This window comes from Bradyrhizobium sp. WBAH42, from assembly GCF_024585265.1.
GTDB lineage: Bacteria > Pseudomonadota > Alphaproteobacteria > Rhizobiales > Xanthobacteraceae > Bradyrhizobium.
Genome location: NZ_CP036533.1, coordinates 7,698,023 through 7,813,365, shown reverse-complemented (window position 1 = coordinate 7,813,365; position 115,343 = coordinate 7,698,023). Strand labels below are relative to the sequence as shown.

The window sequence follows — 115,343 nt, the reverse complement described above, 5'->3', positions numbered from 1 at the left end:
TGACGGCTCCGGCGGATGAAGCCTTGGAACTGCAACGGCCGCTTCCAGACGGCGCGCTGCAGATCGTCGCGCGCGGCGTGAAGGAAGACGGTGTGCCTACGACGGCAGATGTCCGCGGCTCTGGTCAGTAGCCAGTCGAGGCCCTTGACACTGAGGACAGCGTTAGAACAGAAATAGAACGAACGATTCTGCCCCGCGAAGGTCCGCTTGGCCAAATTGCCTCAACTGCCTGTCTATTATTACCTCGACCACTTCGCCGAAATGCTCGGCTTCGTGCAGTGGACGTACGCTCCCGTGCTTGGTCCGGAGCATCACGCCTTCATAGCGCAGTTCGAGGGCCTATCGAGGGATGCACGATGCCTGCTGGTCCGCATGATCAACAGGCGCGGTGCCATATTCAACAGATCCCTGTTCAACTACCCCGAGATCGATGACGTCGGGCGGGCGGCATCCGATCTGACTGCGGCTGGTCACGCACGCGAGCTCGGCGAGGCCGACTATGCAGCCTTCGTCTCATGTCTGCCAAAGGACATCCTCGTGACTGGCGCGCAGGCGGCCGGACGAGGAGACGTCCGCAAATCATGGTCGAAGCCGAAGTTCATCGATTATTATCTACAGAGCATCCCCTTTTCGGTCGCCGCGCAGCACTGCGGCGCCCGCAACTTCATCGCGCTCGATGGGACGCGGCCGATCGAGTTCTTGCTCTACCTTTATTTCGGCAAGACCGAGGTGGATCTGAAGAATTTCGCGCTGCGCGATTTAGGAATCCTTCGTACCAACCGCGAGACATCGTTCAGCGCACGCTTCACCGATGCAGAGGAGGCGCTGGCCTCGTTTCATTACAGCCAGGTTCTGGACAGTCTGGAGGACGGATCGGAGACTGTCCACAGACGGGCGGCCATCGACGTGCTGGCCGGTCCCCCCTGCCCAACCCAGTTCGCCGCCGATCTCCGCTGCCGAGCCGCGCATCAGACCGGGCTTTTCTTCGAGAAGGCGGGCGAGAACGATCTCGCCCGGCAGCTCTACCGTGCCGGGCCTTCTCCCGACTGCAACGAGCGCTTGGTTCGCCTGCTCTACAACATGGGCGACAAGGCTGAGGCCGAAGCGCTGCTGCAGCGGATGATCGATGATCCTGCCAGCGATGGCGAACATCTCTTCGCCACCGACTTCTACGCCCGTAAGTTCGGCGGCAGGCGTACAGGCCTCTACACCGAACTTTTGCGGTCTGGCCGCACGATCACCGTCGACGATACCCATCGCGGCAATCCCGAAGCGGGCGTCGCGGGCGTGCTGCGGCGCGAGGGCACGAAGGTTTTTTTCACTGAGAACGTATTGTGGCACACGCTGTTCGGGCTGCTCTTCTGGGACGAGCTGTTCGAGAACATGCGGATGCCCAGCGGGTTCGACTGGCTACCTCATTGTCTGAAGGACCGCAGCTTTTGCCGGCTTTTCGCCGCGACAATCGACGAGAAACTAGCAGCCATCGCGTCCGGATCCGCCCTCCCGCTGATTCTCCGCACCGTCGCAGCGAAATGGGGCCGCCCGAACGGGATCTTCAGCTGGGATCACGTGCAACTGGAGGCGCTGCGCGCCCTGCTTGAAGGATCCGATCCAGCCGGCGTCGCCAGCATCGTCCGCAGCATGTGCGACGATTTCCGTGGCATGCGCGACGGCTTTCCCGACCTGATGCTGGTCCAGGACGGCAAGGCCTCCTTTATGGAGGTCAAGGCGGAAGGGGATGTGATCCGCCGCAACCAACTGACCCGCCTTCGTCAACTCGGCGCCGCCGGCATCATGGCTGAGATCGGCCGGGTCGATTATCGTTTTGACCCCGAGCAGGATTACGTGGTGGTCGACATCGAGACCACCGGCTCATGGTCGAACGGCGACCGCATCACCGAGATCGGCGCTGTGAAGGTGCGCAACCACCGTGTCGTGGACGAGTGGCACTCACTCCTAAACCCGCAACGTTCCATCCCGGCAAAGATCGTTCAACTGACCGGCATCACCAACGAAATGGTTCGGGACGCACCTCTGTTCGCCGAAGTGGCGGACTGCCTCATGGAGTTCATGGGTGACGGCATCTTCGTCGCCCACAACGTCAGCTTCGATTACGGTTTCATCGCCCACGAATTCGAGCGTATCGGGCGGCGCTTCAGGTTTCCGAAGCTCTGCACGTGCGCTGGAATGAGGCGCCGCTATCCGGGGCATAAATCCTACGGGCTGGGCAAGCTCTGCGAGGTTTATGGAATCGAGCTTGAGAATCATCATCGGGCCCTTTGCGATGCGCGCGCCTCGGCGCATCTCTTGAACCTCATCAATCTAAAGCGCAGCCAGAAGCTTGAGGCTGAAGCGGCTTAGACGCGAGACGGATGTTCACCGCAATCAAGACGCCGGCCAGATCAGCGAGGCAAAGCTCGCTACCGCCACAATCAAAACGGCGCTGATCAGCATTAGGGCGTAAGTACCGATAAACGGAGAACGATTTTGGCGTCGGGCTGTGCCGGCCAGCCGTTCGAGACGGTTTGCCGACTAACTGAGGCAGAGACTATTCTCGTCCACGCGAGATCGAGAGATCAAGGCGCGAGCGCAGGAGCTCTGGGAGCGCGCCGGCCGCCCTGTGGGCCGTGACCTGGCTTGAGGCGAAGCGGGAAATCAGGGGCCCATCAAACGAGACAACCGCTTAGAGGACCTCGTCCCGGATCTTTCTCATTCTTCCAGCTTAAACTGGTGCAAAAATTTCCGGTCACTTTCCAACACTGAACCGGCATTAGAGATGATCAGATGTCGCAGATGGGCCAATACCGGACTTACGAAAGGACACTACTCCCGATCGTGTCGTCCCCATCTGCATAACCCGGTGCTGTTGGCAAGGGCGATCCCAGCGTCGTGCCGCTCCAACTTTCATCGAAGCCCGGACTCGCAAGTCGAATGGCGAGCCAGACGTGTACTCGGTCTTCAGGAGCACGTAGACCATTGTCGGCTCCTCATGCGCGAATATTCTCGAGCCTTTAGTTATTGCGCAACGGTCTGAAGGCTGCACGTAACTCGTCTGAAAACAGAAGTGGCTCCTCCCAGGCAGCGAAATGTCCGCCACGTTCAACCTCGTTGAAGTAGGCAAGGCCGGGGTACATGATCTCGACCCAACTTCGAGGCGCAGCAAAGATTTCGCCGGGGAACGTCGTAAATCCCACAGGAACCGCGACCGCCGGAGGAGACTTGCCGGCCGCACGGGCCGCGGCCTGTCCGGCCTCCCAGTACCACCGTGCCGCCGAGGCCCCAGTGCCCGTCAGCCAGTACAGCGTGATGTTGTCGAGGATGTTGTCCCGGGTGAGATTGCCCGCGGGCTTCCCCTCCACGAAGGCTTGGGAAATCTTGTAGTAGCTGTCCGTGTCATGGACGAGCATCCAGCTCGCGAGCCCGATGGGTGAATTCAGCAGGGAGTAGCCGATCGTCTGCGGTCGCGTCGACTGCTCCAGGAAGTAGCCAAAGCCGCTCGTCCTGAATGTGGCGGCCGCCTTCTGCGCTGCGCGTTCCTTCTCGGATTCTGCGGGCAGCTTGTCGGACATTGCCGCAACACCCGCGAGCAAGTTGATGTGGATTCCGAACAGTCCCTTCGGTGCCTGGCGCCCCACCGCATCCGTTACTGCCGCTCCAACGTCGCCACCCTGGGCGACGTAGCGGGTGTAGCCGAGGCGATCCATCAACTTCGCCCATGCACGCGCGATGCGGGCGGCGTCCCAGCCGAGTTCGGTCGGCTCACCCGAGAAGCCGTAGCCGGGCAAGGACGGCAGCACCAGGTGGAATGCATCCTCGGGCGTGCCACCATACTTGGTCGGGTCGGTCAGCGGACCGACGGTATCGAGGAGCTCGATGACCGAGCCAGGCCAACCGTGCGTTATGATCAGCGGCAGCGCGTTCTCATGCCGGGACTTGACGTGAATGAAATGGATCTTCACCCCGTCGATTACGGTGGTGAACTGTGGCAGTGCGTTCAGCCGGGCCTCGCACTTGCTCCAGTCGTACTCAGTCGCCCAGTAGCGAGCAAGAGCCCGCAGCGTCGCCAGCTGCACACCCTGCGACCGGTCCTCAACGAGCTCTTTGGTCGGCCAGCGCGTTGCCGCGAGGTGCTGGCGAAGACTATCGAGATCTTCACCCCGGACATTGACGCGGAAGGGAAGAATTGCGTCGGCTTCAGCCGTACCAAGCACGGACCTTCCCTGGTTCGATTGCGCGCCTGCTGAAATCGAATGTATAGGAAGCAAGCTGACAGCACCAATTGCTGCTGAACCTGCGAGGAGGCCGCGCCGGGTGAGTAAAGAGGGCAACGCGGTCATGTTCGGCCTCCTTTGCTTACACAGGGAAGTATTCACTGGAAGCATGAATGGGTTTTGGCTGAGGTCAATTGAATCCAAGGCCTAGTACGGCGGCGGCTTGCGTTGCCGCTGCGCCTTTCCCGCTTCGACCCACCAGCTGAGATCGTCGGCAAAACGCGGGAAAGACAGTTCGAGCGCCTTGCCGCCCTCGCCGATTGTCTCCCCTTCGGCGGACAGCGTCTGGCCGATCGGACCGACCGCGATCGTGCTTGAGGTCACGACCATGCCCATCTCGGAAAGCGTGCCGTGCCAGGCGGTAGCGGCACGTGCACCGGACAAACGCCCGGCCGAATAGCTGACGATCGCGGCAGGTCGCCAGAACCACTCCTCTAGGAAGTGGTCTGTGAGGTTTTTCAGGCCCGGCTGCACACCCCAGTTGTATTCCCCGGTGACGAAGATGAAGCCATCGGAGCTCCTAATCTTCTGAGCCAGCTCTTCGAGCGCGGCTGGGGCCTGTCCCTTCGGATACTCTTTATACATGCGGTCAAGCATCGGTAGGTTGACGGCCTTAGCATCGATCAGCTCCGCGTCGTCGCCGCGGCTTCGCAGCCGCTCGACCACGAATTCGGCGAGCCGAATGCCCATCCGGTCGGAACGATAAGAGCCGTAGAAGACTAGGATGCGATTGCTCATGGCACGCACTCCGCGGTGAACTATCGGAAGGTGTGCGGTTAACCGGTCGTCGGCGAACCGCAGCTGTCAGGGGAAGCGCCGTCGCTTTACTGCGGCAGCGGCTTGCCGGCCTGCTCGTTTACGATGTACTCGGCGTACCAGTTCGGCCAGTTCACGTCGTATGCGCCGCCGGCGCGCTTCTCGTGCTCGCCATGCGCTGCGGCCGCCCGGCGCAGTGTCGCCGCAAGATCGGCGACCGAGGCGAAGGCAGTGTTGCCTTCGACGCGGCCCGGGAAGCGCGTAGTGATCTCCTGCAGCAGCCAGCCGTTACCGTCGGGATCGCTGAACGATGCCAGCGAGAAGTAGCTGCGGCGTTCCGGATCCAGACCGGTGACTCGGACACTACCAAACAGGTGCGGCTCGTCAGTGCCGGCATGCGTCTTGCCGCCATGGAACACCTCGCTCACCTTGACGCCGCGGGTGAGCAGCTCCTGGCGTGCCGCCACGATGTCCGACACAATCAAATAGAGGCCCTTGGCCGAGCCTGGCGCTGCTGCTGTGACATTGGTGCCGAAGATAACTGACGCACCAGAACCAGGCGGCGTGAACTGGATCACGCGAAAACCGTCTTCGAAGGCGAAGTCGGCATCGAGACGCCAGCCGAGGCTGGCGTAAAAGTGCTTTGAGCGTTCAACATCGGAAACTGGAAGAACGACGATCTCGAGCTTCATATCCATGGTTTTTACCTTTGCGGGGTTGACTGTGACTGTCATGACTTCCTCCTGTCGATGTGGTTGAGGTTCTACGCGCCGTTGCCTGGGCCCGCGTGAGTCGAACCGACGGCTTGCGCTCAGAACACGACCGCGGGGCCGAATTGGATGAGCATGAGCACGACGATCGTCGCGAGAGCTGCAAGGGTGAATATCTTGCGAATTGTCGCGTCCTTCCGTTCTGTTAACGCGGCATCGATCAGTCCTGCCTGGCAAGGTCGAGGATTGCCTGGACAAACGCAGTCGAAGCGTCCTGCGGCAGGTTGTGGCCGGTCCCTGCAATGGTCGTAGGGTGTGAATACTTGCCGGTTGATATTTTTGCGTGACCCGCCGGCTCCATCGGTTTGGTAGATTGTGTCTGGCATTTCTGCCTCCGCTGAGTGTCGGGGGATCCGTCCGAACCGGTCGCCTGCCACCCCGGCAAATCTGGACGACGACGGGGCAGAGCGCACGTTAGGTGTTGTTAAAAATGCGGGAGTTCCCGCCTATCGCACCTTAACAACACGCAACGAGCGGTTTGCCTGCGTTTGCGACATCTTCCCGGGCAGAACGCCGGCAGTAGCTGGTGAAACTCGGAGGACTACGTCGTGAGCGCTGTACAAAAAGTTGCCATCGTCACCGGTGCGTCGCAGGGGATCGGTGCCGATCTCGTGAAGGGATTTCGCGACCACGATTTCCTCGTCGTCGCCAATTCGCGTTCAATCAAGCCCTCGTCCGATGCCAACATCCTGAACGTGCCTGGAGACATCGCCGATCCGGTGACCGCAGATCGCATTGTCTCCGAAGCCCTTGGAAAGTTCGGACGCATCGATACGCTGGTCAACAATGCCGGGATTTTCATCGCAAAGCCGTTCATCGATTACAGCGAAGAGGACTATGCCGCGATCGTCGCGGTCAATCTCGGGGGTTTCTTCCGCATCACCAGACGCGTCGCCGACCAGATGCTGAAGCAGGGCTCCGGACACATCGTGCAGATCACGACCAGCCTGGTCGATCATCCCAACAGCAGTGTCCCGGCGGCGCTCGCCTCGCTCACCAAGGGCGGGCTCAACGCCGCCACGAGGTCGCTCGCAATCGAATATGCGCCCCGGGGCGTCAGGGTCAATGCGGTCTCACCGGGGGTCATTAAGACGCCGATGCACACGCCCGATACGCACGAGTTTCTCTCTAAGTTGCACCCGGTGAGCCGGATGGGGGAAACGCGCGACGTTGTCAATGCAGTGATGTTCCTGGACAACTCGCCATTCGTGACCGGTGAGATCCTTCACGTCGATGGCGGCCAGAGCGCTGGTCATTGACGCCACGCGGGCAAGGGAGAAGATCATGCCTATCGTCAACATCCAGGTTACGCGCGAGGGCACCAATCCTGGCGCGGACTCCCTCACCGCAGACGAAAAGTACGCCCTGATCAAGGGCGCAACAGACTTGTTGCGTGATGTACTAAAGAAACCGCCTGAATCGACATTCGTCATAATCGAGGAGGTCGACACGGCAAACTGGGGCTGGGGCGGACTTCCAGCCCTCGAATATCGCAAGCAGCTCGCAATGGCTCGACTGGCATGATCACGCTGTTGGCCGACGCCATCGACGCCCATGGCGGCCTCGCCCGCTGGAAGGCTCATGCGGGCCTCGCGGGAACAATCGTGACCGGCGGCGAGCTATGGGCCCTCAAGGGCATTAACCAGGATCAAAACCCGCGAACCATGCAGGTCGATTTGCACCGGCAATGGGCTTCTGTCGAGCCGTTCGGAGCGACCGGTCAGCGGACCGACTTCATGCCGAATCGTATTGCCATCGTGGCAAACGACGGAAGGATCGTCGCGGAACGAACGAATCCGCGCGCGTCATTTGCCGGTCATGACATGCGGACGACTTGGGATCCGCTCCATCGCGCTTATTTCAACGGGTACGCTCTCTGGACCTATCTGACGACGCCATTCCTGCTCGCTATGGATGGATTCGAGATCCGCGAGATCGAACCGTGGAGCGAAGGAGCGGACAAGTGGCGCGGGTTGCGCGCCACTTTCCCCGCCACGATAGCCAGCCACAGTACCGAGCAGGATTTCTACTTCGGTCCGGACATGCTGATCCGTCGGCACGACTACCGGGTGGACGTCGCCGGAGGTTTCCCGGCCGCTCAGTATGTCTCCAATCCTATGAATGTCGATGGGATTATGATCCCGACGAAGCGGCGCGTGTTCCTGCGCAACGGCGGTTCAAGACCGCATCTCGATACTTCGTTGGTGACGATCGATCTCTCTCACTTCCGCTTTCGCTGAGGCCGGGCGACAGCAGGCGCGCTGTCGAGCAAGCTTCGCGCAGTCTTCAGATCTGCCGTCTCGAATCCTTCGGTGAAGTGTGCATAGGTTTCGGCGAGGGCGGAGAGCGCAGCCGGCTTCCCTTGCGAAAGCCGGATTTTCGCGCGCGACGTCTCCGTGCGCAACTTCCACGACAGCGCGCCCTGCCGTTCGGCGAGCGCGATCGATTTGGCATAGCTTGCTTCTGCGGCCTCGAAATCGTTGCCACGAGCCTCGATGTTGCCGCGCAGGCGCAACAATTCGGGCATCTCGAAGCCATCGCCCTGCGACGTCAGGCGCGCAATCGCCTCATTCAGGACGTTATGTCCTTCCTGAAGCCGGCCGAGCTCCGCAAAACCTTGGGACAGTTCGGCAACGAAGGCGGACGCATAAAGTTCATAGCGGTCCGCCTGCAACCGCACGAGAGCGCCCTGCAGCAATTCCAAACCCGGCGCGAACTGTCCACGAGCGATCAATGCCTGCGCGTGAAAGCCGGCGGCGACCGCCCTATAGGGCAAAAGGCCATGCATGCCGGCGTGCGATTCCAGCCGCACAGCCATCTGCTCGACTTCGGTCCAATCGCCGGTCCATCCGTAAACCGAGGCGGACCAGCAAAGCGCGATGCAATGCATAACTACATCGCGAGGGGCCGCGTCCGCGGTCAGCGGACGCACACACTCGATCGCCTGATCTGGAAACCCGCGCAGCCACAGAACGCGGGCGAGCGGGATCTGCGGCGTCCTGGAGTATGCGAAGTGGCCAGGCTGCGCGCGGCGTAGTGCTGCGGCGCCACTCACTCCCTCACGGAGATGCAGCTGGGCCGATGACTGGTCGCCGATCAGGTGATAGGAAACTCCAACCAACGCCTTCGCGCCGGCAATCCCGGCGGTATCGCCGATCGCCCGCGCAATTCTTTCGGCTTCAAGCGCGACAGGCAGCAAATGACGGAATTCGCCGGTGCGCCGATAGAACATGTTGAGCCTTGCCAGCAGCCTGAACTTGTTCGGTCCGTCGTTCAACGCATCCGCGATCTCAAGACCGCGTCGTAGCGCGTTCTCCGCCTGCTCGCTGTTCCTCTCGGTAAACATGAACGCGTGACCGAGGGCAGCCTGCAATTCGAGCTCCCAGGTACTGCCACGCGTCCTGTCATCAAGCGCTGCAAGAGCGCGGCTCGACCAGATGCGCCCTTCGCTCAACAGGTTGAGTTCAATGAATAGCCGGGCACAAGCGCCCGCCAGGGGAACGCGGATGTCGGCACCATGGTCGTTGAGGTAGGCCCAGTTCAGCGCTGCCCGGGCATCGTTCAAAAGCTCCGCGCGCCGCTGCGCACGCGATAACCGGTCCCCGCTCTGTTCGGCAGCACTGCTCTCGAGTGCACGCTGTACGAAGTTCGCGTGGGCGCGGGCGATGCGCGTGGCCTCACGGCTTTCGGCAAGTTTTTCCAGGGCATAGGCGCGGGTGGTTCCCAGCAAACGGTACTGTGTCGAGCCACGTCCCGGTTGCGCCGCCACCAATGATTTTTCGACCAGTTGCTCCAGTATTTCAACGATGCGATCGACCGGCTGCTCCTGCTCGCCTGCGACGGCCGCTGCGCCATCGAGGGTGAAAGGCCCATTAAATACGGCGAGACGACGCAACACGGCACGCTCGCCCTCGCCGATCAGGCCATAACTCCAGTCGAGCGTGGCGCCGAGCGTCTGCTGGCGCGGCGGTGCCGTGCGGCGGCCGCGCCACTCAAGCTTCAGCCGGCCATCGAGCAGCGCCGCGATCTCCTTAAGGCCATGCGCCCCGACCCGCCCGGCGGCAAGCTCAATCGCAAGTGCAATACCGTCCAGTTTCTGGCAGATCTCAGCCAGCACCTCCGCGTTCTCCTCCGTGACATCCGATCGAAGCCCGGCCGCAGAGGCGCGCTCCATAAAGAGCTGCACGGCCGGATAACGCAGTACCTCGTTGACGCTCAACCCGCTCACTTGCGGCGGTCCGGTTAGCGGCACGAGCTCGAACAGCTGCTCACCTTCGACCAGCAGGGATTCGCGGCTGGTGGCAAGGATGCTGACGCCGGGAGCACGCTGATAGATGTTTTCCGCGAGCTTCGCCACGGGTTCTATGACATGCTCACAATTATCGAGCACGAGCAGCAGGCGGCGGCCCCACAGAAAGCTGATGATGCTGTCGGTCGGATCGGCATGATGAACGACAAGGCCGAGTGCGGAAGCAATTGTACCGGTGACAAGTGCCGCATCCTGCAAGGTGCCGAGGTCGATGAAGTGTACCTGGCCCTCGAACGTCCCCCACATGTCATGTGCAACCGCAATTGCGACCGTCGTCTTGCCGATGCCGCCCGGTCCGCGAAGCGTTATGAACCGCTCCTTCGACAACCGGTTCTCGAGATTCGTCAGCACATCCTCACGCCCAATCATCCGCTCCAGCCGGTTTGGCAGCAAGATTGGCGGTTGAGCTGCAGCCGGCACAGGCACAGGCGCAGGCATCTCACGATGCAAGCTGGCTACGAAGCAATAGCCCCGGCTCGGAACATTCTCGATGTAGCGGGCGCCCTGCTTGCCGTCGCCAAGCGCCTTGCGGATTTCGGCGATGTGAACCCGCAGATTGATCTCCTCGACCACGAGTCCCGGCCATGCGAATGCCAGGAGTTCGTTCTTGGAAACCACTTCACCCGCGCGCTGCACGAGGAGGCGCAAAATGTCCAGCGCCCGGCTTCCTAGTTTGACTGGTGCTCCATTCTTTTCGAGCAGTCGCTTTCTGTCGTGAAAGGAAAACGGCCCGAAGGAAACGGCGCCGCCTGGATCCACGGGCGCAATCGCACGGATCGCTTGATCCTCGCTTGTCTGTAGACCGGTCACAGGAGCCCTTGTCCTATCACGAGGCTTGAGGAAGCAGCGGCGACTTCCGAGCGGGCGTGATTGTAACCGATGAAAGATGCCGCGCGGAACCGAAAATCCCGCTTGATTATACTTACGTGGCCAGACCTCACGGAATCTGATAGCCTTTCCACAGCCATTCCAGCGCCGAAGGCAGCGTCTGCGCCACTGTCGGGCGGTCGACATGCTTGGCGTTGCGCGCAAACAGGTACTGATAGTGGTAGCCTTTCTCCGCCAGCACTTTTGCCATCAGCGCGGCGGATAGCGTCCAGTCGTGCATGCCGTCAGGGATTGTCGGATTGGGATAGAACAGGTCCTGATCGCCCATCTCGAACCAGTAGCGGATCGGTTTTGTCGGGGAACCCGGGATGAGCGGCGCGCCGGTCGGCTGATCCGACGGCGTCAGCTGGCCTGCCTTCACGATCAGGTTGGGACCGGCCGGCCCCGCCCACGCGCTGTGATATTCCCAGGCACCGCCGCGCAATGCCGGATTCCACGGCCATTGCTGGTTCACCATGGTGGGCGAATAGGCCAGCACCCGGCGATACAGCTCGGGATGAAACCACGCCATGGTGAAAGCAGCAGTGCCGCTCGAGCTCAACCCCATTGTGGCGCGCCCATCGGGATTTTTCGTCAGCTTCACGCCGGCCTTCTCTTCGACCAGCGGCAATACCTCACGCTCGATAAATTGCGCGTAGGTGCCCGACACAGTGTCGTATTCGCGCCCACGCTGCGCGCCTTGTGCGTCCTGTCCGCCATTGCCGACCTGGATCGACACCATCGGCGGCACGCGACGCTGCGCGATCAGATTATCCAGCGTCGTGTTCATGTCCTTCCAGGCGGTGGAGCCACCGTCGCCGAGCACGATGAACGGGATTTCTGTGCCCCGGACATAATTCGCCGGCACATAGACCTCGATATTGCGGGTCCATGTGCCGGGATGGCTGGTGGTAACGATCATGTTGGATTTGTCGCCTGACACCGTCGTCGTGCTCATGATCGAAGAATTGCCGCAGCCGGCTACGTCGTCACGGATCAGGCCGGGGTTGTAGATCACGCTGTCCTTGGACGACAGAGTGAAGGTCGTGATGGTGCCTTTCGGCACGCCCTCCTTTGCGATCGTCTCGGGCGCCGGATTGTGTGTCGGGCCGATGATGAAATTTCCCTCCGCGCCGGCCGGAGGCAGCGTGCCGTCCGCAAGCTCGGTCGCGGGCGGATAGTTCGCGCTCTTGGGATCGCGGGTCGGCGGCTTGGTCTGCAAGTCGAGGCCGGTCGTGTCGATGAAGAACGGCGCCCCTTTATCCGACGTGTTGGCGTTGGGCGGCACGCCCATGTTTTGGGTGACACAGTTGGATGGAGGCTGAATTTGGGCCAAGGTGGCGGTCGAGAACGTTGCAGCTGAGATCATCGTCCCCGCAAGGACGGCCCATGTGTTGTTCATGTCTTCCTCCGAAGCCGACGAGTCTCATGGCCCGTCTTGCGGCGAAAAATATGACGAAGGGCGCTTGACCGGTCAAGTGACGGGGACCTCGTGGCAGAGCTTGCTCGCTGAATTATGGCGATGATATCGATGATCGCGATCATGGATTGTTGCGTGCACGACCACATCAAAAAGGATCTACGACACATCTTCATTGACTGGCTGGCCTCGTCAGAGGGCCAGGAGCCATCGCCGACTAAAAGGTGAAACGGCTAGCAACTATTCTTCCCTAACACCGACGATTTCAACGTAGATGTTCGCTCGGCTCGAAACGCGAAGAACTCAGGTGAGCAAATCTGGTCCGCTCTGGCTCAACAAGCGCACTTCCGCCCCCGCGAGGCGCAACTTCGCATCCGGGCCAGAAGCGGTCTTTATACCTGCAGTGAACGCTCGTCATTCGATCACTTCGTCGGCCCGTGCAAGTAGCTGCTCAGAGAACACTACTCCGACTTCCTTTCCAGCGGCGCGATTGATGACGAGCTCGAACTTTGTCGGCTGGTAAAACGGAATGTCAGCCGGCTTTGAACCCCTAAGAACTTGATCAATGGCACCGGCGGCACGGCGAAAAATCTCAACCAGATCTATCCCATAAGCTACCAGCCCGCCGGCTTCGACAAACGAACGAAACGGGTAAATGGTCGGTAATCGGGACTTCCCCGCCAAATCGACGATTAGTTGTCGCTTTGTAATGTGCTCCGGACTACCGTCGACGAAAAGAGCATCGGTACCTATCAGCGACATTGTCGCAAAGAGGCTTCGGTATTCTTCCTCACTCCCAGTATCCACATAAGAGGGGCCCACAACGGTGATTCCGGCCTTATCGGCCGCGTCCCGCATTGCGGCTGCCTCCGGATTTGCTCTTGTAGCCAAAATACCGAGTTTTGATATCTTAGGAGCAATCTCCCTCAGAAGCTCGATGCGTTTTGCCCAAAGCTCTAAGCCGGGATCTACGGTAACGCCAGTGATGTTTCCGCCTGGCCGAGCGATGCTGGCTGCAATACCGTGACCCACGGGGTCGCTGGTCATGGCAACAACGGGGACTATTGACGTTGCGTGCTTCATGGCAAGGACCAGAGAAACACTAATCGCAAAAACAACGTCTGGATTACGAGCTGCGGCATCGCTAGCGAGCTTAGAATAGCCATCAACGCGACCTTCTCCGGAGAAGCGTTCGATGAATAGATTGCTCCCTTCGACATAACCGAGACGGCGAAGTTCCCTGAAGAACTCCCGGTAGTAACGAAAGCGGCTAAGTTCGTTCAGCTCTGTTACGGGGTGCGATGGATGCAATATCGCCATCCGGCGCACTTTACTGGATTGCCCGTGTGCGCCAGCAGGCAGCATGGATGCTGCACCAACAAACGCAATGAAATCGCGTCGTCGCATGTGTCCCTCCCAATGCCAGGGCTGCACTGAGACAATGTAGCAGATCCCAAGCCGGATGTCCGTTGTGGGTCAATCGCGACGGCCGGACGGCAGGCCAACTATGTGCGGTCTACCCCAAAAAGCCGCCCCTTCCGGGAATGTAGTGACCTTCGCAGTTGGACTTAATCCCAGATCATCCACTGCCGCAGCATGGAAGTCCTTGATGTAATATACAGCCTGAACGAGCCGTTTGGGCGACAAACTCTGGCAACACAATTAAACGTTGTTTAGGCTTCACTTCTGATAATTGCCCTTATCGGAAGTGATCACCCTGTCCGCAGGTTTCTCGTAAAACGCGCGCATGAAATCCTTATCAGTCGCCAACTGGTAAGCTTTTGTTAGAAACCTTATCAGTCGAAGAACTGACTCCGTTTGCGACCAAAGCTTATCTGTTGCGGACTGACTCCATCTGTCGGCATGCCTAGTTAGTCAGACTAAACACTCCGCTTGCGACTGATCCTTGGCTCCATCGATGTGATGACCCGCTCAAGTTAAGCCCTCGGCTAGTCGCGCCTGCAAATCCGCTCCCACCCGCTTGAAACCAAGTAGGCGAGCCACTGTTCTGACAAGCTCCTCGTCTTCACCCCCGGCGTTATCTTCACGGGCTATCCTGAACGCGGCTTGTATTTCCAGAATAGAGATGCACGCAGCCTTGAGAGTTGCACCGCTTTCCGCAGAACGATCGCGAACCGGAGGTGCATCCGACTGACCTCGTGTGTACCAGAATATCCCATCGGTAAGCAGATCGGCGCTTCCCGATCGGGCGACCGACAAAGCCGACTCCGTCGCAGTCAATATTCGCGATCCCGCCTTTTCCTTGCCGAAGCAGGAGGCGACGCGTCGAGCGATTTCTTCCACATGGATCGGTCCTTCGGCATCCACGATCCTTCGAGCCAGATTCGCAAGCATGGAAACGGGCGCCTCATGCGGCTCGCTCGAAGTGCTGACGCGAAAGAACGCCCGCTGATATGGAGGCATCTGCCGAACAACGACCTCGGAAACTAAAATCGGCGTAGCTTCCACTTCGGCTGGTTCGGTCGACCGCGCCTGATTTGCTCCCTCGACCCGCGGCCCCTGGTCAGACCTATCCCGCGCTTCCGAAAGCGCCGTGCGGAGTCGCTCTATCTCAAAGTGGCGATTATAGAACCAGTCGGTACTCCAAATGCGATGAAATCGCCAACCCAGGTGTTCGAGCACGTCCTGACGTAGGCGGTCTCGTTCTCTGGCCCAAAGAGCGCTATGATATGTCGCGCCATCACACTCGACGGCGAGGATGTAGCTGCCCGGCCTGTCGGGGTGACGAATACCCAGATCGATTCGGAAACCAACAGATCCGACCTGCGCGTCTGCGAGGAAGCCGTACCCCCGGATCACGTCAGCAACATCTTCCTCGAAAGGCGAATCTGCATCGAGGCCCGTCGGCGAGTCTACTTCCAGACGACCATTCTTTGCAAAATCAAGAAAGCGCTTGAGGATTCGCGGACCTTCTCTCGAGGTGCGGTTCAAATCAATGTCACCGGGATCGAACGACGCAAACACCTCGCAGCGTATCCGAGCTCGGGTGAACAACACATTGAGTCGTCGTTCGCCGCCTTCGCCGTTAACCGGACCGAACGACATGCTGTTCAACCTTCCACCGGCGATAACGGGGCCATAGCCAACACTAACGAGAATAACGTCGCGCTCATCGCCCTGCACGTTCTCGATGTTCTTGACGAACACATCTTCCGATTGTCCTTCACGCAAAAATTGATCCAGCGTGGAGTCTTGGCGACGACGAAGCTCCAAAAGCTCCGTGATGAGATTTCGCTGTGCAAACGAAAACGTGACTACACCGAGAGAGTGTGATGGGTTTGCTCTCGCGTGTTCCGCTATCCGATCAACGATGGACTCACCTTCTTTGCGGTTGTCCCGCTTTCCACCTTTGTCGTAAACGCCATCGACCCGGGTAAAACACAAGCCATAGGCCGGATCCCTCTGTAGAGGGGATGGCGGAAGAACGAGATCACTGTCGTAAAACTCCCTATTCGAAACCTCGATCAGTGATGGATCGCGTGATCGATAATGCCATTTCAACATTCTACCTGCGAGGCCGCGCGCCTCGCAAAGAGTGAGGATACTCTCCATACTCCCGATAGTTGCCGCACCTTCCAGCAAGTCCGGGCCGACATATTCGTCATCGCCTTCCTTGTCATCATCTTCGTCCGCCAACACCCGATCAAAGAAGGAAGACGGTGGAAGCTGCTTCTTGTCGCCCACAACCACAATTTGGGCAGCTCGTGCGATCGCCCCAAGCGCATCCTCTGGGCGGACTTGCGAAGCCTCATCGATAACTAGAAGGTCAAACGAGATCGTGCCCGGTGGCAAGTATTGAGCGACGGATATTGGGCTCATCAACAAGACGGGCTTAATGCGTTGTATCGCTGTGCCGGCCCTTTCGACCAATCGTCGCAGTGCCATATGGCCGCGCTTTTTTCCGATCTCACCACGAAGAACCTTCATCTCGCCCATGGCGCCTTGAGGTACTTGGGCAAGGTGGCCGGCTAGGATGGTGCTTACATTGTCCCTGAGCTGCTGACGCTCTAGCGTCGCGAAGGTGTCAACCAGATCATGGCGCCTTTCCAGGCCAATGCCACGAAGGTCGGGGTTCTGCTCAAGAGCGATCTTCCAAAGGCGTTCGGCACGAGCGTAGCGCAGCTCGATTGCTGCAGCAGCTCCGTCTAGCTCCCCAGATCGCATCCGCTCCTCAAGTTTGGACAATCCCGCTGAGGCGAGCGCGTCGCGACGCCGCGCTAGTTGAGTCCACGACGTATACCGACCAGTCGCGGCGGCCATCGTGCCAAAGCGCGCCGCGACGGTGTCGAGATCGGTATGCTCTAGGCCTTGGTCGCCAAAGCTAGCAAGATTAAGATCAAGTAGTTTCACAATGGCTTGCAACGCCGAGCGTGCAGCTTGCGCGGCCTCTTGCAATGCCCGTCGCATCGCAGCTAGGCTATCAGCTCGAGCAGCCAACGCGACCGACTTGTCTGAACGCACGGAAATTGGCGCTTTAGAAAGTTTCTCGCACCATTCCACGATGGCTACGAGTCTCCTAAAGTCGGATTTCTCTCCACGCCAGGCATCGCCGAGAATACGACCGCAATTTTCGCGATCGCCCTCCCATTCGGATCTCAACGAGACCAAAGTGATCAATTGGTCGATCCGCTCAACCCTCTCAGCCGCTGTTTTGGGTAGGCTTCCCCGCAATAGGCCGGCAAGTTCACGTGAAGCGGCGCGGTAGCGACCACCCCAGCGAGCAAAAAATGAACGAATACCTGCCGCGAGCGGAGCGCGTAGATGGCTCGACGAAATGTTGAACGCGGTTTCGACGAATACTTCTGACGCTTGATCGAGCGCTTGCCGCCACGCCATGCCAGCGCGCAATGCTTGGTGAAGGCGAGGAATGTCCGGTGCGTCGAGTACCTTCTGCGCAATGTCGGCAGCGCCAAGAGGCAGTCCTTCGAGCCGTCCTAGTACATCGGCCAACGGAGCAACGATATCCAGGGCTGCGGTAACATGCAAAGCAAGTGTGTCGACGGGCAGGCGCAATGACGCCGCAAGCGAGGTCACGGCAGCTTGAGCTTCAGTCAGCGTAGCTTTCAGACGAGCTAAGTCCACCGGCTGAAGGTGAAGATTACCTGTGCCTTCGAAAGGATGAATGGTTGCTCGTCCCTCTTCCGCGAGGAGTGCGCCATATTCCTCGATCGTAGCTAGCAAATCGATCTCTTGCTGCCGCGACATCGAACTCAGGCTTTCGACCTCCAGACTCGGAGGCGAGATGCCTTTCCCGATAAACTGGGATTGCCGTCCAAGCACGCTGTAGGCTGTCTCTCCGGTTGCTCCGATCGGTCGGTGTATCGCTTCCGCAAGATTGTTCAGCCGGTCGCGGCTTTCCTTCACAGCAGTTGGCGCCGCCGGCACTTCTGGCACGACGCTAGCCTGCGACAACGTGCGCGCCAGCTCGCTTAAGACAGCCTTCTTATTTGCGCTTCTCGAATGCAATTCGAGGCATACATCGCGTAGCCCGACCTTCACGAGGCGGTCGTGCACCACAGAGAGCGCCGCCATTTTTTCGGCAAGAAAGAGGACTCGCTTACCTTCCTTGGCTGCAGCCGCAATAATGTTAGTGATCGTTTGGGATTTGCCTGTTCCAGGCGGCCCTTGAACGACCAGATTGCGCCCCGATCGCACCTCCTCGATCACTTTCGCTTGCGACGCATCCGCATCGACCACATGGAATAGCTTTTCGGGCGGCAGGACCTCGTCCAGTTTATCATTTGAGGCAAATAGCGGTTCCTCGCGTTCAAACCCCTCGTAGAGTAGACCACGAGTCAGCGCATGGTTTGCCAGCGCGTCCTCGGGCCACGCTTCAATGGCCAGATCACGATACATCAGCAGCTTGCTGAAGCTGAAGAATCCCAACTGCATGGCGTTGGGGTCGAGTTTCCAGCGATCCCGCGAACTGGTCACGAGTTGAACTTCCGAAAAATAGTCGGAAGGTTTCCAGTCCTCCTCGATTTCAAGTTCGGGAAGTTCGATTCCGAAGTCGTCCCTCAACCGCTGCTGGAGCGGCAGATTCGTGAGAGCGTCTTCGTCCCGCACTCGAAGGTCGAAGGTCGAGGTCCTGGCATTGCGCACGAGTTCGACGGGAAGGAGGACGAGCGGTGCTTCACGGGGTAAGCTCGACGCCTTGTCCTCATACCAGGTCAGAAAGCCCATCGCGAGGTACAGGACATTGACGCCGGATTCCTCCTCCGCAGTTTGAGCTTCCCGCGCTATCTTCAGCAGCTTTTTTTGCAGCGCGTCAGGGCCGAGCCGCGTTTCAAGCCATGAATCGGTGTAGCGACCTTCGTCAGACCCTTGCTGCATAACGTCAGCAAGGACGACCTCGCGGCTGTCTTCTACCTTGTCTTTCCCGAGCGCGAAGAAGCGCATGGTCTTTCCACCGGAAAGCAAGACATAGACATCGTCGGAATGCTCGTTCACTATGTTCAATACGTTACCGCGCGTGTTCGCGCGATTTACATGAACAAGGCGATTGCGAGTACCTGTCTCGACTAGCCTGCGCCGCGTATCATCAAACAGCTTTATTACAGCCGATCGGGTTTCCTGATCCTCGCCTTTCGGCCGCGTGCCGATGCTCGCCAAGCTAATTGCTCCTCTGTGAGTCACTCTGAAACTGGTCTGACGCACGAGGGCTGATCTCGGCCGCGTCGCACATCTTGGGCTCGCCGAAATGGCATTCTGCAGATGTTGCGTTCGCCTTACCCGTCTTGATCCAGCTCCTCTTCTGGTTGCGAATGATTATAGGGAGAAATGGGGCGCGTCATCTCCCTTCCGCGGGCATTTAGACCAAAGGCGATTGTGGATAGCCTCCCAAGGCCTCCATATCCGGGATGCTACGGACGTTTATGCTTGAGCGGTCGAAGACGCTTGAAATTATTGATTGCGAGTGGCGAGGAATTGTCCGCCTTGTTTCAGATCCCTTGAGACTGGACCACGGATGTATTGAACGCAGGCTATGGGCTCTCGCAGGGAGACGTTGCCTTGCTGCGGAGTTCTACCGCGCACGCCGTTAACGCCGCATGGTCTGGCTGCTGACGACGCGAATGCTGGTGCCGACGACGACGATGAATAGCGCCGAGGCGCTGGTCCCGAATACCGGCTGCTTGCCGCAGTCACTGCGCCAGATCGTAGGCTTGGCCCCAAGCGGCTTCGCCCGGCTGCGGTCCTAATGCTTCAAAGAATTCTCGCGACCGCCCACAACACATTGTGGATATCGATAGTTCAGTGACTATCTAGTTCACGTTATGTTCGATATTTGATAAGTCTTGCAAATTTTTCTGCCCGGCCTTTCCGGGTGACCCCATCGGGTTTCGATCACCCGGTAGGGACGAGGGTCGGAAGCCGCCACGGCACTGCGATCGCCCGCGTAGTTTGATCGGAAGGAGATTGTCTTGCTGTCATTTCGCTTCATCCATACGGGAGACATCCATCTCGATAGCCCCTTGAAAGGACTGGCCGGACAGCAAGGCGCGGCAGCCGACCGAATTCGCACAGCCACGCGCACCGCCTTCGAGAACCTCATCAGCCGGGCTATCGAGGACGAGGTCGATTTCGTCGTCATTGCCGGCGGCCTCTACGACGGCGACTGGCGCGACTACCAGACCGGACTCTTCTTCGTAAAACAGATGGGTCGCCTGTCACAGGCCAAGATTCCCGTCTTCCTGCTCCACGGCAATCACGACGCCGAAAGCCAGATCACTCGCAAGCTCACGTTGCCGGCCAATGTCAGCGTTTTTTCGGCACGCAAACCCGAGACCTTCCGGCTGCCGCATCTCAACGTCGCCCTGCATGGCCAGAGCTTCCGGCAGCGTGACATCACAGGCAATCTGGTTCCTGCTTATCCGCCACCGGTCGCCAGTTGCTTCAACATAGGCGTTTTGCATACCTCCTTGGGCGGCATGCCGGGACACGCAAACTATGCGCCGTGCTCCATCGAAGACCTGATCAACAAGGGCTACGACTATTGGGCGCTCGCGCATGTGCACCAAGCTGCCGTCCTCCACGAGCAACCGCATGTCATCTTCTGCGGCAATCTGCAAGGCCGCCACATCCGCGAAACTGGCGCGAAAGGCGCTTCGCTGGTTACGGTCGAGGACAGTCAGGTCGTGGAGATTGCGCCACTCCATGTTGATTGCGTGCGCTGGAGCTTTTTGCAGGTTCCGGTTGAACAGTGCGGCGGGATTGCCGACGCTGTCGACCGCATCAGGCAAGCCATCGAAGAGGCCGTCGAGCGCGACGCGCAAGGGCGTCTGCTCGCGTGCAGAATTGAAGTGACGGGAGCGACGGGATTGCATGGCGAACTGCTTGCGTCGGCGGATCACCTTCTTGCGGAGGCAAGGGCAGCAGCTTTGGGTTTGGGCGACGAAGTCGCCTGGATCGAACGTCTCATCGTTGCGACCGTAAGCCCGGAAGCCTCGGCCTCGCGAAAGGACGCGTTGGGCGATCTGCAGCGCATCATCGAGAGCGCTGGCAGCGACACCGAGCTGCAAGCCCGTATCGCAACGGAGTTGGGCGATCTCATCCGCAAACTGCCGCACGACATCCGGGCGAATGCCGACGACGCCGTGCTCAAAGCGGCCATCGACGGCAACATCGCAAACTTGATCGCCCATGGCGGCGCGTATCTCAGCGCACGTCTCGCAACGGAGAAGGTGTAACCATGCGCATCCGGCAGCTCGATCTCCTTCGATACGGTCATTTCACGGACGCCATCATCCCTCTGGCGGCTGGCAAGCCGGACTTTCAGATGCTGCTTGGCGAGAATGAAGCCGGAAAATCCACGGCGATGAACGGGGTTGAAGACCTGCTCTTCGGCATTCCGGCGAACTCGCCCCGCAACTTCCTGCACGAGTACAACGCCATGCGGCTGGGCGCGCTCCTGGAGAAGGGGGCCGACACGCTCAAACTGCGCCGCCGCAAAGGCAACAAGGACACGCTGCTGGCCGGCGACGACACGCCCATCCCTTCGGGCGAGGGGGCGCTCGCCCCGTTTCTGGCCGGGGCCGATCGCCGCTTTTACACGCGCATGTTCAGCCTCGATCACGATCGCCTGCGCCAAGGCGGCAAAGACATCCTGCAGGCGCAGGACGATGTCGGGCAGATGCTGTTTTCGGCGAGCGCCGGAATCACCGGCCTGCGCGAGACGCTCAAGTCCATGGAGGCGGAAGCCGACGCGCTTTGGGCCTCACGCCGCGCGGCGCACCGGAGGTATTTCCAGGCAGAAGAACGCTTCAAGGCCGCCGAGGCCGCGATGCGCGACGATGTGGTGACGACCACCAAGTGGCAAGCGCTCAAGAGCGCGTTCGAGACGGCTATCGACGCTTACGGCGTCATCGAAGGCGAAATCGAGATCAAGTCAGCGGAGTTGGGCAAGCTCGGCCGAATCCGGCGGGTGCACCGCGACGTGCGCAAGCGCGGCGAGACTCAAAGCGCTATCGATGCGCTGCGCGAGGTCATCCCGTTTGATGCCGAGGCCTCCAAAATTTTGGAGAAGGCTGCCGCGGACGAAGCGGCCGCCACGACGCGCATCGCGGCCTTGAGCGAGCAGATCGCGGCGCTTGAGACGGAATGCGCAGCCCTAACCTTCGACGATGTCTTGCTGGCACGCACCGAAGACATCGCGCAGCTCCGTGATCGCCGCATCCAGGTTCGCGCCGGAAAAGCCGATTTGCCCAAGCGGCGGGCGGAACTGGCCGCGGCGGAGGCCACGCTCGTTCGCCTGGCGGGCGAGCTTGAATGGAGCGGAGACATCGATCAATTGATCGCGCGCATCCCTGCCAAGGCTAAGGTTGCGGTCCTGCGCGGCTTGCTCAACCGCCGTGGGGCGCAATCCGGGGCGGTGGAGAATGCCAAGAGCGCTGTGGCCGAAGCCGAGGACAAGCTCGGCGAGATAGCAGCCGACATCGAAGCGCATGGGGCAGTGATGGATATCTCCAAGCTCGCGGCTATCATCAAGGCCACGCGCGAACTTGGCGACATCGCCGGCCAGGTTGCGAATTCGAAGCGCGAGGAGCAGGAGGCGCGGACCTCAATTGCACGCTTGCTGAAAGCCATGCGGCCCGCCGTCGCCGATGCCGTCGTCCTGGAAGCAATGCCCGTTCCCCCGCTGGCTTCGGTTGAAGCCCATCGCGATGCTTGCCGCAGCCTGGAGCACCGGCAGCGGACCTGCCGCGAGCAGATCCGCAATGCCGAACAGGAGCGTATGCGCCGCCGGAAAGCGCTTGAGCGCATTGTTGCCGACGAACAGGTCGTGACCGCTGACGAGCTTGAACGCTTGCGCTGCCGACGTGACACCGGCTGGTCGATCATCCGGCGCCGCCATGTCGAAGGGGTTCCGGTTGCCGAAGACGAGATCGCGGCCTTCGGCCAGCCCGATGCGCTGGCGCAGGACTTCGAGGCCGCCATGCGCGGCGCGGACTCGGCAGCGGATCAGCGCTTCGAGCACGCTGATGCCGCCGCGCAGCTAGCGGTCATTGGCCGCCAGATCAGCGAGCAGGACGACCTGCTGGAATCCTTGGGCCAGGAAGACCGGGCGCTCGCGCAAGAGAGCACAGCCCTGGAGGCCGGCTGGGCCGCGCTGTGGTCCGCCAGCTCCATGGCTCCGCAAGATCCCGATGTGATGATCGAGTGGTTGCGCGCGCGAGCGGAAATCCTGGACGCGAACGCGCGGCTTTCGGTGGCCGAGCGTCATACAGCCGCATGGCAACAGCGTGCGGGCGAGAGCAAGCGTCTCGTCTTGGCCGAACTGGAAGCGCTGGGCGCATCCACGGCCTCGCTAGCTGCCCAGCCGCTCCACCTCGTTATCGAAACGGCGGCGGCGCAGGAGCGCCGGCACGAACATGCCGCCAAGACGTCGCGCGATCTTGACGACGCGCATCGCAAAGCGATGGGCGCGCTCGCACGCAAGCGCAAGGATCTGGAGAAGGCCGAGGCCGAGTGGGCGGAGTGGACGAGCGCTTGGCAGGCCGCCTTGGACGTGTTGCAGCTCTCCACCGCGGCGACGCCGGAGACCGCCGAAGCGCAGATCAACGCCATCGACGACATGCGCGAGGCGGCGGTCCGCATCAACGATCTTCGCCATGAGCGCATCGAAAAAATCGAGCGCGACGTGAAGGCGTTCGAGGCCGACGTGGCTGCTTTGGCGCAAGCCATCGCTCCGCATCTGGGCGGCACGGATCCCGAAGAAGCCGTGTTGCAGCTTGATCGCCTGTGCGCAGAGGCGGCGCGAGCGCGGGACCTCAAGGGCGCGAAGGATTCCGAGATCGCCGGCTTGCAAGAGAAGATCGATACGTGCCGGGAATCGAACCGTGAAGCGCGCGAAACCATCGCGCATCTCCAGCAGAAGGCTGGCGTCGCTTCGACCGACGACTTGCGGATCGCGATTCAGCGCTCCGATGAGAAGCGTAAACTCAGCGCCGAGCTGGATCGGCTCACGGACGCGCTGACCCAGGATGGCGACGGTCTTTCCGTCGCGGAACTGGCCGCCGAGTGCGCGGGCACAGATCCCGATGCCATCGCCGCCAAATACCAGACGCTCACCGACGAGGTGCAGGAATTGCGCAACCGCCTGATGGAAGCGCGCGAAGCCCGCAATACCGCCCGCCAAGCCTTCGACGGGATCGGCGGTGAAGACCGTGCGGCGAGGGACGCCGCCGATCGCCAGGCGGCGCTCGCCGAGATGACCGAGATCGCCGAGCAGTATGTCCGGCTGCGATCAGCCATCGTGTTGCTGCAATGGGCGATCGATCGGTACCGCCGGGAGAAGCAAGCGCCGATGCTCAAGCGCGCAGGCGAGCTGTTCGCCATCCTCACCTGCGGGTCATTCCAAGCGCTGCAGCTCGAATTCGACGAGCACGACAACATGCAGCTCGCCGGCCAGCGACACGACGGCCGGCGGGTTCCGGTCGCGGGCATGAGCACCGGCACCGCGGACCAGCTCTACCTCGCGCTGCGGATCGCCGCGATCGAGGATTATCTCGGCCACGCCGAGCCCATGCCGTTCATCGCGGACGATCTGTTCATCAACTTCGACGACAAGCGCGCGGGCGCAGGCTTCCGCGTCCTGGGCGAACTCGCCAAGAAGACGCAAGTCCTGTTCTTCACGCACCACGAGCACCTGCTGGAGGTCGCGCGAAAGGCCTTGGGCGCGCCGATCAGCGGCGTAACGCTGGCGGTGGCCGCTAGCCCGCCGCAGGCACGTTCGGAGGCCGCCTAACGGCCTCGGATACCCGGTTATTTCCCTTAATTTACGTTATAGCTCCACATAACATATTGATATTGCTTGATAAAGATGGCGTAAAAATTTCGGGTTAAGCTTTCCGGGTACCCCCTGTTTTTTCGATCACCTCTTGAAGGGTGGGCCGAACGAATTGGACGCCCAGTGAAGCCGCTGCTGAGAGGGGGCGAAATGGCACGTCCATTGATGAAGAAGAGCCTGGCCCGCCCGCCGGGCATCGAAAGGAAGATCGACATCGCGCTGACCCAGGATTGGGCCACCCTTTCCCGGCGCGCGCGAGAGACGAATCCGCAGTCCGGCGACTTCCTGCCGTCGGAATGCCTCGTTCATCTTCTCCGGGACGCCATCCGCCGCGGCGAGGACCGCAGCGCGAGGGTGCTGATGCCGCAGCTCCTCAAGCGGGCCGAGGCCAATCTCGAGCGCACGGTTCCGGACAATCGGATGCGCGACGCCGAGTCGGTGCGGCACGATATCTTGAGCGAACTCGCGATGATGTTCACGCAAGACGGCACGGAAGGCCACGAGGATGAACTGGACTTTTATGAATGCCGATTCCTGCGGGCGTTGCGTTTCCTTCGGATCGACCATGTGCGCAAGGCGCTCTCTGAGCGCAAGGAGCTGACCGATCTGCCCGAAAGCGGCGATGGCCAGGATGAGCCGGCCCTCGATGACGAGATGCTGGCGCGGCTGTCCCGGATGGCCAGCATTGGTCCCTCGCAAGAAGATGCCCTCTATCTGCCCGAGGTCATCGCCGCCCTGGACCGCCTGCCTGCCGACCAAAAGGCATCCGTCGTCCTGCGCCGTATCATCGGCCATGAAGAGAAAGAGGCCGCCAGGATTCTAGACGTGGAAGGCCGCACCGTGCGCAACCGGCTGAGCCGCGCCGACAAGCAGCTCAAGACTTTGAAGGAGGACCTATGATCACCGCCGCCACCCAAACGTCCCTGCGAGACGCCATGTACGCCATGTCGCTGGCGAAGGCTGTTCCGGACGCCGACCTGCTCGACGATTTCGCGCGCCGCTATCCGCAGTATGCCGACGCGCTCACCGAATTCGCCATCGAGCTTGCCATTGACTCGCTGATGCACCGGAGCGACGAGGAAGATGTCCCCGCCGATGCCGAGGCGATCAGCGCCGTGGTGTCGCGTGTCATGAGCCAGTTCGAAAACCAGCTCTATGAACGCCGGCAGGCGCGTGCGGCGACCCCGCCCGCGCGCGCCGCGACGGCTTCCGTGGAAAATCCTTTCGCAGCGCTCGACCGGCAGGGATTTCGCGCGCTCGCATCCCAGCTCGACGTGAACAGCGCCTTCCTGTCGAAGCTGCGGGATCGGACGATAGAGCCTATGTCGATTCCAAGAGCCTATTGCCGGCACCTCGCGCAGGAGATGGATGAAGACGCAGACGCCATGGCGGCGCATCTCTATGCGCCACAAGAGTCCGTCTCCGCCGGCCGCCAGCTTTACAAAGCGGAAGGAAAGCCTGCCGCTACGGCCAGGCAAAGTTTCGAGGAAGCGGTGAAGACATCCGGATTAAGCGAAGATCAGCAACGCAAGCTGCTGTCGTTTCGGGACTAGATAATGGATTCGTTCGAACCCATCCGGAAGGCTGCGGAAGACCTCCACCGCGAGGTCGCGGGGGATGGGACGCTCAAGAAGCCCATGGAACTCGTCGACGCCGCCATCAAGCATCTTGAGCTTGGTTTAACGTGGCTTCCGACGGGCGATCCGGCGCTTAAGGGCGCTCGCGCCGTCTTCGACGATCAGAGCGGCACGATATTCGCCGAAGATGTCGGGAACGACTCTCAGCGCGCGCTCGTCATCGCGCACGAGATCGGGCACGAATGCATCCATGCGGGCTCCGCCGCCTGCAGCGCCGAAGACGTGGACCCGTCGCGGTCGATGGAAGCGGCGCCGGTGGGCTTGCAGCGGGTCGAAGACTACGGCGCGCGCGAGCGCCGCGAGCTGCAAGCCAACGTGTTCGCGCGGGCGTTTCTTTTCCCCAAATCGCTCGCGCGGCGGATGTTCGTCGACCAAGCCCTCACGGCATCCGATATCGCAAAGCAGCTTGATTTGCCGGTGCCGCTCGTGCGCCAGCAAATCCTCGACGTGGTACTTCTGCCGCCTCCCCCCGCGGATGAAGACTCGGACAGCCCGCTCGCCCGCCCGTCCCGGCCGGATCCCGCGCAAGACCGCGCGGCGGCGCATCGCGGCACGCCGTTTCAGCTCCAAGCCGGTCCGGGAACGGGCAAGACGAAGACGCTCGTCAAGCGCATTCTTTCCCTGCTTGAGGAGGGCGTCGATCCTGCGTCCATCCTCGTCCTGACCTTCTCGAACCGCGCTGCCGGCGAATTGGCCGAACGGGTCAGTGCGGCTGCGCCGGACAAGGCTTCGAAGATTTGGATCGGGACATTCCACGCGTTCGGGCTCGATCTCGTTCGCCGCTACTATGAGGAGTTCGAGCTTCCGCCGGACCCTGCGCTGTTCGATCGCAGCGACGCGATTGCGGTGCTGGAAGAAATCCTGCCGACCCTGCCGCTGGTTCATTACCGCAATCTTTGGGATCCGGCTTTGATTCTCAAGGAAATATTGAGCGGTATCTCCCGCGCTAAGGATGAACTCTACGACGATAAGGGCTATCTCGCGCTCGCCAAGACGATGGAAGAAGAGGCGGGCGACGACGAGGAAAAGCAAATCGCCGCGCGCAAGTGCCTTGAGATTGCCGCCGTCTATGAGCGGTACGAGCGGGCCAAGGCCGATCACAAGGCCGTGGACTTCGGCGACCTGATCATGTGGCCGACGCGGCTTCTCGAAAGCAACAAGGCGATTCAAGCCGCCATTCAATTGCGCCACCGCCATGTCCTCGTCGATGAATACCAGGACGTGAACCGCGCAAGCGTGCGCCTGGTGAAAGCCATTGCGGGAGACGGGAAGCGCCTGTGGGTCGTCGGCGACGCGCGGCAGTCGATCTACCGCTTCCGTGGTGCATCCTCTGCCAACATGGTGGGGTTCAAGGCCGAGTTTCCAACCGCTGGCATCGATCAGCTCCGGATTAGCTACCGCTCGACCCAGCAGGTCATCGATGCGTTCACGATCTTCGCGCAGGACATGGGCGCGTCCAATGGCATGCTGGCGCTCAAGCTCACCCCTGACCGCGGCACGGGCCCGGAAGGGCTCGACCTGCGCAAGTTCGATCGCGACGAGGATGAAGAGGAAGGTATTGCCGCCGCCATCCAGGAATTGCAGGGCAAGGGTGTGCGGCTGCGCGACCAGGCGGTCCTATGCCGCTCCAACCGGCGCCTCAATGAGATCGCCGCCGCCCTCGAAGCGCGCAACATTCCCGTCCTGCATCTGGGAAGCCTGTTCGAACGCGATGAAATCCGCGACCTCTTGGCGCTCATGAGTCTTGCGGTGGATCCGTTCGGCGATGCGCTCATTCGCGTGGGAGCCCTGTCGCGATACGGCGTTCCGCTTCAGGACATTTATCTTGCCCTTGCGGTTCTGCGCGATGAGCGAAAGCGCTCGGTGGAGCGTCTCGCCGAACTCGGCAATTTGCCGGGCCTCTCCAAGGAGGGCACCGACGGATTCCGGCGGCTCGCGGCCGAGCTACAGGGGCTCGTACCGCAAAGCCAACCGTGGGATTTCCTAACGGCCTATCTGCTCGATCGCACCGACATCGGCCGCATCATGGCTGGCGCCGCAACCGTCCCGGCGCGGATGCGCAATGTTGCCGTCTGGCAATTCCTGAACTTCTTGCGCGACCACAGCCCAGTCGGGTTCGGCCTTCCAATTCAGCGCGCCCTCGATCGGGTCCGCCAGCTTGTGCTACTCGCAGAAGAGCGCGACCTGCGCCAAGTACCGGCCCCTGCCCTGCACATGGATGCGGTCCGGTTGATGACGGTTCACGGCAGCAAGGGCCTTGAGTTCGAGGCAGTGCATGTACCAGGCCTTGCGACGCGCAGCTTTCCGGCCTCTTACACAGGTCAACGCTGCCCGCCTCCGGTAGGACTCATCGCGGGCGCGGAAGGCAGCGTTTCGGACGACGCCAAACGCTCGCACGCGATGGAGGAAGAGTGTCTCTTCTTCGTGGCAATGTCGCGCGCACGCACGCATTTGCGGCTCTACCAGACGCGCTTTTACGACAATGGCGACAAGCGCTCAGCGTCCAAGCTTCTCACCAAGCCACTGTTGCGCCTGGTAAAGGAAACGGCGTCTCCGCCGACCATCCCCTTGCCGCCCGATGCGCCGAGGCCGCAGCCCATCGAAATCACCTTCGGACCGGATTGGATCCTCTCCGATCGGCGCCTTGAACTCTATCAGAAATGCCCGCGCCGGTTCTTTTACACGCATGTGCTCGGACTTGGCGGCGCCCGCAAGGCAACGGCCTTCGCCCGAACGCATGATTGCCTTTACGAACTGATCCGCTGGATGTCGCGGGCACGTCTTGAAGGCGATCCCGCCGAAACCGACGCAGAGGCGGCCTTCGAGTCCATCTGGCAAGACCGGGGTCCGAAAGACCACGCCTTCGCCGCCGACTACCGGCAGCTCGCCTCGCGCCTGGTCGGCGCGTTGGTGCGCTCCGGCGCCGGGCGGCGATTCCAGAAATCGGAGCCGCTTGCGATTGACTTCCCGAATGGCCGCGTCGTTGTCGAACCGAATGAGCGCGCCGAAATGCTCGACGGTAAGGTCGTCTTGCGGCGCGTGCGCACCGGTTACCGGACCAAGGAAGAGTATGACGGGCTTGAGTACACGCTCTACCGGCTGGCCGGTGAGGTGCACTTCAAGGACGGGTTCGTGGTCGAGGCCTTGCACCTGACCGACGGCGTGATGGAGTTCGTGGAGATCAGCGACGAGAAATTCGGCAACCGGCGCGACAAGACGGAAGGAATGCTCTCCGGCATCAACGCAGGGAACTTCCCGACCGAGATCAATCCGGTCATCTGCCCGCGCTGTCCTCACTTCTTCATCTGTCCCGCCGCGCCCAAAGGGCCACTCGACCTATCTTAGAAAAAGTCGCGCTCCGCCTTTCCGGGTATCCCCTGTTTTTTCGATCACCTCTTGAAGGGACGGAGAATGGCAAAGGGGCCGCACTCCTGATCCCAACAAGGAGTGCTGCACATGACTTCAATCGACGTCTTCTACCAGGGCGAAGGAATCCGCGAGATCGCGCATTTCGAAGCCAACCCGGAGCACAGCTTCGCCGCCATCAAGATCGCAATCATCGAGAAGCACGGTCTCGCCAAGGAGACCCTGATCTACCTCGAAGACCGCGACGAGCCGGTCGATGAGAGCTGCCTCGTCGGCGACCATGCCGGCCATTCCGGCATCAAGGCCCACCTGCACCGCTGCCGCCAGGTGGAAGTAGCAGTCACCTTCAACGGCGAGACCGTGCACCACGGCTTCGGACCCGGCACGACCGTGACGCGGGTGAAAACCTGGGCGGCCGAGAAGAAGTTCGGCATGACGCCGCAGGAGGCGGGCGAGCACGTGCTCCAGATCGCCGGCACCAAGGACCGGCCGGATCCGGGCACGCATTTGGGCACGATCGCATCCTGCCCGGCGTGCAAGATCGCTTTCGATCTCGTCCCCAACGAGCGCGTCAACGGCTAGGGAGCGGCGTGATGAGTCTCCCGGATGAGCGGGCGTTCCGCGCCGACGTCGGAAAGGCCACCTTCCGCCTCGCCCAGGCGGAAGGCCGCTGGCGCTTGATCGGCATCGCCTGGCCGCACGTGTTGATCGCCGTCACCGCGGCCGATGGCCGCGCTTATGTTCTCCGCTTCAACTGCGCCGGCTACCCGCAGCAGCCGCCGACCGGCGGGCCGTGGGATCCCGACAAGAACACGGTCCTGCCCGCCGCTCGCTGGCCGCGCAGCAAGGGCGGGCGGCTCGGCACCGTGTTCCGCCTCGACTGGAAAGGCGGCACCGCGCTGTACCTGCCCTGCGACCGCGAGAGTATCGCCGGCCACGACAACTGGCGGAACGAACTGCCCTCGAAAATCTGGCGGCCGGCCGCCGGCATCAACCAATACCTGGAGCTTGTACATGAACTTCTCAATTGCGCAGACTATTGCACGCCTTTGGGCACCGCGGCATGAGATCTCCTGCTCATGGTTCTTGTGGCGTCGCCTGTGCGCGAAGCTGCGTGAGCGCGGCCGGAACTCGACCCGCGAAAGCGGCGCGTTCCTGCTCGGCTACCGGGCGGACGGCCGGGCCCGTATCAACGATTTCATCCTGTACGACGATCTCGACCCGCACGCGCTCGACACCGGCATCGTGCATTTCGACGGCCGGCATTTCGGGACGCTCTGGGACATCTGCAAGCAGCGCGGCATGAGCGTCGTTGCCGACGTGCACGTGCATCCTGGCGGCGCGGGGCAGAGCAGCTCCGATCGCGATCACCCGATGATCTCGCGCGCGGGGCACATCGCATTCATCCTGCCTGACTTCGCCCGGCCGCCCGTACGGACGGAGTCGGTCGGCATCTACAGCTACCTCGGCGGCAAGCGCTGGCAGACCGTGCCGGATGCGGCCCGCCGCATCTTCTTCCACATCGGATTGTGAGGCCGCCATGACTGCATTCACCGCCGCCGATAAGCTGCACCGCCTGGTCAAACACGCGCTCGACAGCGGCACCGCGGCGAGCATCGCCGAGGCCGAAGCGCTCTTCGCCGGATACCGCCTTGCACTGCGCATCGGCGAGAACGCTGCCCGTGACCGTCATCATCAAGTCACGCTCCTGACCGCCGTCGCGCTCGCGCGGCGCGTCTTTCTGGGCGGCGTAAGCGTGTGGCCTCTGCCGGACACTCCGTTGATCGCCCCGCTTCCGTTAGGTGCCACGCTGGCCGAAGCGGTCGCGGCCCTTGGAGGCAGCATCGCCGAACCGGCGGTCGGCACGCCGGTGATCGAAATCGGCGGCACGCCGTCCGCGCGGTGCGCGCCCTTCCATGTCCGTGCCGTATTCGCCGGTTGGCGCGGCGGGATCGTTCCGGCGCCGGCCGAGGCGGCGCCCGCGCCTGCGCCCATCATGGCGCTCGCGCCGATGCTCGCCGCCGCGCTCGCCGTAAACGAAGCCTTTCTTCATGTGTCCGGCCATGTCGGCATCGCCGGGCGACGCATGGTAGGCTTGTCACTATGGGATCCATCGCCCGCGAGTGACTGGCTTGCAGACGCCGGAAACGAGCCGGCCCTGTCACTTCTGCCTGCACGGTTGTGGCTCATCGGCCTTGGGCATTTGGGCCAGGCCTATCTTTGGGCGCTCGGGCTGCTGCCCTTCGCCCGGCCGCAAGACTTGAGCCTGATCCTGCAGGACATCGACATCATCACGCCTTCGACCGAAAGTACGTCGATCTTGAGCGACGCCGCGCTGATCAACGTCAAGAAGACCCGCGCCATGGCCGCCTGGGCCGAGCGACGGGGATTTACGACGGCTATTCATGAACGGCTGTTCGACGCGTCGTTCCGGCGCCAGGATGATGAGCCCGCCGTCGCCTTGTGCGGGCTCGACAACGGCGCCGGCCGCCAGGCGCTCGATCAGGTTGGATTCGATTTCGTTGTGGAAGCTGGACTGGGCCGGGGACATCGCGACTTTCGTGCGATCCGGCTGCACACCTTGCCGGCCTCCCGCCCGGCGTCGCAGATCTGGCGCGGTGCGCAGGCCGACGATCAGGTCGAAGACCGGCCTGCATACAAGGGCATGCTCGCGAGCGGTGCACTCGATCGCTGCGGCGTCACCCTGCTCGCCGGGAAGGCCATCGGCGCGCCGTTCGTCGGCGCCGCCGCGGCGACGCTAGCCTTGAGCGAAGTGCTACGCCTGTTGCATGGCGGCGTCATCCACGAGCTCATCGATGTCGATCTCAAGGTGCCGGAATATCGCGAGGCGGTTCTGACGCGGAAGAATTTCAATACGCTCAATCCGGGCTTTGTGCCAGTTTAGTCATTTCCTAGATGATGGACTATTTCAACAAACGGTTCGAAACACCGAAGTCCTTGGGGGCTTTGGGCATATGGGAGAATATTCCAAGAAACTGGGACAGCCGCCAACGCTCAGCGGGTGCGTACTTACTGGCGAAACCAATGACGCCATGAGAAGCTCATCAGCCAAGAACTAGCAGGCTCTCGATCTTCTCCGGCCAAACACTGGATCTTGCCAAGACGCCCTCAGTGATCTTTCAAGTTGCAAGCAATCGAGCACGAAAATGTTTATTTCCGAGCACCTATCAAAATTTAAATCATGCTTTCCAGCGCCCCCGACCTTAGCTTTGCCAGAAGAAAATGAGGGACGAAGCCCCGAGCGCTGGTTCAAAGACATCGATCCGCGTCAACTGACTATGAGAGTTGGACCACTGCGTCCAACAACAAACCGGCCCGAACTTCTAGCCATGGCAACAGATCGTAGCGTTGGAACGCTTGAACTGTGCATTAGCGTACTTGCCTGGGGAGGTATGCATGGCAAAAATCGCGATCTTCTGTTCGAGCGGCCTTTAGAGCCATGGATCAGCATTGCTAATCGGATTCGTGACGACGAACTTAGTCGGTCTGAGTCATATGACGCGTTCGCCGCACTGAGATCTAGTGGCAACTCTGCAATTGTCGGGATGGGACCTGCGTACTTTACCAAACTAATTTACTTCTTAGCGCCCGCCGCCTCCTCCCGTGTCGCCAAAGGCTACATTATGGACCAGTGGCTTGGCTGCGCAATCAACCTTCTTACTGGCCGCCAGGTCGTCAAGCTCGACCAACATCTCACGTGGAAGCTCAAGAAAAACAAACCGGTGCTGCGCGCCGATTCATTCGTCAGCAACCTGAATACCGGCCAGGATTACGAGGCATTTTGTCAACTCGTTGAAGCACTGAGCGCCGAGCTGGGGACAGCTTGGACACCAGAATTGACTGAGCGCGCTCTAATTGCAGAAGGAGGACGGACACCCCATCCATGGCGGTCGCACGTCGTGGAACAGAGGCTCGCGACGATGTCAATTTGGTAATAGCTAGTGCGCATAAACGTCGCCCACCGGTATAACTGATAAGCAAACTCTCATTTCCTTATCAGCCGCACAGATTATTTGCACGCAAGCGCTGCTGCGTCAGATGAGGCAGACCGTGGGCTGGAGCTTATCTCCAGCACACGGCCCACTTAGCTGCGCTTCTTATAGGCGCCCAAATCTACAAGTCCCGCAACTGCGGCTCGAGATAATCGAATAATTCTTCAGCGACTCGCATCCGGATGAATTTGTGTCTAGCACGGAAAGCTAGCGCCCGCTTTGTCTCCTCGGATTCGCGCTTAATGTGCGCAGCTAATATGTCAGAGTAGTCACACTCGGGATCTCTGCCGATTCCGATTGGATCGTCATAATCAAACCACTTCAACATCTGTTCTGTCGCGCGTCCTTTCGGAAAGGCAACCGGCCTTCCTCGCCGATTAACGTCCTTGATCATTTCCCTGAAGAACAAAGGTGCCGTGTCGTAAAGCCATGGGGATGCAGCTCCTGTTGCCAGATCACTGACCTGATTCAAGAACGTCGTCTTGACGGTTTCGGGATCGTAAGCCATCGCCATCTCGGCCAGCTCGTTCAACAGGCGCTTTGTCAAGCGGTCCACGGTCATGGATAGGTCTACAATAGCACTAACATGGCCTTCGCGATTCCTTTTCCACATGCCATGATCGTAAAGCGAGTGAAGTTTTTTCCGGGGGAGCTTGTTCACCCGTTCTTGATCCACCAAAACGGCTTCCGCGAATCTAGCCAGGAGCTCTTTTATGTCTTTATGGGTGAGCGACTTTGCCGCCTTGGAGGCGTCGGCTTTGCCGCCCTGTACTAGTTTCAGATAAGTCGGCTTCTTAGAGCTTTTCATTTGCGATTTCCTTCGGCCGAGTAAGTCGGCCACCGCTGCAACGACGATCACAGCGGATTATTTTACAAGATTGCTTTCGCATCGCCCGAACAGTGCAAGCTCGGTGCTGTTGCCATGATTTGTCAGGACCCTCGACGCCCATCTACAACGGCATCGTCAAACTCCATCGACTAATAAGGAAATTCTGATTTCCTTATCAGTCGAGCGACGTGCCCCATTTCTCCAAACACAGCTCTCTGAAGAAAACTATAGAGGGGCAGGCTTGACGGCCTGCCCCAGGGAGAAGGCTCTCGACGCTCGGCTGAACTATCCGACCGTTAGCGCGCGGTCGGTCGTTTCAACAATGTAGTCACCTCGGTACTTTCCGATCCATAAGCCGTGTTCTTCTATTTGGTCCGCGAAATTTCGAAGGGTGTGCACAACATCGGAAGCACTCATTTCCGCGCCCGCCAGTATGATCAATTCGTCTCTAAGCGCACCATGCGGGATTGGCGGAACGAACTTTCCTCGACTTCGTCTCATCTCGCGGTACCCACGCGTCTCTTTCTTTTTTTCCTTTTGATCGGGTTCGTAGAGGGTCAGCTTGTAGTCGCAAAGTCGACTTCCGGAGCGCGTGCCCGGATACTCTACGACAAGAGCGGACGTGACGCCGAATATTTCCTTTCGCTCTTGCACGCATTGATCAAGCTCGATTTCTACCTTTTTGTCTTTCATAGTTCTCTCCTCGATTTCTTGCCTGCCCAGATACAGGCAGGTCACAGCTCGGTGCTCTGCCCGTGACAACGGTCACGGTCCCATCCTTTACAAGTTCATTTTCCGTCTTTGGCGCAGACAATCTCGCGGCTATTTCTGAAGTGGTTGAACTGCAATTTGCAGTCGCCATAAGCGACTACGTTGCCGCCAGCAGTCTGTGCACGCCGTGCGGCGCACTTTGCACATAATCTTAGGCAGGCGGAGCGCACTGCAGCTACGGACTGATAAGGAAATCTTGACACTCTATCAGTCACAGACACGCTAGATTTTCTCTTGCACGCAGAGCCTGATTGTCTAGAATCTTGCTGTAACTGGTTTAAGTACGATGGCCGGCAAGCAAGCTAAGACACTTTCGACTGATCATATCGACGATCTCTTGTTTTTCGCCGCGCGCTCTCGCCACCCACTTCGCAACCGCCTCATCGTCTTGCTTTCGGTCAAGGCAGGTCTTCGCGCAGCCGAGATCGCCAAATTGACGTGGGCGATGCTGCTCGATCCAAGCGGCGAAGTCGGCAGCACTCTTGAAGTTCGCGACGAGATCGCCAAGAAGCGCAGCGGCCGCTCGATTCCAATTCATCCTGAGCTTCGGCAAACTCTGATCGAGGCGCGGCAGCTGTCTCGAGGGCAAGGCCCCCTCATTCGATCTGAGCGCGGCGGCGCAATGACACCGATGAGCATCGTTGTCTGGTTTAGCCGCGCTTATGAGGAACTCGGGTTCGAGGGATGTTCGTCGCACTCGGGCCGTCGAACTTTCATTACGCGCGCGGCTCGCTCGGTTCACAAGGCAGGCGGTTCGCTGCGAGATGTTCAACTGCTAGCAGGTCACCGGTCAATCCAGACGACGCAGCGCTATATCGACGGGGATTCGGATGCCCAAAGGAGGCTAGTTTGCCTGATCTAGCTGCCAACGTCTCGAGACGGCGCATAACGAGGGACCCCTCCAGCGCAAGATCAGTCGTTACCAAGCAAAATTCCGATCCGCTGGGCCGAGCTGAAAGCTTGATCCGGACCGTCTGCGCTGTAGCGGGATCCATGTCGTTCCTCGACGAGATCGACGACGAGATTCGTAACGCGGGTCTAAATCGAGCTGTCGCCCTCGCCGACACGCCTCGGATTTTTGATTGGCTCGTTACGACCTTTAGCTTTCAGGGGATCTCGGACCGCGTCGCGCGCGACTACATCAACAAGCATGGCGCAGCATCGTGGTCGGCAATAGAAGCGAGCGAGAGGAATGCGCCTTCTTGTCCAAAACTGCGCAGCTACTGGCATTTCGAGGGCTGCCGATACGACAAGACCAGCTTCACCTGCGCGGAGCCCGATCACATAGATGCTTGCCCCCTGCCCAGTCCGCAGCTCCGCAACGGCCGACTGAACCAAACCGCATACTCGCTCTTCTTGTTCGTCCGCGACCTCGCTGACGGGGACTTGGTGCGCTGGATCGACGGCCAGCTGGACAGCGCGAAAGGTGAGACCACGTCCGAACTGGAAGCCGCACGGCAGGAAGCCTTGGTTGGTCCCCTTCGAAACATCTACGGTGTGTCGGACAAGATTTTGATGATGACGCTATCGACGCTCCTGATCGGTGCGCGCAAGCAACGGCCCATTTGGTTCGAAACCGGCAAAGCCATGATAAGCGTGGATACCTTAGTCCATAATTGGCTCATTAGGACCGGCATCCTGCACGACTGCGGCATCCCTCACGCCTATGGTGCTGCGTGCTATGGCCCGAGCGGCTGCGCTGAAATCATAAGGACCGTCGCTGACCGCATCGATGCACGCGCATGGAATCCTGAATTTCCGAAGCGATTTGCACGTTGGGTGCAGAACGCAATCTGGCGGTTTTGCGCAGGCGACGGCCTGAACCTGTGCAACGGCAACAGAATTGACGACCGGCGAGCCTGCCAGATCGGCTATTGCCACCTGTACCAAAGATGCAGCCGAACACCACTAAAATCACAAAAAAATACCATTTAATCAGTCACTTAGATCGGCATTGCGGCACATATTTTCTTGAGGTCGCAGCACGATTCATCTATACTCGCTTTACAAGGTCTAAAAACGACTTTGCAATTTATAGTGGAGACTAGTTCTGTGATTAAGTTGCCTCGGCGAGCACCTGGCTCGCCACCGTGGCCAAGCCACGACATCGCTAGAACCGCAGACCACGGGGCCCTATTGGGCCCCGTCTGCTTTTGAGGAGGAGAAACATGGGAAAGCAGCCAGAGAAAAAGACCGCCAGCGGACCAGATAAGCTCTTTGTCTTCGGCCTTGACGCGGACGGCAAACCACGGGGCGCCCGGTTTGCGGAGTTCAGCGAGAAAGTCGTTAGCGCCGCGGCACAAATGAAGTTGGCATCCGTGCACCCGGCCTCGCCAGCGGTCACCGAGATCGGAATGAAGCTGCCCGTGGGGAGGCTGTACGCAAGCGGCAAGGCATTCGTGCCGCCTATCCGGCGAGATCTCCTGGGCAAGCTCAAGGCGGCGCTCGAGGCGCCGGGAGACCAAAGCCACATTCACCAACCTGCGCCATCGCAAAGCGCCGAAAAGGCGAAGGCTGCGGGCGAGGCTGTTGCTGCTGGACTGCCGCGAACTTGGGAGAGCATCGAGGCGGGCCACTTGGTGCTCGTTGAAGACGATGATCCTGGCTATGGCTGGTGGCCTTGCTTGGTAACCGAGCGGAACAAAGACGTCTTGACACTTCGACTTCGCGACTATCCGGATAAAGGCACATACGTCCGTCACATTGCCCAAGTCGGCCTCTTGAATCCCGGTCCTACGTAAACGCCGCAGGTCAAAGCTCGGGCTACGGCCCGGGCTTTTGCACCCCGAACATGCCGGGCGCTGATCAACAGCGACCCAGGCAGAACCACCAATACAGAGATGGAGAAACAGCCATGTCCATGCAGACGGACACGGATCGCATTCGCGCGCTCAACGACGAACTTCGGCAGCACCTTCTCGGCGGCGGAGCCGTGATCACCACGGGGATCGCGGAACTAGGTGCTGAGGCGGTCAAACGTTTGGTCAGAACCATTGCGGTGTTCGACGACTTTTGCCACGCCAACGATCCCCACCAAGAGCACGACTATGGGGTCTTTGAATTCGAAGGCACCCGGGTCGCGTTCAAAATCGATTACTACGATAAATCACTTACCTTCCATTCGCCCAACCCGGCAGATCCCTCCGTCACCGAACGGATAATCACGATCATGAGGGCGGACGAATACTAGCGTCCTCGGTGTCGACCCAAATTATCTTCACTGCTCGCTCAAGAGCTTGACGAGCGGCACCGACAAAGCCTCAGCAATTCGAGCCATCGCCGAGAGGCTGGGGTTACGCCGCCCTCGCTCGATCCCGCCGATGTAGGTCAAGTCCAGATCAGCTTCGAACGCCAATTTCTCTTGGGTCATTCGACGCTGCTGGCGAATACGCCGGACATTCTTGCCAACGATGACGCGCCAATCCTGCATTGCCGGATGGAGCACCATCGGGCATATAGTCTCTAGGGACTATATTCCCTATTTGCGAGAATCGGGGTCAAAGCGAGAGCGACTTCCAAAAACCGTCTCTAGAAAAAGGAAAAGCCAAAGTGACTAAAGAACGCTCTGCACCACCGCCCCTGCCGGATCTCGGGGCCGCGACCCCGCCTACACCGAACGAGTGGTACTACGTCGTGAACGGCGGTCGGCGAGGCCCTATGACTGCTGACACCATCAAGGATCTCTTGAATAGAAAGCAGATCGAGAGCGACACCTCGGTCTGGCGAAAGGGAATGCCGGAATGGAAGCCTCTCCGAGAGAGCGACCTTCGTGATCTGGTGGCAGCCGAGCCTCCTCCAATTTCCTCCAAACACATTGGCAATGGCTACGTCTGGACACTCGCCCTCTTGCCTCTCGTTATAGGGGTGATCGAGGCTGTAGTGAGCGCCAGCAATCAGGACGCTGCCGTTCGCTCGTTGGCACTTGGATTTCCGTATCATCCGAGCAGAGGACTGCCGTACCAAGCGCCCCTTGCGGTCAACGCTCTGTTGGGCTGGCTCGATGATCGCAGACTACAGCAAGCGGGCTATGGCTCGCGGATAACCCGAGTAACAGCCGTGCTGCTCGCGCCGGCCTACCTGTTTCTGAGAGCGAAGCGCCTGAAGCAGCGCCCCTACTACGCGGTCCGTGGATCACCAGCATGATTGCGGGATTCCTCATCTACGCGTCCGTTGAAGGGTGACGTGGGCGCTCACCTGGTCCCGCATCTGCCAAATCCGTAACTCACACCAGAGATCACAAATGATGAAATGGATTGTATTGCTCTCAATGTTTGCGTGTTCATCGGCGTTCGCACAGACTCCGGCGCCCGACCCCCTAGCGGTGATCCGTGCGCAAATAATGCAGCACTGGTTTCCCGCCCCGCAGGTCGACCTTAACTATGCTGTCAGTTTCGACTTGGATCGAGACGGTAGGATTGTCGGTCAACCGGTGGTCGCCGCAACAAGCTACGATCAAGGACGCACCGCTGAAAGCCTGAAGTATGCCGTCCTGGGCGCACAGCCGTTCCTTTTGCTTCGGCCGGAGGATTACGAAAGCTGGAAGCACGTTACGACCACCTTCACTCGGGCGGACAAAAACTCGACGGACATTTATGCCTTTACAAAAAGGGAAATTTTGGGAGTTGCGACCGGTATGCCTGAAGCTGTGGCAAAGGCGGCGATGGCTGAAAAAGGATGCAGCGTTTCGTCACCCAAGCCGACGATCCTAGAGTGTACAATCAAGGGCAATCAGCTTGTCGCCCGATTGACAGAGAACATGTCGCCCAACGTGGTGGCGGCCGTATCTTACATCTTTCCATCTGGCGCACCGGCACAAGAACTCGTCGGGATAATCTCTGCCCAATTTCATACCCGGCCATTTAACCGGATTTGGCACCTCAGCAACTCTTCAACGATGGAGCTTAATCAGTATTCTAGCGAACCGCGATCCGCAAACTCCCCTGTTCCGTCATGGGTGCTCACTATCAACGAGCCTCGCTTTTTGGACCAAGATCAAAATGCCCGCCTGGACAAGCAACGGGCTGCAGTACCGCCTCCAAAGTTCTAACTCAAAGTTTTACGCACCGATGAGGGAATGAAAGATACCTCGTCGCTGCAACCACCTCTGCCGGGAGTTATGATGGGCCAAAAAGGAGAACCGCCGGAGGCAGACCAGGTCTACGTCCTCGGTTTGGATGAGAATGGAAATCCTCGTGGTGCTCGGTTCACCGTCCTAAGGGACAGCATCGTCTCCGCGGCCATTGACATGAACTGCCGGGTTCTAATCCGGCAGCCCCCCGAGGTGTGCGCGCTGGCCAGAAAACTGCCGCTGGGGTACGTGCTCGGCACCGGGAAGATAGTGAAGTTGTTGATCCCGAGACTTGGATACGATCTCTACAGACTGATTTTGAAAGCTTCGCGTATTGCTGTCCTCCAGGAAAAAACCAGCATCGTCGCTGCTATTTCGACAACCTCGCACTGAGTCTTTTTTTGACCGGCAATTCGCAAAAAACATGATTTGGGAGCGCACCAACAGCTACGAACGATTGCTAATGTTGAGACGGATATTAGCAATGAGCCAAATGAGCAACGGCGGTGGATCTGATAGCTCGCTGCTCGGCGAGACCAAACGATCACGGCAGAGTAAGCGCGAGTGGAAGACGCTGTGCGCCGAGGGGGCCTTGGCAATCCACGCAGAGTGCCCGTAGCTGCGAGCGCTACGGACGCTCGCCCGCTCCAGGTAGACACCGGAGCGGGCTCATGTTGTAGTCCGTGACCTCAATGCGTATCGCTGATGCGACCGCAGACATAAACATTGGGCACCATTCGCTTTCGAGGCCGCCCGCGAGATCCGCTTAAGGACTTTTATTCCGATCTGGGAATTCACGAACGAGCTTACCATCGACCAGCCCGCCACCCTTCCCCTCTGTATCGATCGCTCGTGCTTCACGAGCTGTCAGGCCTTTCTCCACCACAAGCGGATTGTTGTCGTAAGATCCCCACTGTTTGTGAAATGGCGCAACACCAAGGCGGCGGCAATCGGCGATAACGTCGCGAACCCAGTGCGGCCTCATTGAACGGGCCCCCGGACCGCTTTCTCCCCCAGCTATCAGCCAATCCGGCAAGAGCCCATTGGTCGGCAGCCGCACGGGCCCAAGAGCAGGTTCGTAAGAAATAAAGCGAATAGCCGCGGGTACTTTCTTTAGACGCTTCCACCGAAAATCAAACCGCGCCTGATCTTCGGCCGTTGTTCCGAGCCACACGTTGGGATACCCATCACGCCAATTGGAAGGCAGCATTTTTTCTATGTTTTCCGGCCTCTTCGTAAGCACCAGCCAATCTAATGCGTCGCACTTGCGGATTAAAGCGAACAAGTCTTTGCGCCACGAAGCATCAACCTGATTGTCGAAGACGTCAGCGAGCGAAGCGCAAAATACCCGCGGTCTATGGCCATTTGCCCTTTTAGCGGTGCCGGCTTGCGCGTTCCACTGGATAGGCTTTTTCCAATTTTGTTCTGACGTTCGTTTGCGCTCGCCGTGTGCGCCCCATTGCACCCTCTTGTAGCGGTGATCCATCATGGCTTCGGCATAGCAATTGTCACAGCCCGGCGACACTTTTTGGCACCCGATCCACGGATTGAACGTATGGTCGCACCATTCTATTTTAGAGTTTTCACCCATCACGAATCTCCAAAGGTTCAGAGCATCGCTCTGCCCGAAACAACGGTTTCGGTGGAATCCTTTACAAGTTCGGTCCAGCGGTTTGAGAGTTCCTTGTCAAACTCTGTGATGTGCCGAAGCACCACCCGCAGGTCTTCTCTGAGGTTCGCCAGCTTTCGGGCGAGGCCAGCGCATTCCCATAGCCTTGCCGTCAACTCGGCTAACCCTTCTGCCGAGCTCGTCCGCAAAATGAATGGCAAGTCGTCCTTTATCTTTCGCGCCTCAAACCTCAAACTCTCACCCTCTGCAATTACATCGAACAATTCCTCGATCTCATCGGGCAGCAGCGGACTTCTCTCGCAAGCTGCAATAGCTTGAGTAAGCTCCTGAATCAGGTGCGGAGTGCATTTGTTGGCATTTTCTTATCGCTCGGGCTCGGTATGCCTGTTCAGTCCGGCGAGGATACCGTCTCATGATCATTTCTCCGTTGGTTTGCCGCAGCATCGAGGCTGCATTCACAACGAGCATTTACAAGATCGCGAATGCCGTCCAGCGGTGGCGGGTTTCGAGCCCCGACACCTCACATCTGTGGGTGCGCGACGCCGGTGCGACTAGGTTGGCTGAACGCACGAGCCTGCTGTGGAGGATACCAGGGAAAAGACTTGGGCACCCGCGGCTGCCTAGAGAGCGCTTCTGGACCGTCATCCGCACGCTGGCCACCGAGGACATTGCCGGTGCGGAAGTTCGAACTTCCGCACCGGCAATGACAAACCCTCGGCCGAACTTAGCCAGCCCCTAGGCCAGATACTTGTCGACAAAGTCCATGGTGTTCCCTGCCTCATCAACCACGTCGATGCGCTTCTCTGACCTATCGAACTGACAGAATCCATCATCTTTCCCGCGGTACTGAAGTAATCCTAGCGCATGCAGCCCGAAGAGACGAAGAACGTAATCGGTCACCTGATTGATCGGCTCATGGTTCGTCTGCAGGAGGTCAGAAAACCCATCGACAAGCGTCGACATGGCTACTGGCGCTTCGATACGCTCTACTTCGTCCGGAATTCCGTGATCCTTCACGCCGAAACTGTTTCCCAGCTGACTCGATGGTCGCCACTTTCGAACCTTGCGCCCACCGTACTTTTCGCCTCTGGCGATGCCGCGGGCTGCTAGGCACCTCGTTATGAGGTGCATCCTTTGAGGTCTCGGCAAATTCGCGAACTCGGGATCGTGCATTAGTAGGCTGGCATCAAGAGTTCGGGCGATTTCAGCGATTATAGCGTCAAGCCTAACGTCCATTGAATTTCTCCTTGTTGGCCGCAATGCGCGGCTGGACAAGGTTGCTTTACAAGTTCGCCTGATACTTCTGCCGCTGCTCTCCAATCGCCTCCGCAGAAGAGTCACCGTACCGACACCGGCGCTCAACACCTAAGAAGTTTCACAAAACTCAGATGCCGCAGGAACGATCACGGAGCCTGTGCTGACGGTTGCTATTTGCTCGAATAGATCAATGATCCTCGGTTTGCTGCTCACAAGCACATGACAGTTTACATTATACACTGCAGCTCAACGAAGCCCCGGCCTTCGCTTCTCAGAAAAGTTCAATAGGCGAGACCATCGATTTCAGTGGCGGACAAATCCGTCACTCCCACCTCGTCCGCGACTGGGTATTGCTCGCAACCACGCTCTGGTAGTAGGGCTGGTCGGTGTCCACGACCTGAATTTGCTCAGGTCGTAGACCAGTCCGTCAGACCCTGTATGCCGGCTTAGCAGGGGCGCTCTTTCAGCGCACTTTCAGTGCGGGAAAGGCTGAATCGTTGCCGTGGCGGATCATCCGACCGAGGAAGCCTTGTTTATGCAGAAGGATCGCGAGTTCTGCCTGATGGTGCAATGACAACTCGTCGTTTTCCGTATCAGCGTTACCGCGGTCATCCGTAGATGGCCTTCGATTCTTGAAGCGTGCCTTGATGGTATAGGTAGCGGTTGACACCAAATCTTCGCGAAGTGTCTTCTGAGACTTTACGACCACCGGTCTTTTCACGTCGTCACTCTTTGGGTAGTGACGGCGGAAAGTGCTTTCGATTGGAGCTATCCCTCCTCCGCTGAAAAGAAAGTAGAGATGAGGGCACCATCTGGGAGGCCGGTCATCGTCAAAGTGCTTTAGATCGTAATCGATCCCGCCCAGGACTATAGGCTCGCTTATTGGGCCTCGGGCAATTTGTTTACGTACGCGATCTTTGAGCATGTCATAGTTAAAGCCGCCGAGATGCCCGACGTCGAACAGATCTGGCGGTACAACGCTTACCGTAAACCAGAACTCTGGGTCACGGGCCATGTATTCGGCCAGCGTTGAGCCCCACCAGCGACGAAAGGCGCGAAGGCAAACTGGACAGCCTGCTGAACGGCACTTGGTTAAGCCACATCCGTTGAGACGCTCGGCGAGCGTGCGGCCAGGCTCTCCGAATTCGAGAAGAGCCCTCGCCAATCTACGACGCCGGTCGTGAGTTTCATTCAGCGACTCGAACTTTCTTAGATGTTTTGCGGGATCGTAGTCTTCGTTGATATCAGCGGAATAGAAGTTGAATTTCATGATGATCTCGGAATTGATGGCTGAGAGTGAAGATCGCCGGATTTGATCCGTGCGACCTAGTCAACGCGATGGCGCGCTGCCGAGCTTCGCTTAAAGCGAAGCTCGGCATGACACTTCAGTCCACCCAGTCCTCTTCGTCCTCCTCCTGCACGCTCGAGCCGCTCAAGGCGGTGATGTCTTGAAACTCGATGGTCGGTCGCTCTCCGGCTGGGACACGAACGAAACCAATGATTTTGATCGCGGTGCTGTCGGCGAGATCATCTAATTTCGCTCTGAGTTTTGGCGGCAGGGCAATCTGAACCTGCCTGTCAAACACGCGTTTTCTCTCTTTCCGGTGCCTTACGTCAGAATGATCCGCTTCGCCCTGCTCTGCAGTATTGGATCCGGGGGCGATAGGCGGTGATTTCCTGCGTGGGTCGTTGAGAGCCGCCAGCTGAGCAAGTTTCTGGATGCCGCCATGCTTCTGTAGGGCTTCAGGGATATTGTCGACCGAAACTCCCATTCGCTCGACTAGGTACCGAAGAGCGCGGGCCGCTTTTGAGGCCTTCTTGCGAGCCTCCTCCGACTTTGCGTCCGTGATGAAGATCATTGCGGCATAAACGACGTCCGATTTTTGTCCAACGCTCTTCAGAAACTGATCCTTGCGCTCGCGGTCAGCCTCGATGGCCAGCGCAATCTTCATTGCGTCCGCAAACATCTGGTACAGAGCTAGCCGGTAGCGCTGATCAACCCGCCGGTATTCCTCCTTGATATGGTCAAGGCGGTCTAGCAGTTCATCGTATGAGTGCGGTGTAGCGACCAGTTCTTGGGACATAGGCTCACGTCTCCTTACTTTGTGTAAGCAAAACGCCAGCCGGCACTTCGTCATTCGCGCAGCTTAGATGCTACTCGATTGATTGAATCCCAGATCGGAATCGCTTTTTGACGCGCCTCGCGCATGACTGCGCTGCCACGAATTCAGCAATAGGCGCATCAAAGGTCTAACATGGAGCCCGGTATTGGACCGGCACACCCTGCTTCGTCCGCTTTCCGACCATTGAGCAATTTCGATGCTAGGACGAGCCCGGCATCGGCTTTTTGTTTCTACAGGCCCTTCAATATGCTGTCAATCGCATTTTTATGTGTTATGGTCGGACATGAGAGCCCCCTTAACGCCTCGGCTTCTGACCGCACAGGAGTGTGCAATCCTGCTGCTGCGTCTGATTGAGCTTCGAAATCAGGAAGGTACGCCGACTAGCCGCGTACGTCTCTCTGATCTCACGTTGCGCCGATTATGGGGGCGGCATCGCCTGGATAGAGAATTCCTGGAGGAAGTTCAGGAGTGGTTGTTTCGAGGTGGATGGACAATTTTCTTTGCGGGCTCGACATATGCCGCCATCAAGACCTCAGCAGTGCTCAATTGGTCCCGCCTATCATCGAAGCGATTGTTTGAGGAAGTTGGCACGGACGACTTGAGGTTCATTCAAAATGGCGACTTTGATTTCGCCCAGCATGCGCGCTTGCTTGCAAGCGAAGCTGACATTTACGATAGCGACTGAGCGCGCGCGAGCTTCATAACTGCCGAGCTGATATCTATTGATCCCTGCTCGAACCTACCATATCTTACGAGTACACACGGTTATATCCGGTGTTACGCTAGTTCTCCTCCACTCAGTCTTCGGACGAGTCACGTGAAACAATCGCCGCTGGTACCGGCGACTGGCACGTCAAAATGGAGTCGAAATCTGCTGGTCGCGCACACAACGCGCGTCTTATGGACGAACGTTCGCCCGCCTCTGATGGTCGCGCATCACTTGGAAGTACTAGCGCGACTGTCTGGTTCTCAAACTCAACTACGACCCGGGACGTCAAGCCGGCGCCCGGCCCACAGCTTCCGCCGCGATTGCTGAGCAGGCAACAGGCTGCTGCCTACTGCAACCTATCGCCGAGCGCTTTCTCGGCTTGGGTGCGGTCTGGCAGGCTGCCTTCGCCCCTTGCCGGCACAACGCGCTGGGATCTGAAAGCTATCGACCTCGCATTGGACATCATGAGCGGCCTCCAGCCGCAACAGGAAACGTCTGCCTTGGATGAATGGAGAGCTAAACGTGCGCGTCGTTCTGAAAGGACTTCATAAAGTCAATGCCCGCCTCGCTACGGGTGAAGTCAAGACCTACTACTATGCTTGGCGTGGCGGACCACAAATCAAGGCTAAGCCCGGCACGCCGGAATTTGTTCGCGAATACCACGAGGCGTACGCGAGCGTCCGGCAGCCCCGCGCCGGCACGTTCATGACGATCATTGCGCAGTATAAAGCTGCGCCAGAGTTTACGGCGCTCGCTCAATCGACAAAGCGCGCCTATCTCGCTTACATCAAGCTGGTCGAGGATGAATTCGGTGACTTGCCAATCGCCGCACTCACCGACCGTAGAGTTCGCGGCGAGTTTAAGGGCTGGCGAGACAAGTTCGCCAACACGCCACGAAAGGCCGACTACGCCTGGACGACATTGGCGCGGCTTATGTCGTTCGCAAAGGACCGCGGCATCATTGCTACCAACCCATGCGAGCGAGGCGGCCGCCTCTATGCAGCCGACCGCAAAGATAAGATTTGGTCGGAGCAGGACATCGCTGCGGTCCTGTCGGTCGCCTCGGCGGAGATCCAACTCGCCTTGATACTGGCATTGTGGAGTGGCCAACGGCAGGGCGACCTATTGCGCCTGCCCTGGTCTGCGTACGAGAGCCCGTACATTCGGCTGCGTCAGTCGAAAGGCGGCCGGCGCGTCGCGATGCCGGCCGGCACGCCGTTGAGAGCCCTGCTCGACGCTACCGACCGTCGGGGACCGCTCATCCTGACGAACACACTGGGCCGGCCCTGGACGTCCGACGGCTTTCGCACGTCGTGGTCAAAGGCCTGCGAGCGCGCCGGCATCAGCGGTCTCACGTTTCACGACCTGCGCGGCACGGCCGTAGTGCGGTTGGCAATTGCCGGCGCCAGCGTGCCGCAGATCGCTGCGGTCACCGGCCACTCGTTGAAGGACGTCGAAGCCATTCTCGACGCGCATTACTTGGGTCGCGATATTCAGCTCGCCGAAGCTGCGGTGCTGAAGCTCGAAGCGAGAACAAATCTGTAAAATGACCTGTAAAACGAGGCCACCTTACCGCGTCATGTCTGCTGCTAAGTGCTTGATTTATATGGTGGGCGCACCAGGGCTCGAACCTGGGACCCGCTGATTAAGAGACAGCCCTGGATTGAGAACAATCAATGACTTACTGGTCGCACCGCTGGGTTTATCCGACTGAAAGTGGGCATTCGTCGCACGATCATGTTGATTGCACTGCCTGATATTCGAACACGCGCTACTCGGACTTTACGGGGTCAATTGCGACTACAAGGCCATCGATCGATAGGTTCAAATCGGGGAGGCGCAACCACCGATACCGACATTCGGTCCCAGTTGCGATCTGACTGAGGGATACCCTGCGTCCGGAACGTAAGTAGTAAACGAAAAGATCAATGAAAACAATGAAGTTTGCTCGCGATTGACCACCTTTATCGCCGTCCGTTCAAGAGGTTTCGGTGGTCAATCGGTGGTCAGCTCACCTGACGCGAGCCTTGATCTGGACCCGGCGGCTCTAACGAGGAGCGCTCCCTTCACACGGGAGAGGTCCAAGGTTCGATCCCTTGTGCGTCCACCATTGAAACCCCTTATTCTGTAGGGTTTTCTGCAAAATCCCGCGCGGTTCCAATGTGCATTTCGAGACGCTTTTGAGCGTCAAAACGCGAACGAATACGCCCAAAATCAGCCCAGTGATTGTTGTCGGTGTATGATCTGTTCTCCTTTCTTCGAGCACATCACATTGCCAAGGCGAACCATTTCTACGTGGTCATCGGGTGCTGTTGCGGCAGCATGCGGGCTCATCAGCGCAAGGGGCTGCTTGGCTTAGTCCCTTAGGGCGCATACGCCCGCCCCCGATTTTGGCGGGATGCCTCGAAAGCCATTGAAACTCCTCTCATGACTTCGCCCCGCACCCCGCCGTGGCGGGGTCCCCATCGGCGGTAGCGAAGGATAAGAGCGGTCTAGCCGAAGGAAGTGTCTTGTAACGGCACCTCGCCTCGAGAATGTGCGCAAGGCGCCGCTCGATAGGTTCGACGCGCGCTGCCGAGCGATGATGAAGGGGTTTCGGCGTTGTGTAGGGTACCCTACATCCAATGTAGGGTGTCCGGCCACCCTACACGCAAGAGATAGCACAGACGGATCAATGAGCTAAGCGGAGTCAATGTAGGGCATGTAGCGTTTGGCTGTAAAACGCCCTCTCAAATATATTTAGGGGCGAAGGGATCATCTAACCACCTTCTCATGTGTGCGTACTGCTTTAACCCTACATCCCTACATCACAACCAACTAAGATAATGAATACAAACAACAAACGATCGATGTAGGATCGAAACTGATCCTACATACTTCCTACATCCCTACATTTTGAGAAATCGACGGGGGCAAGCAAAAAAGAAAATCGAGATCGAAAATTGGCCCATTCGGCAATGCGCGACGAGTTTCCAACAGCGCCTCGGCTCATGTCAGCGAAATGCATCGAGCGCCCCGCTCCCAAATAGCAGGCTTCGAGCTAGAGCAAGTTCTCCGCGATATCAATCTCCACACCACAAAATCACAAACCGCATTAAGGGCCACACCAGCGCGATCTGCCACGCATGTTGGTCACGCTGATGCGCTCGCGGCGGTTATGCGTCGCGCGCCGTCGCGCTATTCGCAGGTCTCGCTCAAGAACATGTCTGAGACGCCGCGTCGTCGTGCCATCTCAGCCGATCCGGCGAGTATGATGCTCGACAAGGTGAGCTCGTGTAGGATCATCCTACATCGATGTAGCGTCGATTTGAATGCTACATAGAGCGAATACAGTAAGCGAGAGAATGCCTTAAGCGGGGCTCATGTAGGTCGTGCAGGTTTTTTTGATTTTTGCTCTCCCTGACCTATTTAGGATGCGGGACGGGGCAATAAGCAACCTTCTCATGTGTGCGTATAGCCCTTTCCCTACATCCCTACATGTTGAAGAGTTAAAGGTATGAAAAGCCAAAGCAAAACGTTGATGCAGCATTTCTGCCGATCCTTCACACTCGATACATCCCTACAGCAAGGAAGACCAGAGTGATGTTCCGCACTGGCCATGCCGCCAAGCATCTCCTCGATTCTGACAGACCAAAAAGACGGCTAAGCCTTACGGCGAATTCGTCACATAATGCCGAACCATCGGGTGGTTGAACGATAAAATCACCATCAGCCTTCCAACTATCGGAGGCTGCCAAGTCTGGCTCGCCTAGAATGCGGTATCCCGCCGATGGTTGACCGCATCAGATGGCCGCCATCCGCGACACGCCTACCGTGTATTGCGGGTGCCTGCTTCGTTACGCACTGTGATCGTGGGCCGATGTGCTCGCCGTCTTAGTTATTCCATCGGAACGCCGGTACGAGCAACTTCATCGATGCGTCCGGTCAATGTTTGAGGTCGGTTGGGAACAAATTCTCCCTCGCGGCTCCATCGCAAAGTGCTAGGCTTTAGGTTTCAAGGGGCACATGCGTCGTCGCGAGTTCATCACGCTTTTGGGCGCTGCGGCCCGTTTTCCGCTCGCCGCGCACGCGCAACAGCCGATGCCCGTTCAGACATCCCGCTTCATGGGTGGGAATTATGTTATGTTTCATCCGGCGACATGGGCCCTTACCGGCGTGCTGAAGACCTCTCGCGATTTGAAGAAGGATTGCGGCAAGCCGGGTTGCCCGAATGACCGTCGCAGCCAGTGTTCGCCCGTTTGGGACGAAGTGATCGAATGATTGCGACTTCCGCTTTATCGTTTGCACACTTCAGCAAGAAGGAGACCGCCATGAGCGTCGCTAACCCGAAAATCTCCCTCAGCGTCCGCGATCAAGTCAGCAAGGATGAGTGGGAAGTACGCGTCAACCTCGCTGCAGCCTACCGCCTCGTCGCGCTCTATGGCTGGGATGATCTCGTCTTTACCCACATCTCCGCTCGCGTGCCGGGACCCGAACACCATTTCCTCCTCAATCCATACGGCTGGATGTTCGAGGAAATTACCGCGTCTTCACTGGTGAAAGTTGATCTTGAAGGCGGCAAGGTGATGCCCTCGGAGTATGATATCAATCCCGCCGGCTTTACCATTCATAGCGCGGTGCACGCTGCGCGCCAGGACGCACTATGCGTGATGCACACTCATACGCCCAATGGTGTCGCGGTATCCGCGCAGAAGAACGGCCTGCTCCCAATTTCGCAACAGTCGTTAGCCGTGCTTTCTAGACTCGGCTATCACGACTACGAGGGCCTCGCGCTCAACGAGGATGAAAAACCGCGCCTCGTGCGCGATCTCGGCGACAAGAACTTCCTGATGCTGCGCAATCACGGCCTGCTCACAGCGGCCGCCTCGATCGCCGACGCATTCGCATTCATGTACTTTTTTGAAGCGAGCTGCATGATTCAGGTCCGCGCGCAATCCGGTGGCAGCGAGCTGATCCCTATCCCCCAGCCCGTTCTCGACGGCTTTCTGACGGCTGCGAATAAAGCCAGACGTGGGGCCGCCGGCCCCGGCGCACTGGCCTGGCCAGCACTCCTTCGCAAGCTGGATCGGCTGGACCCGTCATTTAGGGATTAGCTATTGCGTGTCGGTGGCCAGACGAAAGGCCATAGCCTCGGGTCTGGCCAAACCCTCGCCACTGAACCGATAGCCGGATCGGCTGCTGGTCGCACTTTTGCTACGTGGCTAATCGTCTGACGCCTGAGTTGCATCCGAAGCGGAGAGACAGAACAAAGCGTCCTCATGGGAACAACAACAAATCGCCGGACTAATTCGGCTTGCTGCGGTGTGTGAGTCCCAAAGTGGCCCTTAGCTGGCATCGCGAAGCCGGCAGCCGACGTCCGCTTCGCCGCAAACAACGAACCTGATAGGTGATGTCCGTTCGTGCATTGCTCTAAGCGTGATCAAGGTATCGATGGTCGGAGCGGGTCCCTCCTGGCCCCCTCCCCCGTACGGCCCAAGCGCGCCCCAAGAACTCTCCAGCGACAAAGTCCCGAAACTGGGTTGACACGGTTGACAAGTTGACAGGTTGGAGCCGCAATAGCGAAGCCTGATCAGCCTCCCGTGACCTTTAAGTACGCGGCCATTGCCGAACGCATTTCGCCTGAGCTGTGATTACCGCGCGGTCGACTTGGGCACGGGGTGATCGAGGGACGTGACCGAAACGATCGCCTTGAACTCTTCGAGTATCTCTGGGTGATTTTGATCAAGATAGCGCTCGACTTTCCGGTTCGCGATCAATTTCGATATGTAACCCGAGGCAATCACTAGATGCAGCACATCCTCGCCATAGGATGCTTCGACGGCCTTGAAGTCCTGCTGAAGCGCACTCATCTCGCGTTCCATGCGTGCCAATTGCTCAGGCGTCATGCCATCGATCCGTTTTGCCCTCTCGGGCTTCGCCAGATCAGCCTGCTTCGTCGCCGCGAGAAGCGCCCGCGCATAGCCCACGGTGAAGTTCGAGGCCGACAGCATCAGTTCCGCGACTTCGACCTGGCGCGTCGAACCCATTTTGCGCATGACATCGAAGGTCACCGTGCTGACCATCTTGTCTTTCAGCATCTCGATAACTTCGGGGCTTATGCCGTCCAGCATGGCGCGCCGCCGCTTGATGTGACCGATATTGACGTCAAGCGCTTTTGCCAGCTTTTCTTCCGAGACGCCTCGCGCAAGCGCCCGCACGATCATGAAATATTCCTGGATGGTCGCAAGATGATTGATGCGCTTGTTATAAGTGAAGGTCTCATCGTCATGCGCTAGAATGCAGCGCGCGCTCGTTTCGCCGCGATCCATGAGGGCCGCGCGGCGCCAGTGACCGTCGAGGAGGAGGTATTTCCCATTCTCGTCGGGGTGCTTCGACAGGACCAGCGGCTCGATCAATCCGACCTCGGCAATCGACTGGGCCACTCTCTTGTACCGGACAAGCCTTTTCGTCTCGTCGGAGACCTGCCTTAGCGGCAGGATCGCATCAAACGGGAGAACAATGATGTTTTGCTCAAAAGCTATCCGGACATCGGCCATGCTCATGACTGTCCTCCCGCCCCGGGGAGCCGCTCCGCAATGGGCCTCGGGAGCGTATGCAACTCCTCCGCCTGCAACAGTTTGACGAACGGGACCTCTGCCATAAGCATTCGCAGGGCGTTAATGGCGAAGAGCAGGCGGCTTTGGGCCAGGCCAGCCTTCTTGACGAGTAGTTTCTGCCGATCAGCCTCTTTCTTGTAAGCGCGCACAAGCGCGCTCGAGGTCACGCGCTTCGCCTGTTGCCGCGGCCCTGTTGGAGTCTTTGCCTTGCCGAGCAGGTTGCGTTGTTCGATGATCTTGCGGATTGCGAGGACCTGATTGCCGGGAATCGCATTGGCCTCATAGGCTTCGGCAAGCGCCTTTTGGACATCGCCCTCCTTGGCCTTTGCAATCTCCATGGCAATGGTGTGCGGAATAACCCCCCTATCTACAGCGGCCAGTAGTCGTTGCTCACCATTGTCCAACAGGGAGCAGATCGCATGGACATACTCGGTGCTGAAATCGATCTTGGCCGCAATCTGTCCGATCGAATAGCCGCGCTGCTTGAGATTGCCGATCTCGGAAACCAGCTCTAGCGGAGAATGGTGGCGCCGCGCGAGGTTTTCGACGAGGCCCATCACGAAGCAATCCTCTTCGGAGGCTTCGATGACAATCGCGGGTATTTCCGTTTGACCAAGAGCTATAAAGGCTTCCAGCCGCCCCTGACCACACACGAGATCAAATCCGTGACCATTGCGACGGCTAACCGTGATCGGCTTCTTGAGGCCAAGATGGGCAATGCTTGTCACAAGCTCGCCAAATATCCGCTTGTTACGCGATCGAGGGTTGATGACCCTGATGTCCGCTACAGGGACCTTAACAATTTCTGGCGCCGTTTCGTTGATCATGCGGCAACTCCCAGTTCGTTGCGCGCGCTAAGTCCAAAGAACGTGTCGAGATCGTCGAAGCGATAGGCGTCCAGGTAAATGCCATTCTCTTCCGCGAGCCTGAGCCGGTCGGCCGACATGTCGATACTGGGCAAGAGATAGTAGTCGAGTATCTCTTTGTTCTCTCCGTCCATGCGGATAGCGATGGTGATGTCGGGACGCAGACCGGTATCGAGCCTGAGCTTCCAGCGCAGAAAGCCGGCCGGAGTGTGCAGGCAGCGGGCAATTACGATCGAGGCCGTAAACTCGCCGTTGATGGTCAGAATGTCCGTTAGCTCATCGAACTCGACTGTTCCTCCAGCGTCGCGTATTCCCGCCATCGCCTTTTCAAGCACGTCCGGAAACATCGTCCGGAGAGCACGGTTGGTCTCGATATACTGGTAATCGCGTCCGGGATCGTATCCGACGAGTCGGTAGGCACGGATAAGGCTGCCGAACCGCGTTCGATACACGGAGCTTGAGGGCATTTCATCCATCTCGTCGATCACAAGACCGGAAAGGTGCCCTTTCTGCTTTAGAAGCGTTGTTAGCCGTTTCAGCATTTCGGCGTCCGTTAGCCGCTTACTGCGTTCCTCGACGATGCGCCTGGCGGCAAGGAAGAAGTCGCTGTCGATAACCGCATCGAACGCATGATCGGCGCGTATCCACATATCCGGCGGATTGATTACGCGCGCCTGCTTCAGCTTGAAAGAAACGCGATTATAAACGTTATTACCGACATACTTTTCGTTGGTAAGGATCTGGTGGATTGTCCCGCGGGTCCAGGGTCGGCCAAATTCGTTCGGAATACCCTCGAAATTGAGCATGGCGGCAATCTCAGCCTCGGATTTGAGCTGGAGGACGAAGCACCTGTAGATGCGCCGCACCAACTCGACTTCCTGCGGCGGTCCCGGCTTTAAAATGACCCGGTCGGTTTGCAGGCTTTTGTACTCGCCACGGCCAAGATCGGCCTTGGGCGTCCGATGCTCGTCGATCAGTTGCCGCTTGAGACCATATCCGGGGGTACCGCCCTGCCGGAATCCAAGACCGATCAGCCGGCACTGCCCGGCGAAGACTTTTGCCGAGAGTTCCCGACTATACTCGCCGGCCATCGCCCGCTTCATACTCTTTATTATGGTGGAGGACAGGCTTCCATCGTTCTCGAACTGCTCAGCGCAATACTGGACCCGGATGCCTGCTTCCTTGCAGGTGTATTCGTAGTAAGCGCTCTCATCCGCATCGGGAAAGCGACCCCAGCGGCTCACGTCATAGACCAGCACGACGCTGAAATCGGTCCGGCGGCTTCGAACATCGTCGATGAGCTGCTTCAGGGCATCGCGACCCTCGATGCGCAGGCCGCTGCGCCCTTCGTCGGCATAGGTGCGAACGATCGTGAAGCCGTGCCGGGTAGCGTAGGCTGCGATCGCCTCCTTCTGGTTCTCCGTCGAATATTTTTGATGGTCTGTGGACATGCGCACATATTGCGCCGCCCGTGCCGGGCCTTTGGGTGGCTCTTCGGCAATTGCTTGTCTTGCGCGTCTCACGGAAAGCTACTCGGTCATCGATCAACCTGAATTCGGGTCCAGCCTCGCGGATAGCTCAGCGTACCCAAGGGAGAGCTGGAATGTCGCTTCCAAAAAGGGACCGAAAATTTCAGTCCGTTTCACGAAACTCTCATCCTGACGGAGCGACAGATCTCGGAAGCGCCGAGTTTGCACGAGAGATTGCAGAGGCTCTTCACAAGGACTTTGGCGACACCCATGCCGCCATTAAGAGGGTCGTTGCTCTGACAAATGCCAACGAGCGCGCCGTGAAGAACTGGTTTTCGGCCAAGAATGGACCAACGGGACGGCACCTGGTCGATCTCGTACGCACCTCCGATGAGGTTCTCGAAGCCGTATTGCGCATGTCCGGCAGGAGCGACTTGATTCTGTCCAAAAAGCTCGGCGATTCCAAACAGACGCTGATCAAGATGCTCAACCTTATCGGCGAACTCCAAGGCTAGTTTGATCAAGTCGTTCTCTCCCTATAAACCCCAGGAAAGCGATACTGCTGCGGAGGACTACGCGATATTGCAGAACATTCCCAATAGACCGATGTCGACAGCCGACGAAGTCCGCTAGCCTGACTTCGGTTCTTGACGGAACGTCGATGAGCAGCATCAACCGCATCGAAAATCTCGTCCGCCTGACCCGGCAATGCGGGAGATTCGCTCCTCGTCGACGGTCCGATTGAGAGCCCATATCAATTGGCGCTCGCCGCGCCCTCGACCAGGTTCACGAATGACATAGGGTGATCCCCCTCGCCGCTTTTCGCAAACTCGACAACCTGCTCCCATTTGTCGAAGCCGAAGAAGTCGGGGACTGTGCTCTGCTTGCCTTCCTTCAGGTCCTGCACGCCGCGCAGCATGTTCATCAACTCATCCGTACCACCCACAAGATGAGGCTTCTTGCCTTTATCCAGGCACTCGATGATTGCGCCAATGGTGGAGGCGTTGGTTCGCGCCAGGATGGTCCGCGGCTCAACGCTCCCGACCCGGCTCTTAACAGCTGCGTTGCCTTTGAGCGGCCGCTTTTCGCCGAGAAGGAGCAAGAGCTTCGAGGCCCATTCCGCTATGGCAGGGCCGAAGCGGAACGAGGTGGTGAGGTAGGTCTCAGCCTGGGTCGCGATTTTTTCCATCGCGTTCACCGCACCGCGCCATTCGTAGATTTGCTGGTACTTGTCGCCCACATAGATCATCTGAGCCGGCTGCTTCCGCACCACGTCGAGCACAACGGGATTGTTAGGGAATAAGGGCGGCTCGCAGGACACCATACCGTTTGTCAAAGAGAACGTCGGCAAGAAAATCGAAATGTTCGCCGTCAAGGGAGCGAATGGCGCCGAGCTGCCTGGAGCGATTCGTCGTCATTCGTCGGCCCTTGATCTGGAAGCGCAGCCGTCGTCGGCGATGGCATCGACATTGGGATAGGAATTTCCTGCGCGAGTCCACCCAAACGCCGTACAGAACAGGTATTCCGCGAGATCGCCCGTCGGATTATTCGCAGTGCGCGTAATGCCTCGCGCGCGCAATTCATCGGCTATCTTCGCGTGAAGCATTAGCAATTCCTTGCTTGAGAGCTTGGATCATTCCTCCATGAGTGTCCTAGACGCCTCGGCTTAGAAGTATTGCTGCGGTTCCTGGAATGCCATCGACACATCGGGCAGCGCCTGCAGGATCATGTCGAGCACGGCCAGCGCGTCCGTCATCAAATCCTCGTCACGCTCACGGTTGGCCGGAAATAGTTTGTTGCCATGAAAGAGATTGTTGCGGACGCGCCATGTCGCACCGATCAAATCGGATGTTGTCCCTATGGGAGCGGGCTGCTCCCCGAATTCCACGCCACCGTCACCATTGACGATAAAGTGCTTTGGCGGGATCGCGATCAACGTTTCAGCCACGTGCGCAGCTTCAACAGCCTGAAAGAATCCGGCCCCGAGCCGGGCAACAAGGCGCGGGTGGCCGATCTGTGCAACCTCTCCCTCTGCCGTAAAACGAAGCAAGCGAAGCTGCTTCAGCGCAAATTCCATGCGAGCGAATGTCGCGAAGAACCGCAGCGTCAGCTCGGGCGATAGTCCGTTGAGGAGTTCTTCAGTCGTGAGCATCCAAATTCGCTTCCTTTAGCGGTTCAAGGAGTGCGCGGGAAGCGCGTTAGAAGCAGCGTCCGCGCGTTGCGCCGTCCTACCGCGTATCCGCGCCTCCGAGAACATCAGGTGCCTTGTCGGTGATCGTCCCACTTTGACTGAATTGTCATACCCTTGTTGATGGTATGGCCGGGGGCATTCATCACGACTGAGATATATACATCCGCCCCGGAATCTTTCTCCCAGCTCCCGCGCCCCTTGTCGGGGAAGTCCTGGGCATGGACCGACACGCTTACGCCGAACACACTGAGGTTGTTGAGTTCGCTTTCGAGGCGATCTGCGATCTTACTTGTGAACTGATGTTCCTGCGTTGGTGCGAAATAGTGCCGCGCGCAGGCCTGGGCAACGATCCCGTCGATGAGTTGTCCTACATGCCGATACGCTCGCTCGCGCCGTGCCCGGTCTTCGGCCTCCGTTGCCACGCATCCTCTCCTCTACCGTCGACGGTCACTTAAGTATCTCAACTGCGGCGTCGGGGGGCTCTTTGCCAAAATATTCGTAAGCCAGGACCGCTAATAGCCGAACCGCGCGATGTGCGCCCTACAATCCAGCACAACTAGAAGACATTCAGTAGCGCCTCAACAAGCACCGCAACTGGCGCGACCGCGTCACCTTCCATCAGGAACCCGCATTCAAGATTTTTCTCGCGCGAGCGATAAAGGAAGTTTGCCGATCCGACATAGGCCGCGGCACCGTCGGCAAGCACGACCTTGGCGTGAAATGTTTCGACGTAGGATTGGCCGTTTGGAAGCACGCCGGCAAGCGCATAGTCATGAACATTCGTCGCCGAACGTTGGAGCCGCTCTCCCTCCGCCCCGCATACGGTGAGCTGATCGGCTCCGCGGAGCACCAAGACCTTGCTGGGCGCGTCCGTGGCGTCGAACAGGTCGGCAGCCCAAGCTGCGCCCGAAGCGTCAATATAAGGTGTGATAATGACGAGCCGCTCCCGCGCACGGCGCGCGAGATGGAGAAACGCGTCTTTGGTGTCTGTGAGCGTCGTGAACGATGCCCCTGCCCTGCGTTGGAGCTGATCGCCTATGCGGCTCGGCTCTGGCGGCAACGTCACCACAAAGCGCGCACGGGCAGAGGGTGCGATAAGAGAGTCAGTCATGTAAGAGCACCGGATCAAAAAAGCCGACGAGTGGTGGGCTCCCTTGGGGTTCCCAGTTAGGGGCGGGTCCGCCTTTCAAAGCCGACCGCGACAGAAGTTGGTTGCCGCCGAGGCACGTTACCTCGGATACCATGATGCAAGCCGGGCATGCGCCGCCGCGCGTGTCACAGAGCGAGCCCGACCCACATCGCAACAGCCGTTGATCGAGTAAGCGGTAGAGGAAGTCGTGGGCATGGTTGCGCCACATCGCCGAGATATTCCCGAGATCTGGCGTCATGCCCTTGCGATAAACCACAAAGGCGAGATCGGCTGGGAAAAGATGTTCGCCGAGCCCGTCGCGATCCAGGCCGGAAATGTCAGCAAGCGCGTGCATGACCTGGTGCGCCAAGCTGTGAAGGAGAAGATAGACAAAGGCCGTGAGAGAGCGAGGCGCCTGCCCGCGCCCCTCCCGCTCCTTGAATTCGTCGAGGAACGGACCAAAGTCGGAGTAATGTTCGAGATAGATCGCACCAAGTGTCTTGTCCGCCTCGGCATCTGCGTCCTGCATTCCATTGGCAGCAAGCCAGCGCCTTACCCGGCGTTCATCGACCTTGAAGTACAGGGCCTCGTTGCGCTGCTGTGTCACATAGATGGGCCGACGGCCGTTTGGAAGCTCGGGAAAAGCATTTAGCCTGACCGGCATCGGGACGCTTCGCCCGTTAAACTCGCGATAGTAGATCGGGGTCGAGGACACGCGGGTGAAACCAAAGCTGAATTCGCAAATCGGCAAGCCCCGGATCAGCACGATTTGGTCGAGTCCAGTACGCCTCAGGAGGCTCCCTGTCGTGTTTTGATACTGAGCCAGGCGGACCGGGTCGCCGACGGCATCGCAAATCAGGCGATCAGGCTCCATCACATCGATGGATTCATGCTGGGCACGGCGTTCATGGATGTGCTCCGCGACGAACCGGTCGTGCTCGATGGTCAGCCGGATCGGATCAAACCGGCGAGCCCAATCGCCCCGCTGAACCACAGCCGCAGCAAGAGCCGCGCTTTGCACGTGCCCCCGTTCGACAACTTGGGAAGCAAACCATGCCTCCCGGATCATGTTGGCTTCACGCTGTAGGCCATCGGCGCGATCCGTTTGTCCGCGCACTGCCGCCCGCTCGGCCATTTCACAATGATCGTTGTAGTCATCCCACTCGGCAGCACGGCCAGCCGAGGCCAGCGCAGCACGAATTTCATCGTCTGACGGCGAAGCGAAGGGGATACGATGGATTTCCGCCAGGCGCTGCAACAGATCGGGTTGGCGCTGGGGGAGCAAAAGTTCAACGACGCGGCGATCCCGGAACTCGATGAATGTGCCCTTTTGGGGATAGAAAGCTGAGTTTGCACGGTAGGAAACCGGCAGCATATTAACTTCGATGCGCTCGAAATTCCTCCCGGTATTCGCCCGCTCACGTTCCAGGATTTCGAGCGTTAGAGGGTCCGGCTGCTTCAAATCGCGCGGCGATTTGCAGCTGTCACAGATAAAGCGCCAATCCGAAAAGACGGGGGCTTGATTGCTCAGCGTGAATTCTTGCCCGCCGCACGTGCATGTGGTGAGCCGTGTCACGTAGCGGCGATTGGCATCATAATTGTTACGGTACGGGCTTAGTGGTTCAAGGTGCCCTGACCAATGCACATAGACGACGTCAACCTGCGTCCACCGCGCTTCATGGTCGCCGCAACGGGCAGGCAACGGATGGCGCGCTTGGTCGGCAATCGTGTCGTATTGGCGGATGCGCCCGCAGACCCCGCACCGGTATACGAGCGGATATGGGACGTAGCCCATGGTGCCGGGATCACAGAGCTGGAAGATGCGCCCCCAATCCCGGTCTACGATTTGAGAATTACGGTCGTAGAAAACGTCGTCGAGAATGAGCTCAATCGGAACAGTGACTGGCGCCCTCAAGCCGGAACCACGCGCGAACCATGTCGATGCGATCTCCTTCATACCGTCGAAGATCAGGAGGCGCGTGGCGTCGGAAACCTGCGCCTCGCCGCGATCGATGGGCACCGATCGGCAAATTCCCTTCGCTCCTTCCCACGTGAAGAGCACCCCGGGGGCGTAAGTCGTCGCAAGTTGTGTGCGTGAACGGAACATCACCGGCGGGCGCTGCCGGCGTTCGGCCTCGGTGTCGTCCTGATGCGGCCGAGCTCCTGCGCCTTGCCGCCGATTGCGCCAGTTTTCTCGACGATTTCCCTGATTTGTGTCGTCGTTTGTCATCAGGGTGCCCTCGCCTGCGCATCGACGTCCGTCTCGGCAACGCTTCCCCGCTGTTGACGGATGGCACGCATAACCCGGACCAAGTCATCTTGATCGATCGTTCGCCGCCCCTGCGTTACGCGGGCATCGAAGCCCGCAGCGGCAATCATTCCGGCCTCATCGACATCGCGCAAAGAGGTCATCGGCGGCTTGAAGGGAGCGGCAGAGTCTTCCCAATATTCGTACAGACGGAGCGTGGTGTCGAAATTCCGAACGCTGGCAGTGAAGCGGTAGACTTCCTGTTCCACGAGCGAGCGGTACAGCTCAGAGTAGATCGGCCTGCCAAGACCATCCGATCCCCGGCCCTGGAAACCGATGGCGCGCAAGACGAAGTCGCCAAGTTCTGCGGTGAACCCGGCCGGGTCTCGGCGGATGAGGGCCCGGATTGGGCTGATTGTTTCGAAGCAATCGGTACCTGCTTTCGCTGAGTCCGCTGCACGGACAAAGGATTGGTTCTCTCGCATGATTGCCCATGTCTGGACCAGCGACGCCAGCACTCGCCGAATTGCATTCTCGGCCCATCGCTCGACAGCGGGAGGCGCAATCATTCGTTCAAGGAAGCGATGGAAGATGTCGTGGGTTTCGACGACATAGCGGTCGCGCCTGCTTTGCGGGGTGGGGACAAGCATGACGAAACCAACATGCGTTCTGCCAACGCGGCTCGATGCCTGGATGTATTCGGCGATATCGGAAGGAAGGCCCGCAAAGAACATGCTATTGAAGCGATCGACGTCAACACCGTGGCTGATCGCGGACGTCGCAACGATGCTCCGAAGCTGACCGGCAAGGGGCGGATAAGGGGCACCGGGATGGCCAGCTTCAGCCTCCACCATGATTTCTTGAATTTCCTTCATATCGATACCACCCGAGATGAGGCGGCTCACGAACCCATCGAGCGGCTGATGACGCGTGCGATGACGCAGGCGAACGGCAGAGTCGAGGGCGTCCATGACTTGGTCGCCACCCTTCTTGTTGGTGACGTAAGCCAAGGCAATGCGGTGAAGATCGATAAGCGCGAAAATCTCGTTCGAGCGCCCGTCCTGCATCGCGCGTCGGATTGCATCGCGCCGCCAACCGCTTCCTTCGTCGTCCCCTTGCTGGTCAGCCAGCGCGTCCGCCGTGGCGGCCCGGGTTGCAGGCGCGAGCAAACCTTGCCAGACGTCCGTGATGATCGAATGAAACGCGCTCAGGACGGCGACCGCGGTTACAGTGTGCGTGGCGTCGTTCGTCATGAGCGAAACGAACAGTCGCATCCATGGTGAGGTACGTTCCGGGACCTCGTAAAGTGGCAAGCTGCGCTCCAGCTCAACGCGCGCTGGGTTTTCGCGAGGGGCTGGGGCAGGCTCGGCAAAAAACGATCGATAGATATCGGGACCTGGACAGGGAAAGCGCAGCGGAGCCCGTTGATAGAGCACTTCAAGTTGCCGCTCCGGATTAGAGATTGTCGCCGTGGCCGCGATAATTTTGGGAGTGCGCGGACCACCGGCCCTCCCCCCAATCCAGATGCGGGAAACGTGCAACCTGTCGCCAGCTAGTTGCGCGATCTCAGCAAATACCCCGTCGAGAAGGCTGTCAAAAAGCCCGCTAAACGTCCCAAGGCTTTCCTCAAGGAGATGTGCTTCGTCTTGAATAATCAGCGAGGGAAATGGATCGAAAAACACCGTTTGCCCGTGGTCAAATGCGGGAGCGACCGGCTCATATCCATCACCCGAGAGCCATGCAGCAATATCGCCTTCGTTCGGTGGTGACGAGAGATGACCTGTGGGACCAACACCACGCGCCAGGCCGAACATTCCGATGAGCTGGCGGATGGTCGTGGTGCGCTGTCCAAGCATCGCGAGCTTATCGATCGTCCCGAGCACGATCGAAGGAGCCCGTGCATAGATTGTGTCGTCCGTCAGCAGAAAGGGGAGCGGCGTTCGGCTCGGATGGGCACGATTGAAGGAGCACCGATCATTGAAGCAGACAATGCCAAGCCGGCGCGCCGTCGGTCCCTCAGCTTCAAAGCGCCGCAAGCCGGTCGCAGCACCGCAACATGGGCATTGGGGCACCTTGTTGTAGGCGGCGCGGAATTCGCGGTAGCGCTCGGCTGCACGGCGTGCATCGGCGTCGGCCCCGTCAGCGCCTTCCTCAAGGTTTCGGTCATCCGGATGGTCAGCATCGTCTGCCCGAGGCACGATAGCCGGAACATAGGAATAGCGGTTGGGCGTATTGTTGCCACCAACCCAAAAGCCTATCTCAAACGGCCAGCCACCGACGCGCCGATCGATACGAACTAGTTCGGCAGCAGTCACAAGACGCAAGAGCCGCTGCCCCTGCTGGAGCGTCAGCAAACGCAATGGATAGCGGATCATCGCGGTGACGCCGCGCGTTTTCCCGCGCAGGCGATCGAGGAACATTGAGAAAATCAAGGTTCCATAGAATGCCTCTGATTTTCCACCGCCGGTTGGGAAGTAAAGAAGGCTTGCCGCCGCTTCATCCAAGAGAGGATCAAACCAGTCGCGATATTCTTCCATGCGGGACGCAAAGGTCGGTACATGGGCAAGGATGAAGGCGAGTTGGAAAAGCCTCCACCCACGTTGTGGATCTCCGCGATCGCGATTGAGGAAGCTCTGATTGGTTAGAAGCCAGGCGCGATAGGGCGCAGCGCGGAGTTCCAAAGACGCCCGTTGGTGCTCGCTCGCTGACGCCAACGCTCGGTAAGCCTCTTGCGATTGGCTCAGCAATCGAATTCCGCGCTCGATGTAACCTGCTTCCCGTCGTTGGTCGCCCAAATCGCGCTGTAAGCGTTGGCTTTCAATGTCAGCTTCCGCTGGATTCAGGCCCTCTCGCACGGCGCTCCTCAGCCTCGCCTCTTCGCTGCCGATCCAGTCGACGTACGCTTGCGGAATAGAAAGGAGATCAAGGACGGCGCGCGTTTCCGAGGCTAACTCGGCGAAGGCCACGGGAGCGTCTGGCGCTCGCGGCACAATCCGTGGCTGGACAAACCGGGGGGACCATGTCGTCCGCAGGGTAAGAACGTCTCCCGCTTGCCGACTTGTGACGCCGCAATTCAACCCGATTGCGGCATAGTGCATAAAATGCCTGAAGCGATAGGATGGCTCGACGCGATCAAGGCGCAACGGTCGATGCACGCCTGCCGGGAGGGTTACGGCGAGCTCCGTCCTAAAAATGACTTCGCAGTGCGTAAACGCGTCTCGCCGTGAAAGCTCGGGCGACCCATTGTCGAGCATGACCCGCACGGCTACCCGCGTGGCATCAACGAAATCCGGCGTCCGGTCGAGCTGGAGGGCCACGCCGGCAATCGCCGGTAGTAAATCAGGCAGCGAAGGAGGCGTTTGGGCAACGCGCTGCCTGTATCCATTCCAGGCGGCTTCCGAAATCACGTCTTGGGGCTGAACGCGTACGTCCCGCCAAACCTGTTGCAATCCCTCTGCCGAATTCACCCAAGCAGCGACTTGTTGGAGCGCACTGTCGCGCATCGCTCTGGAGTATTCGGAAACGCGAGCGGCAAGCTCCAATCCTTCGGCATCAATCTGCCAGACGAACGGCGCAAATGTGAGGTCAATTCTTCGCCATTTAGCGGGCGCGGGCACCGGTTCTAAAAGGCCAAACGGCACCGAACGCCCGCGCTGCAGCAGCCGCCCGATGCGAAGCTGGGCGGCATGGTCGTCTTGGCCGTCCGCGGCGGCCTGACCGTCAGCCTGAGGCCCGGGGTTCGGTCCCTGGTCTCCGTCCTCTGCATTTGGATTCAGCAGCTGTTCGTCGCCTTGTTGAAACTCGATGCCCTGCTCATGATACGCCTGACGGCGAACCTCTTCGAGGATCGCCTGCCGTTCCTGGCGAATGCGCTGGCGCTGCTCGGGATTGAGGTTAGGCCAGTCAGGCGTCGCCACGCGGGCAGCGGCAAACCGCTCGCCGCGAAGCTGACGGAACCGCGTGTCGACGGCGGCCTGAACAGCGGCGCGGAGCTTAAAATCAACATCGAGGCTCAAGGCTTCGTCGGCGAGTTCGGCCCAGTCGGGAAGGACGCGGACGTAAAGCGAGAAAGAGGGAGTGATCGTCGATTGGCCGGCTGCATTCGCCGCAATATGGAAATCCATGCCAGAAGCGGCGATCCGAATGTCGGAGGTCTCGTCGTCCTGGCCTGTGGGGTCGAAACGCGGCAGCAATTGGCCGGACACAATCGAACGGCGCGGAGTCCTGCCAAAAAGAACACGCCCTTCGGCGTCGCTGCCTGAGACCCGCGCGATTGTCATGTTGACGAGCGCGTTGCAAACGCCTTCCTTGAGCTCTTGCGAAACCGCCGACAGTTGCGCTGCACTAAGCCCGTTCACCTTGACCTCGCTCTTCGGTTTTCTCCTGCACCACGCCCACAAAATCTTCAGCCGCCGCTTTTAGCCTGCGGATATCCCGCGCGCGTTCCGGATTGCTGGATTGGGCCGCATAGTTGTCGATCAAGATCGTTCTGTACGCATCATGGAAACTGATCGCCGCACGCAAGCGGCTTGCGCGCTGGGCGATGACAGCCCACGTCCAAAACCGTGCCGCGATGGACTCGGTGACGCCCAATGCCCGCATGAAAGCCATAAAGGTCGGTCGCTCTCGCGGCGCATGCGGCACCACGTCGTGCAACGGAACGTCAAGTTGGTCGCGCAGATTGATCCAATAGCTCGCGCGCTGCACGGTCACGGCAGGGATATTCATAGCCGCGACGAGCACCGCAAGCTTGGCCGCATCAGACGCTCCGCTCAGCCGCGAAAAGCGCTCCAAAACAAGCTGATGATAGTCCCGTATCTCTTCGGCTGCCCGCACCGTGATGTTGAGCAACGGCCGGGCCATTTCAAGGAACGCGTCACCGATGACGCAGATGCGGTCTCCTGCCTCAACGTCTTTGGCTTCGCTCTCCGTGAAAATGGGTACTGCTCGGGAGCGATCAAGGAGAATCAGTTTTGTACCAGGGCGCGCAATGACGATCTGGTCGCCCGAAAGCCTGAACCGAATGGTCGGCTGATTAGGGCGTACCGTGCCGGCAAGGTTGACGACACTGCTCGCAGGAAATTCGACATCGTCTTCTTCGTGATCGGCATGGGTATCCATAGTGCCGGAGGCACGATGCACAGCAGCACCGGCCTTCTCTGCAAATCCCGAGACCCGTTTATGGATTGCCGACAGTTGCGGGTATGCCAAGAGCCGAGCGGCATCGCGTGCAGCGCTGGCGAGCGTGTCGCTGTCAGCGAGGATAATCAGGCTCTCCGGCAACCAAGGTCGCGCTAGGAGGGATAGTATCTGCCCCCGCGTAGGTGCGACGCAGATGAGCGTCTTGATTTGATTGCGCTCCGGCGACGGCAACTTCGCGAGGTCATTCAAGGTTTCCTTGTCGAGAAGGAGAAGCATGTTCTTCTCGATCCGGGCTTCGATTTGTTCACCGATTTCCGCATCCTTGCGAAGAACGTAGGAAGCAAAATCGCTCAGCATGTCATTGCGGAAGAGAAGCGCCGTTCGTGAACTTGCGCGCACAAACTTCTTGACGACGTCCTGCAGCAGCGGCGCCATCGGTGTTAAGAGCGCAGTATTGCCCCAGACGCGCTCAACACTCCTGCAAAGCTCCGTGCGCGCCGCATTGTTATGCTGCGCCCATGCCCCGACGCTGGCTCTAATTTCTGCAATAGCGCTACCAACCCGGTATGAAGCCAAGAGATCAGCCGCCGCCAAGCTGCCTGCCTCCCGCTCAACATACGCGGAGAAATCACTCCGTGAGCCCGGCAAGGATGCGCAGCGTCGAAGGATACCGCCAAGGCGATACAACAGCTCGCTGGCGAGTCCATCGCCGAGATCCTTGGCTGCGCGCGCCTCGGCGCGGATGCTCTTCAGAAGGCTCTCAACATCGCCAGAAAAGCCAATTGCATCCTGTCTTGAAACTACGGAGTACGTGGCCGGAGGTGGAGACGCGGCGACAATCAGGTCCGAGGCTTGTCCGAAAATAATGTCGGACGACACAGGCTTTGATCTGCCTTTGCCTGCGGCATCGCCGCGCAAGGTTTGAAACCGCAGTCTGTCAAAGGTCCAAAGGTCATCCGTGAGCGCCAGCACGGCAACGCTTCCAACATGGCGTTCAAGTTCGGCAAGGAACACCTGGACCCGGCTCTCCCAGTCGCGCCCTAACCGGTTGCGCCCTGTCTGGGAGAGATCGAGCAATACAATATCGAGCTTTCTTCGTAGCGCCTTTAACGAGGCAGAAACATTGTCGGTGCCTCTCATGCCAAAGAGATAAAATCGTGCGGTTGCAGCATCGTCAGCTTGGCCTGATCGGCTGATATCGCGCAAGTCAGTCTTGGACTTTACCCGCCAGAGAAGAGGCTTCCGGCCGTCGCCCCCCGAACAGGGACCGGAAGGAAGCATTTCGTCCAGGCACGGGTGTTGAAATTCGTCGTAAGTGTTTCCGTCCAGTGCTTTGCCGGTCAGCGTTTTTGCGCGCGCAACCGCCTTGTGGTAGTCGGCCAGCGCTGGGTCTTCCCCTTGGCGCGTTGTCCTGACTTGATGCTGGATGTGCAAGCGGCCTACCGCCTCCTTGTCTACGTATATCCTTCGAAGGGGACGGTGGACGCTGGTGGCGTAGGGGTAAATGAGGGCCCGCATTCCCAAGGGTGGGCCTCGGGCATCGAGCGCATCGTGCTTGATCAATGGCGTCGCAGCGTTGTCCGCAAGCGTCATGAAAGCGGCGATGGCCGCCGGGCTGACCTCGAATTCGGGCCAACACAAGACCGGCTCGCGCGCCTTCTCCTCAATGCAGCGCACTGCGATTTCGACGAGGCGTTGGTATGGCTCGCTGATCGAAAGCCGTACTGTCTCACCGGCGCGGGAGAACGGGATACTTGCAAGAGCCGCGCGATATGCGGCTGATGACCGTACGGGCCGCGCGGCAATAGCTGCGCGCTCAGCTTCGGATTTGGCAGCCTGTTCTGCCAACTGGCGCGAGCGAGCCTCAAGCTGTTGTTTGCGTGCTGAAGCAGCTTGCTCCGCGCGCTCACGATGTGACGGATGCGGCACATGGGGATCGCGTTTCGGATCAAACCGGCCATTCTTCATGCGGTGAGCTTCTTCTTTGCAGGAAGTCCCCTTGCATATGCTCGTTCAACCGCCGCCTCACTCAAGCCAAGCGCATCAACCGCCTCTGCCAGAGCTTCCGGCGTGGGCAAATCCAAGCCGCGAAGCAAATTCGCGGAAATGCTCGCAGTGCCGGAAAGCTGACGGTAACGTGTGTCGACCGCAGCCGAATTCAGGAGGAAGCAGAGCGCGTTGAGCGTCGCAACGTTCGGGCCCGTTATGACAAGCGTATGATTCTCGGTGACGAAGCCACCCCACTTCTTTATGACGCTCGGCGAAACGCGGGCTGCAATGAGGCGACGCGACTGGGCGCTATTGGTTGTTCTTTGAAGGACGATCGCATTTGTCCTCACGATTCCCGAAGACTCTTCATCGAACCGTACGAAGTCGATGCCATTGCCGCGTTTCGCCTTGGGAAAGCAAAATGCGCCCGGCCGGATGTTGCGCGCCCACACCAATGGCATGTCGAGCTTCGCGCTTCGTCGCTTCGACATGCGCTCAAGTTCGCGGTTCCAGACGAAGTAGCCCACGCGCAAAACAGCGCCATAGTCGGCTAGCGTCGCGCCACCAATTGCCAGTCCGGGCTGCTTGCCCGCCGACATCCAGGCATCCTCGGAGTTCGCAGGCAACGTTGTCGCGAAGGTCGATCGAAATGGTCCGAAGCCTGTTACATTGCCAAAGGAAACGGCACGCTCGGCGCGATGTTCGGTACCAACGCGGGCCAAGACGATTGACACGTCCTGCGTAACGTCAACGAACACATCGTTGCGCGTCGTCACGGAGCCCAGGGTCAGTATTTCTCCCTTTTCCCGCATGTAGCTGCGCAATTTTCCATAGAGCGGCCCGGCCATAAAGCTGGATGGAAGAACGAGCGCGACCAAGCCGCCGGGCTTAGCCAGACGAAAGCAGCGCTCCGCGAACAGGGCATACTTATTTATATGCCCGGGATGACACACGTCACGCCACGCGTCGCCGCGCAGCGCGTCCGCCGAGATCCGCCCGTAAGGCGGATTCGCAATGACCAGATTGTACGTTGCAGTGTGCCGAGCTTTTAGCGCGTCGCGGACCTCCACCACCGACCCAGTGGCAATGACGCCGTCGGCGCGGTCGGCGATGAGGGCCTCCGAGAGGCGCGCGAGCCCTCGATCAATCTCGATCCCATGTAACCGACGCAAAATGTCTTTTGGTGACGCTCCAAGCTCGCGCATTTCGCCAGCCAGCGTCGACAGGAAGGCGGCGCCCCCGGCCGCTGGATCAATTGCCGTATGCCGGAGCGGATCGAACCCTTGCTCGCGGACGAGGCGGATGAGCGCTTTCGAAAGATTGGGCGGCGTAAAATATGCTGCCTGCGCACGCCGCACGGCTGGCGAGAGCAGCAACGTATAAAAAGTACCGACCCAATAGTGCTTCTGATCGACGCCGAGCTTGGATAGACGCGAAGCAAACTCGGACAGCCCACCCTCAACCGGCTCACCCGCCAGCAAGCCGAGACAAATTCGAACGCGCCTGATCGGTGTGAGCTCGTTCGTGTGAATAATTTCCAGTGCGCCCTTTCGAGCCAATACGAGCAGCTCTCGGGCGTGAATGATTTTTCTTTCGACCCCCACGCCTCCCCCTGACGTGCCTAGTAGAAATGCTTAAACCAACGGCGCACTTCCCATATTAGAAGTGGTAGGCATGCTACCCTGCAATTTAGATCAACGAAACAAGAGTCAACCGCCGGGGCGAAAAACTTGAGGATTACCGGCCTGTAGGACCAAATCCTTGAATCCGCATGGCCTCACGGGACACCAGCTAGAACGCCGCGCCGAATGGCAACAACGCGAGCGTTGAGCGAGCCTGCGTCGATACCTAACTGAGTAAGCAGCTCCCACTGATGCTAACTCATTTATCGTCACGCTCGGCGGAAAGGCCAAGACAGGTTTGGGCGAAGCGGGATCTCGGCGCATGCTCATGCGCAACAAGCGAGCGCTCGATCTTACGTATAGACACGGAGTCATCACGGCTTATTGTCGCCCAGAGTTTCGCGGCCCGGAGCGCTGGCAATTCCTAGGGTATCGCGAACCTCCGTGAGAGGCCAAACGTGGTACCCCGCTGCAACTAGGGCCATTTTCGAATGCGGAGAGTGACTCCCTCTGGAGACGAATTTGGGGACCGAAGTGGGATTCGAACCGGCGGTACGACATCGGCATCGCCGTGGCGACTCGGTGGCGATTCCGGATATACAAAAAGCCGCCCCGAGGAGCGGCCTTTTGATCTTCTGCTGTTATTACAGCATCTTATTTAGTTGCGGGGATAGGATTTGAACCTATGACCTTCAGGTTATGAGACAAACAGCCTTCGAGCATCTAGTTGATTTACCAATATAATTTTAACAAAATGTGTGTATGTGTAAGAGACTGTGTAAAAATTTACGCTTTTTCAATGGTTTGTCTTACCATCATACCGCTCAATGATGAGGCAGGAGAAAGGACGTCTTTTTCGTTTGCACAGGAGTGGGCAAACGATAATGCATTCGGCTTTTAGAAATGAAGCCCACGGCCACTTTTGGCGCCATGTTTGGCTCCGACCGATCGTTCGGACGCAGTAGTGCGCCGAACGATAATTCCCAGATGGGCTTCAGGGAATCCTCTTTGTCTGACCTTTCACCACCAATTAGAGCTGAATAGCTGAACAGCGAATAATTTTCCGTGATGTCACCAGAGGGACGCTGAGCTACCCTAGGTCTATGTCCTACGAGTTTTTCAATTTATCCCCAGCTGACTTTGAAGAGCTGTCCGCAGACCTAGTTGGTCGGGAAATTGGTATACGATTCGAAGTCTTTGCACCCGGCCCCGACGGCGGAGCCGACGGGCGCCATACTAGCGATGGCAAATCAACCATCCTCCAGGCCAAGCACTACGCACGCTCGCAATTCTCGTCGTTAAAGACACAGGTGGGCAAGGAGCGCGCCTCCATAGATAAATTGAATCCTACAAGATACCTCCTCACCACGTCCTGCCCAATCACTGCCGCAAACAAGGGAGAGCTCAGGGCTATCATCGGTCCATCTCTATTGAATGATGCGGATATTAAAGGTCCTGGCGATCTCAACGCCCTGCTCCGTGATTTCCCAGATATTGCCAAATCACATATCAAGCTGTGGCTCTCCGGCACAGCGATGCTTGAAAAGATCCTTCATTCATCGGCCCATGCCTTCAATGCAATGACCAAGTCCGAGATAGAAGCCAAGATTCGCGTTTTTGCGCCCAATCCAAGCTTCGACGAGGCCTCTCGCGTTTTGGAGGCAAACCATGTGTTGATTGTTTCCGGACCACCGGGTGTTGGAAAGACCACATTAGCCGAAATGCTCGCATATGCTTACATGGCTGATGAGTGGGAACTTATCGCCATTCGCAGTCTGGAAGACGGCTTCAAATTCATCGATGACACCAAGAAACAGGTATTCTTCTTCGACGACTGTCTCGGCAAAGTTGCCCTCGACCGGCAAGCATTAGCCCACAAAGATTCAGACCTTGCTCGCTTTATCAAACGGGTGAGGACATCTCCGAATGCACGATTTATCCTGACGACGCGAGCTTACATTTTTGAAGAAGCGCTGCGCGTATCCGAGAATCTCGCTAACCAAAGACTGGATGTAAGCAAGTACGTCCTCGATGTCGGCATCTATACGCGGCGAATAAGAGCCCGGATCCTCTACAACCACCTGCTTGGCGCTGGGACACCCCAACCGTATATCACCGCCCTGATCGATAGCGGGGACCTGAAGAAAGTCGTCGATCACAAAAACTACAATCCCCGAGTGATCGAATGGATGACCGATACCACCCATCTAGATGATTTGGATCCGGCATCCTATCCAGCCGCATTCCTTGCCGCGCTCGCCAATCCCTCTAAGCTTTGGGACATCGCCTTCCGGACTCATATCTCAAAGGCCTGCCAGCACCTCCTGTACACTCTTTTCTTCTGTGCCGAGTATGGTGCCAAGATTGCCGACCTAAAGAATGCTTATGAGAACCTTCACCCCCTCCTCTGCTCTGCTTTTGGCGATCCGAGGGATGCGAAGGACTTCGAGGAATCGCTCAAGATACTGGAGGGTGGCTTCATCACCATCTCCGATCAGGAGGTGAGTTTCGTGAATCCTTCTCTGCGCGACTATCTTACGACTTACCTTCGAGATGTTTCAATACTTGCGGAATGTGCGAAGCCCGCACAGCAGACGAATTGGGCATTCAAGGTGTGGAATCACATTGAATCTCTCGGCCTCCCGCAGGAGGATCGGAAGCAACTCGCCCTTAACTTTTTGAACGTTGCAGTTGCCTTTAAGACGCTGCCAGTCTGGAGCCGCAATGTCCACAATGGAATGACCTATTTGCAAGCAACAGGCCTTTCAAATACAGACCGCATAACGCTTCTCCTAAAGTGGTGGGGAGAGACAAAGGACCAACGCTTCCTCGATATTGCATTTATCCTAGCGGAAAATCCCATCGACGGCCTGGACTCTTGGCGGGACGGTGATGACGCCCTAGAGCTTATCGGAAAACTCCGAGACGGTTATTATTTTGAAGATCTTCCGGATGCGGAAAAATTGGCCGATCGCATTGAGGTTGCAGCTATCGCGATGATTGAAAGGACGGTACCGCTCGATGAGCTCGAAAAGCTGGCTGATGCCATAGACAACTGGAGCAGCGCTTTCAGTAGCGGCATTACCGAGGCTTTGGATTATGAGATACGGCGTCAGGTCAGAGACATCGAACAGACTGTCTCAGACATCGATTCAGAATCTACTCTTAATGATTACATAGCTTCCATTGAGAAGCTGGGAGGACGAGCGTCCATTAGCAAGGATCAGATAGAGATAGCTGTCTCATCCGTAAACGATCGTATCAATACAATTGCCGAAATATCCTCTGACGTCCCCCGGTCGGCACCTGATCTAAAGGCAACTAGGCGCTCAGATCAGTTCGATGATGTCGCACTAAAAGGGCTGTTTAGCCAGCTACTGACTCAACCAACGGCTTGAACAGCTTTCTTAGGAGGAAGCCACGTCGGATCTGCACGAAGTGCTATTTGATCAAACCAGCCACGAATTTCTGAGTTCGGATCACGGGCAAGCAGCTGTCCTAACGTCATTCTAGCCGCAACCTCTTCATTGAGCTTCTTCTTTTGCCAACTAGCCTTGGACTCTTGCTTTTCTTTTTTCAGCTCAGACCACGCTATTGTGGATTCACTGTAATCGGCATGAGCCCCCCACCTGGGCATCGCGCGAATGAGCTGCGATACAGCCTGGTATGACCTGTTTTTTTGGAGGTGGGCTATGGCAGATGCCATGCATGAAGCCATGCTTGATGCCAGGCAGGAAGGCGGCTCCTATTGATCTCGAATCCGGGCCTCATCAATTTGGATCACCTGACCCATGGCATTCCCATCGTTCATTCAAAGCTCCTTCATTCTAGAAGAAGCCGTCAATCCTGAAAGTGCGAAAGACTCTGTACGTTATCAGATGGGCGGTATATGTTGCGGTGATTGCCGTTGTTTCTCGATGCGCAAGCTGCCCCTTGGCGACCGCAGCATCCACCGCAAATTTGCTCCAGCTCGTGTTGCTAGCAACGAGTGCAATCAGATCGCTGGGCCGACTGTTAAATGCTCCCCTCGCGTAAAGACGAAGCTCACAATACCGGCTGATCCTGTTCAGGTCCGGCGGAGCTTCCATAATGGAGAAGCCGCCATAGATGCCGCGAGATGGGGTCCCATCGGGGTCGTTCTGCCAGAACTGCCTGTCCGCAGCGATGTAGTGAAAGCTATTCCCGCTTTCCCTCCGTCGCTTGGGATCCGTCAAACTCGTGTACCGGCTGGTGTTGAAACCAACGCCCGCCCGCAGCCACGTATCGGGTACGCCGGGAGCTGCCTTGCTCCTGTAGCCGGCTTCATCAATGAGAAGAATGCCTGCGTGGGGCGTGCTCCAGTTCAAGCCCGTGGGATTCTCCGTTATCTGGACATAGGGACCATCTGGACTAATTGAGCGCTGGACGGAGACCTTGTTGTACAAGCCACGGTCAAAATTGTACTTCAGGTTGACCGCAGGCGTCGGTGCGGCATTGGTGCTCATGCCCCCCTGGAACAAGGCAGACATGTTCGATCCTGTAATCCCTCCGAACAATGTGCCGGTGAATTCATTTTGGTTTCTGAGATAGCCGAGTTTAAGCTCTAGTGTCTTGTCGAAGAAAGTCTGGTAGTAGGCGAGCGTATTGAGCCCCACTCGATCTGGTCCCGGGCGATCCCACGTCCAGTGTTGCTGCTCGGCCCCTAGGACAATTTGTCCGTCGGAAATGCCAAGCTGGCTGAGATCGTAGGTGACGATCATGAAGTTTGCCGACGCGAAGGTCGGATTCTGGCCCATATAGAGCTGGTTTGCGATAGTACTTCTGGCGGCATTCGGCAGCAGGTTGTTTGCAAAGCTGTTGTGTGTCCAGCCGATGTAGCCGATGCCGACATCTGCAAGCGCCGATCTAACGCCGCCCTTGTCCTGATCGATCGTGTCCACAGCGCCAGGTATGTTGAACCACACTCCTTTTTCACGCAGATTGTCGTACCGTGCGAAGGGATCGACCGTCTTTTGCGTTCTAGTCTGAGTAGCTCTGTCCGCACGAGCGCGCTTTTCGAAAGGCGCACCGGGAATTGGTGCTGCCGCCGGGGAACGCGGGCTGGTTGCCAGGCCCATCCGGAGCTTTTCGGCCGGATCAGAAGCCTTTCGTCTTTTGCTGGCCTGATCCACAGGGTGGCTACTAGGATCAAGCCCGCTGGCGCTTTGTGCCAGTACGGAATTGTCGACCAGATAAGCTGCTAGCGAAACTGCGATAACAAGCCAAGGTTGCTTTCCCCTCGGCTTTAAATGGAAGGAAAGTGCTTTGTCCGCCGGGTATCCCCACGGAAAACTCGTCTCAAAAAAGCAATCACGCACCGCGCACCTTGCTTCCATCTCTGCCGGCCATGAATAGAATGCGGGGCGGCCTGATTGACCAAGAGTAAGCTCTCAGGGTTTCCGCGTTCGAGGGCGAGGGCGGCGAGCTGGATCTCGATTGTTCCGACAAGAACCACCCACGCCTTGTAAAGCTGTTAGCTCGCGACGCGATGATCCGCTTCGAAACCACGGCTATGAACGAGGGCGGTGCGCCGAGAGCCAGCCCCGAGCGTTGGTTCATCAAGATGCTAATCACGAGCGCGCAGCGCCTCGCTGCAATGGTCACGAAAGCGTTGCGAATGTCCACTTTGCTCACCGTGTGTCAGCCGATTTGGCGGTGAGGCCAGGCTTCATGAAGCGCTTCATTGGCATCGTTGTCACGGAAACACGAGACAATCGCCAAGCTCGCCGAGGTGTCTTTGAATTTGCGCGTCCGGCAATCACAGCACGAGGTCTAACCTGATGGCCCAGGAGGCCGGAGGAAACAGCCATACAGCGGCTTTGGCGCCTATCTGCGAGCAAGTCGCTGGCTGTGTTACCGCGGTTGTCAGTGCAGAGTCTGTGTTGCATCGGAGTCCATGACGTGCGCGGCGTTCGTTGGTCACGCTTGCCATCTATCCGCCATCTCAAGCAACCCGCCGGAATTGGGAGTTGAACAGCTTGCAATGATAACTAGTCCGATCGGCCATCGCGGCAGGGCCTTTCAGCCGTTGTGCCTATGTGGCGTGTCCCGGATGAAGTTTGTGATGTCGTCAAGGCCTGAGGCCAGGCTGCTCTATCCAACACAATGCAGGAAGCCGCGGACGATTTGCATTCGTGCGACGCTCGAGAAAATCTGCAAGAATCTTCTGAATGAGGAAAAAATGCTGCGCCATCGCCACGGCCAAACGACGACAACCATTGCTCGCTGCGGGACTCTACCATGGAGACCGAGCGCAAATCGTCGAGTTGCTGAAGGGAATAGCATCGAAGCAGGAGCAGCCGATCGGGAACGTGGGCGAGATTGCATATTGTGGACGCTGGTAGCCCTTAGAAGCGCGTCAGCATCGTAGGCTCTCGCGTCGACAAAGAAACCTGCTGGAAGGGATGTTGAGGGAGGAGCAATGGAGTCGATTGCTCAACCGGCCGGTTCAGACGTGCGGCCGCTCCTGCACAGGCCGTCAAGACGGATTCTCGCGGTTTTGGTGCTGCCGCTTGTCCTCGTCGGCTCGCTTCTGGCGCGTGGCTTTGGGCCATTTTGAACAATTTGTCGAGTCGCCAGAAGTGCAGGAGGTCGCTTCAAACCGTCACCAGGGGAGACAGGTTCAGTCCGAGATAAGGGAGGCGCAACAGAAAGCTGACGATGAGATCGCGGAACTCAAGCGCCGGGCCGTTGCCCAGCGTGGTGACCTGAAAGGGATCCTGGATCAGATCACGATCCTGACCTCGCGAATCGACTCGCTGCAGAGTTTAACTCCTCTCCCATCTGCTGCTCCCGCGACTGCTTTGTCGGCAGCCCGGGCTGTTCAAGCAGCGCCAGGAAACCCTTCGGCCGGTCCAAACGAGAAGGGCCTGTTTCTCTCGGAGGCACACCAGTGATCGTAGGACCGAAGAAAGCCGAGCCTTGAGGTTGAGACTGTTGCAGGTGTACTCGAGTCTCCAACTCCGCTCGAGGCGTGGCTTAGCTAATGGGGGTGCGGTCGAGATAAGTGTCGAATGCGGCAGCAACCGCACGAACGACGAACCGATGCTCCTGCTTGACCCGAATTAAGCCCTTTTCAATGTCCACTATCCCGTCTTCGGCAAGCATTCCCAGCCGGCCTGCAGACTTGAGAAGTGGAATCGAATCAAATCCGTGAGCAGCGCAGATCGCTGGTATGTCGGCGTGCAAATCGCACATTAGACGCTCGATGATTGCGGCGCGGAGGCGATCTTCGGCCGACAGACAATAGCCTTTTGAGGTTGCCAGGCGGCCGGCTCGAACGTGTTCGTAATAGGAAGTGGTCGCGATCTCGTTCTGCACATATCCCTCACGCAAACGGCCGATGGCGTACGGACCTAAGCCGATTACGGTTTTGGTGGTATCAGCCGAATAACCGAGGGAGTTGCGCCGCAGTCGGCCAGCTTTCTGCGCCAGGGCGAGCTCGTCGTTGGGCGGGGCGAAATGGTCGAGCCCGACCTGGCGGTAGCCGGCCGAGACCAGGGTATTTGCAATGGCCGCGGCTTGCTCAGCGCGGGCAATATTGTCCGGCAGCGCCGTCTCATCGAGCTGGCGTTGACGTTTCATATAGGAGGGGACGTGAGCATAGCCGAAAACTGCAAGCCGGTCTGGCCGCATGGCCAGAGCTGTCCGAGCGGTGTCCACGCAGGACCGCACCGTTTGATGCGGTAGTCCGAAGAGAAGGTCGAAATTGATGCGGTTTATCCCATGCTGGCGTAGAGTTTCGACGACAGAAGCCGTCAGCACCTCGCTCTGCACGCGGTTGACCGACCTTTGAACCACCGGATCGAAGCTTTGCACGCCGATGCTCGCGCGGCTGACCCCGGCCGCTTGTAACGTTTCGACCATCTCGGGCGTGACCCCACGCGGATCGACTTCTATGGCGATGGTAGCTGATTTTATGAACGCAAAGCAGTGGCGCAGGAGTTCCATCAAGGCGAGAAAATCGCGCGGTGCAATGGTCGTCGGCGTCCCGCCGCCGAAATGCACGTCGCTCACCGGCAGAGCGCTCGGCACTTGCTTTGCGACCAAGCCGATCTCCTCTCGCAATGCTGCCAAGTATTTGCGGACCGGTCGCTCGCTGCGAGTGAGGCTTGTAAGGAAGCCGCAATACCAACAGATAGAGCGACAGAACGGAACGTGGATGTAGAGCGATACGGGCTCGTCGGGCGGCAGTCGCCTCAGCCATGTCTCACACGTCTTGGCACCGACCATCGCGGAGAAATCCCGTACGGTTGGATAGATGGTGTACCAAGGCAGGCGAGCATCGCAATACTTGTTCAGAAGGGAGGTCTGCAAGTCCTAACTTTCCAATGCTCAGGCCAGCATAAAGCTGACGGATACCCTCTCTAATGTCTTTGCGATATGTCAAACCCGCGTGGCGGTTTCTGAGATCTGGTCCCGTTTTCGATGTTACTGCGAACGCGACTCAGGGACAGGGCGAGGGAGTGAGAGTCGCTCGTTCGCGGCTATGCTGAACGTTTAGGATATGAATTTCTCATGAGAGCACGGTCGAAGCGACTAGACGTGCCCGACGAGCCCGCGCAACGTTCGATCGCTCATGCGAGCACACGTCGTTTCGGCATTCGCTGAGGGCCAGTGATTTTTGCGACGAAAACAGGGATTGCAGGTCTCACCGGAAGCAGCTGAGCTTGCCGCAGAGTTTCAAACCGTTTTTTCCAAGCAAAAGCCGATTTGGTTGCTCACAGGGTTCAACGGATGCCTCCCGTCAAAGGCCGGCGTGCCACGGATACAAGTTGCTTGCTGGATGAGAGCAAGAGGAGCGCAATAGTACAACGTGACGCGACGTGCGATTCAAGTCCGTCGGCGCAGCCGACGAAAACTCGCTTTGATCTCTAGTATCAAATGCATAAGCCTCAATTCCGCCACGCTGCTTGTCTCATTGCCACAAGCATCATCACGGATGTACTGATGATGTTGGGGCGAACCCGGCGCACTTTCAGCCCCCCGGCCGAGTGCGTCGGGGCGCCTTGGTTCGGCGGCGTCTCGTTCCTGTCTAATGCAGCTCACCAACTCACAACGGTTGTGGACGTTCTGCCGATAGCAAAGCAAATTCTGGCCAGATACATCAGACGTAGCACTATTTGGATGGTCTATTCTGACTGACCAGCTGGGCTGTTTTCTTTCGAACATAGCCTTTGCAGCTATCGATCGCTGCCAGATCGCGCATATCTACTCCGTTATCCTTCATTCGCGTCGCATCGATGTGATGCACCTGCAGCTCTCAGTGTCACATAGGCCGCTGGTCAGGCGTCGACCATCCAGTCACTATGTTCTCGATGCGGCGAGCTCGAGCCGTCTATGCAGGATTTGGGGTGGCGATCCTGCGGGTTTTCATTGCATGAATGCGTTCCCATCCTGGTATTCCAGTCCGGTCACAAAGGATCGAGGAAGTTTGTGGTTCGGTAGACCAACCGAGCCTGCAGATGCTCTTGCGCGAATGCGAGCTGAGCCTATCTAGGCGTCGAGGAGATTGCCGCAACCGCTTGATCAGGCGAAAGTGGGTGCCCCGCCCGACCTCTGTTGTGGCGGTGGCATACCAATGAAAGTTATTAGCAACGGAAATGCAGTACCCCTCGCCAACGCGTAGAGCAGCGAGATGATCGTCAAGAGCGGAGAAGTCATGCCTCAACGATCTTGGCGAAGATCTTCGCCTTTTTCCACCGAGCCCTTCATAAGTTGTGCATCAGGTGCGGCCTAGTTGTGTTTCCGCAAGGGCGCTTAAGTGGGGATGGCGCGGCCGGAGCTGCAGTCAGGTTAAGGTCCTTAGCGAGTGTCGTGTGTATACCGTCCCATAAACTGCCGAACTTGGTACTTGACTGGGCTGGAATAGGGTTGCGCTTTTCGCCCTGAGAGGGCCGGACCGCCGAGGTAAGCTGCATTTCTTGCTGTAAGTCACCCTGTGCCCCGGCTTCGCAGATGGTGCTGTCGCCTTCCCTACCAATATCATGATTGCCGTTTTTGTGGGATCAACTCGCGAAAGAACCCCGACCGCGGGCCGGGGTTCCGATTCACGCAACCGCGTGGAGGTCTCTATCTAGCGAAGGGCGAGCCAAACTTGTAATTGAGCCGCGCGGTGATGAGATCGACATCCTGGTGGGCGCGATCCGTACCAAGAGCCCCTGGGAAGCTGATATTGCTGCGCTGCATGAAGAAGTGGTTATACTCGACGCCAGCTGACCAGTTCGGCGTGAGGCTGACTTCGGCACCGGCGCCCAGCACGCCACCCCAACGCACATCACTGCTTTTGCCAATCTCGGTACCAGTGGTCACCGAGTTGACCTGATAGGTGTTGCTGGTAACCGCAGCACCACCCTTGCCGTACAGTAGCACGGCATTGAACGCGTAGCCGATATGGCCCGTAAGTAGACCGAATGCATCTGTTGTGGTGCCAACGGTGTTTGCCGGAAAGGCGGTGCTGATATTGGAGCCGTTGAAGTCGGCCCAGTTGCCCTGACCTTCGATGCCGTAGACCATGTTGAAGATGTGCCAACGATAGCCAATCTGGCCGCCAATGGTCCCGCCAGTCGAATTGTGGCAGCCCTCGGGAGTGGCGCCATTGAAATCCCAGCAATTGTGGCTCGTTCCCCAGCCGCCATTTGCACCGATATAGTAGCCGGACCAATCGGTAATCGGGGCCGGGGCCGGCAGCGGTGCCGCTTTGACCTTGACAGGCTGCCCGGCCAAGTCCGTGCCGAAGGAGGGAGTGGCCGCAACGAGTGCGCCGATGCTTGCAGTCAGAATCAGAATGTTTTTCATTCGAGTGTCGTTTCCTTTCGGTGCCCCCCGGCGCCGTGCGTTTATCAATATGAACGCGAATTGCTGTAACTGCCGCACAACATGTCTTGGAAAGAAAGGTGTCCAATCGTACGCGGCGTCAGATTGCTGAGCGCGCAAAATGCCGCTGCTCCACAGTCATCGAGACGCTGCGGCCCGGCAGTGGCGCCTCGCGGGCGCCTTCTTTGGACACGAGCCGTTCATCATGGCGTGCGATGCGACCGCAAAGTTGGGAGGTGCTTGGCTCCTTCTGTTGCAAACGGCAGAACGAGGCCGCGCTTAAACACTTCGTGCATGCTGACGGCTCAGACGGATCGGTAATGAAGGCCTTGATTACGGGCGCGCCGGGCAGAGCATGAGTAGAGGAAAGTCTGCTCGACCACGCTCTGACCCGATTTGTCTATCGCGTAGACCCGTTAATTGCGTTTACCCGGCCAGACGCTCCCAGCGGTACGGCTGCAAGCGCTCATTGCTCGGTCGACGGCGCGAGTTCAGCACGCAAGTTGCGTATCGCCTCGTTTGCCAGAGTCAGAGTATTCCGTTCGCCTTTTCTTATCGAACACTCAAGGTAAGTGCGCAATCGTCTATGAAGGACGGCCTTGAGATTATGTGCCAGCAAGGGATCCTTCTCGATGAAGCCCCAAGCCTTGTCAAATGCGACGCTCACGACAGCATCTGGCAGCTGCACTTGGTCAGAAGAAAACTGAACCATCTAGAACACTCCTCGACATCCTGACACAAGGGAGTACCCTCCCAAAAGCTAACCGAGATTTCGTGACGTGTAGCAAGCAAGACATCAGCGTGCAGACCCCCGATCGAGCTGCTCTCGGTGCTTTAGGGAAGTTTACAGATCGTTGTTGAAAGTCGGATGACCGAATGTCGTATTGCCAGGCGCAGTCGATAATTCTGAAAGCAGTGAAACGAGCAGGGATTCTAGCCCTCTTCTTTACCGTAGTGGGCAGTTGATTGGCATCGACACTAAATCGTGGATATTCTTCCTGCAATCGGAAGATCCGCGCCAGACCAGTCACGACTAATCGGACGTGAGCGGCCCAACCCCAATATTGGGATATCGGAAAGCTATGTGAGGTTCTCGGATACGGACAGGTGGTGCGCGCCGCGTCTCAGCGCCACCAGTGCGCGGCGGACAATTCGGGGTGCCTCGCGGAAAGATTGCTAACGTGCGGAGTGGCTGATCGCCCTGTTCCGAGCATTAGCTTTGAAGGGTGCCACACATCCAACATGTCGTAGCTGCCTTATTTGGTAGATCTTGATCGAAGCAAGAAGCACCACATCCCCTAGGGCTGCCTTGGGAATCGTATCTGATACATGTAGCGAGTTCGAAGGTCGGCGCAGGCAGCGGTCGGAAGCGGCGATAGCGGTCCGGTGTCTCGAACGTATGTGTGAGGCTGCGCTTCCGCGCTATCAGCTCTTGGTGGCCACGGGCGACGAGGGACAGCAAGCTCTTGCCAGATCGAACGTAACTGTGTCGTCCGCGGCGCGAGATAAAGCGAGCCTGCTCTCGAACGTCGTCGCGAGCAGTTGCGATATAGAAAGCCAGCGGACGCGACCCGCTTATGGACGGGAGCCCATAAGCCGCATACCCTCGATCTGGTGCGGACGACATTGGCACGAGTGTCAGTCCAGCGATAAACGTTCGGTCGGCGCCGTCGACGTCCAGAAAAAAGCAAAATGAAAGTTCAGTCCGCCGCCGCACGGGAAACAATCAGCTTGGCGATCGTCATTCGATTGACGGAGGTTCGTAGCGCTGCCGGTAATGCCGCCACAGTCTGATCGAAGAGGCGTCCCAAAAACTGAAGGTCCTCGGGCTGGTAAACGCCACGGTCTCGCAACAGTCGCATTCGTCCGTCACCGGTGCTCGTATCACCACGCTGGCCGAGCTCCAACTCCGCCGTAATCATTTGGCCTATGAGTGCATTGAGCAGCCGGATCGCCTCGAGCTCGTTGCCTTCTTCGCGCATGAGCGCGGCCACGATGTCGAGTTGCAGGTCGATGCGATCCTCGAGATCCTGTATGCGTGAATTGGAAGGGTCAAGTTTCACGGTATTTCTCCAAAGTGGTGAAATGCAAGACAGGCGGAATAAGCCTAGTCATTTCCCGTTCGCCAGACGCCGGATGCGTCGGCGGACGAATCGCTGTTGCACAGGAGGTGCGCACGATCCCCAAACAGGGCGGCACACATGTCCCGCGACAGAATCGCAAAGGGGAAGTGAGCGTATATGGAAAAGCCGACAAGCGTTGTAGATGGCCCGGAAGTCTATTGGACCGTGATCGAGCCGTCCCGCGCGTCGGATAACTGCAGTGCCTCCAGTCGGGGGCACACGGGTGGTTGTACTGCCTTGCTTGGAGCCGCGGCGACACGGCTGGATTGTTGATGCTATCGGCTCTGGTCAGAGCGAAAAGCCCGGCCCGCACCGGTGCAAAGGACAGTTCACCTGCCCGAGTTCTATGCTGCGGACGCATTTACCTTCGCCGAACAGTGCGCGTGAAAGCTGTCTTCTTAGAGCCGCCAAGTATCATCGCAAAGGCGAGAGACGACAACGTGATAGGCTGCGCGCCCGCCTGCGGTTGCTCATCGCACTGCATTGGTGCCCCGCGTGTTTCGTTGTCAAACATTGCGTGATGCAGCCACGACAGACACGAATTGGGCTACGACCAACCTGCAAGGAATCGTTGTCACGAGACATTCGTGGACTGTTCTTTCCGTAATCCGGCGTCGACTTATGCGGTGTTTGGCTTCAATTAGTAAAATCGAAAGTGTTGATGGGATGCATCCAGTTCGTTGATAGCGCCCGCGAGCAGTCTCACCGCCTTCATCGGAGCCGGCTAATTGGTGCTTCCCGCGGTCTGGGCTCAGAGCCACGTCTAAAGGGATGTCGGGCAGGGCTGCTGATCCGTTGATCACCGATCATGATTGACAAGGAAACAGCCGCAGGGCTGCACGTTTGCGAATAGTTTGAAGTGGACCCCAAGAAGCTCTGGGGTAGTCCAAAGCCGAAGAGACAGAGATGCAACGTCGGCGCCTACGATCCACCAGCTGTGGTTACCCACAGTACCCGACTATAGCCTATGTGGTGGGTCCTGATTGCTTCATGCCGTCCCGCTCTCTCCCTGCGTGGATCCGAGCTTGCGCGATATGATAGGTACAGGAGAATGCGTCAATGGCGATCCGGCTGTCAGTTTGATCGAAGTAGCGAACGCGCCCTCATCTGAGCCATAGCGTGACTATAAACTCGTTAGCTTGCCGTTCCTCCCCCCAGAACCTTCAATCACTTGGCGACAGAAAGGTCATGCCTTCAGACCCGCCAGAACTGTAGTCGACCGCTCAGCGGTCCTGTGCTGCCGGACGCATCGGGAAAACGGGGCTGCTATTTGTCTATCATCGGACGTAGCAACTCCGTCAGCTCGACCCTAGCTAGCTCTGCGAGCGCCGCAGCGAGCGCGAAAAACGTTCCGAAAGCAGCAAGTATAAAAGAGCTAGCGAGTATCGCTGCGATAACGTTCTGAGGGCGTCTCGTCATTCGTGATACATTGGGTTTGGAGCCGGCGGTGCGTGCCAATCAGTACTTCTTGACACGTTCAACACGGCCGTCGCGCCAGCGGTAAACCAAAAATCCAGAAGCCGAGTTGTCTCCCTTTTTGTCGAACCGGACCGGGCCAATCACGGTGTCGACCGGCCGTGAACGAAGTGCGCTGGCGACCCGCGTAGCATGGAACGAGCCGCTCCGGTTCACCGCCTCTGCCCAGGCTTGCACAGCTGCATAGGCGTATAGCGTGTAGCCTTCACCGGACAGGCCGGAAGCTTTGAGTCCGGCGACCACGCCGGCCGCCTTGGCACTCCCGGCGGGATTGGGCATGAAGGTAAACAATGTGCCATTCCCAGCGCTGCCGGTAATCGCCCAGAATTCAGAGGTCATCAGCGGATCGTTTGCCATGACTATGAAGTCTGCTTTTGCATCTGATGCCTGGCGCACAAACAATCCGATTTCGGTATGATAGCCGCCGATATAGGCGACGCGCACTTGATCCTTTTTCATTCTTGAGACCAGCGCTCTGAAGTCCCGTTCACCTGCAACATAGCTTTGCCGACTGACTTGTCGTCCGAATCGATGAAGCTCGGCTTCGACCACATCTGCAATGCCCTTTCCAGCAGTGCTCTTGTCGTCGATCACCGCGATGTTCTCGTTGGGATGGTTCACGTGAATGTACTCGGCGGCAACGGTTCCCTGTTGGTCGTCGCGGCCGCAGATCCGAAAGACAGTCTTAAGGCCGCGCTCTGTTAGCTGAGGAGTTGACGAGCCTGGTGACACCTGAACGATGCCTGCTTCAGCGTAGATGTCGGAGGCCGGGATCGACGAAGAGGAACAGAAATGGCCAACTACCAACAGGACGCGCTCTGTCGCGAGCTTATTCGCAACTGCGACAGCTTGCCTTGGGTCGCAGGCGTCGTCAGCGACCCTCAATATAACTTTCGCATTATCCGGAAGTAGGCCCGAAGCGTTCAATTCCTCAACCGCCGCAGCTGCACCATCGCGCATTTGCGCGCCGAACGCGGCGCTGCTTCCAGTCATTGGGCCAGCCACGGCGATCTTTACTTCAGAACCGCGCGCAAGCGGGGCGGCGAGAGCGCAGAAGAGAATCGCCGCACTTGCAACAGAAGCGCGCTGCGTATTTGCAATTGTATAGCCTTCAATGCTCACTGAAGTGATCCCAAGTGGTTGTGATCAGACACCCCTGCAGGTCAAGGCTGCTCCAAGCCAAACGTGCGTTGGCTCGACCAGCTTTCAATTTCCGTAGAGTCTACAATTTGACGTTACGTTCGGATCAAGCGCTTTTGAGGGGCGTGGGTGCGTCAGGGGCGCGCATCGGCGGGCCATGACCGTCTGTCCGCTTGAGCTCATAAAGCTTTCAGCCCGCATCAGAGCGCGGCAGATCAACCTAGCATTGTCAGGTGCCTTCAACCGACGTGTGGAAAGGGCCATGAACGGGTCAGTACGGCTAATCCTCCAACCCGCCAAGGGCGAGATCGAGATACTGCATCAGGCAGGGATCCCAACCAGCCAGAGCGCGGGGAGCGCTCAGTCGTGCAAGTACCTTCAGGATCATCGAAGCGCGTGAATCGGCGCCGGCGATTTCGCTGATCAGCAAGCGTGCTGCAACTGCGACAGCCTTTGCGCGCTCACCGCAAGGGGGCTCGCTCCGATCCATGCAATCGCGAAGGTCGTCACGGATTCGCCGCCACCGGTCCTCGCGCTCTGAAGCTGAATTGCAGATGCATGCGGTCGTTTGACTACGCGTCTCGACTCGCGACATGGCATTCAGAGTGGCAGGCAGCTCATCCACACTTACTTGCGCCTCGCCGTCGATTGTCATGTTGCGCAAACGGTCGCGCAACAGAGTTGCTCGAGCGACTTGAAGTTCTATGCGCTCTAAATGTTTGTGCAGCAGGTCCGTGAGAGAAGTCGTGCCCTCCATGGCTTTACGGATCTCGACAAGTGAGAAGCCAAGCTCACGCAGCGCGCGAATCTGCTGAACCCGCTGCAGGCTTTCGCGGTCATACATCCGGTGGCCGCCGTCAGTACGCTCTGTGGCTGCTAGGAGTCCTGTGTGCTCATAATGGTGCAGCGTGCGTACCGTTACTCCGGTCGCCTCTGCAAGTTCGCCAATGCGCCATCGACGCCTTCTTGGTGTAGGTTTGTTCATGTTGTTCAATTTTGAAGCCTACAACCTGACGTCACGTATGATTCAAGCTGCTTTCTAAGCGTCAGCCTGAATCGTCTTCCATTCTCCAGCGCGAGAGTGGTGACTATCCTTAGAATGGCGGCGGATCAACCCTGAGGGGAAAGGGTGATCAACAACTTCGCCAGGCATGCCAGTTGAGCCTCGCCAGCCGCCGTACGCTCCAGGATGAGCTTGGCGATTGCCGTGCGATTTTCTGGACTCCGCATCGATGGGGGTAGCGCGTCGACGGCGCTGTCATAAAGTCGTCCGAGGGCAGAAAGCTCTTCTGGATCGAACACGCTGCTGCATAGCTTCAACCTTCAGCTCCTTGTTTGAATTGCGTCCAGGGCAGCGCACGTCGTCAAGACGTTTGGCTGCGGTAGGGCCAAAAGAAGTCATACCTGCGGCGCAGAGCGACGCAGATGCGGTGTACTGTAGAGTGATGCCATAGGGCCACACGCGAGCGCGGATGCTTGCTTCGACAGCGCGGCAGAACCGGGCGATATGTATGATCGACGCCCTCTATGCTCACGATGCATTTTGTTGCGGCTCCAAAAAGGCAGATCGCCTCCATTCATGGGGAGCAACTACTAACTTGGAGAGTTGACGACAGGAGCCCCGTGCCGGCCTTCTCGAAAGACGCGCTTGGCGGCCGCGGTTGCAACGTAAACGCCTGGCCTAAGCGCGAACGTGCTGCTCCGTCCCCGTCTCTAAAGCCAGACACACTGCGGTTGTGATATCGCGCCTAACGCCGACGCGCGAAAGAAATCAAGAACGTCTCACGAACCGCGCGCCCGGAGGGTCTTTATCCCGCGACAAGGAGAGCAAGCCAGGCAGGTGGAATTGTGTGTGTTGAGACAAGTGTTGGAACGTGAAGTTCGTAGACTTCACGAACGTCGTTACGGCAACGGCGAGACGGGTGCGAAGTTTCAGGCGCTGCCCGTTCCTTCCGGAGTGTTGGTTACGGGGTGCTCTTATGCAGTTGCCATGCGCGTGGCCTCCTCGAACAATATTTCCCGCATCCACAGGCTTTCCGGGTCATTGTTGTGAATTGCGGGCCATTGGACCGCTTCGGTGAAGACGGGGAATGGATCCGGAAGCTCGACAATCTGAAGAGGCATGGTCTTCTGGAAATGCCTCACCAGCCCTAATGGCATCGTGCCTATGCGGTTCGTCCCAACAAGGAGGGGCGGGACCATGCTGAAGCTCTGCACGAGAATGTCGATGCGCCGAGTAGGACCGAGATCGATTAAAAATGATTGCTCAATTGGCGTGTGGGGCGCACCTCCGTGCTTAACTGCAACGTGCCCCATCGACATATATCGATCGAATGTAAGCCCGCGATGTAATTCCCTGTTCGTGCAGCAACCTACGCAGACGAGTCTCTCCTCGAATAGGGCCGCCCTGGGGTGCGCGCTGGACAGGAGAGAATCTGGCAGGATAACAAAATCGACTTCGCCGCGGCGGAGGAGCTCGTCGTGCTCAACGGTCGGCGCCGCCAGTTCGAAGCTGACGGTGGGGGCCTCTCGCGTGACGCGCTCCACGACATTTCTTAAGAATACAACTGTTATGAAATCAGAAAGGGCGATCCTGAATCGCCGGCTCGATTGAGCTGGATCGAACACGTCACGCGCCATAATTGAGAGTTCAATGTGCACCAGAGCCTGGCGTACCGGAGCTGCGAGCGCTTCTGCGCGCGAGGTCAAGACAAGCTCGCGCCCCCTCATCCCAAACAGTTCATCGCCAAAATATGAGCGCAACCGGGCAACGGCTGCGCTCATGGCCGGCTGACTGAGATTGATCCTGCGTGCCGCTGAGGTGAGATTGCGCTCAGTTATCAGAGCATCCAGCGCGACGAGAAGATTTAGATCCAGACCTTTGAAACGCATCTCTTCTTATCCGGCGCAAACGTCCTTGCTGCGAAAAAGCGTGCGGTGGCGGCTGCGTCTGGAGCAATCGTCCTGGCTCGCCCGAATGGACATCGGCTCAACCCTGCCATCAAGACAAGAAGCTCGCGAAACGACAACAAGAATGGACAGCAAGCGGTAAGCCGATCGGCGGCGGGGGGAAAGCGTCAGGACCCTCCAAGCTGATTCGTCTCGCCGGTTTCGGCCGACCACGTAGCTGGTCCGTTCAGCTCGCCGATCGCAATCACCCCAGCGTCCGTGAGCGTCCTGAGCACACCAGAGCGCCCCCTCGACGGCTGCGTCGTGCAGCGCTAGTCGCGAGGGTCAACCTACAACCTGACGCAATGTGCGATTCAAGCGATTTTATCCGCCAAGCTAAACATTTGTAATGGAGGCGTGTTTTATCCGCGATAGTGCCAGGGTAGCCCTGAACGCAGCGCAAGCCCATCAAACCACACCTGGGAAGTCACCTCGCTTACAACAGGAAAAGTCTTCGCAACGGATCGCTGCATTGTGAGGTCGTGGCAGTGCCTCCCCAGGAGACGCGGAAGCGAGGAAGGGGACCGAGCACGTCGAAGGGCCTGTAGCGTGCTTGGATTATTCGGAGCGGCAGCTTGCGGTGAGCCTAACAGCGCCTGCGAGTTGGAGGCTTTTGCTCATCAGATGCCATGTTGGATGCCTCCTCAAGCAATATCCTCCGCATCCAGATGCTCGCGGGGTCGGTATTGTGAAACGAGGGCCACTGCACGGCCTCTGTGAATATGGGCAGGGGGAGAGGCGGTTCGATGATCCGCAGTGGCATCCGCTTTTCGAAGTGTCTGGCCAGCCGTAAGGGCATCGTGCCGATACGACTCGTGTCTAACAATATGGGCGGAATCAGGCTAAAGCCTTGCACGACGACCTCAATTCGTCTCCTCAGACCGTGCTCAAGCAAAAACCATTCTTCGAGGTTCGGTCTCAGTGCCCGTCCGAACTTGGCAGTAACGTGCCCCATCGAGATGTATTTCTCGAACGTAAGCTGTCGGGATAGCTGCTTGTTCGTGCGGCATCCCACGCACACGAGGGTCTCGTCGAACAGCGTCGCTTTAGGGTGCGCACTCGACATGAACAGTTCCGGCAGAATGAGAAAGTCGACCTCGCCCCGACGAAGCAGCTCATCGGGTTCATCGGAAAATGGCAGCAATTCGAACCGCACGGCGGGAGCTTCTTGTGCCATGCGGTCCACAATTCTGCGGAAGTAAACGATCGTCATGAAATCTGAAAGAATGACCCTGAAGCGTCGACTCGACTGAGTCGGGTCGAACGCGTCGCGCGATATGATTGAGAGTTGGATGTGCAGCAGGGCCTCGCGAACTGGACCTGCAAGCGCCTCCGCGCCAGGTGTAGGGACGAGCTCGCGACCTCTCATAGTAAATAGTTCATCGTGAAAATAGGCGCGTAGCCGTGCGACCGCAGCGCTCATAGCGGGCTGGCTCAAGTTAATTTTGCGAGCCGCCGCTGTGAGGTTGCGTTCCGTCATCACGGCATCGAGCGCAACGAGAAGATTTAGATCAAGTCCCTTGAACCGCATGTTGTGAGTCTATCCATCGTGTGGATGTGTTCTATCGAAACAATCGATTTTACCAAATTGTGGGATGTTGGATAGCAAACTGAAGTTTGAAAAACGGACCAGGCAGACCACAATGGTTTATGGTCGTTCAAGTGAGCTCAAAGAAAAGCTCCTGGGCGTGCGAGCGCACCGCCGCGTCCGTGTCCTGGGCGTCTACAGGCGTGGCGTGCGAGCCGTGTTGCGTCTTCGTGCGATGTGCGCTCGCTTGAGCGCCGAGCGGGGCTCGATAAACCTTCGTATGGGGCTGTCATCCGTTTCAATACTCGAGGTTTACCCGCGTACACTTGAGAGCGCTTTCAGCATCAATCTAGTGTCAGGGAATGGCGGCAGGCGCAGATTGCGGTTGCCAAACATTTCAGGCGCCATTCCGAACGGCTAGCCTGTCCAGCGTATTTTGGGGTCTGTTGAAGATGTATAGGAGCCAGTGTGATCTGATGCCGCTCAGATGCGTCGTCGACGAATCGCGTGTCGGTGGCTTGCCCGCAGCCGTCAATTCTCCTGACGGCGATGCAACGGAGGGCGCGCGCGCTCCCTGGTGCAGATCGGCTCTGGCTAGTCCAATTGCCTCGCCGGGGTCTTCCGCATGGGCATGGCACATCAGCAGGATGACGAGCGCGAACCAAGCGTTAGCGCGAGCAGAGGCGAGGGGCGCGGGTGCAGGCCAGCGGTGCGGAGCTCCGACAAAGCACAGCCGCGCATTTCAGTCTTGATCGGCAGCCCTGCAGGTAGAGATCACGTGACCGCTTCCCGTTCAATTCAACAGGCGCAAGGACGCTCGCCATGAACATTGCCGTATCCCCGACTGCGGAACGTGCTTCTGCGCGCGCTCAAGTGCAGTGGAGCCTTCGTTGGGAGAGCGAGCTGCGGCTCGCCGATCATGCCGAGCTCGCGGAGTTCTTCCGCAAGAGTTATGGGCCCACGGGTGCGTTCAATGCGCAGCCTTTTGAGGGGAGCCGAAGTTGGGCCGGCGCAAGACCGGAGCTTCGTGCAATTGGTTCCGACGCGCGCGGGGTAGCGGCTCACATTGGGCTGCTACGTCGCTTCATCAAAGTTTGCGAAGTCGATCTCCTTGTGGCGGAACTGGGGTTGTATGCGGTGCGCCCGGATCTCGAAGGGCTCGGAATAAGCCACGCGATGCGCGTGATGTATCCCGTACTGCAGGAGCTTGGTGTTCCATTCGGCTTTGGCACGGTTCGGTCGGCGCTTGAGAAACATATGAAGCGACTGGTCGAAAGGCAGGGACTCGCCACCCTGATGCATGGCATTCGCGTCCGCTCCACGCAGCCGGATGTCTATCCCAATTTATCGCCGACCCGCCTCGAGGACGCGATAGTGGTGGTGTTTCCGCTGGGACGCTCGATAAGCGAATGGCCGGCCGGGACTGTCATCGATCGGAACGGGCCTGAGTTGTGACAGAGCGCTCCACACCATTCACTGTCCGCTGCGACTACGCTGACGTGAGCGGAAGTCCAGCTGTCTATTTGACCTTTGATGACGGGCCGAACCCATTTTGTACGCCAGAGGTGCTCGATGTGCTGGCGCAACATCGAGTTCCCGCTACATTCTTCGTCATCGGTACGTACGCGATCGAGCATCCGGACCTCATCCGACGAGTGATTGCGGAAGGTCATCAGGTTGCGAACCATACGATGACCCATCCTGATCTATCCAGATGCGGACCTGCAGAGCTACAGGATGAAGTGCTGACCGCGAGCGAGGCGATCCGTCTGGCGTGCCCGAAGGCCTCGCCCAGGCATATGCGAGCGCCTTACGGCATATGGACGCAACAGGTGCTTGCAATGACGGCGAGCGCTGGTCTCACGGCTCTGCACTGGTCGGTCGACCCGAGAGATTGGTCCCGCCCTGGAGTTGATACAATTGTGAATTCGGTGATGGCGAACGTTCGCCCGGGTGCAATTGTGCTCCTGCACGACGGGTATCCTCCCGATGAGGAGAGACTGGGCACCGATGCAACGCTGCGCGATCAGACCACCACGGCGCTCGCATATCTGATTCCGGCACTGCAACGGCGCGGGTTTGCAATCCGTCCACTTCCTCAACTTCACTGAACAAGAACTGACACCCAATGGACCTGCTCGCGACAACCAGTGCTGCCGCTGTTTCAAGTTATGCGGTACTCTCGACTATCTATAAGAGCGTGCAAGCGCTTTATGCCCGACCGGCGATCAACTCATCATTACAGGACAGCCTGGAAAAAGCGGAGGTGGTCCTTCCCACTGTGGACGTCATCGTGCCGTGCTTCAATGAGGATCCAAACACGCTCGCCGAATGTCTGGAGTCGATTTGCAGTCAAGACTACGCCGGAAAGATACAGGTCTATGTGGTCGATGACGGATCTGCAAACCGCGACGTGGTCGCGCCTGTACACCAGATATATGCCAACGATCCTAGAGTCAGCATCATCTTGCTGGCAAACAACGTCGGAAAGCGCAAAGCGCAGATCGCTGCAATACGCAGCTCATCCGGTGATCTGGTGCTCAATGTCGATTCCGACACGGTTCTTGCTGCCGACGTCGTCACGAAGCTTGTATTGAAGATGCGTGACCGGGAAGTCGGTGCGGCGATGGGTCAACTGATAGCAAGTAATCGTAACCAGACCTGGTTGACCAGGCTGATCGATATGGAATATTGGCTCGCGTGCAACGAAGAGCGCGCGGCACAGGCGCGCTTCGGTGCCGTCATGTGTTGTTGCGGCCCTTGTGCCATGTATCGACGTTCCGCGCTGACCTTGCTTCTCGATCAATACGAGGCGCAGTTCTTCCGTGGGAGGCCGAGTGATTTCGGCGAGGACCGCCATCTAACGATACTCATGCTCAAGGCTGGGTTTCGAACCGAATACGTCCCGGACGCGATAGCAGCCACAGTCGTTCCGCACCGTCTTGGGCCATATCTGCGTCAGCAGCTTCGTTGGGCGCGCAGTACCTTTCGAGATACGTTTCTTGCATTGCGCCTGCTCCCAGAGCTCGATGGTTATTTGACGCTAGATGTTATCGGGCAAAATCTCGGCCCATTTCTCCTCGCGATTTCAACACTTGCTGCGCTTGCAGAGCTCGTGTTCGGTGGCTCTATACCCTGGTGGACGGGATTGACGATTGCAGCAATGACTATGGTCCGGTGCAGTGTGGCAGCGTTTCGCGCTCGCGACTTGCGGTTTATCGGCTTCTCGCTCCACACACCGATCAATATCCTTCTTTTGCTACCATTGAAGGCCTATGCGCTTTGTACATTGAGCAATAGCGATTGGCTATCGCGAAAAGTCACCAATGTGCCGGCGGAAGAGGAGAAACAGCGTGTCATCCTGCGTCCCAATGCCGGACGAGGTGCGTCTAGCGTAGGGGTGGGAACGACTCCCATTCATAAGGCGGGGTTATCGCACCGTCCGTCGAGCCTGGCGGCTACGGAGAGTGTTTCCGGTCGCGATCGCTCGACTGTCTACAAATAATTGGTCGTCTCATGACTTTGGACCTGAACCATCAGCTATTAGAGCGAGAGTTGGCTGCCGACGATCCATGGCACCTTGATAATAGTTCGTTCGAGCAGGAGCGATACGCGCAAATGCTCCGGATGTCGCGTTGCAACGGAGATGCTGCGTCTGCCCTCGAGGTAGGATGTGCAGCCGGTGCATTCACGGAGTTGCTTGCGCCGTTATGCGAACGGCTTACTGTGGTGGATGTCATGCCGCAGGCAATCGAGCGAGCGCGACTGCGGACCAGTAAGTGGTCACATATTACTTTTGTGACCTGCGACATTCAGCGGTTCTCGACCACTGAGCAGTTCGATTTAATTGTCGTGGCCGAGGTTCTTTATTACCTCAAAGACGTGGGCGAGATGCATACGGCTATCCGCAACCTGGTGAGTATGCTTGCGCCAAGTGGCACTCTGATTTTCGGGTCCGCGCGTGATGAAATATGTCAGCGCTGGGGGCATGCTGCTGGTGCCGAAACGGTGATCGCTCTCTTTAAGGAGAGCCTATCGGAGGTCGAGCGTCGGCACTGCTCCACCAGATCGGCAAACGAAGACTGCTTGATCGTCCAGTTTCGAAGGCCGGACGCCACGTCAGAACAATCAAACGTCGGTCATTAGACCAGGAGTACGTATGCGCATCTGCGGAATAAAGTTGACACATGACGGAGCAATTGCTGTCGTCGAGGACGGTCGGCTTCTTTTTTGCGTGGAGCAAGAGAAGCGCGGCAATAGTCCACGCTATCAGTCCGTTGACAATCTCGATGCAGTCGTGCGCGCCTTGGCGGAGCATGGCCTGGAGCCGCGGGATATCGATCAGTTCGTCGTTGACGGATGGGACGGCGAGAATGAATCGCAGTTCCAGCTCCTAAGCGGAGCGGTGCAGGTTGCGCTAAAAGGCGCGCCATATGTCGAGCGTCATGCTGGGGGCCTCCTTGATCCCGTCGACGGCGTCGGCCTCCTGCTCGGCGGCAAGGAGTTTCCATATAAGAGCTACCCGCATGTCACGGGCCATGTCGCGTCAGCATATGGCACCAGTCCCTTTGCAGCCGCGGGAAAGGCTTCGTTCTGTCTGGTGTGGGATGGCTGCATCTTTCCACGTCTTTACTATGTCGAACCGCGCGGGGGTCGGTTCATTGGATCGCTGTTTCCTATGATCGGCCACGCCTATGCTGCCGCGGGCCTTCACTTCGGGCCGTACCGTAAGCCGAACCGCTCCAGTTGGGATCTGGGCATCGCCGGCAAGCTGATGGCTTACATCGCGCTTGGCTCCGTTGATGAAAGCATCGTGGAAGTGTTTCAGGGGCTTTATGAAACACGGTTGGCGGCCGACACGGAGCAGGCTCGCCGCTACCGTGAAGACATTAACAATGCGGAATCGTGTCTTGCAGCTATGCACGCGTTCTTCGAGGCAAGCGCGTTGCGCCTGGCTGCCAAGCGAGCGGAGGACGTCCTCGCCTCCTTCCATGTGTTTCTGGAACGTCTTCTTGTTAAGGAAATCGCGCTGCTTCTGCTAAGATATTCGTCGCTTCCGGGAGCGCGAAATCTATGTGTCGCCGGAGGTTGCGGTCTCAATATCAAATGGAACAGCGCGCTTCGCGCGACTGGATTGTTCGATGATGTCTGGGTGCCGCCGTTTCCGAATGACAGCGGCTCGGCAATCGGCGCGGCGTGCGGTGCTATGGCAGCGCAGAATGGCTTCGGGCCTTTGGAGTGGTCAGTTTACAGTGGTCCTGCCCTGCAGGAGAGCGAGGTTCCGCCGGACTGGGAGGCCGCTCCTTGCAGTTTGAGTGAACTTGCGGCGATTCTTGCCGACAACAAGCCCGTCATCTTTCTTTCCGGGTGTGCCGAGCTTGGGCCCCGGGCGTTGGGCGGTAGAAGCATTCTTGCAGCCCCAACTAGCCGGGCAATGAAGGATCATCTCAACGACATCAAACGTCGCGAGCACTTCCGACCGGTGGCGCCGATTTGTCTGGAGGATCGGGCACCGGAGATCTTCAGCCCGGGCACGCCAGATCCTTACATGCTGTTCGATCACCAGACCCGGGCGGATTGGCGCGACAAGGTCCCCGCGGTGGTCCATCTTGACGGCTCGGCGCGGCTGCAGACAATTTCCCGCAACTCTCCCCACAAAATTGCCGCGCTTCTCGTCGAATTTGAGCAACTCACGGGTATTCCGCTGCTCTGCAACACGAGCGCCAACCTCCACGGACGGGGATTCTTTCCGGACGCTGCGGCAGCTTGCCAATGGGGGCGTGTCGAGCACGTTTGGTGCGAGGGAAAGCTCTGGAGCAAAACCGTCGTCGAGAAGCCATCGTCCACGGAACGACTTCTGTCAGCCTAAGATGAACATATCCACTGTGGCGATCGACCTTGCCGGTGTAAAAAAGTCATTTGGCGACAAGCTTATCGTCAACGATCTGTCGTTCTCGGTCGCACGCGGAGAGTGCTTCGGACTGCTTGGGCCGAATGGAGCTGGCAAGAGTACGATTGCGCGCATGCTCCTCGGCATGATCTCGCCCGACGGCGGCAAGATTACAGTCCTCGATGAGCCTGTGCCTTCCCGCGCTCGTGCGGCGCGTGTACGCGTCGGGGTGGTGCCACAGTTCGACAACCTTGAGCTCGAGTTCACAGTGCGAGAGAACCTGCTTGTGTTTGGCCGCTATTTCGGCATGAGCGCTCGCAAGATCGCGGCGGTTGCACCGTCGCTGCTTGAGTTTGCGCGCCTTGAAAGCAAAGCGGACGTGCGTGTCTCCGAGTTGTCCGGTGGCATGAAGCGGCGGCTGACGCTGGCGCGTGCCCTGATTAATGATCCACATCTACTCGTTATGGACGAGCCGACCACTGGGCTGGATCCGCATGCACGCCACCTGATTTGGGAACGCCTGCGGGCCCTGCTTGCGCGTGGCAAGACCATCCTCTTGACCACTCACTTCATGGAAGAGGCCGAACGCCTGTGCGATCGGCTATGCGTGCTTGAGAGTGGATGCAAAATCGCCGAAGGCAAGCCAGATGCCTTGATCGACGAGCATATCGGCTGCGACGTGATTGAGATCTATGGTGGTGATCCCAATCACCTCCGAGAGCTGATCAGGCCTTATGCGCGGCATATCGAAGTCAGTGGAGAGACGGTTTTTTGTTACGCGCGCTATCCGGAGCAAGTTCGCGTGCACCTGCGCGGGCAAGCGAACCTTCGCGTACTGCAGCGCCCCCCGAATCTCGAAGACGTGTTTTTGCGGTTGACCGGGCGCGAGATGGAGAAATGAGCGATGAATGATGGTTATGCGTCGGTGATGCCGGCCAACGCGTACAACTGGATCGCGGTATGGCGACGAAACTTCCTGGCATGGAGGAAAGTCGCGCTTGCATCGCTTCTCGGCAATCTCGCAGATCCCATAACCAATCTGCTGGGCCTCGGCTTTGGCCTCGGACTCATCGTAGGACGGGTTGAGGGGACTTCGTACATTGCGTTTTTGGCGGCCGGTATGGTCGCAATCAGTGCGATGACATCCGCGACCTTTGAAACCCTATATGCGGCCTTTGCAAGAATGGGCGTCAAGCGCACCTGGGAGGGAATTCTGTACACACAGCTTACGCTCGGCGATATTGTTCTAGGTGAGTTGGTGTGGGCGGCCAGTAAGTCCGTTCTAGCGGGGACAGCAATCGGGATTGTCGCTGCAGCGCTGGGTTATGCATCCTGGACGTCCATTCTTTGTGCGATACCAACAGTCGCCCTTACGGGTCTTGTCTTCGCCAGCCTAGCAATGGTCGTCATATCTCTTGCGCCAACTTACGACTACTTCGTGTTTTACCAGTCGCTCGTCCTTACGCCCATGGTGTTTCTGTGTGGCGCGATCTTTCCGACAAGCCAACTGCCCGGCTCATTTCAGCACTTTGCGAGCTTGTTGCCGCTCGCACATTCGGTCGACCTTATTCGTCCGACGATGCTTGAGCGCGGCGCGGACAGTGCCGCCCTGCACGTAGGTGCACTCTGTGTTTATGCGGTCTTGCCCTTTTTCGCGTCGACAGCGCTATTTCGGCGGCGCCTGCTGCGTTGACGTAAGGGAGAAAGTCAATCGATGCAGGTGTCATTAGTCCTTCCGCGGTAGCTCGCGAGTGACCTGGTCTGTTACAGTGGCTTCTGCAACGTCCTTGAGGCCGCGATCGAGCCCAGCTCTATGGCCGCCTGTTCGCTCCATCTGCATCGGACGCCAGCACCCTAACTCTGAGCGCCTGTTGCTAGGCGCCAGACAGACCTTGCAAGTCGTGTTGTGCTGTCTGGCCCGCGCACCGGCGGAGCGTAACTGTCCAGGTTAGTTCGGTGGGACGGCAAGGGGCCTTCCCGTCATGACGATGGAGAACGGGATGTTGTGCCCGGCACTGAGTGGTGACCTTGACAGAATCCATGAAAGCTCTCCGGAGCTGCCGAATGCATTTGTTCACGATGGCGCTTCGGTTCTTGTGCAGGATGGCCGCGTAATTGCTGCTGTCGAAGAGGAGCGTCTCAACTGTGTCAAGAACTCCAACAAGTTTCCTTGCAACCCGATCCGATACTGCCTGTCTACCGCAGGAGTCGAGCTCGGGGAGATCGACCGCATCGCGTTCTACGCGACTGAAGCCTATTGCAAAACCATGCTCGAGCGTCCTGTTGTTTCTCAGCCCGTTACGTTGGACGCCAAACGGTTGCTGCGGCAGCTGCTGGCACGGGAGTGCGGGGCAGAGGTCGATCCGTTCCGACTTTCCTTCGCGAATCACCACGAAGCGCATGCCGTGAGCGCGTTCGCCGTGTCCGGGTTCGAGCAAAGTCTCGTCCTTGCGATCAACGGCGGCGGCGAGGTTCTCTCAGGCCTATTGGCGGTAGGATCTGACACCGGAACTGCGCAACTTGATAGCCGTAAGTCATGAGCATGGCCACGCTTCCTATGCCTGCATGCGAGGGGGCCAGTCCATGCGACGCACAGGGCGCATTGGGCATCGGACTTCGGGCAGGTCGATGCAAGACCGCTGAAGAAAGGACAGAAAATGTTGAGAGAACGCGGCCATCACGGTTAGGCATGCTATGAAGTTCTACCGACGCAGCTCGCCGGCACCGCGATTTCAGACCGTGACGCCGGGCGAGAAGAAACCCGAGATGTCTGTATCGATGTCTTTTGTCCAACCAGGAGCGCGCGAAAAGGCAATCGAGATGGTTAGTGGTGCGATGAATGATAGGTTCGTAGTGTCCCGGCGACGTACGGGTTTTGGTGACTGTCTGTGGTCGCTGGCGGCGGCTTGGCGTTTCGCAAAGCAGACAGGGCGGACGCTAGCCATCGATTGGCGGGGGTCTTGCTATCTTGATGAACCATTCACCAATGCCTTCCCGGTCTTCTTCGAACCGGTTGAAGACATTGCCGGCGTGCCGGTGATTTGCGGCGACGACATCAACAAGCGTTCATTTCCGGGACCATTCTTTCCGGCATGGTGGAACAAGCCGTCTATCGATTGCGTCTATCGGCCGGACGAGCAGATCTTCCGGGAACGCGACCAACTCGATCAACTGTTCCAAAGTCAGAGAGATAGTGACGCTAGCACAGTTGTATGTGATGCCTGCCTGATGTGGCGCTGCGATCAGGAGGCGGAGCGAGAGATCTTTCGGAGGATCAAGCCGCGAGCTGCAATTCAGGCTCGGATTGATGCCATCTACCGCGAGCACTTTGAGCCGTACAGCGTGATCGGCATTCATGTCCGGCATGGCAACGGTGAGGACATTATGGGGCATGCTCCCTACTGGGGGGACGCGGAGCGCGCCTTTCGACAGATCTGTAATGCCATTGACAAGGCGAGGGCGTTACCACATGCGAAGCCTGTGAGGGCGTTCCTGTGCACGGACAGCGCGCTCGTCCTTGAGCAGGTTTCGGCAATATTTCCCGATGTTTTTGCGATTCCAAAACAGTTCCAGGCGCCTCACGCCGGCCCGTTGCACAACGCCGCCTTCGGAGCAGAGGGTGGCTTTTCTGCCCTCACTGAGATGTATCTCCTTGCGCGCTGCGACACGGTGATCCGTTTCCCCCCAACGAGCGCCTTCACGCGCTATGCGCGTCTCTTTGCTCCGCGCGTTATAGAATTCGAGTTGAACGATCCGAGCAGGTTGATCTTGATCGAAGACAACTCGCAAGAGCTCGTCGCTTCATGAAAGTTGTAACCCGCTTGATCGACCTGATTGCCGCTCTTTGCATCCAAGAGTACTGCCAGTTCTTGTACGGCCGACAATCGTCTGCCCAACGTGATGCTGTTGGCAAGAACTTGCAGAGAAGAACACAACGAAGCGACGGCCAAGTGCCTTCGCTTGAGCCGTGACGTCGATAACAACCGCCCTAAAGTGCTGCGCAGCGTTAAGCCGACGTAACACGTCGTCGTCATCCTTCGGTCAGCCACAAATCGGAGCTGATCAGTGCTCGAGCGTGGATGAACATATGAGTTCGCCAGCTCGTGCCTGGAGCCAGCCGGTCCGGCGATATCCCAGTTCTGCTCAGAACGGGGTGCGACAAACAAAATCGACGATTGACGAATCTGACGTGCGAGGCTGGTACGTCAGTTTTGGAGTTAGCGCGCCAAAATGACCGTGGTCGCTCCCGAGCGGTCTTTTGCTTCGGCGAGGCGCCGACAAGCCTCAGGCTCATTCGGTTGCGCGATCAAGAAAGCGAGCGCGGCCCGTACCCCTGTGATGAAGCAGGCGAGTGTGCTAGAGAGCTTACGTAGCTGATGTGCCATCGTTGTCACAAAGCACACCCACGACTGTCCGAAATCCGCCAAATGTTCGGCCTGCGCGACGTTAGGACGCAAAACGGAAGTCATTTACCTGCACCGCAGTGGCGCAAATCCTGCTACGCGTGCGCCGCGCAACAGTAAGGAGGCGGCCTTGGGTCTCGATCTGCCGAATGACGATCTGATTGGAGAGCCGCGGGCCGAAACACATTTTGATTGCCTCGTTCACGCCGATACAGCGCGTGATGATCGTAGAGAACGGAAGACGATGTTGCTCACCGGGGCATCACGCGGAATTGGTCATGCCACTGCCAAGCTCTTCTCGGAGGCGGGCTGGCGTGTCATTTCTTGCGCACGCCAACCTTTCGACAGCGAGCGATGCCCCTGGGAGCCAGGGAATGACGATCATTTCCAGATCGACCTCAGCAATCATCGAATGCTGCCGCGTGCGATCACCGAGGTCAAGAAGCGCTTGGCTGGTGCGCCCTTGCACGCGCTGGTGAATAATGCCGGTGTGTCGCCGAAAACGCCCACTGGGAATCGGATGACGTCATTGACCACGTCAACCGAGACCTGGATGGGGGTATTTCATCTTAATCTGGTGGCGCCGATCCTGCTGGCGCAGGGTTTGTTTGACGAGCTAAGAGCCGCGTCAGGATCAATCGTAAATGTGACTTCAATCGCAGGCTCACGGGTGCATCCGTTCGCCGGTAGCGCGTATGCGACCTCGAAGGCGGCGCTTGCGAGCCTCACACGCGAACTGGCCTATGATTATGCGCCGCATGGCATTCGTGTGAATGCGATCGCGCCGGGCGAAATCAAGACTGACATGCTGTCACCAGACACGGAGGCCCGTCTCGTGCCTAGTATCCCGCTGCGCCGGGTGGGGACCCCGGATGAAGTGGCAAAGGTCATCTTCTTCCTATGCTCAGATGCGGCGAGTTACGTCACGGGAGCCGAGGTGCCGATCAATGGTGGGCAGCATTTGTAAAGTCGGCGCTCTGGCGATCCAGCTGACTTGCCCTGCAGCGGCGCGTATGTTCTCCGCTGACGACGCGCACACGATCCGCAAAAAGTGAAACGAGGGCACATTGCAAGTGCGGTGTCGTGCCATAATCAGGTGTCACGGTTCTATGTCATCTCGTCAACACTTGAGGCTAGATCGAGAGTGACATGCAGAACGAAGCTCACCAACCCCAACATGGCTCAAGGGAGGATAATCAAGACAACGGAGGCAGGCTCATGCTGCATATCCCACCCTCGGAACGACCTGCCTCGCAACCGGAGCCGCAGTGTAATCCCTCGGGGCAGCCGTCGCATGAGAGTGCGCTGGCCGGCATCTGCGAAATATCGAAAATAGTCAGCGCTCCTGGCCGGCTCGAAGTCACGTTGGCCAAGGTCCTTGGCCTCCTGCAATCGTTTGTGCAGATGCGACACGGCATCGTCTCACTACTGGACGATAACGGCATCCCGGAAATTACAGTCGGCTCCGGTTGGAGCGAAGGCAGCGACGAACGTTACCGCACGTGCCTGCCGCAGAGTGCAATCGCCCAGATCGTGGCGACAGACAGGCCTCTTGTTGTCGAGAGCGTAGCCGACGAGCCGGCCTTCAGCGCTGCGGACCGGGAGCTTCTCGGCGTCTCCGACAGCATGCCCGTATCGTTCATTGGAATTCCTATTCGTATTGATCCGAGGGTGGTCGGTACGCTGACGGTAGACCGTATCAAGGACGATGGTTCCAGTCTTCGGCTCGAGCACGATGCGCGGCTGCTCGTTATGGTCGCCAACTTGGTGGGGCAAACAGTAAAGCTACATCGCTTGTTGGCCTGCGATCGCGAACGATTGTTAGTGGACAAAGACCAGCCACAGAAGATCGTTGAGCTTGGGGTGGCCGCTCGCGAGCGCAAGAAGCTTCCCGCCCACGGGATCATCGGCGACAGCGCCGCGCTGAGCGGGCTGCTCGAGAAGATTGCGGTTGTAGCCAAATCGAGCAGCACGGTTCTGCTGCGTGGCGAATCCGGCACCGGCAAGGAGCTCGTAGCCAAGGCCATTCACGAGTCCTCGTCCCGTGCTAAACGACCGTTCGTTAAACTGAATTGCGCGGCGCTCCCTGAGACGGTCCTGGAATCGGAATTGTTTGGCCATGAGAAAGGTGCCTTTACCGGTGCGGTAAGCTCGCGCAAGGGGCGCTTCGAGCTTGCTGACAAAGGGACGCTATTTCTGGATGAGATCGGAGAGATCTCAGCTCCGTTCCAAGCGAAGTTGCTGCGAGTTCTGCAAGAGCAGGAGTTTGAGCGCGTCGGCAGCAATCACACGCTTAAAGTCGATGTTCGAGTCATAGCTGCGACAAACAAGAACCTTGAAGAGGCCGTCGCAAGGAGCGAGTTCCGCGCGGACCTCTACTATCGTATTAGCGTAGTTCCCTTGTTATTGCCGCCGCTGCGCGAAAGGCGCAGTGATATTCCGCTGCTAGCCCGAGAGTTCCTCAGAAAGTTCAATAGCGAGAACGGCCGTACGCTCACCCTGGAGGCCAGTGCGATCGAGGTACTGATGAACTGCGGGTTTCCAGGAAATATTCGCGAACTCGAAAACTGCATCGAGCGAACAGCGACGCTGTGTACCGGGCCGTCGATTGTGAGAAGTGACTTTGCATGCTGCCAAGGCCAGTGCCTTTCCATGATGCTCTGGAAAACCACATCGAACGACAAGACCGACCTGGCGGTAACCATGCAACCTGCGCCTGCAAAGTCCATCACTCCGCTAGCTCAAACGGCGTTGCCGCCGCCGCCTGTCTACGAACCGGCCCCACTGCGACCTGCCGGCACAGCTCTCGTTGGTGGTGCGAGCATGACCGATCGGGAGCGGGTCATTGCGGCCATGGAGAAATCTGGCTGGGTGCAGGCCAAGGCAGCGCGCCTACTTGGATTAACCCCGCGCCAAATTGGCTATGCGCTCCGGAAATACGGAATTGAGATAAAGCGGTTCTGAACGACCACATCCGCCGGAGCCGCTAGGGCCAAACAGATACGTGAAGAATGATAAGAAGCAATCTACGCAACCGCAAGGGAAACGGCCGGCCTGAGGCAACGACGTGGCGCGCAACTTCGATTTGAGCGCCATGAGTTAAAAGAGCCTCACCTGCTGGCCATACAATCGCGATCCGTCCGTGGCTCGAACAGGTAACAACCTATCATCCCTATTCTGCGGACGAGTGAGTGACGATGCTTAACCGTCGATCAGCCCGATGCCGGCAGTGTTTGCGCGGCATTCATCGTGCGAGCATTCCTTGGTCTCTCGGCTGGCGTGCCGAGCGGAACGGCGTTGTCGGTGCCCTGACCTGTGTCGGCATTCGTTCGTCACGAAAGCGGGCTGGAGCGCGTTATCGCCCCGTTTAAGCCTTTGTGACAGCGAGCCGATTCCAGAACGGCGGCGGTGGTACAACACTTGCTGTTCTCTTCGTAGCTATCGCAACTTTAGGAGCATCATCGTGCACAATGTCGTCTGCATCAAACAGGTTCCGGACTCGGCGCAAATTCGTGTTCATCCCGTGACCAATACAATCATGCGTCAGGGAGTGCCGACCATCATCAACCCATATGACCTCTTCGCGCTCGAGGCCGCGCTTGAACTGCGTGATCGGTTCGGCGGCGAAATTACCGTGCTTACCATGGGACCGCCATCGGCAGAAGAGTCCTTGCGAAAGGCGTTGGCTTACGGTGCCGATCGCGCCGTCCTGCTCACGGATCGCTGCTTTGCTGGCTCCGACACGCTGGCCACAACGTATGCACTTGCAACCGCCATCCGGAAAATCGGTAAGGACTATGGCTCGACAAATCTCATTTTCACGGGAAAGCAGACCATCGATGGCGATACTGCGCAGGTTGGGCCCGGCGTCGCAAAGCGAATGGGCGTAGTGCAGCTAACTTACGTTGCGAAGATCAGATCCTTGGACCTCGCCGCTCAAACGATTGAAGTGGAACGACGCTGCGAAGGTGGTGTGCAGGTGTTGCAAGCTAAATTACCATGCCTCATCACCATGCTTGAGGCGACGAATCAAATCCGGCGCGGCGCGATGGCGGATGCCCTGCGTGCCGCGCGTGCCCAAATCGTGAAATGGAGCGCGCAAGAAGCCGGTGTCGAAGACACCTCCAACTGCGGGCTCAAGGGCTCGCCGACGGTCGTTAAGCGTGTGTTCGCTCCCTCTGCACGGGCCGAGAGGGCGGCGCTGGTTGAGGCCGCCGAGCAACCGGCGCAGGCGTTGATAGACGCAATGTTCTCACTTCAACCGAAGCTCGAAACCGATCTTGCGGCACTTGCTCGTGACGCTCGATCGGGAGAGGCTAGGCCATCATAGTAGATACGCTCCAGGAATGTATCATCGCCGCACTCGTGGGGGTCTGCCTATCTTACCCGTCGAACGCACCAAGAATTTAGAGGTGGTAAGAACAGGCGAGGGTCGCTTTGAGAGGCTTTGTGCCGCCCGGAGCGGTGTGACATCAGGGACCAAAGACCTTAAGAGCATCATACGTACAAACTGGAGTCTACAATGCTGTCCCAGGCTGACGGTGGTTCGGCGAAATGGCGCGAGCGGCAACCGCGAGGGCTTGATCCGTTCGCTCAAGATCGTGAAAGCTGCACGCGTGCCGAGCGGCAAGGCACGCCACTCGCGCACGCGACATTAGCTTCAAAATGGCCTGGGGGCGCAATATCCGTTTGAGTCTCCGCGCGAATGCTAGTCGTGGCGGGCATTGCGGCGCCGGACTGCTGGTGGACAGGAATCCGACCGGATTCCCGGCGCTCCGCATTCCTTCGATGCTCATGAGCTGCACTGAGCATGCCGCTGTCTGCGTTCGCGGAGCAAACGACAAATAGTCGCCTAGAAGGCGAACGCGATCATTGGCCCTTCAAAGCCAATGAACCTGGGACGGTTAAAAGTTGGCCGGGGCACGAAGTTGCTTCGTCAAGGACCGTCCGCTTCTCATCTGCAGGGGTCAAATGACATCTCAAACGTCTCGATTTGCCGCGGATCAGCCTCCGAAGCTTTGCTACGAGTACTTGACCGAGCAAGCGCGAGCCTTGTTCGGCACGCATCCGTTCGCCTCGCAGTTGTCCGAAGATCAGGCCGCCAGACTGCTGCCCGAATACCTGGCGATGTCACAGGCGTTCCCGTATCTGCAGGCGGGCTCACAAAGGGACCTCATATTCGATGCAATGTATCACAATCGGGATATTGCGAGAGACCTTGAGGTGACCAGCGTGGTCGCGAACTTTATCTCGTGGGATGAGACCGGTGGCCATGGCCGAATTCTGCAGGGAGGCAACGCCGCGCTACCGGATATTCTGTTGACAGAAAACTTTCACTCCAACCTGTTGAAGAAGGATGCCTCCCGACTACTCGGCCGAGCAATACTGCCCAACTATAGCTCTAGGACGAAGCAGTATCTGCATTCTCTCTACGCCGGATTGTCATCGAAAGACGCCCTCGTTCGTTGCGCTTACATGGTAGCTTTTGAGCTACATGCTGCGGACATGATCCAGTCGCTGTGGACCGCCCTGGTCAAAACGTTTAAGGCGAAGTCGGAAGATCTGGAATATTTTCGCAGCCATGTGGGCGGAGAAGATCCCGCTGAGAAGTACCACGGAGAAATGACAGGTCGGCTGATTGGCGAACTTGTGCAGCCTGACCGTAGTGATCGGTTTTTGAATGAATTCCTCCGGGCCTATGGGCTCAGCGTCCAATGGTGCCGCGATCTCACTTCAACTGCGGCACGCGCGGTGGATGATCACTCAGAGATCGAACATCATGGCAGTTGCCATTGTGGCTCTGTCAAGTTCTACGTCAGCGCGCCGCGAGAGCTCTCTGGAGCTCGTTGCAATTGCTCGATTTGTCAAATGTCTGGGTTTCTTCACTTGCTAGTAACTGGCGATAAGTTACGCATCGAGCGCGGTGAAGAAGTCCTCACGACATATCAGTTCAACAAGAACATTGCCGGGCACACGTTTTGCCGGGTTTGTGGGGTAAAGCCATTCTATAGGCCGAGGTCGAACCCCTCCGGGTTCAGCGTAAATATTCGATGCCTGGATAGAAGGACGGTCGCACTCGCAAGAATAACCGAGTTCGATGGCGAGCATTGGGAGAAAGCACTCGTCTCAATGCACAAGGACCCGGAGTCCTGCTTCGAAGATCAAAGGAGTGAGCTCGAATGGCGCGCACAATGAGTGATAAATCCCGCCAGCTTTCACAGGAAATGCTGACAAAGTACCGCATAGAGCTGCTAGTAAAGGGGACGGCCGTTATCGCCCCCCAGATACTGTTCACTCAAGCCGACTTGACCAAGATCGATGAGCTGCAGGCTGAGATTCCCGAAGAAGAAGTCCGGGAGGGAGATGCCGGCGACTTGCACAGCGTCTTTGTCAAGCGCATAAGGGTAGATCCACCAGGTCGCAAGCCTAGCAACGTGGATGGTGCAGCTTCAGGGCAGATTATGGAGCTACTTGAAAGTAAAGACCGCAGCTTCGCGCTAAGACAGATCTTCGGAGCATCCTCAGATTACGTGGTTCGCCGGTGCCAAATGCATCGTATGCCGCCTGGGTCCTTTGTGGGCATCCATTTGGATGCGAAGAGTGATCCGGATTTTGAGTACGCGGTGATTGTGCAGCTAGCGCGAGACTTCGAGGGGGGTGAGTTCGTGGTATATCCTACCGGGTACGAACAGCACGTATTCCGACCACCATTTGGTGCAGTGCTTGTCACAACATGTAAGGTACGGCATGAAGTAAAGCCGGTGTCGAGCGGGGAACGCCGATCTCTCGTCTACTTCTGTTCAAAAAGGGGCGGCGCCAACCGCCGGATCGTCGAAAGTTCTACCGTTCGGCTATGAGGTGGCGCGCCTGGTATGATTCGCTGAGAACCGAGTGGCGGGTGAGCTCTCCGGGAAATTTAGACGCTTTCACATCTTGTGGTCAGTGTTTCTCGTAAGGTGCGACAGTTCTGGTAGGAAGCCATGGTTAACATTGGTCCATGTACAGGCCACCACGTGCCATCCGAGCGAAAGTTGCATCTTTGTCGCTGGGTGAAACCAGGGAGGCGCGTCGGCGCTGCGTGATGCTGTATTCCGGGTAGCGTGGGGTTTCGCAGACTGTAGTGGCGAGCCTCTCGGTTCCCAAGATGGGCCGCTTGTTAAGGTGGTAAGGTCGGGCACGCATCAGGCTAGGTCCAAGGAGCGTCGTGCTAAGGATCATGTGGACGCTCTTCTGAGATTGGGATGATGGCTCGACTACAACGAGAAGCTGGGCATAGCCGAGCTTCTTTACGAAACGAGTTAGAATGGCCGGCGAGCGTGGCGTCCTTGCCGGACTCGATCGTCTGCGCGCCCCGCGCGCTACGGGCGGAGTCAGCATCGTTCGCAAAGCCAGCCCAATTCGGTCCGCCGCTGAAGCTGAGGTCTTGAGAGTGTACAGGTCGACTATCATCAAGGAGAACGAGCGGGAGAGCTCAGCTGCCTACAAGTATGCTCTTGCTGTTGGTAGCTTGGATGAGCATCTGCGTAACAACTCTAGCCAGGGATCGCTGCTCAACGTTCCGATCGGTCGCTCGACGAAGATCTTTTCACTATAAGCTCAGCCCTCGTCCTCGCCCGAAGATTGGTGCCGCACTCGTGCAGTTGCGCAAGTCGCCGGTTGCAAACGCAGCCGCTTGGGCATGACTCAAATCTCCGCCGAGAGAATGTCGGGTTGATGGACGCAATGCTCGCTTAGCGATGCCGTTGCGCAGGACTCGCCTGTTGCAGCGATCGATCAGCTGGGTAAGAATATTCCTCGCGCAAGGTCACGATCATGATCCGACGTTTAGCATTAGGGATAAACCTAGCTTATCGGCCTGTCCGGCGCTGCAGTTACTGCAGTCAGCCGCAGCGCCGAACCTATTTGCTCAAACTGTGCCCTCTTTTATGTTTGGGGCTGGGGAGAACGCTGCTTTTGCGCGGGGCGGTGAATTGAGCGTGTGAAGATGTGTTCGCTAGGACCTCAACAGTCGGTATTGCTGATCGTGGGCCGCGGCCCTGTCGGCCGCAATCACAACGCACTCCACGGTCCCAGCCTTTTCGTCGGCGGCAAGTGGGATCACGCCTGTCTTACGTGTGCGGTCGAATAGCAATCCCTCTTTGAAGAAGCGATCATGCGCCGCACGAAAAGATGGTGATCGTACATTTCTTACAGATAAAATAACGTTGCGACTGGAATAGTCGGGGCCTAGTAGCCGAATCGCAATGTTGTGTAACACCGAGCCGCCACCCCAGCGGCCGTTTGCTTCATTGAACAGCAACCGTCCGTCTTTGGCGAAAATCGCGTCGATGTTGATCATTCCGCGATAGCCAAGGTCTCTCGCTAGCGCCACAAATCGGTAGGCATGCTCCTGGGCAGTCAACCACTGCTCGTTCTCTAGATCGCTGGGAAGCTCAAGCCCTGTCCAGATGAGAGCCCTTTCGGCCCGATCTGTGCTTTTATGCAGGCGTATGTTTCCACTATTGATGAAAGCGATTGATGCATCATCCTGGATTGCATACTCGAGATAAAACAAAGACCGGGCCAAGTGGTATGATTCGACGACCAGCGTCTTACACGATGCTGTTGTGATCTCGGAGTAAAGCGCGTCAGGATCAAGCGAACGCCAGGAAATCCACCGAGTATCTCTGGCGCCAGGTAGGGGATCGCTTTTGCTGCTCGTTAAGATGACATTTCCGACCCCTCCAGCTCCATTATCCAACTTCACGATGACCCTGCCGGTCTCGGATTTGAGGGAAGTGACTGCTTTTAACAGTCCATTTGGATCTGTCGCGACACATCCGTGAGGCAGCGGAAGTGCTACGCTTGTTGCCAACTGACGGAAGTGACTCTTGCGATTCAGTAAATCAGGCCCGCGCTGCAGGGCGAAGTCGTCGCCAATGTTCGGTATGCTTAGTTTGGCCGCCAGGTGTGCGACGCCTTCAGTAAAGTAGCAGGGGTACAATCGCCAGGTGGATTGTTGACGAATATGTCTTTTAATTCGTGCGACAACAGTCTCGGACAGCAACGCGTAATCATCCAGGATGGTCGGTTGGCGGCTCGTTGGTACAAGCAGGCGAAGACTCGATGCATCGAAATCCAGCGTCGCGCCAATGAAGGATAGCAGATCTGCCGGGATCACTACCGGGGAGACGATCAGGTCGCCCTCCTGAGCAAACCACGCTGAACGGAATGCCGAGCTGGCGGCCAGCGAAAGTTGAGCCTTTGTTAGATGGGCGCCCGACATCTGAGGCGTACCGGCATTCATAATTAGAATCCGCGGCATTCGCGAACCTCCGGGCATCTGGACTTGATCAGGATGAATGGCCATGGCAACCACGGTCGAAGGGCTTTGCGGTGGTCCCGATTGCGGCGATGGTCATCGGAGATAGGGAGCATGACCAGCGATCGGTCCGCCGATCTGACCGGCTGAGGCACCCGACGTCCTTCACACCCATGTAGGTAACACCCCACGAGCCTACGATTTAACGTTACGTCAGGTTCAAGCCCCTTTTTGCGGGCGGCTCATGCCCGAAGAGGGCCCCGGAAGAGCTGGTGTTGCAAGCATCAGCGGTGCCCTGAGGGGCAAGCCTTTGGCTGAGGCCTTTGAGGAGCGATCCCGCGAATGCGCCGGAGGCGTGTCCAACGAATGACCCCAGTCGCCGAGTTTCGACAAAATCTAGAATTGGGTCAGGGTGCGTATGCGGGCCATCACCATCGATGGCCAGTCCGACAAGGCGAGATGAAGTGGCCCGGAGAAATCGCCATCCGAGCCACCGCTGAACGAGCGAGCAGCTCGAATCCAGGCTTGGCCGCAAGCATTTTGAAGCGTGGCGTAGAGCGCAACGCCGGCCTGCTAGTGTCTCTCCGCATCCGGACCTAATTTTCTCTCAGGAGAACACGCCGCTTTGCTTCCAAAAGATGCCCATCCAGCGTCTCGTGCAGCGCACGCCGCAGCTCGGGCGGGATCGAGCTATCTGTATCGATCAATTCTCGAAACTTCCGAATGATGTGTTCTATCGTTGCAATGGTTCCAAGTGTTTCAATCCTCTGCCACGGCATTTTCGATTGTCTCCTTTGGCGCGTTGCGCACGCTTCGTCGAGGGTCCTCACCTCACAGCCGGGCCTCGAACAGCCTCTGGTGCACCAAACGTCGGCTGTCGGGCTGAGTGTTCAGCGCGAGCTCTTTTGACCAGAACTTGCGCAAGCGGCGCTCCCTGAGAAATCGGCAGAAGTAACGCGCATTCCCGGCTGCAACAGTTTTCCAGCGCGTAAGCTGCACTATTGATCGCAAGGATGCGGCACCAACGAGCTCGGCTGTCAGGCGTTCGAAACCGTGATCAACCGATTCAGTCGAGCGGCTGCAGCGCCCCGATCAAGTGATTCTTGTCCGAGCGCCACGCCTTCCTCTAGGTTCGAGGCCCGCCCGGCCACCACCAGTGCGGCCGCCGCATTCAGAAGGGCGGCATCACGAAAACGACCTGGCACGCCATCGAGCACTTTTTGTATCGCAAACGCATGAGCCTCGACATCACTGCACTCCAGCGCATCGGCGCGGTAGCGGGGGAGCCCGGCTTCTTCCGGCGTGACTTCGAACGTGCGGACTGTACCCGCCTCAACCGCAGCAACAGAGCTTGTGTCGGTGAGGGATAATTCATCGAGCCCGTCCGAGCCATGAACCACCCATACCGCATCGGCGCCAAGGTTCTTCAAGACTTGCGCCAGAGGCTGCACCCATTCGGGAGTGGACACTCCAAGGATATGCCGCTTGACCCCGGCTGGATTCGACAGAGCCTCAATTAGATTGAACATCGTGTGGGTTCCAAGTACGCCCCGGATCTGCCTGATGCGCTGCATCGGCGGGAAGTCGGGTGACGCAAACACGAAGCCAATGTCGGCTTCGTGCACACAACGTGCAATTGACTCTGGCTTGAGATCTACCTTTACGCCGAGGTGCGCCAACACGGCTGCCGTGCTGGAGCGCAAAGATGCAGCGCGGTTAACATTCTTGGCGACGGGAACGCCGACGCCGGCGACGATGAACGAAACGCACGTCGATACGTTCAGCGAACACATAACGGTATCGCTCGTACCAGCGATATCGATGGGATCACATCGCGTCTCGACCTTTGGCACTATATTTCGCATTGCGGATGCGGCGCCGGTGATTTCCTCGACCGTCTCGCCGCGGACCTTCATCCCAATCAACAAGCCCCCGATTTGCGAGGGAGTTGCGTCGCCGGACATCATGCTGTCGAAGGCTGACGCGGCCTCCTCGCGGGTCAGAGTGGCGCCGGTGGCAACTTTACCGATGATCGATTTAAGCGGTTCCATCGAACTTTACACGTTCCTTCCAAACTAGGGTCCGTCCGTTCAGCCAGCCCTCTTCACAACGCGTGCGCTGCTGCGGCTGCCGGTCTATCCGCACTCGCTCTGCCGCACGATTCCTTGAGGCGGGACGTCGGATGAACGTGGGGTCTGTGGCCACGCTACAACCTGACGCTACGTGAGGGTCAAGCTCTCTCCACTTCGATGCGGCTCTCGAGAGGACATCGGCGGCTAGTCAGACCACTGAGTTGCTTGATGCGAGGATAATAGCTCTGTCTCGCGCCCGCTTCCTGTCGATGTTCCGGCCGGATCACAAGGCGCCGATTTCCGATGCCGCCGTGGCGGAACCGCAGAGCGGCTTCCGCACGTGCTATGAATATATTGATGCCAATTGCAGACTGGCTTAGCTAGCTCTACGAAATGACTCCACACCACTATAATGAACCTGCGCATGACTGCCTTTAGGAAGCGATCGACGCGTCCGTTGACCGGCGCCGAATCAAGTGGTGAGCCGTTCGGCGAACCCACGTGTACGTGTTGTACGTCAAGCTGGGACGACTTCTGGAGAGGAGTCGGAGGGACAGGTCGCAGCATCTTCACTTCGACCCGCCGCTCTTATTGCCGATATCCCGCCCGGAGTCACGTAGCGACATTGCTGACTGAGACGGTCTTGCTTGGACCTGAGGCAGGCAGTAATAGCGGTACGATCTGGTATGTGACTGCTACAAAGTCGGAATACGTCTCCCATGCAGGCCTCTTTCTCGTCTGCGGTCGGTGTTCGATCACTCGCCTTGACCGGCGCAAGCATTACAGTTGCCATTGCTAGGCCTAGAGCGATATCGCGGTAGTAGAGTCTGAGGTGCGGAGCCAACTGAATTCGTTGTTTTTGCATCATGACATTCCTTCTGTTCGTCGGAGCGAGTTATTGTTCTTTCTGCCCGGAACGCATCACGTGCAAAACGCGAAACAGGCGGATCTGCTTAGCTGTCTGCAAGCTCGTTGCTCTACTTTTGCCGTTCTCACCGTAGGGGACTCGCTACGATGCCGCTCGAACCGCCCCCTGGCCAGCTCTGCCGAAGCATAGAGATCAGAAAGAGCGGATGTGCTTTGTCGTTGTTGATGATGCGCTCGGCCGTAACCGGCATGAGCTCCCACGTCTGCAGTGATCAGCGCGCGCGAGCGTAGCGGGTCGGCATCCAGTACTGGCGCATGGCCTCGACGACGTCCGGAATGTCGGTATGGGCGTTGCGCAGGAATTCCTAGGAATTCCTGCGCAACGCCCATACCGACATTCCGGACGTCGTCGAGGCCATGCGCCAGTACTGGATGCCGACCCGCTACGCTCGCGCGCGCTGATCACTGCAGACGTGGGAGCTCATGCCGGTTACGATCGACGCGGATCTTTGCTCGCAATCCCACTGACTTGCAGCCCCCTTCCAGCACCGCCAAGATGGCGGTACCGCGAAAGGCGATCCGCCAGCGGCTGCCGCAACGAATGCGAAAAAAATCCAATTTGGGACGGAGGCGCGATTAGACGACCCTACCGATTTGTGCAGGAGATCTCGGGACTCAAGTCAGTTAGTTTGCTGCGTGTTAAGGAGACTTCTTCAATGTTGATTATCGAAACTGTTTTAAAGCCAGACCAGTTTGGCGGTATTGGACTTTTCTCCGCTACCCTTTTGCCCAAAGGTTCGCTGATTTGGATTCATAACCCAATCGTTGACATCGCGGTGACGCCTGAGCAGTACGAAGCTTTAGCTCCAACATTTCGAGCTCTACTCGATAAGCATGCCTATCCAAGAGACTACAAGTCTAATGATGGTGTTATAGAGTACAATGCTGACAACGCCCGCTTCATGAACCACAGCAGTCAGCCAAACACATATCAGGACGATCATTGCCGAATTTTAACCGCGCGTGACGTACAACCTGGTGAAGAACTGACTTGCAATTACTTGTTTTTCGATCCGACGTGTGACTTATCGTGGGCTAAAGAACCATCGGTGAATGTTGATGCCCCAACGGGCTAGGCGGCAGTGGATTGAATTCGCGGTCTGACGACTTGATTCGGCGGCGAAATTTGCGGAAGAGTTTCGCCGAACTAATTGCAGCCTTCGACCGACCCAGCTTTTTGCGGCTGCCTCCTCGAGCCTGAAGGATATTGCGAGCGCAGCCTTGTTCGACATCCCTGGCGCACAGAGTGCGGTGGCCGGCGGCCGGAACGTGCCTTCGATGACGTAGCTGCGACGTGGAGTTCCCAACATCTGTAGAGCTTACCCTAGGCAAGATCTCCGCAGATGCCCCTGATCTCGCACTTACTTCAGAATCTGACGACGCTCGATCAGTTCCCAATCTCTTGCTGAGATGGCGCAGGAGCTGAGCCTGATAAGTATCATTAGCATGCGCTGATTGCGCAACGTCAGAGTCGCAGATGTGCTGCTCACAAACGCACTTGATGAGATCGCTTGCGGCTCGATCTTTGCCCCTCGATTTACGTCCGCGCGCAGCGCAGACAAAAAAGCAAGCCGCTTCTCGAGGACATGCACGCCTGGTTGTTGCGCGAGCGCGAAACCCTCCCGCGCTCCCTCCGACGTCCTGAAGCCTATGAACTACATGCCCAGGCGCTGGGACGACTTCGCCCGCTTCCTCGACGATGGCAAGATCTGCTTGACCAATGCGCTGGGCGCGCATTGAGAGGCAGGGAAGGCACAACTAGACCTTCGCTGGTAGCGAGCGTGGCGCCGACCGTGCCGCCATCATGCTGACAATGATCACGACCCGTCACCCCGACGACGTTGATCCCAAAGGCTGGCTCCGCAAGGTCCTGGCCGCGATCGCCGATCTTCCCGCGTCGCGCCTGCACGAACTGCTGGCCTTGGAATGGAAGCTCCTGCGCCAGACCGACAAGCCCGCCGGGTCAGCACGCCACTGACCTTCACCCGGCCGATCATAGAGCTCGCTGTGCCCGCGCGCATGCGTCAATCAGGCGGTCTTCGTCGTGCGTACTCAGCTCCTCACGTGAGACACTATGATGGTCTGCAAACACACCGACTGCGAATCTTCGATCAGCCAGAACAGCATTTCACTCGGTCGCGCAACCTGTTCAGTTGAAGCCGACATCAGCGCCTAGTCGATCCCGCAGATCCTGCCGACTGATGACAAGATTGTTGAGGTTCAGGTCCGGTCGTCTTGCTGCCAATCGCCTAACCAGTTCCCGGGTGCCGTCCACGACAAAGACGCCGCAGTCGTAACCGTTCTGCTGCTGTCTTATCGGGGCCTGTTGCACGTAGGCGTCGAGCCGTCCTGCGATCTCCGCTGCGGGCCTGTCATTGTATCCCTGGGTGGAGTCATAGTGATAGGCGACCGGCCGACCACGATCGCGACGATCAACCAGCAGCAGCGACCAGTGACTGCCGCGCTGATGTCTATCCGTAGCGCTGGCATCACTTACCGGCAAGAATAGGAAGTCGGCTGTATCATGGCGAACCCACCCTAATGCTCGTTCGGCGACTTCCTTGGAGGGAGATCGCAACATTTGGGCTATCAGGGGATCCACGAACCGCGTCCGGGCGGCGAGATCTGGATTGTTCTGCTGCAACTCCTGCACCAGGAGCTGATAGTCCCACTGGATATGCTTGTCACCCAGCCACTGCGTGGGCCCCAACACGGGTCCGCTGCGGTGGCCGGAAGAGGCAACGGTAGCCAAGGGGGCGATCTGAGCAGCCGGGACAGGAGACGGGCGAGGATGATCGATGAATTGCGCACCGGAGCGTCCTCGCGGTCCCAATGTGATCGAGTAGGTCTCACCGCTGATGGGGACTTGGGTTGGGCCGCTGAACTTGGCCGGCAGGACCCCGATGTTGTTCAGGACATCGAGTAATAAATCCGACACCGGCTGGGAGCCATCCTGCCGATCCTCGTGGATTCGGTATCCGATGTGCTCAAGCTCTTGAAGTACGCCCGACCGCCCGACGAAGAACGTGGGTTCACCGGCAGGGCTGAGCACCTGCGCTGACTGAGCATCGTCTCGCATCTGCTGCGGTGTGTACGGCAGATCAACGAAAGAGTCGAGACCGCGGTAGATGTCGGACGACTGAGCTGGCGCGTCTGATGGTTCGGTGAAGAGCGCCGGTCTGGCACCAGCCCCACCCATCGGCGCTGACTGAGCATCATCTCGCATCTGCTGCGGTGTGTACGGCAGATCAACGAAAGAGTTGAGACCGCGGTAGATGTCTGACGACTGAGCTGGCACGTCTGATGGTGCGGTGAAGAGCGGCGGTCTGGCGGCAGCCGAACCCAC

85 protein-coding genes and 2 pseudogenes (2 of these 87 running past the window's edge) are annotated in these 115,343 nt (G+C 58.2%); 46 read left to right on the top strand and 41 right to left on the bottom strand.

Going from position 1 to position 115,343, the window contains the following annotated elements; translation table 11 throughout:
* From DCG74_RS36615 to DCG74_RS38895, 3 genes are all read left to right on the top strand, one after another.
* Nucleotides 1-131, top strand: partial view of an SOS response-associated peptidase gene (locus DCG74_RS36615; RefSeq protein WP_172787582.1) — the 3' portion only. Its footprint begins 616 nt before the window's first position; the window shows 131 of its 747 coding nt (coding positions 617-747); the start codon falls outside the window, past its left edge; its stop codon occupies nucleotides 129-131.
* Nucleotides 132-207: 76 nt separating this feature from the next.
* The gene (locus DCG74_RS36610) at nucleotides 208-2,361 is read left to right on the top strand and encodes a 3'-5' exonuclease (RefSeq protein ID WP_172787581.1); all 2,154 of its coding nucleotides are present in this window, start codon (nucleotides 208-210) and stop codon (nucleotides 2,359-2,361) included.
* 175 nt (nucleotides 2,362-2,536) lie between these two features.
* Entirely contained in the window at nucleotides 2,537-2,641 is a 105-nt protein-coding gene (locus tag DCG74_RS38895; RefSeq protein WP_246708920.1) for a DUF2934 domain-containing protein, read from the top strand.
* A gap of 370 nt (nucleotides 2,642-3,011) precedes the next feature.
* On the opposite strand, the gene DCG74_RS36600 is transcribed toward DCG74_RS38895, so the two are convergent.
* The 4 genes from DCG74_RS36600 to DCG74_RS36585 all read right to left on the bottom strand — a co-directional run bounded on the left by DCG74_RS36600 (nucleotide 3,012) and on the right by DCG74_RS36585 (nucleotide 6,123).
* Nucleotides 3,012-4,337 carry an epoxide hydrolase family protein gene (locus DCG74_RS36600; protein WP_172787580.1) on the bottom strand — a complete coding sequence of 442 codons (1,326 nt, stop codon included), beginning with the start codon at nucleotides 4,335-4,337 and terminating at the stop codon, nucleotides 3,012-3,014.
* Nucleotides 4,338-4,418: 81 nt separating this feature from the next.
* Entirely contained in the window at nucleotides 4,419-5,009 is a 591-nt protein-coding gene (locus tag DCG74_RS36595) for an NADPH-dependent FMN reductase (RefSeq protein WP_172787579.1), read from the bottom strand.
* 86 nt (nucleotides 5,010-5,095) lie between these two features.
* On the bottom strand, nucleotides 5,096-5,761 hold the full coding sequence (locus DCG74_RS36590) for a VOC family protein (RefSeq protein WP_172787578.1): 666 nt from the start codon (nucleotides 5,759-5,761) through the stop codon (nucleotides 5,096-5,098).
* Between the two features lie 77 nt (nucleotides 5,762-5,838).
* On the bottom strand, nucleotides 5,839-6,123 hold the full coding sequence (locus DCG74_RS36585) for a hypothetical protein (protein WP_172787577.1): 285 nt from the start codon (nucleotides 6,121-6,123) through the stop codon (nucleotides 5,839-5,841).
* Nucleotides 6,124-6,345: 222 nt separating this feature from the next.
* Here DCG74_RS36585 and DCG74_RS36580 point away from each other — a divergent pair, with 222 nt between their 5' ends.
* The 3 genes from DCG74_RS36580 to DCG74_RS36570 are packed head-to-tail and all read left to right on the top strand — an operon-like array spanning nucleotide 6,346 to nucleotide 8,037.
* The gene (locus DCG74_RS36580; RefSeq protein WP_172787576.1) at nucleotides 6,346-7,056 is read left to right on the top strand and encodes an SDR family NAD(P)-dependent oxidoreductase; all 711 of its coding nucleotides are present in this window, start codon (nucleotides 6,346-6,348) and stop codon (nucleotides 7,054-7,056) included.
* Between the two features lie 25 nt (nucleotides 7,057-7,081).
* On the top strand, nucleotides 7,082-7,321 hold the full coding sequence (locus DCG74_RS36575) for a 4-oxalocrotonate tautomerase family protein (protein ID WP_172787575.1): 240 nt from the start codon (nucleotides 7,082-7,084) through the stop codon (nucleotides 7,319-7,321).
* Nucleotides 7,318-8,037, top strand: a complete 720-nt coding sequence (locus tag DCG74_RS36570) for a hypothetical protein (protein WP_172787574.1) — start codon at nucleotides 7,318-7,320, stop codon at nucleotides 8,035-8,037. The genes DCG74_RS36575 and DCG74_RS36570 overlap by 4 nt, the downstream gene beginning before the upstream one ends.
* Here the strand turns inward: DCG74_RS36570 and DCG74_RS36565 are convergent.
* From DCG74_RS36565 to DCG74_RS36550, 4 genes are all read right to left on the bottom strand, one after another.
* On the bottom strand, nucleotides 8,019-10,916 hold the full coding sequence (locus DCG74_RS36565; protein ID WP_306557993.1) for a winged helix-turn-helix domain-containing protein: 2,898 nt from the start codon (nucleotides 10,914-10,916) through the stop codon (nucleotides 8,019-8,021). The genes DCG74_RS36570 and DCG74_RS36565 overlap by 19 nt on opposite strands.
* Nucleotides 10,917-11,043: 127 nt before the next feature.
* A complete protein-coding gene (locus tag DCG74_RS36560) occupies nucleotides 11,044-12,375 on the bottom strand; it encodes an esterase family protein (protein WP_172787572.1) in 1,332 nt (443 codons plus the stop codon).
* Nucleotides 12,376-12,807: 432 nt separating this feature from the next.
* A complete protein-coding gene (locus DCG74_RS36555; RefSeq protein ID WP_172787571.1) occupies nucleotides 12,808-13,800 on the bottom strand; it encodes an ABC transporter substrate-binding protein in 993 nt (330 codons plus the stop codon).
* 525 nt (nucleotides 13,801-14,325) lie between these two features.
* A complete protein-coding gene (locus DCG74_RS36550; RefSeq protein ID WP_210268410.1) occupies nucleotides 14,326-19,026 on the bottom strand; it encodes a DUF3320 domain-containing protein in 4,701 nt (1,566 codons plus the stop codon).
* An 809-nt stretch (nucleotides 19,027-19,835) separates the two neighbouring features.
* Here DCG74_RS36550 and DCG74_RS36545 point away from each other — a divergent pair.
* From DCG74_RS36545 to DCG74_RS36500, 10 genes are all read left to right on the top strand, one after another.
* Nucleotides 19,836-21,101 (top strand): DNA repair exonuclease, encoded by a 1,266-nt coding sequence (locus DCG74_RS36545; protein WP_172787570.1) that lies wholly within the window; start codon nucleotides 19,836-19,838, stop codon nucleotides 21,099-21,101.
* Nucleotides 21,102-21,103: 2 nt separating this feature from the next.
* Nucleotides 21,104-24,658 (top strand): YhaN family protein, encoded by a 3,555-nt coding sequence (locus DCG74_RS36540; RefSeq protein ID WP_172787569.1) that lies wholly within the window; start codon nucleotides 21,104-21,106, stop codon nucleotides 24,656-24,658.
* A 165-nt stretch (nucleotides 24,659-24,823) separates the two neighbouring features.
* Nucleotides 24,824-25,600: an RNA polymerase sigma factor gene (locus tag DCG74_RS36535; protein ID WP_172787568.1), complete on the top strand. Its 777-nt coding sequence runs from the start codon at nucleotides 24,824-24,826 to the stop codon at nucleotides 25,598-25,600.
* Nucleotides 25,597-26,253 carry a hypothetical protein gene (locus DCG74_RS36530; RefSeq protein ID WP_172787567.1) on the top strand — a complete coding sequence of 219 codons (657 nt, stop codon included), beginning with the start codon at nucleotides 25,597-25,599 and terminating at the stop codon, nucleotides 26,251-26,253. Before DCG74_RS36535 ends, DCG74_RS36530 begins: the two co-directional genes overlap by 4 nt.
* A gap of 3 nt (nucleotides 26,254-26,256) precedes the next feature.
* Entirely contained in the window at nucleotides 26,257-29,682 is a 3,426-nt protein-coding gene (locus DCG74_RS36525; RefSeq protein ID WP_172787566.1) for an ATP-dependent helicase, read from the top strand.
* A 111-nt stretch (nucleotides 29,683-29,793) separates the two neighbouring features.
* Complete coding sequence (locus DCG74_RS36520) at nucleotides 29,794-30,285, top strand: hypothetical protein (protein WP_172787565.1); 492 nt, start codon at nucleotides 29,794-29,796, stop codon at nucleotides 30,283-30,285.
* 11 nt (nucleotides 30,286-30,296) lie between these two features.
* Complete coding sequence (locus DCG74_RS36515) at nucleotides 30,297-30,770, top strand: hypothetical protein (protein ID WP_172787564.1); 474 nt, start codon at nucleotides 30,297-30,299, stop codon at nucleotides 30,768-30,770.
* Nucleotides 30,718-31,236, top strand: a complete 519-nt coding sequence (locus DCG74_RS36510; protein WP_172787563.1) for a hypothetical protein — start codon at nucleotides 30,718-30,720, stop codon at nucleotides 31,234-31,236. The genes DCG74_RS36515 and DCG74_RS36510 overlap by 53 nt, the downstream gene beginning before the upstream one ends.
* A 7-nt stretch (nucleotides 31,237-31,243) precedes the next feature.
* Entirely contained in the window at nucleotides 31,244-32,608 is a 1,365-nt protein-coding gene (locus DCG74_RS36505; RefSeq protein ID WP_172787562.1) for a thiamine biosynthesis protein ThiF, read from the top strand.
* A gap of 262 nt (nucleotides 32,609-32,870) precedes the next feature.
* Complete coding sequence (locus tag DCG74_RS36500) at nucleotides 32,871-33,659, top strand: hypothetical protein (RefSeq protein WP_172787561.1); 789 nt, start codon at nucleotides 32,871-32,873, stop codon at nucleotides 33,657-33,659.
* A gap of 178 nt (nucleotides 33,660-33,837) precedes the next feature.
* Here DCG74_RS36500 and DCG74_RS36495 read toward each other — a convergent pair whose 3' ends face one another.
* Nucleotides 33,838-34,524: a hypothetical protein gene (locus DCG74_RS36495; RefSeq protein WP_172787560.1), complete on the bottom strand. Its 687-nt coding sequence runs from the start codon at nucleotides 34,522-34,524 to the stop codon at nucleotides 33,838-33,840.
* Nucleotides 34,525-34,830: 306 nt separating this feature from the next.
* Nucleotides 34,831-35,238 carry a hypothetical protein gene (locus DCG74_RS36490; RefSeq protein WP_172787559.1) on the bottom strand — a complete coding sequence of 136 codons (408 nt, stop codon included), beginning with the start codon at nucleotides 35,236-35,238 and terminating at the stop codon, nucleotides 34,831-34,833.
* Between the two features lie 364 nt (nucleotides 35,239-35,602).
* Between DCG74_RS36490 and DCG74_RS36485 the strand changes: the two genes are divergently transcribed.
* From DCG74_RS36485 to DCG74_RS36470, 4 genes are all read left to right on the top strand, one after another.
* A complete protein-coding gene (locus DCG74_RS36485; protein ID WP_172787558.1) occupies nucleotides 35,603-36,178 on the top strand; it encodes a site-specific integrase in 576 nt (191 codons plus the stop codon).
* Between the two features lie 131 nt (nucleotides 36,179-36,309).
* A complete protein-coding gene (locus DCG74_RS36480; RefSeq protein WP_172787557.1) occupies nucleotides 36,310-37,251 on the top strand; it encodes a hypothetical protein in 942 nt (313 codons plus the stop codon).
* A gap of 233 nt (nucleotides 37,252-37,484) precedes the next feature.
* Nucleotides 37,485-38,057, top strand: a complete 573-nt coding sequence (locus tag DCG74_RS36475; protein ID WP_172787556.1) for a hypothetical protein — start codon at nucleotides 37,485-37,487, stop codon at nucleotides 38,055-38,057.
* Nucleotides 38,058-38,170: 113 nt separating this feature from the next.
* The gene (locus tag DCG74_RS36470; protein ID WP_246708911.1) at nucleotides 38,171-38,506 is read left to right on the top strand and encodes a DUF3768 domain-containing protein; all 336 of its coding nucleotides are present in this window, start codon (nucleotides 38,171-38,173) and stop codon (nucleotides 38,504-38,506) included.
* Between the two features lie 27 nt (nucleotides 38,507-38,533).
* On the opposite strand, the gene DCG74_RS36465 is transcribed toward DCG74_RS36470, so the two are convergent.
* Nucleotides 38,534-38,764 (bottom strand): helix-turn-helix domain-containing protein, encoded by a 231-nt coding sequence (locus DCG74_RS36465; RefSeq protein ID WP_172787555.1) that lies wholly within the window; start codon nucleotides 38,762-38,764, stop codon nucleotides 38,534-38,536.
* A 101-nt stretch (nucleotides 38,765-38,865) separates the two neighbouring features.
* Here DCG74_RS36465 and DCG74_RS36460 point away from each other — a divergent pair, with 101 nt between their 5' ends.
* From DCG74_RS36460 to DCG74_RS36450, 3 genes are all read left to right on the top strand, one after another.
* Nucleotides 38,866-39,459, top strand: a complete 594-nt coding sequence (locus DCG74_RS36460; RefSeq protein WP_306557985.1) for a DUF4339 domain-containing protein — start codon at nucleotides 38,866-38,868, stop codon at nucleotides 39,457-39,459.
* 97 nt (nucleotides 39,460-39,556) lie between these two features.
* Nucleotides 39,557-40,363 (top strand): hypothetical protein, encoded by an 807-nt coding sequence (locus DCG74_RS36455; protein ID WP_172787553.1) that lies wholly within the window; start codon nucleotides 39,557-39,559, stop codon nucleotides 40,361-40,363.
* A 27-nt stretch (nucleotides 40,364-40,390) separates the two neighbouring features.
* Nucleotides 40,391-40,777 carry a hypothetical protein gene (locus tag DCG74_RS36450; RefSeq protein ID WP_172787552.1) on the top strand — a complete coding sequence of 129 codons (387 nt, stop codon included), beginning with the start codon at nucleotides 40,391-40,393 and terminating at the stop codon, nucleotides 40,775-40,777.
* A gap of 373 nt (nucleotides 40,778-41,150) precedes the next feature.
* Here the strand turns inward: DCG74_RS36450 and DCG74_RS36445 are convergent, their stop codons facing one another.
* The 5 genes from DCG74_RS36445 to DCG74_RS36425 form a co-directional block, all read right to left on the bottom strand.
* Nucleotides 41,151-41,975 carry a DUF5131 family protein gene (locus tag DCG74_RS36445; protein ID WP_172787551.1) on the bottom strand — a complete coding sequence of 275 codons (825 nt, stop codon included), beginning with the start codon at nucleotides 41,973-41,975 and terminating at the stop codon, nucleotides 41,151-41,153.
* A 17-nt stretch (nucleotides 41,976-41,992) separates the two neighbouring features.
* Complete coding sequence (locus DCG74_RS36440; RefSeq protein ID WP_172787550.1) at nucleotides 41,993-42,277, bottom strand: hypothetical protein; 285 nt, start codon at nucleotides 42,275-42,277, stop codon at nucleotides 41,993-41,995.
* A gap of 472 nt (nucleotides 42,278-42,749) precedes the next feature.
* A complete protein-coding gene (locus DCG74_RS36435; RefSeq protein WP_172787549.1) occupies nucleotides 42,750-43,250 on the bottom strand; it encodes a hypothetical protein in 501 nt (166 codons plus the stop codon).
* Between the two features lie 484 nt (nucleotides 43,251-43,734).
* Nucleotides 43,735-44,541 (bottom strand): hypothetical protein, encoded by an 807-nt coding sequence (locus DCG74_RS36430; protein WP_172787548.1) that lies wholly within the window; start codon nucleotides 44,539-44,541, stop codon nucleotides 43,735-43,737.
* Between the two features lie 115 nt (nucleotides 44,542-44,656).
* Nucleotides 44,657-45,355 carry a hypothetical protein gene (locus tag DCG74_RS36425; RefSeq protein WP_172787547.1) on the bottom strand — a complete coding sequence of 233 codons (699 nt, stop codon included), beginning with the start codon at nucleotides 45,353-45,355 and terminating at the stop codon, nucleotides 44,657-44,659.
* Nucleotides 45,356-46,625: 1,270 nt separating this feature from the next.
* On the opposite strand from DCG74_RS36425, the gene DCG74_RS36420 reads away from it, so the two are divergent.
* The 3 genes from DCG74_RS36420 to DCG74_RS36410 all read left to right on the top strand — a co-directional run bounded on the left by DCG74_RS36420 (nucleotide 46,626) and on the right by DCG74_RS36410 (nucleotide 51,196).
* Nucleotides 46,626-47,648: a site-specific integrase gene (locus DCG74_RS36420; protein ID WP_257187498.1), complete on the top strand. Its 1,023-nt coding sequence runs from the start codon at nucleotides 46,626-46,628 to the stop codon at nucleotides 47,646-47,648.
* Nucleotides 47,649-50,108: 2,460 nt separating this feature from the next.
* Nucleotides 50,109-50,363, top strand: coding sequence for a hypothetical protein (locus DCG74_RS36415; RefSeq protein WP_172787545.1), 255 nt, complete (start codon nucleotides 50,109-50,111; stop codon nucleotides 50,361-50,363).
* 50 nt (nucleotides 50,364-50,413) lie between these two features.
* On the top strand, nucleotides 50,414-51,196 hold the full coding sequence (locus DCG74_RS36410) for a class II aldolase/adducin family protein (protein WP_172787544.1): 783 nt from the start codon (nucleotides 50,414-50,416) through the stop codon (nucleotides 51,194-51,196).
* Nucleotides 51,197-51,733: 537 nt separating this feature from the next.
* Here DCG74_RS36410 and DCG74_RS36405 read toward each other — a convergent pair.
* Genes DCG74_RS36405 through DCG74_RS36395 form a run of 3 tightly spaced genes read right to left on the bottom strand, consistent with a single transcriptional unit; the run spans nucleotide 51,734 to nucleotide 55,088 of the window.
* A complete protein-coding gene (locus tag DCG74_RS36405) occupies nucleotides 51,734-52,645 on the bottom strand; it encodes a plasmid partitioning protein RepB C-terminal domain-containing protein (RefSeq protein ID WP_246708910.1) in 912 nt (303 codons plus the stop codon).
* A complete protein-coding gene (locus DCG74_RS36400) occupies nucleotides 52,642-53,526 on the bottom strand; it encodes a plasmid partitioning protein RepB C-terminal domain-containing protein (RefSeq protein ID WP_210268409.1) in 885 nt (294 codons plus the stop codon). Before DCG74_RS36400 ends, DCG74_RS36405 begins: the two co-directional genes overlap by 4 nt.
* Nucleotides 53,523-55,088, bottom strand: coding sequence for a recombinase family protein (locus tag DCG74_RS36395; RefSeq protein ID WP_257187497.1), 1,566 nt, complete (start codon nucleotides 55,086-55,088; stop codon nucleotides 53,523-53,525). Before DCG74_RS36395 ends, DCG74_RS36400 begins: the two co-directional genes overlap by 4 nt.
* Nucleotides 55,089-55,168: 80 nt before the next feature.
* Here DCG74_RS36395 and DCG74_RS36390 point away from each other — a divergent pair, with 80 nt between their 5' ends.
* Nucleotides 55,169-55,549, top strand: a complete 381-nt coding sequence (locus DCG74_RS36390; RefSeq protein WP_172787543.1) for a hypothetical protein — start codon at nucleotides 55,169-55,171, stop codon at nucleotides 55,547-55,549.
* A gap of 239 nt (nucleotides 55,550-55,788) precedes the next feature.
* On the opposite strand, the gene DCG74_RS36385 is transcribed toward DCG74_RS36390, so the two are convergent.
* The gene (locus DCG74_RS36385; protein ID WP_172787542.1) at nucleotides 55,789-56,283 is read right to left on the bottom strand and encodes a hypothetical protein; all 495 of its coding nucleotides are present in this window, start codon (nucleotides 56,281-56,283) and stop codon (nucleotides 55,789-55,791) included.
* A gap of 40 nt (nucleotides 56,284-56,323) precedes the next feature.
* Between DCG74_RS36385 and DCG74_RS36380 the strand changes: the two genes are divergently transcribed.
* A complete protein-coding gene (locus tag DCG74_RS36380) occupies nucleotides 56,324-56,512 on the top strand; it encodes a hypothetical protein (protein ID WP_172787541.1) in 189 nt (62 codons plus the stop codon).
* A gap of 188 nt (nucleotides 56,513-56,700) precedes the next feature.
* Here DCG74_RS36380 and DCG74_RS36375 read toward each other — a convergent pair whose 3' ends face one another.
* From DCG74_RS36375 to DCG74_RS36345, 7 genes are all read right to left on the bottom strand, one after another.
* The gene (locus tag DCG74_RS36375; protein WP_172787540.1) at nucleotides 56,701-57,186 is read right to left on the bottom strand and encodes a hypothetical protein; all 486 of its coding nucleotides are present in this window, start codon (nucleotides 57,184-57,186) and stop codon (nucleotides 56,701-56,703) included.
* A 104-nt stretch (nucleotides 57,187-57,290) separates the two neighbouring features.
* On the bottom strand, nucleotides 57,291-57,647 hold the full coding sequence (locus DCG74_RS36370; RefSeq protein WP_172787539.1) for a hypothetical protein: 357 nt from the start codon (nucleotides 57,645-57,647) through the stop codon (nucleotides 57,291-57,293).
* A gap of 134 nt (nucleotides 57,648-57,781) precedes the next feature.
* Nucleotides 57,782-58,336 (bottom strand): phospholipase D-like domain-containing protein, encoded by a 555-nt coding sequence (locus DCG74_RS36365; protein ID WP_172787538.1) that lies wholly within the window; start codon nucleotides 58,334-58,336, stop codon nucleotides 57,782-57,784.
* The gene (locus DCG74_RS36360) at nucleotides 58,329-60,584 is read right to left on the bottom strand and encodes a hypothetical protein (RefSeq protein WP_210268408.1); all 2,256 of its coding nucleotides are present in this window, start codon (nucleotides 60,582-60,584) and stop codon (nucleotides 58,329-58,331) included. The genes DCG74_RS36365 and DCG74_RS36360 overlap by 8 nt, the downstream gene beginning before the upstream one ends.
* Nucleotides 60,584-64,960, bottom strand: coding sequence for a helicase-related protein (locus tag DCG74_RS36355; protein WP_257187496.1), 4,377 nt, complete (start codon nucleotides 64,958-64,960; stop codon nucleotides 60,584-60,586). The genes DCG74_RS36360 and DCG74_RS36355 overlap by 1 nt, the downstream gene beginning before the upstream one ends.
* Nucleotides 64,947-67,712 carry a hypothetical protein gene (locus DCG74_RS36350; protein WP_172787537.1) on the bottom strand — a complete coding sequence of 922 codons (2,766 nt, stop codon included), beginning with the start codon at nucleotides 67,710-67,712 and terminating at the stop codon, nucleotides 64,947-64,949. The genes DCG74_RS36355 and DCG74_RS36350 overlap by 14 nt, the downstream gene beginning before the upstream one ends.
* Entirely contained in the window at nucleotides 67,709-69,337 is a 1,629-nt protein-coding gene (locus tag DCG74_RS36345) for a class I SAM-dependent DNA methyltransferase (protein WP_172787536.1), read from the bottom strand. The genes DCG74_RS36350 and DCG74_RS36345 overlap by 4 nt, the downstream gene beginning before the upstream one ends.
* Before the next feature lie 1,121 nt (nucleotides 69,338-70,458).
* Between DCG74_RS36345 and DCG74_RS36340 the strand changes: the two genes are divergently transcribed.
* Nucleotides 70,459-72,753 carry a restriction endonuclease gene (locus tag DCG74_RS36340; protein WP_172787535.1) on the top strand — a complete coding sequence of 765 codons (2,295 nt, stop codon included), beginning with the start codon at nucleotides 70,459-70,461 and terminating at the stop codon, nucleotides 72,751-72,753.
* Here the strand turns inward: DCG74_RS36340 and DCG74_RS36335 are convergent.
* Both DCG74_RS36335 and DCG74_RS36330 read right to left on the bottom strand, forming a co-directional pair.
* Nucleotides 72,738-73,061, bottom strand: coding sequence for a hypothetical protein (locus tag DCG74_RS36335; RefSeq protein WP_172787534.1), 324 nt, complete (start codon nucleotides 73,059-73,061; stop codon nucleotides 72,738-72,740). The two genes, DCG74_RS36340 and DCG74_RS36335, sit on opposite strands and share 16 nt — an antisense overlap.
* A 121-nt stretch (nucleotides 73,062-73,182) precedes the next feature.
* Complete coding sequence (locus DCG74_RS36330) at nucleotides 73,183-74,709, bottom strand: carbohydrate porin (RefSeq protein WP_172789351.1); 1,527 nt, start codon at nucleotides 74,707-74,709, stop codon at nucleotides 73,183-73,185.
* 1,176 nt (nucleotides 74,710-75,885) lie between these two features.
* Here DCG74_RS36330 and DCG74_RS36325 point away from each other — a divergent pair.
* Nucleotides 75,886-76,269, top strand: a complete 384-nt coding sequence (locus tag DCG74_RS36325; RefSeq protein WP_246709073.1) for a hypothetical protein — start codon at nucleotides 75,886-75,888, stop codon at nucleotides 76,267-76,269.
* A gap of 82 nt (nucleotides 76,270-76,351) precedes the next feature.
* Here DCG74_RS36325 and hemN read toward each other — a convergent pair whose 3' ends face one another.
* The 8 genes from hemN to nodD1 all read right to left on the bottom strand — a co-directional run bounded on the left by hemN (nucleotide 76,352) and on the right by nodD1 (nucleotide 89,407).
* The gene (gene hemN / locus DCG74_RS36320; protein WP_172789350.1) at nucleotides 76,352-77,689 is read right to left on the bottom strand and encodes an oxygen-independent coproporphyrinogen III oxidase; all 1,338 of its coding nucleotides are present in this window, start codon (nucleotides 77,687-77,689) and stop codon (nucleotides 76,352-76,354) included.
* A gap of 1,755 nt (nucleotides 77,690-79,444) precedes the next feature.
* Nucleotides 79,445-80,170: an outer membrane protein gene (locus DCG74_RS36315; RefSeq protein WP_172789349.1), complete on the bottom strand. Its 726-nt coding sequence runs from the start codon at nucleotides 80,168-80,170 to the stop codon at nucleotides 79,445-79,447.
* Between the two features lie 484 nt (nucleotides 80,171-80,654).
* Nucleotides 80,655-80,900: a hypothetical protein gene (locus tag DCG74_RS36310; RefSeq protein WP_172789348.1), complete on the bottom strand. Its 246-nt coding sequence runs from the start codon at nucleotides 80,898-80,900 to the stop codon at nucleotides 80,655-80,657.
* Nucleotides 80,901-81,888: 988 nt separating this feature from the next.
* The gene (locus DCG74_RS36305) at nucleotides 81,889-82,251 is read right to left on the bottom strand and encodes a NolY (RefSeq protein ID WP_172789347.1); all 363 of its coding nucleotides are present in this window, start codon (nucleotides 82,249-82,251) and stop codon (nucleotides 81,889-81,891) included.
* Between the two features lie 1,518 nt (nucleotides 82,252-83,769).
* Nucleotides 83,770-84,909 (bottom strand): branched-chain amino acid ABC transporter substrate-binding protein, encoded by a 1,140-nt coding sequence (locus DCG74_RS36300; RefSeq protein WP_257187495.1) that lies wholly within the window; start codon nucleotides 84,907-84,909, stop codon nucleotides 83,770-83,772.
* A gap of 298 nt (nucleotides 84,910-85,207) precedes the next feature.
* On the bottom strand, nucleotides 85,208-85,912 hold the full coding sequence (locus DCG74_RS36295; RefSeq protein ID WP_172789354.1) for a MerR family transcriptional regulator: 705 nt from the start codon (nucleotides 85,910-85,912) through the stop codon (nucleotides 85,208-85,210).
* A gap of 992 nt (nucleotides 85,913-86,904) precedes the next feature.
* Nucleotides 86,905-87,819, bottom strand: coding sequence for a transcriptional regulator NodD2 (nodD2, locus tag DCG74_RS36290; RefSeq protein WP_172789346.1), 915 nt, complete (start codon nucleotides 87,817-87,819; stop codon nucleotides 86,905-86,907).
* 643 nt (nucleotides 87,820-88,462) lie between these two features.
* Entirely contained in the window at nucleotides 88,463-89,407 is a 945-nt protein-coding gene (nodD1, locus tag DCG74_RS36285) for a transcriptional regulator NodD1 (protein WP_172789345.1), read from the bottom strand.
* 819 nt (nucleotides 89,408-90,226) lie between these two features.
* On the opposite strand from nodD1, the gene DCG74_RS36280 reads away from it, so the two are divergent.
* The 14 genes and pseudogenes from DCG74_RS36280 (at nucleotide 90,227) to DCG74_RS36215 (ending at nucleotide 106,554) form a co-directional block, all read left to right on the top strand.
* A complete protein-coding gene (locus tag DCG74_RS36280) occupies nucleotides 90,227-90,859 on the top strand; it encodes a NodA family N-acyltransferase (protein WP_172789344.1) in 633 nt (210 codons plus the stop codon).
* The gene (gene nodB, locus DCG74_RS36275; RefSeq protein ID WP_172789343.1) at nucleotides 90,856-91,515 is read left to right on the top strand and encodes a chitooligosaccharide deacetylase NodB; all 660 of its coding nucleotides are present in this window, start codon (nucleotides 90,856-90,858) and stop codon (nucleotides 91,513-91,515) included. The genes DCG74_RS36280 and nodB overlap by 4 nt, the downstream gene beginning before the upstream one ends.
* A 17-nt stretch (nucleotides 91,516-91,532) precedes the next feature.
* Nucleotides 91,533-92,909, top strand: coding sequence for a chitooligosaccharide synthase NodC (gene nodC / locus DCG74_RS36270; protein ID WP_172789342.1), 1,377 nt, complete (start codon nucleotides 91,533-91,535; stop codon nucleotides 92,907-92,909).
* Between the two features lie 11 nt (nucleotides 92,910-92,920).
* The gene (gene nodS / locus DCG74_RS36265) at nucleotides 92,921-93,550 is read left to right on the top strand and encodes a nodulation methyltransferase NodS (RefSeq protein ID WP_172789341.1); all 630 of its coding nucleotides are present in this window, start codon (nucleotides 92,921-92,923) and stop codon (nucleotides 93,548-93,550) included.
* A gap of 13 nt (nucleotides 93,551-93,563) precedes the next feature.
* On the top strand, nucleotides 93,564-95,273 hold the full coding sequence (gene nodU / locus DCG74_RS36260; RefSeq protein WP_172789340.1) for a nodulation protein NodU: 1,710 nt from the start codon (nucleotides 93,564-93,566) through the stop codon (nucleotides 95,271-95,273).
* A 1-nt stretch (nucleotide 95,274) separates the two neighbouring features.
* Nucleotides 95,275-96,195 (top strand): nodulation factor ABC transporter ATP-binding protein NodI, encoded by a 921-nt coding sequence (nodI, locus tag DCG74_RS36255; protein WP_172789339.1) that lies wholly within the window; start codon nucleotides 95,275-95,277, stop codon nucleotides 96,193-96,195.
* A gap of 3 nt (nucleotides 96,196-96,198) precedes the next feature.
* A complete protein-coding gene (locus DCG74_RS36250; RefSeq protein ID WP_172789338.1) occupies nucleotides 96,199-96,987 on the top strand; it encodes an ABC transporter permease in 789 nt (262 codons plus the stop codon).
* A 307-nt stretch (nucleotides 96,988-97,294) separates the two neighbouring features.
* Nucleotides 97,295-97,816, top strand: a pseudogene (locus tag DCG74_RS36245) (carbamoyltransferase N-terminal domain-containing protein); the annotation flags it as partial.
* Between the two features lie 172 nt (nucleotides 97,817-97,988).
* Nucleotides 97,989-99,101 carry a nodulation protein NodZ gene (locus DCG74_RS36240; RefSeq protein WP_274069625.1) on the top strand — a complete coding sequence of 371 codons (1,113 nt, stop codon included), beginning with the start codon at nucleotides 97,989-97,991 and terminating at the stop codon, nucleotides 99,099-99,101.
* Nucleotides 99,102-99,827: 726 nt separating this feature from the next.
* Nucleotides 99,828-100,664 (top strand): SDR family NAD(P)-dependent oxidoreductase, encoded by an 837-nt coding sequence (locus DCG74_RS36235; RefSeq protein WP_172789337.1) that lies wholly within the window; start codon nucleotides 99,828-99,830, stop codon nucleotides 100,662-100,664.
* A gap of 251 nt (nucleotides 100,665-100,915) precedes the next feature.
* Nucleotides 100,916-102,661: a nif-specific transcriptional activator NifA gene (nifA, locus tag DCG74_RS36230; RefSeq protein ID WP_373569539.1), complete on the top strand. Its 1,746-nt coding sequence runs from the start codon at nucleotides 100,916-100,918 to the stop codon at nucleotides 102,659-102,661.
* Between the two features lie 499 nt (nucleotides 102,662-103,160).
* Nucleotides 103,161-104,027, top strand: a complete 867-nt coding sequence (locus DCG74_RS36225; protein WP_172789335.1) for an electron transfer flavoprotein subunit beta/FixA family protein — start codon at nucleotides 103,161-103,163, stop codon at nucleotides 104,025-104,027.
* A gap of 701 nt (nucleotides 104,028-104,728) precedes the next feature.
* Complete coding sequence (locus DCG74_RS36220; RefSeq protein WP_257187494.1) at nucleotides 104,729-105,892, top strand: GFA family protein; 1,164 nt, start codon at nucleotides 104,729-104,731, stop codon at nucleotides 105,890-105,892.
* Nucleotides 105,877-106,554 carry a 2OG-Fe(II) oxygenase gene (locus tag DCG74_RS36215; RefSeq protein WP_172789333.1) on the top strand — a complete coding sequence of 226 codons (678 nt, stop codon included), beginning with the start codon at nucleotides 105,877-105,879 and terminating at the stop codon, nucleotides 106,552-106,554. Before DCG74_RS36220 ends, DCG74_RS36215 begins: the two co-directional genes overlap by 16 nt.
* 1,136 nt (nucleotides 106,555-107,690) lie before the next feature.
* On the opposite strand, the gene DCG74_RS36210 is transcribed toward DCG74_RS36215, so the two are convergent.
* The 3 genes from DCG74_RS36210 to trpD all read right to left on the bottom strand — a co-directional run bounded on the left by DCG74_RS36210 (nucleotide 107,691) and on the right by trpD (nucleotide 111,049).
* Entirely contained in the window at nucleotides 107,691-108,983 is a 1,293-nt protein-coding gene (locus tag DCG74_RS36210) for a peptide ligase PGM1-related protein (RefSeq protein ID WP_246709070.1), read from the bottom strand.
* 611 nt (nucleotides 108,984-109,594) lie between these two features.
* Nucleotides 109,595-109,777, bottom strand: coding sequence for a hypothetical protein (locus DCG74_RS36205; RefSeq protein ID WP_172789331.1), 183 nt, complete (start codon nucleotides 109,775-109,777; stop codon nucleotides 109,595-109,597).
* Nucleotides 109,778-110,035: 258 nt separating this feature from the next.
* Nucleotides 110,036-111,049 carry an anthranilate phosphoribosyltransferase gene (trpD, locus tag DCG74_RS36200; protein ID WP_172789330.1) on the bottom strand — a complete coding sequence of 338 codons (1,014 nt, stop codon included), beginning with the start codon at nucleotides 111,047-111,049 and terminating at the stop codon, nucleotides 110,036-110,038.
* Between the two features lie 1,604 nt (nucleotides 111,050-112,653).
* Between trpD and DCG74_RS36195 the strand changes: the two genes are divergently transcribed.
* Both DCG74_RS36195 and DCG74_RS36190 read left to right on the top strand, forming a co-directional pair.
* A complete protein-coding gene (locus tag DCG74_RS36195) occupies nucleotides 112,654-113,073 on the top strand; it encodes an SET domain-containing protein (RefSeq protein ID WP_172789399.1) in 420 nt (139 codons plus the stop codon).
* Nucleotides 113,074-113,544: 471 nt separating this feature from the next.
* Nucleotides 113,545-113,975, top strand: a pseudogene (locus DCG74_RS36190) (transposase); the annotation flags it as partial.
* Between the two features lie 171 nt (nucleotides 113,976-114,146).
* Here the strand turns inward: DCG74_RS36190 and DCG74_RS36185 are convergent.
* Nucleotides 114,147-115,343: the final stretch of a Ulp1 family isopeptidase gene (locus DCG74_RS36185; RefSeq protein ID WP_257187493.1), read on the bottom strand. The gene runs 2,157 nt beyond the window's last position; only the last 1,197 of its 3,354 coding nucleotides appear in the window; its start codon lies beyond the right edge, outside the window; the stop codon is at nucleotides 114,147-114,149.

Coding starts and splice junctions, on each gene's coding strand:
- DCG74_RS36195 (WP_172789399.1), top strand. CDS start 112,654: ATGTTGATTATCGAAACTGTTTTAAAGCCAGACCAGTTTGGCGGTATT.
- DCG74_RS36525 (WP_172787566.1), top strand. CDS start 26,257: ATGGATTCGTTCGAACCCATCCGGAAGGCTGCGGAAGACCTCCACCGC.
- DCG74_RS36465 (WP_172787555.1), bottom strand. CDS start 38,764: ATGGTGCTCCATCCGGCAATGCAGGATTGGCGCGTCATCGTTGGCAAG.
- DCG74_RS36575 (WP_172787575.1), top strand. CDS start 7,082: ATGCCTATCGTCAACATCCAGGTTACGCGCGAGGGCACCAATCCTGGC.
- DCG74_RS36495 (WP_172787560.1), bottom strand. CDS start 34,524: ATGAAAAGCTCTAAGAAGCCGACTTATCTGAAACTAGTACAGGGCGGC.
- trpD (WP_172789330.1), bottom strand. CDS start 111,049: ATGGAACCGCTTAAATCGATCATCGGTAAAGTTGCCACCGGCGCCACT.
- DCG74_RS36480 (WP_172787557.1), top strand. CDS start 36,310: ATGTCGTTCCTCGACGAGATCGACGACGAGATTCGTAACGCGGGTCTA.
- DCG74_RS36360 (WP_210268408.1), bottom strand. CDS start 60,584: ATGACAAACGACGACACAAATCAGGGAAATCGTCGAGAAAACTGGCGC.
- DCG74_RS36470 (WP_246708911.1), top strand. CDS start 38,171: ATGTCCATGCAGACGGACACGGATCGCATTCGCGCGCTCAACGACGAA.
- DCG74_RS36510 (WP_172787563.1), top strand. CDS start 30,718: ATGAACTTCTCAATTGCGCAGACTATTGCACGCCTTTGGGCACCGCGG.
- DCG74_RS36385 (WP_172787542.1), bottom strand. CDS start 56,283: ATGATCTATGTGGGCGACAAGTACCAGCAAATCTACGAATGGCGCGGT.
- DCG74_RS36555 (WP_172787571.1), bottom strand. CDS start 13,800: ATGCGACGACGCGATTTCATTGCGTTTGTTGGTGCAGCATCCATGCTG.
- DCG74_RS36350 (WP_172787537.1), bottom strand. CDS start 67,712: ATGAAGAATGGCCGGTTTGATCCGAAACGCGATCCCCATGTGCCGCAT.
- nodD2 (WP_172789346.1), bottom strand. CDS start 87,819: ATGCGTTTCAAAGGTCTGGATCTAAATCTTCTCGTCGCGCTGGATGCT.
- DCG74_RS36415 (WP_172787545.1), top strand. CDS start 50,109: ATGCGTCGTCGCGAGTTCATCACGCTTTTGGGCGCTGCGGCCCGTTTT.
- DCG74_RS36215 (WP_172789333.1), top strand. CDS start 105,877: ATGGCGCGCACAATGAGTGATAAATCCCGCCAGCTTTCACAGGAAATG.
- nifA (WP_373569539.1), top strand. CDS start 100,916: ATGCTGCATATCCCACCCTCGGAACGACCTGCCTCGCAACCGGAGCCG.
- DCG74_RS36570 (WP_172787574.1), top strand. CDS start 7,318: ATGATCACGCTGTTGGCCGACGCCATCGACGCCCATGGCGGCCTCGCC.
- DCG74_RS36560 (WP_172787572.1), bottom strand. CDS start 12,375: ATGAACAACACATGGGCCGTCCTTGCGGGGACGATGATCTCAGCTGCA.
- DCG74_RS36515 (WP_172787564.1), top strand. CDS start 30,297: ATGAGTCTCCCGGATGAGCGGGCGTTCCGCGCCGACGTCGGAAAGGCC.
- DCG74_RS36595 (WP_172787579.1), bottom strand. CDS start 5,009: ATGAGCAATCGCATCCTAGTCTTCTACGGCTCTTATCGTTCCGACCGG.
- DCG74_RS36450 (WP_172787552.1), top strand. CDS start 40,391: ATGAAAGATACCTCGTCGCTGCAACCACCTCTGCCGGGAGTTATGATG.
- DCG74_RS36295 (WP_172789354.1), bottom strand. CDS start 85,912: ATGAACAAACCTACACCAAGAAGGCGTCGATGGCGCATTGGCGAACTT.
- DCG74_RS36330 (WP_172789351.1), bottom strand. CDS start 74,709: ATGGAAGCAAGGTGCGCGGTGCGTGATTGCTTTTTTGAGACGAGTTTT.
- DCG74_RS36205 (WP_172789331.1), bottom strand. CDS start 109,777: ATGCCGTGGCAGAGGATTGAAACACTTGGAACCATTGCAACGATAGAA.
- DCG74_RS36310 (WP_172789348.1), bottom strand. CDS start 80,900: ATGGTTCAGTTTTCTTCTGACCAAGTGCAGCTGCCAGATGCTGTCGTG.
- DCG74_RS36475 (WP_172787556.1), top strand. CDS start 37,485: ATGGGAAAGCAGCCAGAGAAAAAGACCGCCAGCGGACCAGATAAGCTC.
- DCG74_RS36410 (WP_172787544.1), top strand. CDS start 50,414: ATGAGCGTCGCTAACCCGAAAATCTCCCTCAGCGTCCGCGATCAAGTC.
- DCG74_RS36520 (WP_172787565.1), top strand. CDS start 29,794: ATGACTTCAATCGACGTCTTCTACCAGGGCGAAGGAATCCGCGAGATC.
- DCG74_RS36335 (WP_172787534.1), bottom strand. CDS start 73,061: ATGGCATCTGCCATAGCCCACCTCCAAAAAAACAGGTCATACCAGGCT.
- DCG74_RS36250 (WP_172789338.1), top strand. CDS start 96,199: ATGAATGATGGTTATGCGTCGGTGATGCCGGCCAACGCGTACAACTGG.
- DCG74_RS36600 (WP_172787580.1), bottom strand. CDS start 4,337: ATGACCGCGTTGCCCTCTTTACTCACCCGGCGCGGCCTCCTCGCAGGT.
- nodU (WP_172789340.1), top strand. CDS start 93,564: ATGCGCATCTGCGGAATAAAGTTGACACATGACGGAGCAATTGCTGTC.
- DCG74_RS36315 (WP_172789349.1), bottom strand. CDS start 80,170: ATGAAAAACATTCTGATTCTGACTGCAAGCATCGGCGCACTCGTTGCG.
- DCG74_RS36540 (WP_172787569.1), top strand. CDS start 21,104: ATGCGCATCCGGCAGCTCGATCTCCTTCGATACGGTCATTTCACGGAC.
- DCG74_RS36340 (WP_172787535.1), top strand. CDS start 70,459: ATGTCCTACGAGTTTTTCAATTTATCCCCAGCTGACTTTGAAGAGCTG.
- DCG74_RS36405 (WP_246708910.1), bottom strand. CDS start 52,645: ATGAGCATGGCCGATGTCCGGATAGCTTTTGAGCAAAACATCATTGTT.
- DCG74_RS36505 (WP_172787562.1), top strand. CDS start 31,244: ATGACTGCATTCACCGCCGCCGATAAGCTGCACCGCCTGGTCAAACAC.
- DCG74_RS36485 (WP_172787558.1), top strand. CDS start 35,603: ATGGCCGGCAAGCAAGCTAAGACACTTTCGACTGATCATATCGACGAT.
- DCG74_RS36400 (WP_210268409.1), bottom strand. CDS start 53,526: ATGATCAACGAAACGGCGCCAGAAATTGTTAAGGTCCCTGTAGCGGAC.
- DCG74_RS36430 (WP_172787548.1), bottom strand. CDS start 44,541: ATGAAATTCAACTTCTATTCCGCTGATATCAACGAAGACTACGATCCC.
- nodS (WP_172789341.1), top strand. CDS start 92,921: ATGACTTTGGACCTGAACCATCAGCTATTAGAGCGAGAGTTGGCTGCC.
- DCG74_RS36530 (WP_172787567.1), top strand. CDS start 25,597: ATGATCACCGCCGCCACCCAAACGTCCCTGCGAGACGCCATGTACGCC.
- DCG74_RS36590 (WP_172787578.1), bottom strand. CDS start 5,761: ATGACAGTCACAGTCAACCCCGCAAAGGTAAAAACCATGGATATGAAG.
- DCG74_RS36390 (WP_172787543.1), top strand. CDS start 55,169: ATGTCGCTTCCAAAAAGGGACCGAAAATTTCAGTCCGTTTCACGAAAC.
- nodC (WP_172789342.1), top strand. CDS start 91,533: ATGGACCTGCTCGCGACAACCAGTGCTGCCGCTGTTTCAAGTTATGCG.
- DCG74_RS36435 (WP_172787549.1), bottom strand. CDS start 43,250: ATGGACGTTAGGCTTGACGCTATAATCGCTGAAATCGCCCGAACTCTT.
- DCG74_RS36585 (WP_172787577.1), bottom strand. CDS start 6,123: ATGCCAGACACAATCTACCAAACCGATGGAGCCGGCGGGTCACGCAAA.
- DCG74_RS36445 (WP_172787551.1), bottom strand. CDS start 41,975: ATGGGTGAAAACTCTAAAATAGAATGGTGCGACCATACGTTCAATCCG.
- DCG74_RS36490 (WP_172787559.1), bottom strand. CDS start 35,238: ATGAAAGACAAAAAGGTAGAAATCGAGCTTGATCAATGCGTGCAAGAG.
- DCG74_RS36455 (WP_172787553.1), top strand. CDS start 39,557: ATGATGAAATGGATTGTATTGCTCTCAATGTTTGCGTGTTCATCGGCG.
- DCG74_RS36210 (WP_246709070.1), bottom strand. CDS start 108,983: ATGAATGCCGGTACGCCTCAGATGTCGGGCGCCCATCTAACAAAGGCT.
- DCG74_RS36500 (WP_172787561.1), top strand. CDS start 32,871: ATGTTTATTTCCGAGCACCTATCAAAATTTAAATCATGCTTTCCAGCG.
- DCG74_RS36240 (WP_274069625.1), top strand. CDS start 97,989: ATGAAGTTCTACCGACGCAGCTCGCCGGCACCGCGATTTCAGACCGTG.
- DCG74_RS36280 (WP_172789344.1), top strand. CDS start 90,227: ATGAACATTGCCGTATCCCCGACTGCGGAACGTGCTTCTGCGCGCGCT.
- nodI (WP_172789339.1), top strand. CDS start 95,275: ATGAACATATCCACTGTGGCGATCGACCTTGCCGGTGTAAAAAAGTCA.
- DCG74_RS36365 (WP_172787538.1), bottom strand. CDS start 58,336: ATGACTGACTCTCTTATCGCACCCTCTGCCCGTGCGCGCTTTGTGGTG.
- DCG74_RS36425 (WP_172787547.1), bottom strand. CDS start 45,355: ATGTCCCAAGAACTGGTCGCTACACCGCACTCATACGATGAACTGCTA.
- nodD1 (WP_172789345.1), bottom strand. CDS start 89,407: ATGCGGTTCAAGGGACTTGATCTAAATCTTCTCGTTGCGCTCGATGCC.
- DCG74_RS36375 (WP_172787540.1), bottom strand. CDS start 57,186: ATGCTCACGACTGAAGAACTCCTCAACGGACTATCGCCCGAGCTGACG.